Genomic DNA, 115,343 nt, shown 5'->3' on the forward strand with positions numbered 1-115,343 from the left:
AATGTTTTTTAATTAGCAACAAAATATAATTTATCATGTTATGTAGATTATGTCAACAACTTTTTTTGCGGTGTTGCAAAAGTTTTTATCAGAAGTTGACTGCAAGAATTATAATAGCACGTAATATAACATATTTCAACAAAAACTTTTAAAACTTATATAATTTCTTTTAGTTAATAGTAAATTAAGCTGCTTTTCGTATGAATTCCAATAAATTCATTCATTTAACAAAGACTCTGCCTGAAAAATAAACAGACAGAGTCTTTTATACAAATTAATAATTAATGCTCTTCTAAAACATTTTGTGCAATATTTACAGCATGATCACCAATTCTTTCTAAATTACTTAAAACATCTACAAAAACGATACCTGCTGTTCCATTACAAATCCCCTCATTCATTCGAATGATATGATTTTTACGGAATTTACGTTCCATTTTGTCAATTTGGTCTTCTTTTTGTATAACTTCTAAAGCAGCTTCCTTATCATTCGTTTCTAAGGATTCCACAGCCTGCTTAACTGTCATATAAGTTAAATCGAACATTTTGTTTAAGTCTTCAATAGCTTGCTCCGTCAGCGAAACTTTATTTGACATTTTATAGTCAACCAACTCAACAACATTTTCAAAATGGTCGCCGATCCGTTCAATATCACGGATAGTGCTCATTAATCCGGTATGCTCTACACTCTCAGGTTCTGTTAAGTTGGTAGAAGCAATATCCACTAAATACTCTGTAATCTTACGGTCGAGGTTATTTAGTGCTCCCTCAATTTGCAGAGCCATCTCTGAACTCTTTGGATTTTGTGTAGTGATATAATTATGCGTTTCTTCTAATCCCTGATACGCATATTTCCCCATACGGACCACTTCCAATTTAGCCTGGGCAAGCGCCAGTGAAGAAGACTGCTGAAGAAAAATGGAATCTAAATGCTTTGGCTTATACTCAATAACAACATCATCCCCAGGCACAAGTTTAGTAATCAACCATGCTAAGAAGCCAATGAATGGAAACTGAATAATGGTATTTGCTACATTATAACTGCCATGGGCAAAAGCAATCGTCATTTCCTTATTAAGATTTAATGCCGTCTCTAAATAACTCACAAAATTTGTAAATGGAAACAGAAGTATCATAAAGATAACTGCACCAATCAAGTTAAAAGTTACATGTGTATATGCAGCACGTTTGGCGGCAACAGAAGTTCCAATACTAGCTATAACCGCTGTAATCGTTGTACCGATATTATCACCAAACAATACTGGAATAGCTGCATCTAACTCGATAGCACCCTGTGCAAATAACCCCTGCAAAATACCGATGGTTGCTGTTGAGCTCTGTACGATTACAGTAAAGACTGTACCAATTACAACCCCCAGGATTGGCGTATCACTCATTGTAACCGTCAGTTCATGAAATGCATCTAAAGAACGGAGCGGTGTCATTCCACTACTCATTAATTCGAGTCCAAAGAATAAAGAACCAAATCCAAATAATGCCTGTCCTACAGCTATAATCCTTTGCTTTTTAAAGAAAAAGATTGTAAAGGCACCAAGTGCTAAAATAAGTAACGAATATTCTCCAATATCAATTCCGATAATAAATGCTGTAGCAGTAGTACCGATATTGGCACCCATAATAACACCAATAGCCTGTCTAAGTGTCATAAATCCTGCATTTACAAGTCCTACAGTCAAAACTGTAGTTCCTGAACTGCTTTGAATAAGTACCGTTACAAGAATACCGGCAAGTACACCCAAAAATGGGTTGCTAGTAAACCGGTCTAAAATATCCCGCAATCGGTCCCCTGCAGATTTTTGGAGGCCGTCTCCCATCATTTTAATCCCCATAAGGAATATACCAATTCCTCCAATAAATTCAATAATTAACTTCTGAACATCGATATCCACGTAAACTTCATCCCTTCTACCTCTTATGTAAACTTTTGTAGAAATTTGCGCCTCATTCATTATTGATGATTCTAAAGAGAATGTAAACATGTATTAAGAAAAATTTACATAGATTTAATATTTGTTTACATTCAAAGAGAAAGGGATGCTTAGTTTTTGTTTTTCTCATGAAAATATGTATAATATTAGAAATAAATGCATACAAATAAAGGATTCACCTCCATTTTTATGAAGTGAATCCTTCTTCAGGGATTTCTATATAAATCAATCTTCTTGCAGCTCTTCTACACGAACACTCGTGCCGTCTACTGCAACTACTTTAATTGGTGTACCCTTTTTAATCCAGCGTCCTCCGGATACGGCACTGTAGTGTTTTTTATTTACTTCAATTGTGCCGGATGGCCTAAAGTCTGTCAGTGCCATTCCTTCTTCTCCTAATAGAGCTTCATATTCTGCACTGAGCGAGCTGTAGCCCTCTTCTTTTGTAAGTCGATCGACTAAGGCAATTTTGGTCCACATCTCCCTCCGTTTAAATACCTTTAAGAATACTAAGGAGGAAAAAGCACCAACAATGATGCTGATTACTGCATAGAGACCATTTGCAAAAGTCGGCTGAGGCATTGCAACAGCAACTATCATTAAAACCAGTCCTATTGTCGCCAGCGTTCCATCATTAATTACTTTCCCATCAATAATAATCAGTAATATTCCTAAAAAGTATATAATAAACATCAGTAAGACCGAATTGGTTTCCGTATACACAGTAAAATAAACTGTAATAAATCCTAAGCCCAATACACCAAAAATACCACGCATATTTACGAATATTTCTCCTAATATAAATAAAGTTCCGAAAAATAAAGCCAGGAATCCAATCCATTGTAATTCAACTATGTCCATACGCTTCACACCCTCTCATTGTCCTATTACTATATGTACGTATGAATGAAATAATTAGTTTCATAAAAGGAGATTTTTTTATGGGTTTTTTACGTAGAATTTCCCTGATTACTCTTATTATATTAGTTGCTGTAAGTATTTTTCAAGACTTAGCTCATTCTGGCAGCGGAATCTCCCTTTCAAATAAAACTGATTCAGAATTGCCGCCGTTTGAGGCGGTTCCTGTCAAAGTAAAGCCGGGAGATACCGTATTGAGCATTACAGAAGAAATTCAAACTGCATCTGGGTATACCGTTGCAGTCGATATTATTTTGGAAGCTTTTGAATCATTAAATCCAAATACTTCACCAATTGAAATTCAAGTACATGAAATATATTACTTTCCACTGTTTCAAGAAAAATAAAAAAAGGCTGAAATTCAGCCTAAGAAAGAAATGGAATAAAGAAAAACGCAGAAATTAGTGAAAGAATTCCAGCTATAATACCTATGATACCAAGTGTATTTGTTCCTCTGCTTCTCGCTACAAAGCCAAATACAATACTGGCAGCTCCAAGAATAACCGGCCAGGTAAAGAAAGAAATAACAGCCAAAATAATACTCCCCCAACCATACAAGGTACCTGGGTTAAAGCCCTTTTCTTCTTCAAAATCCGGCAATTCAGAATCGGTAAGCTCCGCTGAAAACTCCTCCATTCTTTTACTGTCTAATTTATTATTTATATGCTCATGCTCTGGGCCTTGCCCATGATTTGGTGCATCTTGGACATTGTTGTCCTGATTTTTATCATTCATGAAATAAACTCCTTACTTTTAGAGGATGTTCAAAGAGTTCAACAAAAAATGAATTTCTTGAACATACGCTTTTAGATTTATATGGTTAGTTTACGGAATTTAAATCATTTCAAACAGGTATCATACGGCATTGCAAGAAAAGAATGGTATAATTATTTTGTTCTTTGCATATATTTACATGATGGATGAACATAAGGTGAATAATACATCTACAAAGGGAGCGGTATTATGTCTTTTTTTATAAAAGAAATGATAAAAAATAAACTTCGTAAATTAACCTCAGGTGAAATCTTACACTACAGCAGCCAATATGGCTTCTCCATAACACCTGCACAAGCTGATCAGATAGTGAACTACTTAAGAGTTTCTTCTCCAAATCCATTTGATCAGGCAGATCGTGACCGCTTTATGGCAGAACTCGCGAAAATTACGGATCAAAAAACAGCACTGGCGGCACAGCAGTTAATGGATGAGGTTATTAAATCATATGGTCTGGAGCATTTATTTTAAAAACACCAAAAAAGATGAGCAATTTTTAATTTGCTCATCTTTTTTGTATTTATAGAGACATTTATTTGCCTTCCATAATTATTTCTTTTAAATTCTCTTGGAAATTTCCTTCACGCAGCATAGCTATTTCATGTTTATATGGTGCTTTCTTATTTTTCTTATCTGTGCCTACATATGGTGTCTCAAGAATTTTAGGCAGGTTACTAAGCTGTGGATGATGAACAACTTTGTGAAGCGCATCAAATCCGATATAACCAAAACCGATGTTTTCGTGACGGTCTTTATGTGCCCCACGGTCATTTTTACTGTCATTTACATGCACAACTTTCAGCCGGTCTAAACCGACAATTTTATCAAAAGTGTTCAATACACCATCGAAATCATTTACAACATCATAGCCTGCATCGTGAATATGACAGGTATCCATACAAATAGAAAGGTGTTCATTATGCGTCACACCATTAATAATTTCAGCCAGCTCCTCAAATGTACGTCCCATTTCAGAGCCTTTTCCAGCCATTGTTTCTAGAGCAATTTGAACATCATTTTTTTGTTCAAGCACTTCATTTAATCCTTCAATAATTTTAGGGATGCCTTTGTCTGGGCCTTCACCGACATGAGCTCCCGGGTGAAGAACAATTTGTTTCGCCCCCAGAGCCTCTGTACGCTCGATTTCACTCCGCAGAAAATTAACACCCAATTCAAATGTCTCTGGCTTCACGGTGTTACCAATGTTAATAATGTATGGCGCATGAACAACGATATCAGATATTCCATTGGACTCCATATGCGCCAAGCCTGCTTCGATATTTAATTCTTCAATAGGCTTTCTTCTTGTGTTCTGCGGTGCACCTGTATAGATCATAAATGTATTTGCACCGTATGAAGCAGCCTCTTCACTGGAGCCTAATAACATTTTTTTACCATTCATAGAAACATGAGAACCTATTTTCACCATATTTATTCCTCCTAACGCTTTTTCCTTCTTTGTTCTTTTGTCAGTTGTCTTTTAATTTGCTGTTGCTGCTGCTTCTGCTTTTTCTTGTAACCCGGTTTTACTTTCTTAGCTTTTCTTACCTGCTTCCAGGCTTCCCGATCTGTACTTGTATCTTCGGTTTTACGGCGCTGTCTCGCATTCCAGGATTTATCCTCTATCCATTCTCCCTGCTTCACCTCTACATAAGAGAATTCCAAGCCTTTTTGTTCCAATTTTTCAATTAAAGGGGCATCATTTTCTGTATATATACTGATAGCTGTCCCCTCTAAGCCGGCACGGGCTGTTCTGCCGACACGATGAATATAGAAATGCTCTTCTTTTGGAAGCTGTGCATTAATGACATGACTTACTCCCTTGATATCGATTCCCCGTGAAGCCAGATCAGTTGCAACTACATATTGATAACGCAGCTGCTGTATCTCTTTCAGGACACGTTTTCTTTCTCTTGGAGTTAAACCGCCATGAATGACACCAGCAGATAACCCGTATCCCTCAAGCACCTCTGCTAATTCATTTGCTTGTTGCTTGCCATTGGTAAAAATCAGCGCTAAATAAGGATGAATCGTCTGAGAAATTTCCCAAATAACCTTTGCCTCATCGCGATGTTTCTTCCGAATCAAACGATGCTCCATTGTCTCTGGAGAAAAATGCTCTTCTATTTTAATATACTCTGGATTTCTCAAATATTTTTTGAAGAAATGCTGCAGTCTTTGAGGAATTGTTGCTGAGAAAACAAGCAGCTGTATTTCCTGTTTCGAGCGTACTAATAATTGATCAACTTCCTCAATAAAGCCTAGATCAAGCATTAAGTCTGCCTCATCAATAACAAAGGTTTCCGCGCTATATATAGACAATGCTCCATCCTTTACTAAATCTAATATTCTTCCAGGAGTACCTACCACAATCATTGGGGGCGTTTTTAATTTTTCAACCACTTTTTGTTTATCTGTGCCGCCAACAAGCAGCTTTGCTGTCCATTTTTCCGTCTTATCAGCAATAGTAATGATTTTTCTTACTTCGTTATACAGCTGTGTTGCCAGCTCTCTCGTTGGTGCAGTAATAACAAACTGGACTTTTTTTTGATTTTCATCCAGGTTTTGAAACAATGGTAATAAAAAAGCGTGGGATTTACCTGAACCTGTTCTGGATTGGCCAATAACACTTTTGCCATCCAGAATAGAAGGAATCACTCGTTCCTGAATCTCTGTCGGTTTTCTAAATTCCAGCTCTTGAATAATATTTTGCATCGTGCTATCCAGGGATAATTCTGCAAATGTTTTTTCCATTTGTTTCCCTCCTTGTAATCTATTTTTAGAACTTCCTCTTTTATACAAATACGAACGGATCTGTATTTACTTCAGATACATAAACCTTCGACTGGAATGCAGGAATTTCCTGTATCAGCTTATTCTGTGTTGCTGTTTTCATAATCTTCTCGATATAGTGCCCGGCATCGATAACTGTCAGCCCCATCTGCTCCGCATCTTGAGCAGCGTGAAATGTCATATCTCCTGTAATATAAACATCTGCTTTTTTCCTGAGTGCATGACTGACATATTTCTCTCCGCTGCCGCCTAAAACAGCAACTCTTTTTACATTCTTTTCTATATTACCAGAAACACGCACTTGAGGCATATCTAAATTCTTTTTGACGGTGTGAATAAATTCTTTCATCGATACAGATTCATCTAAACTACCAAAGCGTCCAATTCCTACTGATTGTCCTTTATTTTCCAATGGATAAATATCATAGGCAGGCTCTTCATAAGGATGAGCAGAAATAATTGCATCAATAACCTTTGAAAGATTTCTCTTAGGCACAACAGTTTCCAGCTTTTTCTCATCTACATAGGCTAACTCATTCTTCTCACCAATATACGGGGTTGACCCTTCTAATGGCTGAAATGTGCCCTGTCCGGGACTTTGGAAGGTACAATGGCTGTAATTACCTATTTGACCGGCTCCGCCTTCATTCAGGGCACTACGTAACTCCTGCACATGAGAATCCGGAACAAAAACAATTATTTTAAATAGTGCCTCTTGGTCCAGAATTTCCAAAGGCTCCCTATTTTTCAAACCAACTGCTTCACCTAATAAATCATTTACGCCGCCTTCTGCTACATCTAAATTGGTGTGCGCAGCAAAGACAGTAATATCATTCTTTAAAAGTTTTTGGACAACCCTCCCCTTAGGATGATCAACATTTATTTGCTTTAAAGGCTGAAACAATAAGGGGTGATGCGCAATAATCAGATTAGCCTGTTTCTCGATCGCCTCATCAACTACTTCCTCTGTAACATCCAGTGTAACCAGAATATGAGAGGTTGAATCGTGGAACCGCCCTACCTGTAAACCAATATTGTCCCAATGATAGGCAAGACTTCTTGGTGCCCAACCGTCCATTATTTGAAAAAAATCAGCATGTTTAAGTGTTTGTTTCTTCATGATGAAGCTCCTCCTTAATCCAGTGTAATTCTGTTTGGAATGCAGATATTTTCTCATGATTTAATTGCTTCGCCTGTTGCATTTGAGAAATAATTCTTTTCAGATTAGCTTCCTCCAGTGTCCATTTTTTTATAAAAGCATTATTCTTTTCATTTAATAAATATGGTCCTAATAAAAGCTGTTTATCCTTTATCTGCTGATTATCGTTATATGGTGATGAAACACCCGTATTACGGTCAGCAACAAGAATTTCATAAATATGCCCTTGCTCGTCCACTATTTCCTCTGCAATCAATATAAAATCATTTTGGTTCAACCATTGTCTGACCGCTCTCGCATCGACATTAGGCTGAGCAATAATCCTTCCAGCAGATTTAGCTATAACCGGATTCTTTTCCAAAATGGAAGTAATTAATGATCCGCCCATCCCTGCAATTACAATTTGTTGAGCTTCCCCTTCTTTTAAAACAGCTAGACCGTCTCCTAATCGGACATCAATCCGCTCTTTTAATTGATGCAATTGAATTGTTTTTTTTGCGCTTTCTAACGGCCCCTGGTTCACTTCTCCGGCAATAGCTCGTGCTGTCTTATCTCTCAGGCAGACATAGGCAGGCAGATACGCATGGTCAGATCCGATATCTGCAAAATTAGCACCTTGCGGCAGGTAATCAGCAATCAGCTTTAAACGGTTCGAAAGCGGAATATTTTGGTTCATTACGTTTTCTCCTTTATTTCTGCAATAAGAAAAGCTTTCTGTACGAATCAGAAAGCTTTCATTCATTTCTTCCATTATATATTATTGATGCTCACTTAACCACTCAGTAAGTGCGTCTAAATCATCGCCCTGAAGCTGAGGGAAGGCTGGCATACCTGCATCGGTTCCGTTCTCAACGATTTCAGCAATTTCTTCCTGTGAATACTTGCTGCCGATTTCTGTTAAATCAGGCGCAGGACCACTTGCTAAATCTTGACCGTGACAGCTGGAACAATTCGTTTGGAATACTTCTTCTCCAGCGTCAGCGCTGGTTGACTCTCCGCCCTCTTCCCCTTCTGTTTGTTCGGTTGCTTCCTCACCATTCTCTTCTGCATTTTGAATTGCTTGTCTCTGATCAATACCAATCACTGAAATAATAATGACTGCAATAAGCCCTAGCCCGGCAATAATAGCATATGGTATAACCGGATTCTTTTTCATTTCGCTTCCTCCTTATGTAACACAAATATTATAAAATTAATACTATCATTAGTTTACTCGATATCTAAAAAATTTTAAAGGTTTATCCAATATATTTAAAAAAAACGACATAAGTTATTACAGCAATAATCAGGATAGCTCCAACATACTTAAATACAGGCAGCTTTTTCAAATATCCAAAAATAATCCAGCCACATCCATTTAAGATAATAGCAAAATTAATATAATTTCCTAACCCGGCAGCGTCAGCTATAAAGACAGATAACTGCAGGATATATAAAAACTGAATAAATATAAATAAATAACGGTACCGTTTTGAAATATTCGCCCGGTTTTTTGAATAAAAGAAATAATTTATAATTAACGTAACACTCAAAATACCAGACGTAATATACCAAAATGAATGGAAATAATAATCCAAAGAGATAACGCTTACTAAAATGAATAAAATAAGAGCAAAATGGATTTTTTTCCATATGGATAAAGAAACATCCTGCTTTCTTAAATCACTTTGATTCGGGATTTTAATTTCCCCGCCTTTTGTATATAATGCGAGTAAAAAATCACATTGCTCTTCCGGCAATAAACGATTTTCTTTCCATTTTAATATCTCTTGGATAATCAATTGATTTTTTTCTTGATTATTCATATTTTCACCTGTATCTTTAGCTTAATTATTTACCAAAAGATAACTATCAATAATAAGGGGACTTTCCTTATCTAAAAATCACTACTCAATAAATAGCCGTTTTAGCTTTTTTACAACTTAATACACATAATAACTGGAATATGCAAGCAACTTACGTCTAACTTGCACATTCCAGTCTGCTGGCAGGTATAAAGCCTGTGATAGCCAGGTTCTATTTTAAGCTTAATCAAGAAAATCCTTCAATCGTTTGCTTCGGCTCGGGTGTCTTAATTTACGCAATGCTTTTGCTTCAATCTGTCTGATACGTTCTCTGGTTACACCAAATACTTTTCCTACTTCTTCAAGCGTTCTTGTTCTTCCATCATCTAATCCAAAGCGCAGACGAAGTACATTTTCTTCTCTGTCTGTCAAAGTATCCAATACGTCCTCCAGCTGTTCTTTTAATAACTCATAAGCAGCATGATCTGATGGAGAAACAGCTTCCTGGTCTTCGATAAAATCGCCTAAATGAGAATCATCTTCTTCCCCGATCGGCGTCTCTAAAGATACGGGTTCTTGAGCAATTTTTAGAATATCCCGGACTTTGTCTGGACTTAGCTCCATTTCCTCACCAATCTCTTCTGGAGTCGGTTCCCGTCCTAAATCCTGAAGTAAGGAACGCTGCACACGAATTAATTTATTAATGGTTTCCACCATATGAACTGGAATACGAATCGTACGCGCCTGGTCGGCGATGGCACGTGTAATTGCTTGTCTAATCCACCAGGTTGCATAGGTACTGAATTTAAAGCCTTTGCGATAATCAAACTTTTCAACTGCTTTAATCAGACCCATATTTCCTTCTTGAATTAAATCTAAGAAAAGCATTCCCCGTCCAACATAACGTTTTGCGATACTGACAACAAGACGGAGATTGGCTTCAGCTAATCTTCTTTTAGCCTCAATATCTCCTTCTTCAATTCGGGAAGCAAGTTCAATTTCTTCTGCTGCAGAAAGTAAATCTACTCTGCCAATTTCTTTCAAATACATACGAACTGGATCATTAATCTTAATCCCTAATGGTACACTAAGGTCATTAAGATTAATTTCTTCCTCTTTTGCGATTTTCTGCATTTCGGGGTCATCCTCAGACTCACCTAGCACATCGACACCCTGTTCTTCCAGGTACTCATAAAATTCATCCATTTGTTCGGGTTCCATGTCAAAATTAGATAAACCATCAGCCACTTCTTCATAAGCAAGCGTACCACGCTTCTTACCCATGTCTACTAATTTTTCTTTTGCTTGCTCTAATGTTAGTTCGGTTTCTTTCATGTGCGAAGGTTTTTGCTCGGCCATGAGTCCCCCTCCTTCCAAATTGTTGAATTAATTTTCATTTTTCTTGCTTCTGCAGCTGAATCAGCTCCATTGCCAAACGCGCAGCTTCTAAAGGATCATTTTCCCGCTCCGCTTTCTTTTGCTGCTCTTTTAAGGTCTTTTTTGTTTGACTTTGATTAGCCTCCCGATGAATCATTCGTAAATAATCATCAATTTCTTCTTCTGTGCTGTTTTGCACATCACTGGACAAAGCTAATTCAATAACTTGATTCTTCAAATGTTCATCAGACAGTCTCTCCATAAATAAACTGATATCTGGTGCATTACCTTCTTCATAAAATGCATATAAATGTGTTGCCACAATTTTATGGTCATTTACATTAAATCCTGCTCCAAGTTCATATTGTACTTTTTCAGCTATATACGCATCCTGAAGCATGTAGGATAAAATTCTTTTTTCAGCATTAACATAGGCCGGATACAATTTTTTTTTATTTACAGATACATATTGATTAGTATAACTCTTATTACTTTGATTATCCTTATTAGCAGCAGGAACTCTTTTGTCATACTGTGTCAGCTGACTCATCAAGGTTTCTACAGACAAGTCAAATTCCTTGTGCAGTTCATGAATATAATATTCCCGTTCCAATGCACTCTCAATCATGGAAAGTTCCTTTAAAATACGCTCGATATATTCAATACGCTCACTTTCAACCTGCAGGTTAAAGTGTCTGCGCTGATAGCGCATAAAGAAACTCATATAGCTGTCACTTGTCCGTATAACTCTTTCCCTGAAAGCTTCCCCGCCGTGTTGTTGGATGTAGCTGTCCGGATCCTCTTTTGCGTCCAAATTTGCAATTCGGACATCACAGCCTATCGACCGCAGTAAAAGCGATGCTTTATAACGGGCCTCTATTCCTGCACTATCACCGTCATAACAAATAATCACTGTATCAACATATCGGTTCAAAAGCTTTGCCTGTGTTTCTGTCAATGCAGTTCCCATTGTAGCTACAACATTCTTAACGCCGGCTTGATAAGCTGAAATAACATCCATATAACCTTCCATTAAAATAGCTTCATTTTCTTTTCTGATGTGGCGCTTTGCCAAATCAAAATTATATAAAAGTTTACTTTTTTGAAAAAGCTCACCTTCTGAACTATTTAAATATTTAGGACCGCCATCACCTGTCAATGACCTGCCGCCAAAACCGACAGTACGCCCAAGCGCATTCCGTATAGGGAAAATTACTCTGCCGCGAAAACGGTCAATTACTTCATTATTGTCATTCCCTGCCAAAATGCCGCTCTTTAAAAGCATCGGCTTGGTATACCCTTTCTGCGTAAGAAACTTCGCAGTGAAATCACGCTTATTAGGAGCGTAACCAATTTGGAATTCTTCCAATGTCTCCTTTGTAATCCCGCGGCTTTTTAGATACTCTAACCCATCCTTCCCATCTTTTTGGTACTTTATTAGGTGATGGTATAATTTTGTCAGCCATTCATACGCGGAGAGCATCTGCTCTGTTTCCTCAGACAAGGATGATTCCTTTTTAATTGATGTTGTCGGTAATTCTACCCCGCTGCGATCAGCCAAGTGTTTCAGTGCCTCATAAAATGTGAAATTTTCCATTTCCATCAAAAACGAAAATACATTTCCTCCTTTTCCGCAGCCAAAGCAGCGAAAAATCTGTTTCTCTTGTGTGACCGAAAAGGAAGGCGTATTTTCACCATGAAAAGGACACAGGCCAAAATAGTTTTTACCTTGTTTTTTTAATTGAATATACTCTCCAATGACATCGACAATATCATTGGATTTTTTCACTTCTTCAATAATTGGTTCGGGTATTTGATTAGCCATTGTTACCACCAACTATTCTAAATTTTTCTTAGAGAGATTGTTCAAAATCCTCCTTTTTTAACTAGTGCTGCTTTATTATTCATTATTCGACATATTTTTTTCTTATACTCAAAAAAAATAGCCTTAACATAGTTTCTACAAAGGATACACAGAATCCTTCTTTTTTAGAGCAAATTATGATTAAAATTGCATTTTATATAAATCTGCTCATACGATTTACCATTATAATATATTTTTTAATAGATTTCTATTAATTTGTTTATAAAACTATTGAAAGAAGAAAAACATTCCGTTAGAGCAGTGTACAGAATGCTTTTCACACAATTTGCGTCTGATATTATTTGCTGCAATGTACCATTTTACTTTCTGACAGACTTTGAAGATATTAATATATGAAGTAAAAAAATATCAGGAAGTTTAATGCATTATTTTTACTGTTCTTCTTGAATAACTTTATTAATTTCTGCCTTGCCACATACGAATAATCTGATTAGCTGTTTCCTCCACTGCTTTGTGAGAAACATCAATGACAGGACAGCCTATTTTTTCAACAACTTCATTAAAAAATTCTAATTCCTGCTCAATCCTGCTTACATTTGCATAAGTTGCCTGGTCACCGAGTCCAAGAGCTTTTAAGCGCTCTTTTCGAATTCCATTCAGTTTTTCTGAGGATATGCGCAAGCCAATACATTTTTTGGGGTCAACCATCATAAGCTCTTCCGGCGGATCCACTTCCGGAACAATTGGAACATTCGCCACTTTAAATCGTTTGTGCGCCAGGAATTGAGAGAGCGGAGTTTTAGATGTTCTGGAAACACCGATTAATACAATATCTGCACGGGTAATTCCTCTTGTATCTCTTCCATCATCATACTTTACAGCAAACTCTATGGCTTCAATCTTCTTAAAATAATCTTCGTCTAATTTATGGACAAGGCCGGCTTCCAATCGCGGTTCATCGCTGAAAACCCGCTCCATTGCTTCCATGATAGGACCCATTATATCAACTGCTTCAATATCTATTTCTTTAGCACGTTTGTTTAAATAAGCACGTAATTCTGGATTAACAAGTGTAAAACCGATAAGATTTGAATTTAATTTTGCCTGTTGCAAGAATTCATCAATGGTTTCCTTATCTTCCACATATGGGATACGCTGTATTTTATAATCCCCGTTTTTAAATTGGCTTAAGCCGGCTTTAATTACCAATTCAGCCGTTTCCCCAACAGAATCAGATAACACATAAATAATTTTCTGCGCAGTCATCACGACACCCTCTCCCAGTTTCTTAAAACTTAAATTTTATCTTCAATGGTTAACTCAACCAGCAGTTTTGTCATCGTTGTTTTTGTAATTCGGCCAATTATCTCAAGGCCATTTTTTGTATCCTTTACAACGGGGACGCCGTCAATTTGTCTCGATATCAGCTGATGAGCTACATCGATAAGCAGGTCATTTTTACGGCATACTGTAATATTCGGCATTCTTGTCATTATAATTGGTACCGGTATCGAGCTTAAATCCTGCCTTCCCATGCTTGCACGTAATAAGTCTTTCCTGGAAAGGACACCAACCAGACATGCATTTTCATCCACAACAAACAGGGTACCAACATCTTCTAAGAACATAGTCGATATAGCATCATATACAGACACCTTTTCATTTACGGCAACCGGGACCTGCTGAAATTCATGAACCTTGTACCGTTTTATTTTTTCTGTTAATAATTCTGATCCTGTTTTACCCGTATAAAAGTAGCCTACACGAGGACGTGCATCTAAAAAACCAGCCATTGTCAGAATAGCTAAATCCGGTCTCAATGTAGCCCGGGTTAGTGTAAGCCGCTCTGCTATGTGCTCTCCCGTGATAGGACCGTCTGCTTTTACTATTTCTATAATCTGCTGTTGCCTTTTCGATAAGTCCACTTTTTCACCACCTATACTGCTGCATTATTTGCAAATGAATATTATAAATAGTATTACTTAAGGGCATAAAAATTGGTATACATAAAGGATAACGTACCATGATTCCTTAATATTTTTAGAACATGGTACGTTATTATAATTCGACTTTATTCACTAAAATTCCTTTTTTAAGAGAGAAAACCTTTTTTATTATATTTTTCCTTGTTTATAAGACCGTTATAATCCATTTATGCGTGCTGTTTCCATGCTATTTTCCGTAAGTCTGCATATTGCAAGATTAGCACAGAAAGCTCATGGATGATAGAAAGACGGTTTTTTCTTACTTCTTCATTATCGTCCATAATCATATTATGATCAAAGAACGCATGGATATCACCTGCAAGGTCGGCAAGCAGCTGCAATGCTTCCTCACTTTTTTGGGCTTCTAAATATTCTGCGTAAGTTGATTTTACTGCTGCTACAGATTCATGTAATTCTTTTTCTGATTCTGTTTGGAAGAGGTTAGGATTTACCTTATAATCCGTATCCTCTACCTTGTTTTCCAAGTTCAACACACGAACAAGTGCCTCCTGAGAGGTCTTAAAATGATCATCTGCTTTTTTCTCAGCTAAAACATGTGCTTTTTCCACTGCAACATGAAATATACCTAATTGATTATCTACGACAGCATGGATTATATCTGTTTCAATATTTTCTTCACGCATTAAATACTCCGCACGGGAAGCGAAAAACGCCAGCAAGTCATCGTTAGAAGAAGCGTTTATTGTTAAACCGGCATTCTCTAATACAGATAAAGTATACTCAATTAGTGATTCTATGGTTAAATCCCAATTTTGATCCTTCAATATACGCAGGATGCCCATTGCCTGCCTTCTTAAGCCATATGGATCCTGGGAACCGCTCGGGATAAGACCAACACTGATACAGCCGGCAATTGTATCTATTTTATCCGCGATACTTAATACTGCACCGACTGTCGTGGCAGGAAGCTCACCATGGGACTGCTTCGGCAGATAATGCTCGCGGATAGCTTGAGAAACCTCTTTAGCTTCTCCAAAGTAAGTAGCATATTTCTCACCCATAACGCCCTGCAGCTCTGTAAATTCATTTACCATATTGGTCATCAGATCAAACTTACTGATTTCAGCTGCACGAACAACTTCTTTAAGCTCTTTTAAGGAAAGCTCCTCTGCTAAATGCTTAGCAATTGTTTTAACACGATTAACCTTCTCGGTATACGTACCAAGCTTCTCCTGGAATATAACCCTGGTGAGTTTTTCCTGGAAGAAATCAATCGAAAGCTTTTTATCTTCTTCGAAAAAGAATTCTGCATCCGCAAGACGGGCACGAAGAACCTTCTCATTTCCCCGGATTACTGTTTCCAGCTCATAATCATCACCGTTTCTCACGCCGACAAACTTAGGAAGCAGTTCACCACCCTGCTCTACAGGAAAATAACGTTGATGCTCGGCCATAGATGTAATCAGAACTTCATTTGGCAATGCTAAGAAAGAGGTAGAAAAGCTGCCCACAAAGGCTGTCGGATATTCCACAAGATTTCTTACTTCATTTAATAGATCTTTATCAACAGGAATTTGGAATTCATTTTTCTCTTGTAAAGCACCAAGCTGCTTCACAATTTTAGCCTCGCGTTTTTTAGCATCAGCAATTACATAATTATCGTTTAGCAATTGCTCATATTGTTTCGGTTCATCTATTGTAAGCTTACCACTGAGGAAACGATGTCCATATGTGAAATTGCTTGTTTTCACATGAGCTATTTCAAATGGGATCACTTCATTACCGTAAAGCGCAGCCAGCCAGCGGATTGGCCGTGCATAACGCAATGTTTCATTTGCCCAGCGCATATTTTTACCAAATGTAATCGACTCAATAATATCCTTAAATTCCGGAAGTAAGGATTGCACAGACTTTCCTTCAATATATTTTTTTACATAAATATAAGAAGTTCCCTTCACTTCTTTAATATAAATATCATCCGTTGTTTTTCCCTGTCCCCGGGTAAATCCTTCCGCTGCTTTTGTCCAATTATCCTGGCCATCCTTAGCAATCTTTAAGGCAGGTCCTTTTGCCTCTTCTTCGATAGATGCCTGACTCTCAGCTACTTCTTCTATAAGGACAGCTAATCTGCGCGGTGTTGAGAAAGAAATTGCAGACGCGTAGGAAATACGTTGTTCATCCAGCCATTTTATTGTTTTATCTAAAAATTGAGCTTCTGCATCGTCTATGAAGCGAGCCGGCAGCTCCTCTAATCCAATTTCAATTAATACATCCTGTGCCATTTTAGTTCCCCTCCTTTTTCAACATTGGAAAGCCTAATTTTTCACGCTCTTGTACATAAATCTTTGAAATGCTGCGGGCCAAATTACGAATCCGGCTAATGTAACCTGTTCTTTCTGTTACAGAAATAACACCTTTAGCATCCAGAAGATTGAATGTATGTGAGCATTTTAAAACGTAGTCGTATGCAGGGAAGACGAGCCCTTTTTCCATCGTTGTTTTTGCTTCCTGTTCATATTTTGTAAATAAATCAAATAACATATCTGTATTTGATGTTTCAAATGTATAGACAGAATGCTCATACTCCGGCTGATAGAAAATATCTCGAAGTGTCACGCCATTATTCCACTCTAAATCAAATACATTTTCTTTATCTTGAATATACGAAGCGAGCCGTTCTATCCCATATGTTAATTCAACAGTTACCGGGTTGGCTTCTAAACCGCCAATCTGTTGGAAATAAGTAAATTGTGTGATTTCCATACCATCTAACCATACTTCCCAGCCAAGACCGGCAGCTCCTAACGTCGGGTTCTCCCAATTATCCTCCACAAAACGGATATCATGCTTGAGTGGATCAATCCCCAGCTTTTTCAAAGACCCTAAATACAGTTCTTGAATATTTGACGGAGAAGGTTTCATAATAACCTGGAACTGATGATGCTGATACAGTCGATTCGGATTTTTTCCGTATCTGCCATCAGCCGGCCGTCTGGAAGGTTCTACATAGGCAACATTCCATGGTTCTGGCCCCAAGCTTCGCAGCAGCGTCATCGGAGACATCGTTCCAGCACCTTTTTCTGTATCATATGCCTGCATTAAGATACAATTTTGTTCTGACCAATGATTTTGTAAAGTTAAGATCATTTCTTGAATATTCATTTACTCCACCCCTTTAATGGATAAGAAATTTACATCGTATTTTTCGTTCAGCAGAAACAATAAGAAAAGCCGTCCCTATGTCTGCTTTAATGACAGACATAGGGACGGCTTAAAACCGCGGTTCCACCCTATTTGCTCTTGTTTTATAAGAGCCTCTTTTCATTGCTGTTACTCCGAAGCTCCTTCCTGAAGTCTCTATATACCTGGCTCACACCATTTCCAGGCTCGCTTTTTACAGACAATACTTCAGTACTTTTCTTCATCATCGTAACGACTATTTCATAACATTTATACTTAAGATATATGTACAAATCATACTCTATCCGTCCTTGACTTGTCAATTATTACTTAAATAAATCCAGCTGATCCAAAAACTTTCGCGACTTTATGAAATATCCTCCATAACGATCATAATAAGCTTTTAAAATGGCCTGGAACATTTTCACGTTTTCTGGTTTCATTTGGATGGATCCGATACGTTCTAATTCTACCTCGGAGAACAGATATAGAATCCTGGCCAATTTTGGAGAAAGTTCTATTGCTTCCGGATCCAAATGGCGGCATTTAGGACATAAAAAACCGCCCTCCACGACAGAAAACACAAAAGGCTGCTGCACCGACCCACAATTTATACATTGATTTAAGAGTGGGGCAAACCCAGCTTTTTTATAAAGTTTTAATTCATACATCATTATTGGAATTTCAGCCTGATCATTCTCTTCAATCCACTTTACTGTTTGTTGAAATTGTCCGAATATGTACGGATCTATATTTTGATTTTCCAAAAGCTTATCTGTAAGCTCTGCAACATAGGAACAATAAGCTGTTTTCACAAAATCTTCGCGTATTTTGCGATGTGAGTTTAATAATTCTCCTTGCTGTATTGTACTCAATCCACTTCCAAGATAAACAAAAAAACGGGCAAAAACGAATGGCTGAGTAACAGCAGCCATTCGACTTTTTGGTTTTTTTGCCCCTTTTGCCAAAGCTTGGAACTTCCCAAACTTTCCGCTGTAAATTGTCACTAATTTATGTGTTTCACCATAATCTTTTGTTTTTAATACGATACCATCTATCTGTTCCAGCACTCTAAATCACCCGGCCTCACTTTGTTTTGAACAGAAAAATCATCGTTATATCTCTGTGGTTAAACAGATGGTAAATCTAAACTCCCAGTCATAGAAGATCGGGTCTGTTCTTTTTGTTTCACTTCCGGGTTTAATTCTCCTTGCTGCTCTAATTCTTTTAATAATAAATAGGTTTCAATGTTTCCTGTTTGACAAAACAAATACCATGTTGCATCTAGCACAAGAAACCCCCGCCTTTCAAATTATTTTTTGCTAAGACTAAAGCAATTACTTAAAAAATACCCTGTTATTAACTTCCCGCTTCTTTTATAGGTTGGTTCGATTTGAACATTTCATGAGTATAAAAAATTACCATCTTTAAGAGGATGTTCATAAAAATCCAATGAAAATGTCACAAACTTTAATACTCATCAAGTCGGAATCCAAATTCATGCAATTGATTTTGTTTGTTTCTCCAATCTTTTTTTACTTTCACCCAAAGCTCTAAATACACCTTAGAGCCAAGTAAAGCTTCAATATCACGGCGTGATTGCTGGCCAATTTTTTTCAGCATGCTCCCTTGCTTTCCAATTAATATACCTTTTTGAGAGCTTCTTTCTGTAACAATCGTTGCTTGTACCAATAATTTTTCATTTTCATTCTTCTCTATATTTTCAATGACAACAGCAATCGAATGAGGAATTTCTTCCTTCGTATGATGCAATACCTTTTCTCGGATAAGCTCAGAAATGATGAATCTCTCGGGATGGTCTGTTACCTGATCGGCAGGATAATACTGTGGCCCATCTGGAAGTTTTCCAGCAACCACCTCTAACAGATGATTAACATTATTTCCATCTAATGCAGAAATTGGAATAATTTCATCAAACGAATAAAGGTCCTTATACTGATCAATCAGCTTCATGAGCTTTTCTGGATGAATTTTATCAATTTTATTAATTACCAGATAGACCGGCTGTTTCACTTTTTGCAGCAGGTCAATGATGTATTGGTCCCCGCGCCCATATCCTTCATCTGCATTAATCATGAACAAAATATTATCCACTTCATTTAAAGTATTCTCTGCCACCTGCACCATAAAATCGCCTAATCGATGTTTCGGCTTATGAATTCCAGGTGTATCAATAAAAATCATTTGATATTCCTTGGTTGTCAGGACACCTTGAATTTTATTTCTTGTTGTTTGTGCCTTATCACTCATTATTGCTATTTTTTGACCAATAACCCGGTTCATAAAAGTTGATTTTCCCACATTTGGTCTGCCAATAATTGCAATAAATCCTGATTTAAAATTATTTGTCATGCTACGTTCCTCCGAATTTCTATTGTTTGCTTGCTTCTTATCATACTACATTTTTATGTTCGTTTCACTATATCGACAAAACCTTTAACAAACATACAATTTCAATTGTTTTTTGAGTAATTTGGTTAAGATTAACCAAGAAATGTTTTAATTTTTTTAATAGGTCTGCTCTTTTAAAATTGCCGGGGCAACTCTTGTCAGCGTTTTTATATACCTTTTTATTCTAAAAAAGAGGCTCCTGATAGGATCCCCTTTTGTAAATAATTATCGGATTATAGAAGCTGCATTATTTTTGGTCCGAAAATAAGTACTCCGACTACAACAGATATAATAGCTGTAACAAGAACGACACCTGCAGCAATATCTTTTATTTCCTTTACTCTTTCATCATAGTCCGGCTGAATAAAATCCATAATCCGCTCAATGACACTGTTTATCATTTCTGTGATAAGCACGAGACCTATGGTTAATAAAATAACTGCCCATTCGATGAGAGAAAGTTTGAAAAAGAAACCTAATGTAACTACAATTGCTGTTGCTGTGAGATGCAGCTGAAAATTAGACTCCTTTTTCACAACCGTTTTTAGCCCTGCCCAAGCAAAACGGAATCCAACAATTCTTTTTTTATCTTTCAATGCCAAATTCACCTAGGATTTCGTCCTGTCTGCGGAACATTTTCTTCTCATCCTCCACATTCATATGATCATACCCAAGCAGGTGTAAGAATCCATGCAATGCTAAAAAGGCCAGCTCTCTCTCAAAGCTGTGATTATATTCTTCTGCCTGTTCTTTTGCTTTATCTATCGAAATAATGATATCTCCCAGCACAACAGGCAATCCCTCCCCGACAATTTCCAGCTCTTCGTCTTCCATTTCCTGCATTGCAAATGAAATTACATCTGTCGGTTTGTCTTTATCACGATAGTCTCTGTTGATTACTTGAATTTGTTCATTATTCACAAAGCTGATGGAAACTTCTGCGTCATGAGCCACCTTCTCAGCTTTTCCAGCAAAGGTGAGCAGCTTCTCTACAAGCTCTATATGCTCATCAGCTACAATACCTGTTTCATCTTGAAAATCAATCATCATTATTTATCACCTTCCTCTTTCGGATACTGAATTCTGGAATGGAAAATTCCTTTTAAAGAATCGCAAATTGAATGTTGAATGGTTTTTAACTCTCTTAATGTTAAAGGACTGTTATCTAATTGTCCATCTGAAATTTTACTGCTGATAATAGCCGAAACAATTGAATCAATCTGCTCAGGAGTCGGATCCTGTAATGAGCGGACAGCCGGCTCTACAGAATCACAAATGCAGATAATAGCTGTCTCTTTGGTTTCCGGCTTTGGTCCAGGATATCTGAAATCCGATTCCTCCGTTTCAGGATTCAGCTCCTTCGCTTTTACGTAAAAGAACTGAACTAAAGAATTCGAATGATGCTGCTTCGCAATATCAATGATTTCCTTAGGCATTTTATGCGCTTTTAACATATTTGCTCCATCGGTTGTATGACGGATAATAATATCTGCACTTTCTTTTGGCGGCAGCAGGTCATGCGGATTTTTATTTGGCATCTGATTTTCAATAAAAAATCCCGGCCGGACTGTTTTACCAATATCATGATAGTAAGACCCTACCCGCGCCAATAAGCCATTTGCTCCTACTGCTTCACATGCTGTTTCACTGATGTTGGCAACCATTACAGAATGGTGATATGTTCCAGGTGCCTCCACCAGAAGCTTCTTCAACAACGGCTGATTAGGATTGGATAATTGCAGTAGCTTCATATCTGTTAATGTTCCTAAAAAGCTCTCAAATAACGGCAATATCCCAATTGCCAGGATCGCAGAGAGACAGGCAGCTGCAATACCAAAGCCAACATATAAAAACACATCAAACCATGTATATTTTTCAAAGGACAGGAATAAAAATAAAATAATGACAGCAGAATGGATAAGGATTAATCCGATTGCAGTTTTTAAAATAACTAAACGTTCACTTATTTTTTTCATTAATACAATCGCTGCAAGCTGAGAGAAAAGAAAATAAATAGCAGCTTCGACGTGCAGCATCCCGGCAATATAATTATTAAACATAAATGCAGCTAATATAGCATATAAAATGCTCAGCCGTATGGCAGTACGATCGCTTATTAATATTTTTAATAAAATAGCAATAGCTGCAATTGGTGTAACTAAGTACAGTGCGTTAGACTGGTCAAAGAAAACACTTTGAATCTTCATAATAAAGATTGCCAATGCACTTATCAGCACTGTTGCTACAATTGGAAGAATACTCCAATCTCTGTTTTTAGCAATTTGAAAGCTTTCATAGCCGAAAAAGTAAGCAATCACAGCTGCCAAAAATCCCAGAGCAAGAATCGGATAGATATTACCTTCCTGTGATAACACTCCTACCAATTCCAGCTGTTCATAAATTTCATTTGTAATGGTCTGCCCTTCACGGACAATAGTTTCTCCAGCCCGGATAATAACAGGGTCTACAAGCGTTGCTGCATCCTTTTTTTCTTGAGCAGTTTCTTCATAATCAAAAAAGGAATTTTCCACAACAGCAAAGTCTGCTAATTCGATTAAAGCCCCCTGCAACTCTTCATTTAAATCCGAATAAGATATAGCGCGATCTACATTAGTTATGCCAGATTGTATATTCTCTACTCTTATCCCCTGATTTAACACTTCTTCTAACGCTTGTGAAAATATTGTTTCAGCCTCTATTAAAGCAGCGTCTGACTGCTGCAGCAGTAAAACGAAAACATCTTCAGAGATTTCCGAACTGATTTCTTCAGAAAGAAGGGCCTTTAATTCAACTGCCTCCTCCCGATAAATATCTTCTATCGCCTCTCCTGCATCTTCATCGTGCTCTTCCTTCACCTTAAATACTGCTTCAAAGATTTCATTAATATAGTTTAATCGTTCTTCCGTGACTTCTTCGGAAATACTATACCGATCGGGAACAGCATCTACAGCTTCCCGAATCCTCTGATCTGTCTCCTGCTTATTCTCTATAGTGATCGGTGATCGTATTGTCTCTTCAGAAACAGCAAAACGCTGTATATCATATGTATCCGTACGTACATTATCTAATAAAGTAAAAAAAACAGTTGCTCCTATAATAAGAGCTGGAATAACCGCAAATAGATATTTTCGTCTCTTTTTAAAAAAAGGGAGTATTTTCCTCCATCTATTTTTCAACACCTTCACCCCACTACACATTTTTACCGGCTGCATTAAAATGATTATGGTGTACCATCTGGCAAGTAAACTTCCAGCTTTAAAATCAGGATATAACAACTGGATAAAAGATGATATACACTATTCAATTTATTATGATGATTCATTTACGATCTCTCCCGATTAATTCAGAACATCATATCCATATATGTATGATTGAAATACAACGATCTTCTCATGAACAACAAGGATGAGACTTTTCCCTGTCTCATCCTTCATTTCCGTCTTCTGCTTCATAAGCATTTATAATTTTTTGAACAAGCGGATGCCGGACTACATCAGCAGCCTGCAGATGCACAAAGGCCAATCCGTCTATTACTGAAAGCATGCGTTCCGCAACTCTTAGTCCGGAAGTCATTCCTTTGGGAAGATCCACTTGTGTCATATCCCCTGTAATAATCATTTTTGATCCAAATCCTAGTCGTGTTAAAAACATTTTCATTTGTGCAGGTGTTGTATTTTGGGCTTCATCCAATATGACAAAAGCATCGTCCAATGTTCTCCCGCGCATATAGGCCAATGGAGCAATTTCAATTGTTTCCCGTTCGATTAAACGTGCTGTATGCTCCGTACCCAAGACATCATGTAATGCATCATAAAGGGGCCTTAAATATGGATCCACCTTCTCTTTTAAATCACCTGGTAAAAATCCTAAGCTTTCCCCGGCTTCTACCGCTGGTCTGGTTAAAATAATTTTTTTCACAAGCCCATTTTTCATAGCATGAACAGCCATAACAACAGCCAGATATGTTTTCCCCGTACCAGCTGGGCCAATCCCAAACACTAAATCTTTGGACTTGATAGCCTGAATATATTGCTTCTGTCCAAGCGTTTTTACCCGGATTGATTTCCCTTTATAATTTTTTGTAATTTCATCTTCAAATAGGGTTTCAAATTGTTTTATTTTACCTTTTTTCGCCAGTTCTACTGCATAAACAACATCCCGCTCTGAAATGGTTTGACCTTTTCGAATAACGCTCAAAATTGTCAGGAGAATCTCTTGTATCAATTGTACTGCCTGATCATCTCCAGAAACACGAATTAATTCGCCTCTGGATATAATATCTACTCCAAGTAAAGCTTCCAGCTGTTTTAGATGCTTATCATTAGCACCAAATAAAGCAAGCGCTTCATTGGCACCTTCTAATTGCAAATCAATATCCACTAAGTTTTCGGGCATAATCAGTCTCCTTGAGTTATAAGTTCTTCTTTTACAATATTTTCTTCTACAGAAAGATATAAGACTAATTCAACTTTACCATGCTCTGTATGTTCATGTAAAATCTTTTCTGATAATATCACGGCTTCCGGACCAAGTTCATTTTCCAATTGTGTTACAGCCTGCTGGATTCCGGCTTCAATCGCTTCTTCCTTCGACCTTTGTTCTTCTATTTTCTCCGTTTCACTTATTTCTTTAGAAACATACGATATGGGCAGCTCCCATTTCAAAAAATGAATAGGCTGTTCTCTCCGTTCCTCTTGGGAATATATAAAATCCGGATCCTTAAATCCCCAGAAAGGCAGCTGAACGTCTCCAAAACGTAAATAATGCTTCTTTTTCTGTTCACCAGTTATTTCTTCAGCCTGATAAAGAAGCGGAATACTGACATGAACTTCATACCACGTATTTGCTATCACTTCTGCTTCTGCAGCAATAGGCTGTCCTGGATTTTCTTCAGCATCTGTATTATTTTCCCCTTCTTCTGTATTTAAATTACCGGAAACTAAAACTTTTCCCGGAACAACATAATCATTCACACTTACCATAGCTCGTCCTTTAGAAACATACATGTTAGTAATAACACCCTTTTTCGTTGCCACTAAATTTCTCGGCTCCCCTGGAGGCAGCTCCTCTACAATTGTTTTTTCAACAGCTTCCAGGTGTAAGCTTGTTCCCTGAAGATTCACTCCTGTCCAGAGCAGCTCAGGCACTTCATTTAAAAGCTGGCGCTGTATATCTGTTGGTGTAGCAAGAGAAAACAGCCAGACACCTGGATGTATCCCAAAGGCTTCAAGCTCTGTTTCTATTTTTTCTTCAATTTCTTTTGGAACGCCAGTTATTTTAACTGACCATAACAAATTAGATAAAACGAAAAAAAAGAGAAAGCCAATGAGTATACCAATAACCAGAAATCTTTTTTTACAGAGTCTTGAAAGAAAAAAAGGAAAGCCTTTTCGATCAACAAAAGAAACTTTATATAAAGAATTCCTCCTTATTTTTCGTAAGGCTCCTAAATCCTTTAACATAATAGTAGCCTGACAGCAGTCATCTTCTATTTTTTTTACGTCCCAAATAGAAATACCCCCGCTGGCACATTTTTGTAAAAACAATTCCGGCCTGGCTCCTTTAATCCGAACAGTAATGTATGCACGTATAGTTGGCGAATTTTCTTTTTTCATTTCAACCTCCTATGGCTCGTCTCATATCCTTTTCATACAATAATGGTACTCCTATGCAAGTATTTATTTCTCATAAGGAAACACTTTATAGGCTTGTTAAGGATGGAGAAATCATTCTTTTTTTTCGCCTTCCTGATTTAAGAAGAGTACCTCTGAAATGGTTCCTTCCAGCATAATCTCCTTTGGCAGCATCATTTTAAGCACAAAGGAATGCCCTTTAATACATACAAAACCATTTGCCACCTTTAATCTTAGCTCTTCATTTGTGTATAGGGCTAAGCCTTGATGATTTTCAATATAGAAATGTAAATGTCCAATGATTGTTATACGCGGCATCTCCATAACAACATCGGATGGAAGAGAGAATTGCTCCATTAAAAGCGAACGGATTCTTTGTTGCCATTTTTTCAATGATGATCCCCCCTCATTGATACATATGTAAAGTCTTTCTTGAACAGAACCAGTTTTAGAAGGAAAGAAAACTTCCGAATAATATCCTCTTTAAACAAAGAAATATCCTAATTAGCATATCTATGCTAATTAGGATATAAATGTGATTCTTTATTTTCTTTTTTGTACGATACTTCTATACGGCTGCTTAGCACGGGGAGATCCAAGAACCTCCGACATAATAATTCCGTTTACTAAGCCTTTTCCGTCCAGATTACCGGAGACCCGTCTTTTCATTTCACGTTTCCCCGGGTTTTCTTCTTCAACGTTACGATCAACAATCAAATCTTTAAACTTTTGCTCTGCGTTCTCTATATCTTGCTGAGCAGAAGTCTGATATCGATTTGCCAAACGTTCCATTTGTTTTTTCTGCTGGTCTTCAATGCTTCCAGCAGAAATATCCGGACGCGCTCCTTCTCTATAGACTTGGCGTTCTGCGCGAGGCTGCTCTCTTTTTCTTTGAGTCTGCTGTCTCGTCCTCATCTCTTGTGGGGAACGCTGCTGCCTTTGTCTGGACTGCGTCTGATTTTTTGGAGGTGTAGACTGCTTTTTTTTCTGTTCTTCTTGTTTCCTTTTGGAATCACCCAGAAAAGTGATTAATCCAGAAATAATGATAATAACAAGAAATAAATTATCTAATATCCAGCCCATATGCCCCCTCCTTTTTTTGTCATTTTAATTACTTGTTTTGATCGTCATCTTTGTTGTCTTTGGAAAGCTTACCAATAGAATCACGCATATCTGTATCTGCATCAATATTTTGGTAGTTCATATAATCCATGACACCCATTTTACCGGAACGCAATGCTTCTGCTAACGCAAGTGGTACATCGGCTTCTGCTTCCACAACTTTCGCGCGCATTTCTTGTACGCGGGCAACCATTTCCTGCTCTTGTGCTACAGCCATTGCACGACGTTCTTCAGCTTTCGCCTGAGCAATATTCTTATCAGCTTCTGCCTGGTCTGTTTGAAGGATAGCACCGATGTTTTTACCGATGTCTACATCAGCAATATCAATCGATAGGATTTCAAAGGCAGTACCGGAATCAAGCCCTTTACTTAAAACTGTTTGAGAAATCATATCCGGATTTTCAAGTACCTGTGTATGTGCATCTGAGCTACCAATTGTACTTACCACACCTTCACCGACGCGGGCGATAATTGTTTCCTCACCAGCACCACCGACTAAGCGGTCAATGTTTGCACGTACTGTAATTCTTGCTAATGCTTTAACTTCAATACCATCCATTGCAATACCTGCGATAAATGGAGTTTCAATTACTTTCGGGTTTACACTCATTTGTACCGCTTCTAATACGTCACGGCCAGCTAAATCGATCGCTGCTGCACGTTCAAATAGTAAATCAATATTTGCACGCTGGGCAGCAATTAGAGCGTTAACCACTCTATCTACGTTACCACCGGCAAGATAGTGACTCTCAAGCTGATTAATTTTTACTTCCAACCCTGCTTTATGCGCTTTAATAAGCGGATTAATAACACGGTTTGGCACAACCCGGCGCAGACGCATACCAATTAGTGTAAAGATACTGATTTTTACCCCGGCAGCCAAGGCACTAATCCATAGTGCAACTGGAACAAAAGTAAATAAAATTGCTAAAGCAATAACGATGACCGCGATTATGATAAGCGGCATTAAGATTTCTCCATCCATTCTGATTCCTCCTGATTAAAAAGTTATTTTATTTCCCTAACTACGACACGAACACCTTCTACTCGAATTACTTTGACCTTTTTTCCTTTTTCAATATAAGATCCATCAGAAACAACATCAATTGTCTCATCATTTAATTCGACCAATCCGGAAGGGTGCAGTGGTGTTAATGAGTTTCCTTCAAGTCCGACAAGCTCTAAACGGTTCACTGAGGATACATAACCTTGTTCCGTTGCGGTACTGTCTCTTAAAATGATATGGCGGAAAATACCTTTGTCCATACCAATTCTTCTAAACAGAATGATAGCAAGAATCACAGCAATTAAAAAGGCAATACCTATACTCATTGACATGTGTACCATATCATATCCTGACATGAATAAAGACCCGACCACTGCAGCAATACCCAGGACACCCAATATACCTCCGGTGACAAAGAATTCTGCTACAATTAGGCCAATACCAATGATAAGGAGAAGAAGTGCCTCCATTCCAGCCAGGCCGGCAACAATATGACCATAAAAGAACAGGAGCAATGACAATAATCCCAAACTTCCCGGTACTCCAAAACCAGGAGAATACAGCTCAACAATCAGCCCGATACTGGCAACGGAAAGCAAGATAGGTATAACAACCGGATGCGTCAGAAATCTTGCCAGGTCTTCTGCAAAAGATGTTTCTGTTTCTACAATAGTTGCTTCAGAAAGATTAAGTTCTTCGAGAAGTTCGGCGCGATTTGAGACTATACCTTCTGCATAGCCTACTTCAACCGCCTGCCGGGGGCCTAATGTTAAAAATTCCCCTTCAGGAGCTCCATATTCCGGTAAATCAATACTGCTATCAGCCATCGCCGCTGCATAAATAGGATCTCTGCCGTTTGATTCCGCAGCGCTTCTCATCTGTGCAAGCCAGGCAGATTGTGCTTTTTTATCAGCCGCTGTTCCATCCTGATTGATGACGCCGCTTGCTCCCATAGTCGCATGCGGATTAAAGTAAATATTATCAGAGAATAAGGCAATATAAGAACCGGCGGATAACGCCTCGTTAACGATATACGCTGTTGTTGGAATAGTTAGACTTTGAATATGCGAGCCTATTTGACCAGCAGAATCTACACGTCCTCCAGGAGTATCAATTTCAAAAATGATGTGATCTGCACCACTTTCCATAGCTTCTTCGGTGGCTCGTTTAATAAAAGCTTCAAGTCCTCTTTCCACTTCATTTTCAATCGGAATAATATATACTGTTTTACCCTGGCCCTGCTCGGCTTCGGCCTGTTTCCCTGTGAAAATAGATACCAAGGTTAAAACTGATACAAAAAATATGTATACAGCCAACCGCCTGCGATGTCTTTTCAACTTGAATCACCCCCTCATCGTCCACCTTATCTATATTTACGAAAGTAATTCATAAAAGGTTTCATTTTTCGTGGATGGGCATACTCTGATAGTACCATACCTTTTGAAGGAATAGAAAGCTTCATCTAATATTCAAGTTAGAAAAGTCTTTTGTGTACATATTGATACTTGTCGTAAACTACATTTTAATTCAAATTAAAAAACCAACCCAAAAACGGGCTGGTTTTTTTTTATCGCAATTTCTGCTCTACTATTTGTTTAATTTTAGTACCGTCAGCCTGTCCTTTAACCTTTGGCATCACGGAACCCATTACTTTCCCCATATCTTTCATCGAGGTTGCATTCACTTCTTTTATTGTTTCCTGAATGATCGATGTTAATTCTTCATCTGAAAGCTGTTTTGGTAAATACTGTGCAAGTATATCCAATTCATTTTCGGTTTTTTCAACCAAATCTTCTCTTCCAGCATTTTTAAATTCTTGGAGGGAATCTTTTCTCTGCTTAACTTCTCTCGAAAGAATAGTTAAATCTTCGTCCTCAGATAGAGTATCTTTTCCAAGCTTAATCGATTCATTCTGAATAGAAGCCTTTACCATGCGAATAACGCTAAGGGTTTCTTTATCTTTGTTCTTCATCGCCTGCTTCATATCTTGATTCAATCGATCAAGTAGCGTCATACGTTACACCTTCTTTAGAATTTACGTTTTCTAGCAGCCTCAGATTTCTTCTTACGGCGTACACTAGGTTTTTCATAGTGTTCACGTTTACGATATTCCTGTAATGTACCACTTTTTGATACACTACGCTTAAAGCGACGAAGAGCATCCTCAAGAGACTCGTTTTTACGAACGCGAGTTGTATTTGACATGCTAATTTCCCTCCCTCCGAAGCACAAAACCATATTTAATGCTGACATGAACATACTCTCATGCCTTTTTAAAGTATAATATAAACCTTCCGTGCGGTCAATGGTTATTTATTAATAATCTGAAGTTCCTTCTTTACCTGAAACAATTTCCACTCCGGCGCTTGCACCAATACGTGTTGCTCCAGCTTCAATCATCGATTCCGTCGTTTCTAAGTCACGAATTCCTCCAGATGCTTTCACTCCCATGTCCGGTCCGACTGTTTCCCGCATCAATTTGATATCTTCAACAGTTGCACCACCTCCGGAAAAACCGGTTGATGTTTTCACAAAATCTGCTCTGGCTTCTTTTGCTAATTTACAGGCAAGCACTTTTTCTTCATCTGTTAACAAAGCTGTCTCAATAATTACTTTGGTTAAGGCTTTTCCCTTTGCAGCATCTGCAACAGCCTTAATATCTGCTTTAACTAATGCTTCATTTCCTGCTTTTAATTCTCCAATATTTATAACCATATCTACCTCTGTTGCACCATTTTCAATTGCTTCTTTGGTTTCATAAACCTTTGTCTGTGTTGTTGTTGCTCCCAGAGGAAAACCAATTACGGTACATACTTTTACTGGCGAATCCTTTAGTTCGCTTGCACAGTAAACAACCCAATGTGGATTTACACAAACGGATGCAAATTTATTTTCTTTTGCTTCTTCGACAATTTTTGCGATTTGCTGCTTCGTAGAATCTGGTTTTAGTAATGTATGGTCAATATAAGAAGCTAAATTCATGATTAATATCTCCTTTTTTATGCGTTTTTTTCTGCAATATGTGTGGCATGATCCATCACCCTTACAAAAACACCTTTATTAATAGGGTAGCCGGACTCTGTTATTTTCACTTTAACAATTTTACCAATTAAATCGGCTGAACCTTCGAATTGTACTTTCATATAATTATCCGTATAGCCTATAAGCTGATTGTTTTCCTGTTCACTGGCATGCTCTTCTGGAATTACTTCCAATACTTCATCTTCGTATTTAGAGGCGTATTCTTTTGCAAGCTGATCAGATAGTGAAATTAAGTCATGCACGCGTTTTTCTTTCACCTCATCTTCTACTTGATTATTCATTCTGGCTGCAGGCGTTCCAGTTCTTCTGGAGAAAGGGAATACGTGAAGCTCAGCATAGCCGATTTCTTTAATAAAATCATACGTTTCCTGGAATTCTTCCTCTGTTTCCCCAGGAAATCCGACAATGACATCCGAGGTAATCGCTAATCCCGGCAGTGCTTTTTGTATCTTTTTCACTTTTTGTCGGTAAAAATCTGTTGAGTACTTACGGCGCATTCTGGCTAATACCGTATCTGACCCGGACTGCAATGGAATGTGCAAGTGACGGACAATTTTTTTACTTCTGTCCAGCACACGGATAACCTCGTCCGTAATTTGACTAGCCTCAATAGAACTGATTCGGATGCGTTCTAACCCTTCCACCTGCTCCAGCTCTCCAAGAAGCATCGCGAAATTATAATCCTTTAAATCTTCTCCATATCCAGCCGTATGTATTCCTGTAAGTACAAGCTCTTTATACCCTGCTTCCACTAATTTATTTGCCTGTTCAATCACATTTTCAGGATCTCTGGAGCGAAGCAGTCCTCTTGACCAGGGAATAATACAGAATGTGCAGAAATTATTGCAGCCCTCCTGAATTTTCAGTGATGCCCGTGTGCGGTCTGTAAATACAGGTACATCCATTTCTTCAAATACACGATTTTTCATAATGTTTGACACACCATTAATAGGAGCTTTTGTTTTTTCATGCTCTTCAATATAAGTAAAGATATTTTTTCGCTCCTGCGTACCGACAACGACATCGACACCAGGAATCTCCATAATCTCGCCAGGAGAGGTTTGTGCGTAGCACCCAGTTACACAGACTACTGCATCAGGATTATTTCTAATTGCACGGCGGATTGTCTGTCTGCTTTTTTTATCACCTGTATTAGTAACTGTACATGTATTAATGACATAAACATCCGCATCATGATCAAAGTCTACACGTTCATAACCCTGTTCCTTAAACATTCTCCAAATACCCTCAGTTTCGTAGTGATTTACCTTACAGCCTAGCGTGTGGAAGCTGACGGTTTTCGGTAGCTTTTCAGCCATTTATTTATCATCCTTTCATTACAATCTTTATTATAACTTCATCGTATCTTATATTATCACAAAAGATTAGAAATAGAATACTAAAGAACCTTTCTATCTTAAATATGATGAATGATTTTTTATTTAAATAATTAATTCCACTTTATTCTGCAAGGAGGACTCTTCTATTAATTCCGCCATCTCATTTAAACACTCATTCAATTGTTCATTTAACTTGCCACTTTGAAAGTTCTGATATATTGTTCCTTAGAAAAGACACTTGGAAGAAAGACAAAAAGGAATGGGTTGTTAAAGAAAATAATCATGAAAGTATTATTTCCAAGGAACAGTTTATTCGTGTTGGAAAAATATTAGATGGTAATTACAGAGGAAATCTCCACATTCAACGGGAAAATAAACATGATCATATATTTAGTAAGAAATTGTATTGTGGCAAATGTGGTAAAATGCTGTTTGCTGCTTTAGATAGTCATATAATTGAAAAGCAAAAAAATAGAGGCAAACAAAGGTTATACTACAAAAATTTTGAGGATACAATTCTACAATATTTAAAAGAACATGGATCTGCAAAAAGGATAGACCTTCAAAACCTTACAAATCTAAATTGGGATGCAACTACTGAATTATTAAAGGAATTAATTTAAAAGGATTTAATTGAGAGACGAGGTATCTCAATGGCTATTCGGTATTATTTTTAAAAAAGTAAACAATAAAAAGGGGATTTGGGGGTAATCCCCCCTCCCCGCTCTTGTATCTCAAAGGCGTGGGCGATTGCCCATACGCCTCTGTTTCTATGAGAAGGCTCTGTTAATGAGGTAAGGCTAAACTTCTGATATTCATGTGTCGTCCTCGATGTGCAAACGACCGAGCGGGCGCGCCTTTAGCACGTTGATGTCAGCGACGTCGCTATTAATCAGGCCCCGTTGCACGAGGGTGTCGATAGCCCGGCCGCGTAGCATCAGCAGACGCTTCACAGTCTTCTCGTCAAGATCCTCAAGAGCAATCTCCTGCACCTTCATCTCCGGGAGAGGCGACATCTGCACGAGAATGAACAGCAAGATGGCAAGGCCCATCATCACGTAGGCCGGCAACATCATGAGGCCCATGTCCACACCCTCGCGAGCCGCCAGCATGTACGCCACGGGAATCCCGAGTGCGCCGAACACGAAGATAATCGTCATGGTCAGGCGTAGGCCAGGCGTCTGCTTGCGTCCTTCCCGCACCCAGTCCACAAGCAGCACCACCACGCCGAGCGCTGCAATTGCGTAGCAGACAGAAGCGAAAGGAATGTCTCCCGCGTCCCTAGGGGTCATACGCCCAAGACGGATTGCACGATCATCGCCCAACAGCGCCGCAAACCCGCCAATCGACGCCAGCCAAGGAACAAATCCGACGAGAAACGCCCAAATTTTCTGCAGAGCCGAACTCTTCGTCCACTCAGACGCATTCATTCGATGCGCGACCACGTGGGCTTCCAACACATCGAGGCCGTGTGGCTCATACCGAGACACACTCCGCGCCCACATGGAAGGAGGCAGTGGGTCCGGTCCGATATCAGGCAACTTCATCTGCATGCTCCCATGAAGCCTGTAAAGATTCATACGATTTTTCCCAGTGTCTTTTATCTTTCAGTGCTTTTTTTGATAATTCTTCATTATTTTGAATATCCTTCCCAATATCTATCGGGTATTGTTCTAACATTTTGACCGGATCTTCTGCCTTGTCAGTCATTGTATTCAATTCTGAACTGACAATGGTTTTCATTCTATTATATAATTGAAACATACAAATCCTCCTCTTAGAATAAGTAATGTACGATTTGTTCACAATATGAAATACGATTGATTTTGCAAATAGTTTCGTTTGAGGCGTTTCTCCAGATAATTTAGGAAACAGACATTTATTCTTAAATGCTTTAAGGTATGTTTCTAAAAAATAATGTGGCAGCTATTCGGTATTATTCAAAGAAAAAAATCAATAAAAAGGACTTTTGAGGTAATTCCCCCAACTCTTCTATGCCTTGCCATTACAAAATTCTGTAGCAATCCTAAGTGAGTTTAGTAGGGGGCAGCCGAGCGTATGAAATCTGATGGTTTTCGGTAGCTTTTCAGCCATTTATTTATCATTCTTTCATTAATTTCTTTATTATAACTTCATCGTATCTTATATTATCATAGAAGATTAGAAATAGAATACTAAAGAACCTTTCTATCTTAAATATGATGAATGATTCTTTTTTCTATAGTATACAAAGAATTCCTAACAATAAATTATTTCATGAGTTTAACCCGTTCTTCCAAGGTATGAAAAAACGCTATTCTTCTACAGCTTTCAGCATAAACATGTCAGAACATGCGGTTTCCCAGGAAATAATTGAAACCAATATTGGAGATTTTTCTGCCGCAAGCCATGCTCCCAGCCCAATCATTGTTAATCCTGACAATTGATCGATCCGTTTGTCCTCATTAGTTAATACGTATAATCTAACCAAGTTAAATGTTTATATTCTCTTTCTTTAATACATTCACTCAACTTTCGCTCCTGAGAATAAGCATCTATACTCTACTATTCCAGGATGAACATGTTTTTCATTATTCCTCTGAACTTTAATTATACTTATACCCTTAGAAATATAAATAAAAACAAAGCTTTATAAACTTTTCCATCATAAAAATCAGGAGACAAATTTAAAATACCCTAATCCAAACAAGCTTTAAACCGCTGTCACTAAAGCAATTCTTTATTACCCACTAAAAAGATGTGAATTATGAGTTTAATGTGCTAATATATAATGAAATAGGATAAAAGGAAGTGGGGAGAATGTCTTTATCAAATAGAATCTTTATGGCTTTGGGTGCAGGAGTTCTTTTCGGAGGTTTACTGAACTTGCTTGCTCCGGGCTGGGTGGAGCCGCTCGATCAGCATCTGTTACAGCCTGCTGGCGAAATATTTCTACGGGCAATTCAATTAATTGTTGTCCCGCTTGTATTTGCAGCCTTGATTATGGGTATCACTCAGTTAAGAGGGACTGGCTATATTGCCCGATATACAACAAAGCTGATGAGCCTTTATGTGGTAACTTCTGCTATTGCTATCGGCCTTGGGCTTGTAGTCGCGTTAATCGTTCGTCCTGGCAATAATGCAGAAGCCATTTCTACAGGCGAGGCATCGGCCAGCGATGAAGGATATTCCTTAATCGAATGGCTCGTAAGCATTGTTCCCTCTAATCCATTTGAAGCATTGGCAACAGGGAACCTTTTACAGGTTATTGTCATCTCTGCCCTTGTAGGTACAGCGATTAATCTGTTGAAAGAGGAACAAACTCGTCCCTTTTTAAATGTTGTGAAAAGCATGTACGAAATTGTGCAGAAAATCCTGCAGCTTGTATTAAAAATAGCTCCATATGGGGTTTTTGCCCTGATTACCTCTGTAATAGCAACGCAGGGATTTGGAATTATCGGCAACCTGGCTGTTTATATGCTTGGTTTGATTTTAGCAATTATTCTTATGATTGGTTTATATGTACTGATTTTATTTGCCTCCGGTGTAAAACCAAAATCTTTTTTCCGGGGATTTGGCTCCGCATTTACGTTAGCATTCGGTACAGCCAGTTCCAATGCAGCTTTACCTCTTGCCTTAAATGGAGCCGAGAAAGCTGGATTGCAAACTGATTTATCCGGTTTTGCCATTCCATTCGGAACAGCCTTAAAAAGAGATGGCGCTGGTATCTTACAGGGATTTAACGCCATTTTTGTTGCGCAGCTGTTTGGGGTAGATTTAACGATAGGACTTGTAATCGCAGTTTTCCTGAGTGCTTTGCTTGTCTCATTTAGTACAGCAGGGGTACCTGGCGCAGGGATTATTATGATGACCACAGTACTTTCCGCAGCAAACCTGCCTTTAGAAGGAATTGCGATCGTTGCCGGTATTGACCGGGTAACAGAAGGGTTCCGTACACTATTGAATGTTTTCGGAAATACAGCGAATGCAAGTCTTTTACAGCAATGGGAAAATCGGCCGGATAGTAAAAAACAGAAAGGGTGAGCAATAACCACCCTTCCTGTTTTTTATAAATTATTTTACAGATGGAGTTATTCGTCTGCTGCTTCATCCGTTTATATAAAAACAAATGATTGGCGCAGAGAATACGACTAATCTTACTCATTACTTCATTCTCATGTAGTCTCGTCTATAATAAATTTTTCATTTAAGCCTTTACTTCATCTTTTTTAACAGTTGTAAAGAAAGCAATAAAACCAATGAGCGTTGTTACAAATAAAATAGTCCCCATCGGCACCGCTGATGCCTCATTAATACCCGCCAATGGTGAAAAAATGGAACCAAGCAATAAAGGAAGCATACCTAAAACAGCACTCGCACTTCCTGCACGATGACCCTGTTTGGCCATCCCCAACGTAAAGGTACTCGTCAAAATCATACCCATTGTAATCATATAAATAAAAATCAATATAACGATCATCGCTAAAGGTCCTTCAATAATTGTCATGACAAGTAATAAGGATGTAGCCGTAAGTGCAGTTACAACAGCAGCTTGAAGCAGCTTTTTTTCTGAAATGATTCCGCTGAAGCGCCCGATAACAAAGCTGCCAGTAATAATTGCCAGCCCATTAATACCAAATAATACACTAAATACTTGAGGAGATACACCATAAATGTCTTGATATATAAATGGAGTTCCCGATACGTAAGCAAAGCTGCCGCCATGGATAAACCCGACGACCAAGGCATAGCCGATAAAGGAGCGATCTTTCAGTAAACTGCCCATTGTTTTTACCGAAGCTCCTGCTGAACTCGAGATTCGTTTATGCGGCGGTAAGGTCTCTTTAAGCTTCATAGCTACAATGACAACCATAAGCAACCCAACTATACTTAAAAAGAAAAAAATACTTTTCCAGCTGGTCGAATGAAACGCCAGAATAAACCCGCCAATCATCGGGGCAATCATTGGAGCGATCGCATTAATCACCATCAATAACGAAAAAAACTTTGTAAGTGCCTGTCCACTGAACACATCCCGTACAACTGCCCGCGAGAGAACAACTCCGGCTGAGGCAGTTAACCCTTGTAAAAAACGCATTGCAATCAATATCACAATATTAGGAGCTAATGCACATAGAACCGAAGCCAAAGCAAACAGGAGCGTAGCAATCAGTAACGGCTTTCTTCTCCCCTGGGAATCACTTATGGGGCCCGCAAACAATTGACCAATTGCAAGTCCCAGCAAACACGCTGTTAAACTCGCCTGAACAAGTGTTGCACTTGTATCTAAATCTTGAGCAATCTCAGGAAAACTGGGCAAATACATATCAATATTAAGCGGCCCTAAAAAAGCTAGTAACCCGAGAAGCAATGCTAATCCCAATCGAGTTGATCCCGTCGGGTTATGCTGTATCGTTACTTCTCTTTCAAATTTCAATCATTCTCACTCCTGACAGCTTTATTGCAGATAATATTAGACAGAGAAAATTTTAAAATTTATTCATCCAACTGTCAAATCTTTCAAATATTGATTGGCAATCGATATAACTATTAGGACAATTAAAAAGCCTGATTTCTTTATTCTATTAAAGAAATTAGGCTCTTCATATTCAGCTAACCTATTCCATTTTCAATCTCTTTCTCTAGCCTGCTCTGTATCTCTAATATTTTTCTGAACCGTTACTGCGGAAAATAAGCTAAGTACAAATGCCATACCGTAGAATCCTTTTTCACTTAAAACAATACTTCCGGCATTGTATAGACCGATACCAATTAATGAAATAGATATAATAAGTGCAACCCAGCTGATACCATAATAAATATTTGTCACTGGAATTCCTTCATCTTTATCTCTTACCGCTTTTTGTAACGATACCGCTGAGTATAATCCAAATATTAATACTGCAAAATAATAGCCTTTTTCATTCAGTTCCATTCCTGCGTTAAACAGGCCGATAAGATAAGCAGATACACCAATTAATAAAGCTGCCCAGGAAGCGCCTTTAAATGCTGCGGTAGGTTCGCCTTCTTTTCTCTCAATTTTTATCTTTGGTTCCACATCCTCTTCCCTGTCTGTTACAATCTTAGGTTCGCTTGCCATTCACATTGCCTCCTTCTTTATATCTATAAAATAAAGCATTGCAATAATTCTGCAATGCTTATACTTACATTTATTATACGTGATTTCCCTGTAAAGAGAAGATGATTTTAAAAAGATAGTTACTTAGACTTACAAAGGAAATTCGAGATGCACAGCATAAATAACAAAATGGCTTCAACGTAATTAATACTGCCTAAGCTTTAACGTTATAATCTTTTTTATATCCTGAGACTTATTTCTAGCTTTCAATATTCAGCTTTTTGATTAGTGCGGTTACTTCTTCGTCGTTACCTGTTTCAATATAAATCTTTTCAGTATTTTTAACGATATTCTCCGTATATTCCTCCATTGACGTGTCTATTTGCTCCTCGCTCGGCCAGTGTGAGGGTACATCATATAAATTAATTGTTCCGTCTCCATTACCGCTATAAGTCACGATACCATCTGCCATAATTCCTCCCCCTAAAGTGATAACATCTTCTGGATAATCAACACTTGTTTCTTCATAGGGATTTACTTGTTCTCCGGCTGAGGTATGGTAAACGTTTAATTCTTCGATATCCTGATTACCTATAATTTGCAGCCAAACACGGGCGAATTCAATTTCATCAGCTGAATATTCAGATAAGACATCGCTGTTCACCTTACTGTCATTCGATTGATTATTTGAACTCTCATCCTCCTCTTCTTTGGATGGTTTTTCTGTAGAATCATTCTTCTTTACTTCTTCTAAGTCATCATCTGTTTTATTTGCGGATTTGTTTTCTTCAGTCTTCTCCTTCTGCTCCCCAGCTCTGTCCTCGCTATTCCTGCTTTGTTTAGCATCATCATTACAAGCTGCAAAAAGGAATGCGATGGTAATTAAAATTATCATTGAAGCCAGTGTTCTTTTCATTTTACATCCCTCGCTTGATAGCTTCTAAAAAAGGCAAAACAGCCTTTATCCGACTATTTTACCCTCTAATCTTTGTATCTAAATTCTTCCATATGATAAGAAATACTTGCCAACGCATATAAAGCTGCTGTTTCCGTACGCAAAATACGCTTACCAAGTCTTATTGCCTGAAAACCAGACTCTTTAAGATAATCCACTTCTTCCGCAGAAATCCCGCCCTCTGGACCTATCACAAGCAGAACTCGATCATTCTCGGATACATTATCCAATGCAGATGCAAAAAGAGAAGATTTTTTATCTGCTCCTTTAGCCTCTTCTTCATATGCAAAAAGCTTTACTGTATAGGATTCGCTTTCTTCTAATAAAGCTTTAAATTGCATAACAGGGAGCAGTTCAGGAATCCGATTGCGATGACTCTGTTCACTAGCTTCTTTAATAATTTTCTCAAAGCGTTTTGCTTTTTTATGAAATTTCTGGTCATCCCATTTTGCAACAGATCTCTCTGCTGCAAACGGAATAAATTTTGCTGCCCCCAGCTCAGTTCCCTTTTGAAGAATCCATTCAAATTTATCACCTTTAGGAATTCCTTGTGCAATGGTGACCTCCACTGGTAATTCAACGGATTCATCCAGCCAAACTTCAATTATTGCTTGCACTTCTTTTTCATGCATTTCTTCAATTTTACAAAGAGCTGATTTCCCATCCTCTGTATTGCAAATAAATTTATCACCAGGCTTATTCCTCATAACCTTTGTCATATGATGGACATCGTCTCCAAGAATTCGGATCGATTGATCTTGTATTTGTTCTTTCGAGATAAAATAGCGCTGCATTCTAATTTCACCTGCTTTTATTCCGGTTTTTTAGCAACAATGGAAACCCAATCTTCCATTTCGCTGACTGAAATAATATCAAACCCGGCTTCTGTTAACTGATCCCGGACCAACTGTTTCTTCTTCTGGATAATACCTGAAGTAATGAAATAGCCGCCCGGACGAAGACTATTATAAGCATCCTCTACAAAACGGACAATAATCTCAGCGAGAATATTGGAAACAATCATATCTGCCTGGCTCTCTACCCCGTCCAGTAAATTATTCTGTTTCGTTGTTACTTTATCCTGAAGGCGGTTTAATTTCACATTTAATTTTGTACTCTGTACAGCTACATCGTCTAAATCAAAGGCCTGTACTGACTCCGCGCCTAATTTTACAGAAGCGATGCTTAAGACCCCTGAGCCGCAGCCAACATCAATAACTTTATCACCAGGCTCTATATAGGCTTCTAAACCTTGAATACTCAATACTGTGGTAGGATGTGTGCCAGTACCAAAAGCCATTCCCGGATCCAGCTCAATAATTAATTCATCTGTAGATACCGGTTTATAGTCCTCCCATGTCGGAGTGATTGTAATCCGGTTGGATATTTTGACCGGTTTATAGTACTTTTTCCAGGCGCTCGCCCATTCTTCTTCATGAACCTCGCTTATTGTTACTTGATTTTTCCCTAAATCAATATCATAAAGAAGTAATTGGTTAATTGCTTGTTTAATCTCCTCTACAGTTTCTCCTAAAAAGCTGTTCATTGGCAGATATGCCTTAATACGAACCCCTTCATCCGGATAGTTCTCAGGATCTAACTCCACAATTTCTCCAAATCCTTCTCCTTCAAAACGCTCCAGGTCCAATGGATCTTCGATAACTAATCCGCTCGCACCTGTTTCATGCAAAATATTTGAAATAGGCTCCACTGCTTCGTTTGTTGTAAGAATGGTAATCTCTGACCATTTCATATTGAACACCGCCGTCCTTTTAAAATATCTATGTAAACAGAGGCACCTCCAGCCTTTACCCTGAAAATATCATCAAATTCAAGCTGGAGGGTGCCCTGATCAGTCACCTTTGAACGCTTTACGAAAACGTTGGAAAATATTATCTTCTTGTTCATCTGTAGATTCATGTCCGCCTAGTTCATTAAATTGACGCAATAAATCTTTTTGTTTGTCTGTTAAGTTGGTTGGTGTCATAATCTTCACTTTAATATGCTGATCTCCATGACCTCTTCCATGAACATTTGGTGCTCCTTTTCCTTTTAAACGGAAAGTCTTGCCTGCCTGTGTACCTGCTGGAATTCTTAATTTGACTTTCCCATGTACAGTAGGAACTTCTATTTCATCACCTAAAGCAGCCTGTGCAAAGGTAAGCGGCAATTCACAGAAAATATGGTCGCCTTCGCGGACAAAGAAATCATGCTTGCGAACACGAATTACAACAAACAAATCGCCTGCAGGCCCGCCATTTTTTCCCGGCTCTCCTTTTCCGGCGACACGGATTTGCTGCCCTTCGTCAATACCTGCCGGAATATTAATATGAATTTTTTTCTTTTTATTAACTGTTCCGGAACCGCCGCAGGTTTCACATTTTTCAGGTATAATTTTACCTGTTCCGTTACAATAATGACATACACGGCGATTAACCACACGACCAAACGGCGTATTCTGCTCTTGGTTTAGTTGGCCTGAACCATGGCAGTGCGAACATGTTTCTGTCTTTGTACCCGGTTTCGCTCCTGAACCATGACAAGTATCGCATTCTTCTTCCTGAGAGACTTCAATATCCGTTTCTTTTCCGAAAATCGCTTCTTCAAAATCAAGAATCATCGTATATTGTAAATCGTCTCCCTGCTGCGGAGCGTTTGGATCACGCGTACGCCCTCCGCCACCAAAGAACATATCAAAAATGTCACTGAATCCGCCAAAGTCTTGAGCGCCGCCTCCGCCAAAACCGCCGAATCCCTGACCTTGAGCTCCTGCATGCCCAAATTGATCATATTGTGCTTTTTTTTGATCATCACTTAATACTTCATAAGCTTCTTTTACTTCTTTAAATTTTTCCGCTGCGCCTTCTTCTTTGTTTACATCTGGGTGATATTTACGGGCCAGCTTCCGGTAACTCTTTTTTATCTCATCCTTCGAGGCACTCTTATCCACGCCTAAAACATCATAATAATCACGTTTTGCCAAATTACTCACTCCCGAAACTCTGATTGCATAAGTTTAATCATATCATCATTCATTTGTCTGTGGCAACAATGAATATCTGCTTCGAATCAAACTGACTGCCATGCGTTCATTTTCTACATTAGTCTGTAAAAAAGTCAAAGCCAAGAGAATCCTGACTTTGACTTTTATTCAGTAACTATTTATTATTTATTTTCTTTATCGTCATCGTCGACTTCAGTATAATCAGCATCAACAACATCGTCATCCTGTTGTCCACCAGCATTTTCTGCTCCTTGTGCTGCTTGAGCCTCCTGCTGAACCTGCTCATAGAGCTTAGCTGAAAGCTGTTGAACTTTTTCTTCCAAAGCATCTTTCTTCGCTTTGATTTGTTCCTGATCATTAGACTCTAAAGCTTCTTTTAATTCATCTCTCGCAGCTTCTGCCTGCTGTTTATCTTCATCAGAAACTTTATCACCTAAATCTTTCAATGTTTTATCTGTTGTAAATACAAGCTGATCTGCCTGGTTACGAAGCTCGACTTCTTCACGGCGCGCTTTATCCGCATCTGCATTTTCTTCTGCTTCTTTTACCATGCGGTCTACTTCTTCATCAGATAAACCGGAGGAAGATTTGATTGTAATGGATTGTTCTTTATTTGTTCCTAAATCTTTCGCTCTAACATTTACAATACCATTGGCATCAATATCAAAGGATACTTCGATTTGAGGCATTCCACGTGGTGCCGGTGGAATATCAGTTAATTGGAAACGGCCGAGTGTTTTGTTATCTGCCGCCATTTCACGTTCCCCTTGAAGTACATGAATATCTACTGCAGTTTGATTATCTGCTGCTGTAGAGAATGTTTGTGATGCACTTGTCGGTATTGTCGTATTACGTTCAATCAGTTTAGTAAAGACTGCACCCATTGTTTCGATACCTAATGAAAGTGGTGTTACGTCAAGTAATAATACGTCTTTAACGTCTCCTTGTAATACGCCGCCTTGAATAGCTGCACCCAATGCTACAACTTCATCCGGGTTAACGCCTTTAGAAGGATCCTGACCTAATTCTTTTTTAATTGCTTCCTGTACGGCTGGAATCCGTGTAGAACCACCAACTAAGATAACTTTGTGGATATCATTTTTAGATAATCCGGCATCAGAAAGTGCACGGCGTGTCGGTTTCATTGTACGTTCTACTAAATCAGATGATAGCTCATCAAATTTCGCACGGGATAATGTCATTTCCAAGTGTAATGGACCTGCATCGCCGGCTGTGATAAATGGGAGAGAAATCTGTGTCTGTGCAACACCAGATAAATCCTTCTTTGCTTTCTCTGCAGCATCTTTCAAGCGCTGTACAGCCATTTTATCCTTAGAAAGGTCAATGCCGTTTTCTTTTCTGAACTCTTCTACCATATGCTTGATGATTACTTCGTCAAAATCATCTCCGCCAAGACGATTATCTCCGGCTGTTGCAACTACTTCAAATGTACCATCACCGATGTCTAAGATGGATACATCAAATGTACCGCCGCCAAGGTCATATACAAGAATTGTCTGATCCTGATCATCTTTATCAATACCGTATGCAAGTGCTGCTGCTGTTGGTTCGTTAATAATACGTTCAACCTCAAGACCTGCAATTTTACCAGCATCTTTTGTAGCTTGACGTTCAGCATCATTAAAGTAAGCAGGAACTGTAATAACAGCTTTCTCTACTTTTTCACCGATATAATCTTCTGCATAAGATTTGATATATTGCAAAATGATTGCTGAAATTTCTTGTGGTGTATATTCTTTATCCTCAATAGTCACTTTATAATCTGTACCAATATGACGTTTGATAGATTGAACTGTATTCGGGTTTGTAATTGCCTGACGTTTAGCAACCTCCCCAACCTGTCTTTCACCGTTTTTAAAAGATACAACAGAAGGAGTTGTACGATTTCCTTCCGGGTTAGGGATAACGACTGCTTCGCCACCCTCCATTACTGACACACATGAGTTTGTTGTTCCTAAGTCTATTCCAATAATTTTACTCATTTCTTCATTTCCTCCTTAAATCCTTCAATGACACATATTAGATTATTTATTGACTTTTACCATAGCCGGACGGATAACCCGGTCTTTTAAGAGATAGCCTTTTTGCAGCTCTTCAACCACTTTATTTGCTTCAATTGAATCATCTTCAATTTGCATTACTGCATGATGCAGATTCGGGTCAAAGTCAGCACCCTCTGTTTCAATAATGGAAACATCCTGGGAAGCAAATACATCTTGTAATTGACGGTATACCATATCAATTCCTTCAAGTATGCTTTTGTTTTCTTCCGATACCTCTACCTGCAGGGCACGTTCAAAATTATCCATAACCGGAAGCAGTTCCTGCACCATGTCCTGTGCTTTATATTTACGATCTGCTTCACGTTCTTTTAATGTGCGTCTTTTATAATTATCAAATTCAGCCTGCAAGCGGAGCATACGATTCGTAAGCTCTTCTTTTTCATTTTTCAATTCTTCAATTTGAACTTCTAATTCATTATTTTCATCGACAGATTCAGATTCAGCATTCACTTCTTCTGTTGTCTCATCAACAATTTCTTGTTCTTCTTGTTTTACTTCTTCTTTTTTTTCATTCTCTGACATCTACTCGGGCACCTCTTTTCTAAATTACAATTAAAAACTATACCATAGAAGATATAGACAGGAAACCAAAACCCTTGATTTCTTTATAAGGATGTTCACTTACATCATGATTTGTCACTATACCATTTTCCCATTGCACCAGTCATTTCCTTGGAGATGCTTTCCATTAAGGATAATACTTTTTTATACTCCATTCTCGTGGGTCCGATTAATGCAATTGTACCCATCTGGCCGCCGCCAATATGGTAAGAAGCAGTGATCAAACTCAAGTCTTTAATCTCTTCAACTTCATTTTCATGACCAATAGAAACTTTAATACCTTGATTAGAGTTCTTCAAGAGATTTACAATTTCATCCTCGCGTTCCATCAAGGAGTAAAATGAGCGAATTCGATCAACATCATTGAATTCCGGCTGCATCAAGATATTGGCTTTACCGCCAAAATAAAGCTTTACAGCCTGCTCTTGTGTGAAGAGTGTGCGAATCCAATTGAGTGAAGAATCTACGCCATTCATATATTTCATCATTAAGGAAGCTACTTCATTTTGAATCACCTCAGGAATCCTGTAAAGTGGAATCCCCTGAAGACGGTTATTTAAAATGTTTACCAGCTTTTCGAGATCAGATGATGAAACTCCTTTTGGCAAAGTAAAGGATCGATGCTCTACATGACCTGTGTTTGTTACTAAAATCGCTACTGCTGATTGATCGGACAGTGCTAGAACCTGAATCTGCTTTACTGTTGTTTCAAACATTTCCGGTCCAAGAATGATTGACGTATAATTTGTTAACTTAGAGAGAGCCTCTGCTGCCGTCTGCACAATCTGTTCAAATTCATATATTCCGTTATTTGTTAATCTTTCAATGATGCCCAGTCCATGCTGATATATTTCAGGACCAATTAAATGATCGACATAATAACGATATCCTTTTTCTGAAGGCACACGCCCAGAAGAGGTATGCGTCTTTTCTAAAAAGCCCAGCTCTTCTAAATCCGCCATTTCATTTCGAATCGTTGCGGCGCTGTACGGTAAAGTATCTTTTTTAGATAGCGCCCTGGATCCAACCGGTTTAGCAGATTCTATAAAATCATCAATAATCACCTGCAATATCATAAGTTGCCTATCTGTTAACATGATGATCACCTCTGTTAGCACTCTCATGTTTTGAGTGCTAAATCTATAATAAAATTATCAAATTCATTTTCTTTTGTCAAACAGTTTGACTTTCTGCGGCTATAATTTTTTGATCAAAGTCTTCCAGTAATAAAAACTGCCCGAAAACTCTGTCGCCAAGAAGCATTCCTCTGTTCGTCAATGCATAGTTTCCATCGTTATATGTTAATAATTTGTCATGAATTAATTGATTTAATTCATTCCCATATATTTTCTCCAAAGATACACCATATCTTTGCCGAAATACTTTCTTATCAATTCCTTCCGCTTTTCGCAGCTGTAAAAACAGCTCTTCTTCAATTCTGTCCTGCAGCGTTATTTCTTCCAGTTGTTCAACTGCTGAACCGAAACGGTGGATTTCTTTCATATAAGTTCCCAAAGGTTTGTAATTTGCTGTACGTTTTCCCGGTAAATATCCGTGAGCTCCGGCTCCAAACCCAAAATAATAGTCATTATTCCAGTACGTTAAATTATGTCTGCTCTCGTATCCCGGCTTGGCAAAATTACTTATTTCATACTGAAGCACACCCTGTTTTTTCATGTTTTCCTGAAGCAGCTGATACATCTCTACCTCGTCATCCTCTGGAGGCTGATGCAGGGCTCCCTTTCTCTTCTTGTGATAAAACACGGTTTTCGGCTCAATTTGCAGTGCATATGTTGAGTAATGAGGAAGTCCAAACTGCAAGGCTTCTTTTAATGTTTTTTCAAAGTGGGATACTGACTGATCAGGGAGAGCATAAATTAAATCCAGACTAATGTTTGTAAACTTTGCCTGTGTCAAAATATCAACTGTTGTATAAACATCCGCCACACGATGTATGCGGCCAATTTTTTCAAGCATATCATCATCCATTACTTGGACACCAAAAGAAATCCGGTTTACTCCATAATCATGAAGCAATGCTGCTTTTTCTGCATCAATATCACCCGGGTTAATTTCAATCGTAAATTCCTCACATGACGTGAGGTCAAACTTTTCATTTAAAAAGTGAAAAAGCTTCTGCAGCTGACTCATGGACAACGCTGTAGGAGTTCCGCCACCCATATAAATCGTCCGGAAGACATTTCTTTTTCCGGGAATAGCTGTATCAATTTCTTTTATTAATGCATCTATGAAGGCATCTGCCTTTGTCTCCATATAATAATATTTTACAAAATTACAGTAATGGCAAATTTGCTTACAAAAAGGAATATGAATATATACTGACTGAACTTGCATTGTTTGACTTCCTTTCTTACTAAAATAAATCGTCAATCAACAGGAGTTTCTTCATTTCATACGGAAATATACCTGTAATTATTCGTTCATTTTCAAATACCGAAGACAAAGCCTTTGATTGAATAAAAGACAATGTACTGTATTTTATCACATTTAAATATGTTTAACTATCATTCTTACGGGCTGAAATGTAAATCGAAAAAATGATGAAGGCCAGTGAAGGATGATAGCTGACATAAAGAGGTCTGTTGTCACAGATCAGTCTGTTTAAAACTCTTGCCGATTGTAGTTCCGTTTTGTGTAAAAACAAACTATAATTTTCTATATGGGCAGGTAGCTGAATGAAGAAATTATACGCAAGTCTTGCTTCATCTTTTATATTCATTTTTTTGGTTAACAAACTTAGTCCTGAAAAAACAAGGAGACAACTAAACAGAAGAGTAAATGGAAATTGAAAATAACAATAAGTTTTCAAAAGAAAAATAAGCATAGGAGAACCTATAAATAATTCAAAAACCCGTCAAAAGCATATATCTCTGCCATGACGGGTTTTACTTATAAAAATATTTGTAACAGTCTGCAATTTCTGCCAGCCTAAATAGAGAAAAAGCAGTCTGCTACACGAGTTAAATTAAATGTTTGTTTCGATATAAACCTTGCGTTAAATTAGTATTTAATCCTCATCCATCTTCAGAACAGCCATAAACGCTTCTTGTGGAACTTCTACAGAACCTACCATCTTCATACGCTTCTTACCTTCTTTTTGTTTTTCAAGAAGCTTTCTTTTCCGGGTAATATCTCCGCCATAAAGCTTCGCAGTTACATCTTTACGTACTGCCTTGATATTGGATCTGGCTACAATTTTATTACCGATTGCTGCCTGAACCGGTACTTCAAATTGCTGTCTTGGAATTAATTTCTTCAGCTTTTCAACAATCTGCTTACCGCGCTCATAAGCGAAATCACGGTGAACAACAAACGATAGCGCATCAATGGAATCACTGTTGAGCAGGATATCCATTTTCACAAGCCGGGAAGGCTGATAGCCGATTAATTCATAGTCAAACGATGCATACCCTTTTGTCTGTGATTTTAACTGGTCAAAGAAATCATAAACAATTTCCGAAAGCGGAATATGATAGACCACATTGACGCGAATGTCATCTAAATATTGCATATCTACAAAATTCCCGCGTTTCTTCTGAGCAATTTCCATCACAGCCCCAACATAATCATTCGGAACCATAATGGTAGCCTCTACATAAGGCTCACGTACTTCTTGAATGACTTGCGGATCTGGCATTTCTGATGGATTATCCACAGAAACCACGTCGCCATTTGTCAACTCCACTTCAAAAATAACACTTGGAGCTGTTGTAATTAAACTGATACCAAATTCTCTTTCAATACGCTCTTGAATAATTTCCATATGGAGCAATCCTAAGAAACCACAGCGGAAGCCGAAACCAAGTGCCTGAGAAGTTTCTGCTTCATATTGCAGAGAGGAATCGTTCAGCTCCAAACGTTCTAAAGCTTCTCTTAAATCATTATAGTCATTGGAATCTACCGGATAGAGTCCGCAAAATACCATTGGGTTCAGACGGCGGTAACCTGGAAGTGCTTCATCGGCTGGTCTGTTAGCTAACGTAATGGTATCCCCGACACGTGAATCACCAACATTTTTAATTGACGCGGTTAAATAACCTACATCCCCGACTGTTAATTCTTTTTGAGGAAGCTGTTTCGGCGTAAATACACCTACTTCATTTACCTCAAACTCTTTACCGGTAGCCATCATTCTGATTTTATCTCCGACTTTAACAGAGCCTTCCTTCACACAGACATAAGCAATAACACCACGGTAGGAATCATAAAGCGAGTCAAAGATTAAAGCTTTCAACGGATCATCCGCACTTCCTGGCGGCTCCGGCACAGCCTCAGCTACACGCTCAAGAATCTCTTCAATTCCTATATTTGCTTTTGCAGAAGCTAAGATTGCTTCATCACCATCAATTCCTAAAACATCTTCTAATTCCTTTTTAACTTTTTCCGTGTCTGCACTCGGCAAATCGATTTTATTAATTACTGGAATAATCTCTAGATCATTTTCCATTGCCAAATAAACGTTTGCGAGCGTCTGTGCTTCAATTCCCTGGGCAGCATCCACCACAAGAATAGCACCTTCACAAGCAGCTAAACTTCTGGATACCTCGTATGTAAAATCAACATGCCCCGGTGTATCAATCAGATGAAAAATAAATTCTTCTCCAGCTTTATTTGTATATTTTAATTGTACTGCATTTAATTTAATGGTTATGCCACGTTCACGCTCCAAATCCATTCCATCCAGCAGCTGTTCTTTCATTTCACGTTTCGTTACTGTTTCTGTATTTTCAAGAATCCGATCAGCTAATGTTGACTTTCCGTGGTCAATATGAGCAATGATCGAAAAATTTCTGACGTTTCTTTTTTTATTCGTCATTTCACGCACACTCCTAAGTTTTTCCTGTACAAACTATATTTCTTTCCACAATAAAAAGGCGTCAATTACTAGCATTGATTATAGCAATTGACGCCCCGAGATTCAATGATTAACTAATAAGTAACCATCTTATCGTTAAATTTTTTGTTCAAAATAATTTCCTGAATTAGTTCATTTCTAGAAAAACAGCTCTCCAATCCCATACATAATAGAGACAATTACTTCAAATAGCCCTTTAACAATTCCTTCCATGGTTGCTGCCGTGCGATTTGTTAGGGAATAGTTACCTTCTTCCAGCACATCCGTTTCGGTGATAATTATTTGCTCTTGTTCATTTATCTCTTCTGCTACCTCAACGGCAGACTCGTCTGGAATAGCAGTTTGTTCAGCTGTTTCATTCTTTTGCATGCCGAATACGAGTCCGCTCAGAAAAAAGATGACAAGCAATAACAATATAATAATATTTCGCATCAAATCTCTCCTTATTGATCAGACTGTACTGCTTCAGCGTCCCAATAATACTCGCTGAACACTTCCGCTAATGCATCAGCAGAACGGTATAGCTCCTCCATCGTGTTATCTACTCCGCCAAATTCAATGAGTAATGCATTGTCAGCCATATCCTGATTATAAATTCCGTTGCCGCCCGACCCATCCTTTTGGTAAACTCCTCGGCTCATTCCGGGATAAGCTTCTTCTATTAATGCATGTAATTCAGTTGCTACCTTCAAATTATTTTCATAATCTGGATGCCCGGTGCCGATCACAAATAGAATTTTCGCATAATCTTCTCCTTCAATGGTTTGTGTGGTCTTATCTCTCCGAAGTGCGTCTCTATGCAAGTCAAACATATATTGAATCTCTTGATTACCTGCCATAGCCTCCGCGACCACATCACGGGAAACTTCATAAGATTGATGATATCCCATCCCCAGTTCGTTGAGCAGCTCACCGAAATCCGTCTTATCCACCTGTGTTCCAATTCCCTTTTGCTCAAGCCCCTCTGCTAAACGGTCACTGACTTTTGTAATATTAATTTCTCCATGCATTGCAGCATTAGGATTCGTTTCATTAGGCAGATGCGGCAAAAAAGACTCTCTATTGTGTGTATTATAAATAAAAACAACATCCCGGTCCCCAGTAGTCTGTTCATTTTCTATTTCTTCTTTCGTTTCTTCTTCCCCTTCCGCTTCTTCCTCTTCTGTCAATACTGCTTCTCTTTCCCGTAACACTTCTTCTAAAGGCGGATTAGATTCGATTGGAAAGTGTGTAAAATCATTATCACTTGCCATTAATAATTTATTATCAAATATTGCGAACCCCGGAATTTCATTTCCGAAAAGACTTCTAGGATCTGTCGGCTTTACATTAGATGTCAATTCAAAAAATAAACCGGACAGTTTCGGTATTTCAGCTTCTCCTTCTGGAAAGCTCTGCTTATAGGCCCTGTTTTCCATCGTAATTAAATGATAAAAAATTGTACTATCCATTTCTTTTGTCCAATTCGAAAGCATATCTGATGAAAACCGATATGCAGGTTGAACAGCGGTCAAAACACTGATTAGTAAAAAGATACTGACAAAAAATATAATGTAAATACCACTTCGTCGAGAAAAGGTTTGTACAATTTTACTCCAATTATTTTTTTTCATAAAAATACACGATGCCACCTTTCTCTAACAACTCTATAGTTTAATCTATGAGTAAAATAGAGAAAGTAGAACCGTGTAAAAAGAAAAAATAGACTTAATAGTATGTGTCCCAAAAAGAAAAAATAGAGCTTATCTGGAATAGCTTGAAAAATTATCTATTGTTACAGTCTCATGCAAAGCCGCGTTCAATCCATTTGCTATTACCTCGGCCATATCAATCATGAATCCATCCACTTCTTTGGGAGTAACCATTAAATTATGACCGATTGGTGTTAAAACTTCCATAATCAGCTGCCTTTTCTCTTCATCTGAAAGCCCTCCAATTATACCGAACAGCTTTTCACGCTGTTCTTTATCAGGCATATCCGCATCTGTTAACTGCTTCTGTCCGAAACTCATACCAGCGGGGGTTAAGGATTTAGACGGATCATCCTTTTCCTTCCATTCTCTCCCGAAGTGTTTTAATAAGTAATCTATTGTATCACTTGTTATTGTTACTGCATCTACCACTGTCGGCACTCCGATAGCGATAACAGGCATTCCAAGTGTCTGTTTACTTATTTCTTTTCGTTTGTTGCCCACACCTGAACCCGGGTGTATACCTGTATCAGATAACTGGATCGTTTCGTTCACTCTGCTGATAGATCTGGCTGCAAGAGCATCAATAGCGATAACAAGGTCAGGCTGATATTTTTCCACGATTCCAAAAATAATATCACTGGTTTCTATTCCTGTTACTCCCATTACTCCCGGTGTAATAGCGGCCACTTCACTATAGCCTTCTGCCACTGATTCTGGCTGCAGACGAAATAAATGACTGGTAACCAAAACCTTTTCCACTGCCATTGGCCCCAAAGCATCAGGAGTTACATTCCAGTTTCCTAAACCAACAACTAAACAAGAAGCTTTATCTGGCAGATCCTGCTTTTTTATTAAATGTTCCAGCTCTTTCGCTAATATCTTCGCTGCCTGATGCTGTTTCTCAGTATCCTGTTTTTTTACACCGTCAGCATGAATGGTGACATAATTTCCCGGCTTCTTTCCAATTTGCTCGGCACCAGTTTCATCAATAGTGACATAAGAAATTTTTACATCCTTTATCGTGGTTTCTTTAAAGGTAACACCTGCAATTTCTTTGTCTTCTTTACTTTCTTTCTTTTCTGTATACATGTCCCTTGCTTCAACTGCTAAATCAGTTCTCACCTGAAAGTTTTCCTCAATATTTTTCATAACCTCATCCACCTTTTTCAATGCGTACTATTGGCATAAATGAAACATTATAGAACGGAGACGGCAATTACTCGTCCCATCAATAGATTTGCACCGTGATAAATCCAGATACCCTCTTATCAGCCGGAGAAAATCATAAACATTTACACCGTGATAAACTCCTGTATTTTTACATTCTTAGCATGTACGCCTTTAATTATTTCATACCAATTTGTTGATTAAGTAACAATTCTATTGAAAAGATGGGGTAGCTTTGGTAAAATACATCTTGTCGTACGGATAAAATTGATAACTGATTAAAGCATACTTAAACATGTTTTTTTTAAATCGTACACTTTTTAGGAGGTGAATAAACATGGCAAATATTAAATCTGCAATTAAACGCGTAGAAGTTAACCAAAAGAAACGTGCTAATAACGGCTCACAGCTTTCTGCTATGCGTACAGAGATTAAACGTGTAGAACAACTTGTTGAAGCAAACGATACTGATAATGCAAAAGCAGCATACCAATCTGCTAGCAAGCATATCGATAAAGCAGCTCAAAAAGGTATTATCCACAAAAATGCTGCTAATCGTCAAAAAGCTCGTTTAGCTAAAAAAGTTAACGCATAATTATAAATAAAAGGTGAAGTAATCCCGGTTATAACCGCAGATACTTCACCTTTTATTTTTTTACTGTTTTATAGAACATTTATACAATAATTATTTAATGCATTTAGCTCTGCCTACACCAAATCCATTAACAGAAGCTCAAACGCCAGTCCTTTTTCCATAAGCCCTTGTTTCATTTTTGCATCAGCATCTGCCAGCTGACAAATAATATAAGACAGACGTTCTTCTGATAACTTCGCCTCTCTTGCCATCGCTACCTTAATAACATACGGATGTGCACCAATATTTTTTTGAATTTGAAACTGGGAATACCCTTTCTTTTTTAATTGCTTTACTCTTAAAATCATCCGAAATTGATAGGCAAGTAAACCAATCATAGCAATGGGGTCTTCATTCATTTTCTCTAAATCCTGGTAGATTTGAATTGCTTCCTGAATGCTTCCTTTCATTACAGCATCCACAAGTGCAATTGATGTAGTGGTTGGTGTATGGGATACTAACTGCTGTGCAATTTCTTTGGTAACAGTCCCGCTCTCCCCCACAAAAAGAGCAAGCTTCTCAATTTCACTTTGCAATAGCTGAATATTATTAGAGACCTCCGCCTCTAATATTTCCATTGCCTCCTGATCAATGTGGATTCCATATGATTTCACCAGGCTCTGAATCCATGTTCTCGCATCTTTTTCCTTCACAGATTGACAATCGACGGAATAAGCCAGTTTTTTTAATTGTTTTGTTACTTTTTTGCGCTCATCTAATTTTTCATATGGTGCTGTAATAAGCAAAATAGAGTACTCAGGCGGGTTTTCTAAATATTCCTGTAAATACGTTAAATTATGCTCAAAAGGGGCTTTATCTGGCTTTGTTTTAACAAAAGAAGCATTACTGGCAAATATTAATTTGCGCTCACCGAAAAACGGGAAAGTTTCTGCATCTGCTAAAACCTCTTGTATAGACGTCTCCTCTAAATCATACAGGGATAAATTGGTTTTATCTCCATCTAATACTGTTTTTATCAGTCGATTTTTTAATTGTTCCTGAAAGAACGATTCCGTTCCAAAAGCAAAGTAAACCGGCTGAATCTGGTTACTTTTTATTTTCGTAATTTGATCCATCATGATGTTACGCTTCCCATCTAAAAAAATTTCATATCATGCGATATTTCTATAATCGATAAGTTCATCTCTTTTTATCGTATAAGGAAGCAGACATAAACGCAACAAAAAAATAAAGGAAGAAACGCAAGTATTTTGCATTCTCCCTTATGAAGCATCTATATTAAACGTCTTAAAATAAGCTCTAGAAACAAATTTTAAGAACGATATTTGCTTATAATGCGTCTTCAAAAAGCTGGAAAATAAAAAGCGAGAAGATCAAGGTACTGTCATTTGGCTGCTTTATGAACCTCCCTTTATATAATTTGTGCTTACGTGCAAAAAGTATAGATGACAACTGTTGCTAAAAATGGCTGATACCATATCAGTCTGGAATCCTTTAATTAATGTGGATTTTTTTATGTGTATGATTTATACTATAGTTGTGAGTATAGGAGGGGTATGTCTTGAACGAATTCGAAAAAGATCCGCAGTATAAAGGAAGCGATGTAGTAGACTCCATTAAAGGATTTACCTTTTCATTTCTCTTTTTCTTTATCATTTTTGCGGTAGGTGTAACCATCAGCGTAATTGGTCAATAATGAAAGAGATAAAAGGTCAAAAAGGAAGGGATTACATCTCTTCTTTTTTTGTTGCATGGGAATTTATAGAATTATTATCTTGTGGATAACTAATTATAGAAAAGCAGCCGGGCCCAGCTCCGAGCGTCGAAAAATGGGAGTCGACACGTGAATGCTCTGCGCTTTTGTTCTTTTGCAAATATTCATTTTTCCAGCCCTAAGTTATACTATCTCTATTTTCTCACTTTATATTATGGGAAGAAGGTGGAAAAGGTTCCTCCTTCATCTGTGTAAAAAAATTGAATCGCACCATGTTCATCTGTACGGTAAACATGTACTTGATTATCTTCTAAAACCTCCAGCACCTCTGCATTCGGATGATTAAATCGATTATTCCTCCCTGCTGAAATAAGAGCTGTATTCGGCTGAACAGCTTCTATAAATGCTGGTCCAGTGGAGGTTTTACTGCCATGATGGGCGACCTTTAAAATGTCAATGTTCATCCCCGGATAATTACGTATTATTTTTTCTTCTATTTCCTTACTGATATCACCTGTAAATAACCATTTCAAGCCAAGATTTGCATATAATACAATTGAATTATCATTTGAATTTCCAGAATCTATATCAGGTGCTAAAACCTGAAAGGACATAGAATCATTAAAGTTCAGAATATCCCCTGCTTTTACCTGCGTTATATTTAAAACAGGCTGTATCTCCTGAAATTCTTTTAATAGCTCCACATCAAAATAGGGACTTACTATTAATTCATTGACTTTAACCTCTTCTAAAATAAAACGGACACTCCCAAAGTGATCTACATCATCATGTGTAACGATAATTGCATCCAGCTCTTTAATCCCGCGTTGATGGAAATAGGCCCGGATAATATTTTTGTACACTCCTCTCGTCGGTTCCATATCCTCAAAATGAAAAGCAGCTCCGGCATCAATCATAATAACAGCTTCTCTCTTTGCCGCCTCCACCAGCATGGCATCTCCCTGCCCCATATCAAACATCGTTACGATACCCTCCTCCTGAAAATAAGGCTTACCCGCAGTCATTAAAATAGGCAATATAAAAAGAATTCCGGCTATCCATGCCCGTTTCTGCTGTTTGTGTTCTAAGTATTTCATAAACAGCAAAAAACAAGTGAAATAAAAAACAACACTCCATATAGATAATTGATTTAGATAAATAGGGGGAAATAATGTAGTATCTAATGCTTCAATAAAAATCAGAACTTTCTCATGAATGAATGCAAAGCTCCGATCTACAATAGCCAAAAGATTACCAGGAAAAAAATGAATGAGTACAAACGTGTACATAAGTGGAATAACGAAGAAAGTAAAGTATGGAATGACTACTAAATTCATTAAAATTGACAGCGGATGGAAGATATTAAAATAATATATCTGCAGTGGAAGAATTGCCATCTGCGCAACAAAACTTACTTGGAAAATATTCCATACTGGAGATTTTGTTTTGCGGACCCATGCCTGAGACAGGAGAATTGCGAAGGTTACTGAAAACGAAAACTGAAAGCCCACATTATAAATAATATAAGGATCCCAAAGCATAAAAATCATAAAAATGATAGAAAATAAATCCGAATACGGAAGCTTCCACCGATATTTCTGAAGTATGAGCACCACAACCATCATAGAAGCCGCACGAAGCACAGGCGGATTAGCTCCAGCCAATATAGAGTAAACAGGAAGGAAAATTAGTAAGAATAGATGTGTTTTCTCTTTTGTAATTATATTTCCTTTTACAAGAATCAAATATACAAAAGTAATTACTAACGTCACATGTGTCCCAGAGATAGCGATAATGTGCGATAACCCAAACCGTTGAAACAGCTCCGTTACTGATTCCTCTATTCCAGAAGCATCTCCAAAAACAATTGCATTAATCCAGGGAGCACTATAATCACTCCATCTATATTCCATTTTATTCAGCAAATCTGTTCTCAGTTTATATAGTAAAGGGAGTAAGCCGCTTTCAGGAGTACAAACAATATGATTAAAATCCTTTAAAACTGCCTGGTGGGTAATTTGTTTTTGCAGGAGGAATTGACGAAAATCAAATTGTGCAGGGTTAGTGCTTGAAGGGGGAATTTCAATACTTTGACGAATTGTACATTGAGATCCGTGAAATAGTGAATGTTTCAGAGGAATATCTCGAAAATCTTCATTTTTATCAGGAAAATAAGTAACCAAAAGATTAGTGGAACTATACGGTGGATTAAGAGTGAATTGTATTTGTTTGGAACTGAGCTTTACCTCACCTTCAATTTTCCCGATAATCTCTGCCTCGACAGAGCTTTCTTCAAAAGCTGCTTGTGGGAGTACAGGAATAATATAACTAAAGATGATAAAGCTGAATAAGGTAATTATCCATACATTGATATTAAGTTTTTTCAGAAGCTTCAGCCATAAAAGCCATGCTGCGAAAAGAAGGAGAAGCCATTTTATATCCAGCAATTGATATAAAATGGCGATTACCCCTGCTATAGCAGGGAAATGCCAATAACCTCTCAATGCTTTTTGCCTTCATTAAAAAAAAGTCTGTCTGCATCGGCTTGGATTTCCGCTCTTTCCGATGAGCTCAAGCTTGATGAATCCAACTTTTCCATAAGTTTGTAAACAAAAGCATTCTTTTCCACAAAATTTGTGTCAACCATGGCATCAACTAATGGTACCTTTTGTGTTTTCACACCAGCTTCTTCAAATAACTGGATTGCATATGGATGATTCTTGTAATCTTCTGCATAAAATAAGTTTTTAATTCCACTTTGAATAAGCTGTTTTGTACATTGCAGACATGGAAAATGTGTTACATAGACATCTGCACCGTCCGTAGGTACACCGAATTTCGCACATTGAAGAAGCGCATTAGCTTCTGCATGTACAGTACGTACACAATGGCCGTCAATGACATAGCATCCCTCATCAATACAATGAACATCACCGGAAACACTCCCGTTGTAACCGCCGGCAATAATGCGTTTATCGCGGACAATTGTAGCTCCGACCATTAAGCGGGTACATGTGCTTCTTAGAGCTAACAGTTGACTTTGAGCCATAAAATACTGATCCCAAGCAATTCTCTCCATGATTATTACCTCTTTCTCTCTGTTTTGTATTACAAAAGCTATATGATTCATTTTTTCGCATTCCATACTTGATACTCTTTATGGTACCTGGATATGCTCTATAAGTGTCTCCAGGGTTTTTTCCCCAATACCTGAGATATCTAATAAATCCTCTGCTTTTTGAAACTGTCCATGGTTATCCCGATGAGCAATAATTGCTTCTGCTTTAGCAGGTCCGATTCCTGGCAACTGAGTCAATTCTTCCCTTGTCGCAGAATTTATTTTTACTTTATTATTATTTGTCTGTTCCCCGGCAAGACTATTAGCAGGATCCCCTTCTTGACCTACGGCAGGAATCAGGACAACCATTTCATCCTGCACAATTTGGGCTAAATTCACTTGAAAAATATCTGCATCTTCCGTAAAGCCCTCAGCACGTTCAATAATATCCTGGACACGATCGCCCTCATCAATCTCATATACTCCCGGCCGTACCACTTCTCCTTTTATATCAACCACTGCAACTCGTTCCTTCTCTTCTATGGTTTCTACTGCAAGAGGGGATTCAGCGGAGTCGGCAGGTTCAGAAGAAATTAATGAGGCGGATAGCGGACTGGAGGCTTCTTTCTTATTCATAAACACAAAAAGTACCAAAATAACAACAATAACGATAAAAAGTGGAATATTTTTCTTTAACCAATTCAAGGTATTACCTCCTTCTTTGTCAAAATACTGCTAAATGAATACTTCGACAAAGAAAGTTAATCTCCTTTTCCATGGCAATTACGTTAAAATTCGCTTTTATCGTTTATTTTTCAGCTAAAAAGAAAATTCTCTCTGATCGTTCATTCCAACTATTTGGTTCCAATGAAAAATCAGCATAAATTTTAATTTTTTCAAAGCCGATTTTTTTTAAAATATTTTTATATACTTCTAATGGAAATGTCCGCTGATGATGTTTTTCTTGAAATCGGATAAAGCGGTCTCCTTCCTCCTGATGGAAAAAGGTTAGCTGATGATACATTTCTCCAACTTCGTCGCCCGGGACACATTCCCAGATATAAGCTGCTTCATCAGCTACATCTGAAAATGTTTGGCCAATATAGACATCCTCCACCGTATAAAGAGAATGAACATCAAAGAAAAACAGTCCATCTGCCTCTAATAACTGATATATATTTTTGAATGCTGTCTCTACATTTTGAAGATCTGTCACATAATTTATTACATCACAACAGCTGATTGCCATATCATATTGCTGTTTGCATCCATCTAATTCTGTAATATCTGCTTCTAACCAGTTGATGCTGCTGACAGATTCTAAATCCTTCTGTGCTTTCTGCAGCATTTCCGAAGACTGATCTACTCCGGTCATCGTATATCCTTCTGCAGCAAGCTTCCTTGTAATAACACCAGTTCCACATCCCAAATCGATAATTGATTGAATCGGCCTGCCTGCCTGAGCTATCATTTGCTGAATTAAGACCACCCAATCATCATATGGGACATTATCCATCAGTTGATCATAAACCTCAGCCATCTTGTGATATACCATTCTCATTAACCTTCTTGGGTAATATTCAGCGCAACACGATCAGCATCGCCCCATAATTTTTCCAAATTATAATAGTGTCTTTCATCCTTATGGAAGACATGACAGACAATATCGCCAATGTCCACTAAAATCCAGCGGGCTTCTTCAAAGCCTTCCATCCTTTTAATATTTTTTCCATTTTCTTCAGCAGTTTCTTTTATTGCACGTGCAATTGCTTGTACTTGCCTTTCGTTGCTCCCATGGCAAATTACAAAATAGTCAGCAACTAAGGATACTTCATGCATATCTAAGGCAACAATATTTTCTGCTCTTTTATCGTCACAGGCCTCTGCAACTACTTGAATTAATTCTTTGCTATTCATTTATTATTCCTCCAAAAACTTGTTGATTTAAATCATTATAAGCATGAAAGCTATCAGGATATACAGTACGATTCTTTTCCATTAAAAAGTGAACAGTATTCCTGGCAGCCTGATAGCATGCTTTTGTTAAATCTGTTTTAGCTGCAGCTCTCACTTCATCTAATCCGGGAAAGCTTCTTCCCGGCTCTATATAATCAGCAAGAAAGATTATTTTATCCAGCATTGTCATATTTGCTCTTCCTGTGGTATGAAAGAAAATCGCATCTTTTATTTCTTGATCCGTAACAGTATATCTTTCTTCTATCTGAACGGATGCAACTGGTCCGTGCCATAACTCATGATGAAAAGAAAGCAGCAAATTTGGCAGCTTGCTATTTGTTTCAATAATTTTTTTCATTTCTTCTAAAGAATCATACTTACAATAATCGTGAAACAAGGCAGCAATTTTTGCTTTTTCTACTGGCCCGTGAAAGGTCTCTGCCAGATTGATTGCTGTATCTGTTACTCTTAATGTATGTTCATATCTTGCTTCAGTCAGCCTTTCTTTCAGATCTGTTTTAAGGTTCTCTATATCCATAAATCTGATTCTCCTTAATATAATTCATTACATCATCAGGAAGCAAATAACGGATAAGCTCGCCGTCTCCCAGCCGATTTCTTATGAAAGTAGAGGAGATGTCTAAAGGATGTATCTCCAGACAATCCACCGGATAAGGTGTTTCCAATGTATAACCGGGTCTGGATACCCCTACAAAGCGAATCATCTTCACTAATTCATCTACCCGGTGCCATTTAGGCAAATATTCTACCATATCTCCACCAATAATAAAGTAAAGGTCATCGTCAGGATAACTTGCAGTTAATTCCTTTACTGTATCAAATGTATACGATTTCCCTTCTCTTTCAAGCTCTAAAGCATTCACATGAAAATGGGGGTTATCTCGTACTGCCAATCGGAGCATTCCTAAACGGTGGGCTGCATCAAGTATCGAGGTGTCTTTATGAGGCGGCGTCCGTGTAGGAATGAACCAAATTTCATCTAATTGATTTCTTATCCTTACTTCTTCGGCAATCCATAAATGCCCTATATGCGGCGGGTTAAATGTTCCGCCTAAAATTCCAATCTTCTTCAAAGACTCACCTTCTGCAATTATTGATTCGTGTTCAAAAAAAGTGCCAATGAAAATCCTTGTGATGATTCTTACCTCGGAACCGCTGGCCTTTTTTGAACATCCTCTTTATGGAAGTTTAATTTCTTTGTGATCTGTTGATTCCTTATATAAAATAATCGTGCTGCCGATAACTTGTACCACTTCTGATTCAGTCCCGTTAGAGATTTGCTCAGCAACCACATTTTTATCCTCTGAACAATTCTGAAGGATACTGACCTTTATCAATTCTCTTTTTTCTAAAGCTTCACCAATTTGAGTTATCATATTTTCATTTACACCATCCTTACCAACCTGAAAAATTGGCTTAATATGGTGTGATTCACTGCGCAAAAATTGCTTTTGCTTATTTGTTAGCATCTTATTTCTCTCCTTTTATTTTTGCTATCATTTCTTCGTCCATCCCGTGTACATCTACCTTTTTATTTGTCCAAATTTCAAAGGCCTTCTGTGCTTGATAAAGCAGCATCGTATGACCATAATGAATGCGCCCGCCTTTTTCTCCTGCCTGTTTTAAAAACTGTGTGACAAGCGGCTGGTAAACAATATCGCTGACAATGGTTCCTTCTTGTATATTGGACAGATCTATGATTTGTTTTGCCTCATTCATCCCTACAGAGCTGGTTTGAATAATAACATTATAAGCTGCAATATTTTTTTCAGCTTCTTCCAATGTAATCACAGATGCACTGGTTCCATTTGTAATATCTTCACATTTTGATCTGGTCCGGTTTGCAAGCGTCAGATTTTTATACCCTGCCTGTACCAATCCATGGAATATACCTCGTGCAGCACCGCCTGCACCGAGTATTATAATAGGGACATCAATATCTTTATCCATATCAGGAAACTTATCGCGCAATGCCTGTACATAGCCGATGCCGTCTGTATTATATCCAACCCATTTATTTCCCTCTAACGATACTGTATTTACTGCTCCCACGCGTTCCGCAGTAATATCAATTTTATCGAGATAAGGAATAATTGTTTCCTTGTAAGGAACCGTAATATTAAATCCATTAATTTCTGCTTCTCTCAGCTTCTTCATTTCCTCACCAAAGATTTCTTTACTTGGTATTTCATGCAATGTATAAGAACCTTCTATACCGCTTCGTTCTAAAAAAGTACTCTGGATCCAGGGTGATAAAGAATGCTTGATAGGATAACCAATTAATTTTAATTTCAAACTCAACGAAGCGCCTCCTCTCTCTATTGCAGTACTTCTTTTTCATCTAAGCATCTTGCCTGCTTATTGACCTGATAAAAAGGATTTTCTCGTTGTTACGGAGACTCCTTTAGGGCTATGTGCTACAACAGTAGCCCCCTCGCCTTGAATGCTGATCCAGCCAAGCCCGGGGAAGACAATATCTGTTTTTCCTTTTCCCACTTTAAAGCTGTGTGCTGTCAGTGGAGGAAATTTATCCAGCTGCTCACTGTACGGAGGAGATAACAGTTCCCCAACATGCTTTTCATATAATTCATCCGCATTCTCCAACTTTGTCCGGTGAATTGTTAAATCATTAGAGAAATAACAAATAAATGATTGCTTTCCTCCTTTGATAAAGTCCAATCTGACCAAGCCGCCAACATATAACGTCTGCTGCTCATTTAGTTGATAAACTCTTGCTTTAATTTCTTTTTTCGGAGTAATCATTTTTAATTCCTTTTCAGAAACATAATGAGCCATCTGCTGTTTGTTAACAATTCCTGGTGTATCTACTAAAAATGTCTCTGCATCCAGCGGTATTTCAATAAAGCCAAGTGTTGTTCCAGGGAAATAAGAAGTTGTTATTGCGTTCTCTTCTCCTGTTGATTCTTTAATTAAACGATTGATAAAAGTTGATTTACCAACATTCGTGACACCAACAATGAATACATCTTTGCCTGCCCTGTATCTTTCTATTTTCTGCTTAAGCTCATCCATTCCATTCCCTTTTACAGAAGAAATTAAAACTACATCCTGAATTTTAATTCCAAGCTGACTTGCTTCATGACGCAGCCATTGCTTTAATTTATTTTCATTTGTCGATTTCGGCAATAAATCAAGTTTATTTCCAGCTAAAATGATTGGATTATCACCCGTAATTCTTGGTAAATTACTTAATAGTGTACCGTTCACATCAAAAATATCAATAATATGAACAACTAATCCATCCCGGTCCCGAATTGAACTGACCATTTTCAAAAAGTCTGCATCTGTAATTGACACATCCTGGATCTCATTATAATGCTTCAATCGAAAACATCTTTTACATAAAATAACATCTTTCTCTAACGCGCTGACAGGCGCATAGCCCGGCTCATCCGGATACTCTGTCTGAATAACGCTTCCGCATCCTTGACAAATATGTTGCTCCAAACTTATTCCTCCTTATTACTATTACTCTTGGTCTGCATTCTTTTTAAAATTTTCCTTTCAATCATACGGTTAATCTTCGTTATTCTACCATCCGTGTGTACCACAGGAACAACTAATACCGTATAAAATCCGGCTATATTGCCTCCAAGGACATCTGTCAACAATTGGTCCCCGACAACTAAAATTTCTTCTTTTTTCAGACCCATCTGCCTGGCAACTGTTTTAAAAGCCCTGCTCAAAGGCTTTCTGGCACTAAACACAAACGGCGTCCCAAGCGGTTCTGAAAAAACTGTTACACGTTCCTGATTATTATTCGATATAATTGTTACTTTTATATCATTTTCTTCCATTGTTTTAAACCATGAAATGACATCAGGGGTTGCATCCTTTACATCCCACGCAACGAGGGTATTATCCAAATCCGTTATAATACCTTTAATCCCTTTCTTTTTTAACGTTTCTGGTTGCAGGTCAAAAATTTGATCAATTTGTTCATCCGGTAAAAATTTTGAAAACATATACACACCTCAAGATTTCCGATTAGTTAACATTATACTTCTTGCATACTATACTTTTTATGTAAAGAAACTTCACTAAAAAAAATACTGTTTTTGCTTATCTCAAGAAAATTCAAGATAAAGCAATTTTATGCTACATCACATTATACCTAATCCTGCAACAACTGACTAGCGTTTCAAATAATTAATCTTTCTAGAGTGACGTTCACTCAATCGACATCGATATCCAAATTTTTCTTCTATTTCTATGGGGAACTATGCAGACTCCTTATGAAAAATGCTTCTATTCTTTAAAAATCGTTCGACAAATTCCGATTCCTTTCGATTTTGTGGATAACTTTATCAACATAAGAATGTACGAATAACAATCTTGAAAGAGGTTACCCACTTCCTTATACACAACTTATCTACAACTATATGTAGATAAGTTAGAGCTTGTTAACACAAGATATACATGTTAAATTATTAATATCTTAAATATTTGCTTACAAATCGAGGAGGTTGTATTGTGGAAACATTATCGGACGAACTATTACTAGAATCTTATTATACAGCAGTTGCACTAAACCTAAGTCCTGATTTTCTTTCTTTATTTGAAGAAGAAATCCATAAAAGATCTCTAACTCATAAAATCAAAGAATCTGTATAATTTTGTCTTGTTTACAAATCTTCAATTTTAAAATTGAAGTTTTTTTTTTGCCTTTTTCCCCTTGTTCCTTCCTATTTAAAATAAAGATTTCAACCTTTAGCAACCGCATTCTTTTTGTATGCATCCTTCTTCTTAATAAGTTATAATCAAATATAGTACTCTATTTTTGTGTGTGCAAAATATCGTAAAGAGATGGAGAATGCTAAAAAAGCATAGTATTCCTTTGAATTATCATACCGATTACTTTTAAGTAAGAGGCTATACAAAAGCCCGATAAAATGACATGACAGGAAAAGAAGTTTCTACTTAAAACCGTCTACATCGCGCGGGTAACACAGAAGCCATTACATATGTTTTCGATAAAGTGAATAATCGTAACGCCACGATGCAGCTGCATCAGCTGACATTGTCCTCTTTACTGGTTTTTGAACATGCACTACAGTGTAATTCATCCTTATTCTTATATTAAAAGATAAAATGAAACTTCATTCGTTAGGGGTTTTCTTTTCATCTCCCATGGTTTCCAAGGACCAAAGGCTAATTCTACAGCTACAGCATGGTGAGACTACTGGGACTGGAGCTAAGATTACTTGCACCATCAAAAAGCGTTGTCTCAGGCGCCTTTGTGACCTATATCTTGAAGGCCTGATTCAACCGGACCGTTACTGGCTGCCTGATTCCTACATGGAATTTTTGATTCTCTATCTGTTGTTGAAGTGGGAGTCGTACAGCCAGTTACACTGTGATAAATTTTATTTTTTGCACAAGAAATGAAAAAAGTACTTTTAACTGAAGGAATATTGAAAGTATTCTTTCAGTTAAAAAGGAATTTTTCGGCATTATTGTAAAAGGAGGAATTATTGTTGACTTTATTACACTGGGCTGTTTTATCACCTTTTATTGCAGCCATACTTATTCCATTTTTATATAAGTATTTAAAAAGAATACATACTGGCTGGTTTGTTTTAATTCTGCCTCTGGCACTATTTATTTATTTCCTATCATTTATACCTGAAACATCCTCTGGAAACGTGGTCTTAAATAATCTGGATTGGGTACCTTCGCTAGGTATAAATTTCAATGTGTACATTGATGGTTTAAGCTTACTTTTTGCATTATTGATTACTGGTATTGGGACATTGGTAGTCCTTTATTCTATCTACTATCTGTCCAAGCAAAAAGAAAAGCTGAACAATTTCTATGTTTATCTATTAATGTTTATGGGTGCTATGCTGGGTGTTGTTCTTTCCGATAATTTAATTGTTATTTATGTTTTCTGGGAAGTAACAAGTATCGCTTCTTCTTTATTAATCAGCTACTGGTATACAAGAGAAAAATCTATTTATGGTGCTCAAAAGTCGATGTATATTACCGTTTTCGGCGGATTATCCATGCTTGCCGGTTTTTCTCTGCTTTACGTTATTGCAGGCACATTCAGCATTAGAGAGCTAATTGCAAATGCTGACCTTATCATGGCAAGCAGTTTATTTATTCCGGCAATGATTCTTGTCTTATTAGGAGCGTTCACCAAGTCTGCTCAATTTCCGTTCCATATCTGGCTCCCAGATGCAATGGAAGCACCGACACCCGTCAGTGCCTATCTTCACTCTGCAACCATGGTTAAAGCAGGAATTTACCTTGTCGCCAGATTAACGGGGGTTTTTGGCGGCGCACCAGAGTGGTTTTGGATTATTACCATTGCTGGATTAATCACATTGATTTGGGGCTCTATTTCAGCAGTACGCCAGAAAGATTTAAAAGGAATACTGGCCTATTCAACTGTAAGCCAGCTTGGTTTAATCATGAGTCTGCTCGGGGCTGGTTCTGCTGCGTTCTATTTTCAAGATGGAGACAGTCCTTTATATATGACGGCCATCTTAGCAGCAGTATTTCATTTAATTAACCATGCAACCTTTAAAGGAAGCTTGTTTATGGCGGCAGGAATTATCGATCATGAGACAGGAACGAGAGATATCCGCAAACTGGGCGGATTAATGACTATTATGCCTGTAACAGCAACTATTTCTCTGATTGGTTTGGCTTCTATGGCAGGTCTTCCTCCATTTAATGGATTCTTAAGTAAAGAACTATTTTTAACAGGTATGTTGAGCGTTACGGAATATGGTATTTTCAACTTAGAAGCAATCGGATTTATCATTCCTATCATTGCTTTCATTGCCAGTGTATTTACTTTCTTATATTGCATTCTCATGTTTTATAAGACGTTTATGGGTAAATTCGACATAAGTAAATTGAAAGTAAAGCATGTTCATGAAGCACCAATTGGTATGCTGATTAGTCCTATTATATTAGCTGTTCTTGTTGTTTTATTCGGGCTCTTCCCTAACCTGTTAGCATACTCTATTATTGAGCCAGCTATGGCAGCTATCGCTCCCGGGATACTTTCTCCCGGAGAATTTTTTGATGTACACATTACGCACTGGCACGGCTTTTCAGCAGAACTCTTTATGACACTTGGCATTATTGTTTTAGGTGTTCTCTTATTTATAACATTTAGAAAATGGGAAAACACTGCATTTTACCGCGGGGAACAGGATCTATTCAACTATGCCTATGATTATGGATATGATGGTTTAATTAAGGGCTCACAGTGGCTTACCCGGATTCAGATGACCGGCAGATTAAGAGATTACTTCATCTATATGTGCACGTTTATTATGTTAATAATGGGTTATACGATGTACCGATATAATCTGCCGTTAATTCAAAATCTTGATTTATCACCAATACCTGTTTACACATGGTTTGTTATTTTAGTATTTCTTGGCTCTATTTTAACAATTCCATTTCTAAATAATCGGATAGCGATTATTATAACAACTGGCGTCAGCGGTTTTCTTGTAGCTCTTCTATTTGTATTATTCAGAGCTCCTGATTTAGCATTGACGCAACTGCTTATCGAAACAGTATCGGTCGTATTATTTATGCTTGTCTTTTATCATTTGCCAAAGCTGAAAAAGGTGAAGACACCACCAAAAATGAAAACGATCAAGTTAATTATTTCTATCGGTTTTGGACTAATGATTACACTAGGATCCTTATCAGCGTTTTCAATGGGACAAGAGGCAAATTATGAATCTATTTCTGAGTATTATACAGAGAATTCAAAGGAAAAAGCTGGCGGATATAATATCGTAAACGTTATTTTAGTCGATTTTCGTGGTCTGGATACTATGCTTGAGGTACTGGTTGTATCTTTAGCTGTATTGACTGTTGTCAGCTTGATTCGATTACGTTTTAAAGGCGGTGAGGATGTATGATGAAAAAGCCTAATAATATGATGCTGCAGACATTAGCAAGGTTGATTATACTCGTCGTCCTCTCCTTCTCTATTTATTTAATGCTGGCAGGGCATAACAGCCCTGGAGGAGGGTTTATCGGAGGGTTGATGACTGCGAGTGCGATTCTTATTTTATACCTTTCATTTGGCTTAAATCCGATTAAAAAGGTAATCCGTTTTGATTACATCAAAATCATAGGAATTGGATTGCTTTTACCCGGCATAACTGGTTTGGTTTCTATTTTCTTCGGATTTTCTTATCTGAAACAATTTTTTGGATATTTTCACATACCATTAATTGGTGAAGTAGAATTGACCACAGCACTGCCTTTTGACTTGGGAGTATACTTTGTCGTGCTTGCCAGTGCATTAACAATTATTTTAACAATCGCGGAGGATGATAAATAATGGAACTATTAATGTCAATTGTAATAGGGATTATTTTCAGTGTGAGTATTTACCTGTTCATGTCCAAAAATCTGCTCCGCGTTGCAGTAGCCACTTTATTGCTCTCTCATGGAGTGCATCTTTTATTAGTAACGATGTCTGGCTTACAACGTGGTGCATCACCAATCTTAAGCTTTGATGCAGAAGCTTATACAGACCCGCTGCCACACGCACTTGTATTGACAGCAATTGTTATCAGCTTTGCTGTAACTGCATTATTGTTAGTAATGTCTTACCGCACCTATAAAGTGCATAAAACAGATGATTTAGAAGATTTGAGAGGTTCTGCCGATGAATAATATCATAATTTTACCGGTTATTATTCCCTTTATAATCGGTGCTATACTTATACTATTATATAAAAGGCACTCCATGCAGCGTGTCATAAGCGGAATAACTATGTTTGTATTATTGGCACTTTCCGTATTTTTAGCAATCTATGTCTACCAGCATGGAACAATCGTTTTGGAGGTCGGTGACTGGAAAGCTCCATTTGGGATTGTTATTGTAGCAGATCTCTTTTCAACACTGATGCTGCTTTTATCTACCCTGGTGGGAACAGTTTGTTTGTTCTTTGCTTTTCAGACTGTATCTCAGGACAGAGAGAAGCAATTTTTCTACCCGCTTTACCTTTTCTTAATGATCGGAGTAAACGGATCTTTTTTAACAGGCGATTTATTTAACCTGTTTGTATTCTTCGAAGTTATGCTGATATCGTCTTATGGGTTAATTGTCCATGGTGGGACGGGCTATCAATTAAGAGAATCATTTAAATATGTTATTATTAACATTTTTGCATCTGCTCTTTTTATTGTGGGGATAGCCTGGGTATACTCCATTACCGGAACAATGAATATGGCACATATGGCACAGCGTGTTTCAGAGCTTGATCAAACAGGAGCACTTAACATTGTAGCGATTATATTCTTTATCGTTTTTGCTTGTAAAGGAGCTTTATTCCCATTATATTTCTGGTTACCGAGGTCTTATTATGGCCCTCCTGCAGCAATAGCCGCTCTATTTGGTGGCCTTTTGACAAAAGTTGGTATTTATGCGATTATCCGCACATTTACTCTTATTTTTAACCATGATGTTTCCTTTACACATAAGGGGCTTATTGTTACCATTGCTGGTTTTACGATGCTGTTAGGAGTTCTTGGAGCTGTATCGCAATTTGATTTCAAACGGATTCTCTCCTACCATATCATCAGTCAGGTCGGCTATATGGTGATGGGGCTTGGTATTTTCACACCATTAGCTGTTGCCGGCGCCATTTATTATATTGCGCATCACATGATTGTAAAAACAGCACTTTTCTTATTTGCCGGCGCCACACAGAAAATTACAGGAACAACTGACTTAAAGAAAATGGGAGGCTTACTTGGAACACATCCCTGGCTGGCATGGCTATTCTTTATTACTGCCATTTCCTTAGCAGGTATTCCGCCACTAAGCGGATTCTTTAGTAAATTTCCAATTATATTAGCCGGTTTTGAGGAACAGCAATATGTTATTTCTGCTGTTGCTCTCCTGGTCGGACTGCTTACATTATTTTCTATGATGAAAATATTCAGTTATGCCTTTTGGGGCAAACAGAAACATACAGAGGAACAAGCAAAGATTCCAGTAGGAAAATTGTTACTGCCTATCTTACCGCTTGTTGCACTGACAATTATTCTAGGTTTTGCAGCGGAACCGATTTTCACGTATTCGATGGAAGTTGCAGAAGAGATTATGAATCCTACAAATTATATTGAATCTGTGCTTAAGGAGTAGTTGCTATGCCTTTTCAAATATTAATAAACGTATTGCTCGCGATACTCTGGATGTTTTTACAAAATGAGTATACATTCGTAAGTTTTCTTTTCGGCTATTTAATCGGAATTCTAATTTTATTCGTCATACGCCGTTTCCTTAAGTTTGATTTTTATTTAAAAAGAGTCTGGGCTATTATTAAATTAATTTATCTCTTTATGATTGAATTAATTAAAGCTAATATTGATGTTGTGAAGGTAGTACTTAAACCGAAGCAGGATCATCAGCCTGGTATCGTTGCTGTCAGAACAAGCCTCGAATCAGATTTTGAAATTTCTATGCTGGCAGCATTAATCACTTTAACACCTGGAACGATTTCCATGGACTTCTCAGATGACAGTAAAACCATTTATGTGCATTCTATTGATGTTCCGGATAAAGAAGCAATGATTAAAGATATTCAAGATTCTTTTGAAAAAGCGATTATGGAGGTGACGAAATAATGTTTGATATAGTTATGATTATTGCATTAAGTGCACTCTCCATCGCACTTGTTTTATTGTTTATCCGTATTATTATCGGTCCTTCTACACAGGATAGAATTCTGGCATTGGATGCCATTGGTGTTCTGCTTGTCGGTTTTATCGGGATTCTGATGATTTTACAAGATACTTCCGTGTTCTCTGACATTGTTCTCGTACTGACTATTTTAGGATTTGTCGGGACCTTGACCCTGTCAAAATTCCTAGAAAGAGGTGTTGTCATTGACCGGGATGATTGAAGTAATTGTAGCTGTCTTTGTTATCATTGGTGTATTCTTCGCAGTAGTGAGTGCCATTGGTATTGTCAGATTAAAAGATGTATACAGCCGCGCACATGCCTCTGGTAAAAGCGCGACATTGGGTGTTATTTTTATTATGCTTGCTGTATTTATTCACTTTTTATCACAGGGCGAGATGAATGCAAAAATATTATTAGCTATTCTTTTCTTATTCTTAACAGCTCCGGTAGCCAGTTTAATGATAACAAGATCAGCCTACCGCAACGGTGTGAAACTCGATAAGAATACCGTAATCGACGATTTAAAAGAGATGTACGAAACCGATGACAGTAAACAAAATAAATGATTAAATAATTTAAAAGCTCAGATTCTCCTGAAATTTTGGGAGTCTGAGCTTTTTATATGGCTTCTTGGTTTATTGAAATTCTCAAGTGACGAAAGAAATATAATAATTTTTTATTTCAGCTCCCGTATTGTGCATGGACAGACACGTTTTTTACCTTCCGCACATAAGATTAGGCTATAGGCAATTACCTAGAAGATTTAAAGGTGCTGACTCTCGGAGGTGATGGGACTTGTCCATTGTATTATCTGCACTTGGATTATTTATTAAAGAAGCTTTATTTTTCGTCTCTTATGTAAAGAATCAATCTTTCCCCCAGCCACTATCCCCAAAAGAAGAAGCAAAATACATCCAATTAATGCAGGAAGGAGATGAAGAAGCCAGAAACAAACTGATTGAGCATAATCTCCGTCTCGTAGCTCATCTGGTGAAAAAATTTGAAAATACCGGGGAAGATATGGAAGACTTGATCTCTATCGGCACGATCGGTTTGATTAAAGGGGTTGAAAGCTTTTCTACCGGAAAAGGAACAAAGCTTGCTACTTATGCTGCGCGCTGTGTAGAGAATGAAATCCTCATGCACTTAAGAGCTTTAAAAAAGGTTAAAAAGGATGTATCCCTGCATGATCCAATTGGGCAGGATAAGGAAGGTAATGAAATCAGCTTAATTGATATTTTAGAAGCTGAAAATGAAAATGTCATTGAGTATATCCAATTAAATATGGAGATTTCTAAAATTGAACAATACTTCTCCATTCTGGACAGCCGGGAGCGCGAAGTGATTGTATACCGCTATGGTTTAAACGACCAGGATGAAATGACACAGAGGGAAATTGCGAAAAAGCTGAATATCTCCAGAAGCTATGTATCCCGTATTGAAAAGCGCGCGTTGATGAAGATTTTTCATGAGTATTATCGGAATGAGCATCCATCATTTTAAATATTGAAGTTGATTATTAAAATAAGAGTGCATATTAAAATGCTTCAAGTGAAAATTTATCACTTGAAGCATTTTTTGTATTACATCATATCATTTTTTCAGATACACCGATTCTTTTTATATGAATAAAATGACTACATAATTTAGTAAGGAGTGACGAAATTATGGTGTCATATATGGACTATACTTCCTCATCAGCCCAATTCTTTTTTGATGTAAATAAAAGTCCCCTGTTCAAAAAGGACAACAGAAACTTAATTAATGTTTTAGGAGTTCAACAGTTAAATACATTAGAAAATGTATCTCTGCTTGACATTTTTCTAAGTGAGGATAATGTTGTAGAACCGCACTATCATCAAAATGCAGCTGAGCTCGTTTACTGTATTTCCGGTGCTGCCACAGTTTCAATGCTTAACCCATTTACAAAAGAAATAATTAACATCCCTATTACACCTGGTCAAGTCGCGAACGTTCCACAGGGTTGGTGGCATTACGAGGTCGCTACTGCAGATAACACGCATATATTAGCAATCTTTGATGCTCCAACGCCTGAGGTGGTTTTAGGTTCTGATATCTTAAAATTTACTCCCTCAAATATTATGGCCCATACTTATTGTCTGGATGAAAACCAGTGGAAAAAAGCGATAGAACCTGTAAAACCGTCAACGTATATCGGTCCTTATAAGGATTGTGAAAGAGAAAATAATAGGATGGATAAACGACAATATAGAAACAGGTCGTATCAACAGCAGGAATATATTCAGCAGTATCAGCAAGATCCCTATGCTCCAGGATATCCATATTATTGAAATAGGTTAAGGAGTATAACGGAAATATGGTTTAAGCCATGTTTCTGTTTCATTTCATATTGATTCAAGGACTTATAAACAATATTTTTCTAAAAAAACAAAAAAATCAATCTAATTTGCTCATTGGTATTTATTAATTAGATAAATAGTGTAAAATAAATGTAAATAGAAAAAGTTTACTAATAGTAAATTTTTGAAGGGGGATTACACATAGATGTCTGAATTAAAAGATAAATTAAAAGGACTTGCTAAAAGAGTAGAAGCATTAGAAGGAAAAATTACTACTGAAGAAGCGACTAAAACAAGTATTATTATGCCTTTCTTTCAAATTCTGGGTTATGATGTATTTAATCCAAGTGAATTTACTCCAGAATATACAGCTGATGTCGGGATAAAAAAAGGAGAGAAAGTGGATTATGCTATCATGGACAACGATCTTCCTGTGATTTTGATTGAAGCCAAGTCAATTGCAGAACAATTACACAAGCATGATTCACAATTATTCCGCTATTTTGGAACTACGACAGCTAAGTTTGCTATACTTACAAATGGAATCGAGTACAAATTTTTTACTGACCTGGATGAACAGAATAAAATGGATTCCTCTCCTTTTTTCGAATTTGATTTGCTTGATTTAAAGGATAGTGAAATTATAGAATTAGAAAAATTTAAAAAAGATAAATTTGACTTAGAAAATATATTCAGCACTGCTTCAGAATTAAAGTATACAAGTAAAATCAAATCTTTGCTAACAGAGATATGGGAGGAACCAAATGAAGAATTTGTTTCATTCGTTTTAGCCCATGTATATGAAGGACGTAAAACAAAAAATATTCTCAACCAATTTTCTCCAATCGTTAAACAATCATTAAAACAGTTTATTAATGAGTTAGTGAACAAAAAATTAAGTGCGGCATTAAACTCTACCAGTGATGAGAATAAAGTTAAAGATGAAAGTAAACAGCCTGAAAATGCGTCTGATGATGAAATTGATATTGATGCTGGAATCATCACCACAGAAGAAGAAATTCAAGGTTTTGCTATTGCTAAAATTATTTTGTCTGAAATAATAGAAGAGGACAGAATTTACTATCGTGATACTAAAAGTTATTTTAATATTCTATTAGATGATAACATTAGAAAATGGGTCTGTCGTTTAGGCCTGGATTACAATAAAAAATATATTCGATTCAACGACAGTGATAAAACTACCGTATATATAGAGAAAGTATCTGACTTAATGAATCATAAAGAAAAACTAAAAACTGTTACCGCTTCTTTAATCAATTAAATTATGGATAAATTAAAAAGAGAGAAGCCTAATCTAAAGCTTCTCTCTCCCATACTCTCTATTCTTTTTCAATCTCCACATTCTTCGATGGAGAGAATGTGGAAATAGCGTGTTTAAAAATAAGCTGCTGCTTGCCATCTGTTTCTAACAGTACCGTAAAATTATCAAATGCTTTTACCGTTCCTCTTAATTGAAAACCGTTTGTTAAAAAAACTGTTACAAAGATATGATTTTTTCGCAGCTGATTCAAATATTGATCTTGAATGTTCACGGATTGAGCCATAAATGAGTTCCTCCTCTTTTCTATCTATACATCTTTATTCGATTTATTATTCTAAAAATCCTGCTAAATCACTTAAAATTAATTTCATTTGTTGCGATGCTTCTTTTTCAGTCAGCTGATACCAGTTCACATCCAGCTTATTCCGAAACCAAGTAAGCTGTCTTTTCGCATATTTTCGTGAGTTTTGTTTTACCGCAGCAATCGCATCTGTTTGTGATAATCGATTTTCCAAATAGGCAACAATCTCCTTATATCCAATCGCATGCATTGATTGACAGTCCTTATAACCTTTTTCAATAAGCGCCTGGACTTCATCGATTAAGCCTGCCTCTATCATTTGGTCCACCCGCCGGTTAATCCGATCATATAATATTGCCCGTTCCATATCTAATCCGATAATAAATGGATCATACGGAGACTCTGCCTGCTGCTCTTTTTGGTAGTCCGACATTGTCAGTCCGGTCAGTTCATAGACCTCTAATGCGCGCACAAGACGCCTATGATTATTTGGATGAACTTTTCCCGCTTGTTCCGGGTCGACCTGCTTCAAGCGCTCATAAAGCTTTTCTGTACCTTCTGCTTCAATCTGCTGAAACAGCTGATTTGTTAACTCCTCATCACGACGCTGATCAGAAAAATGATAATCAAACAGTACAGATTGAATATACAATCCGCTTCCCCCAACAATAATAGGAAGGTTACCTCGCTCATGAACAGCTTCAATATGATATTTCACATGCTCTTGGAAATCCGCCACAGAAAACGGCTGATCAGGACGGATAATATCAATCATATGATGAGGGATGCCTTCTGTTTCTTCTTGTGTTACCTTTGCCGTTCCAATATCCATTCCAATATATATTTGTGTCGAATCACCGCTGATAATTTCTCCCTGGAACTTTTTTGCAGCGGCAATTCCTAATGCTGTCTTTCCGACTGCAGTTGGTCCTACGATAGAAACTACTTTTTTCTTCATTTACCTATTCCTCAACTTCAATATTTTTGTTCCCATTCTACATAATACGCTTAAACATCTTTTCTAATTCATAGGTAGAGAAATGAACAATAATCGGTCTGCCATGCGGGCATGTAAAAGGATCTGTTGTACTGCGTAAATCCTCAAGCAATTGGAACATTTCTTCATTTGTTAAATAATGATTTGCCTTTATCGAACGTTTACAGGACATTAATATCGCCGCTTCCTCACGTATCTTTTCTACATTAACTGTTGATTCCTGAATAAACTGATCTACCATTTCACGTATAATTTCTTCTTCAAAACCTGTTGGAAACCATGTTGGATGAGAACGTATGACATAAGTTTGGCTGCCAAAAGGTTCAAAAAATAATCCGGCTTGTTCCAACGTATCCTTTGCTTCTTCGATAAAAATAGCTTCTTTTCTAGAAAAGTCAAAGGTCATCGGTATTAAAAGCTCCTGTGATTCATTAATTGGCTTGCCCAGCTTGTTTTTAAAAAATTCATATTTAACCCGCTCTTGCGCTGCATGCTGATCTACCATATATAAGCCATTTTCGTTTTGTGCCATAATATAGGTTCCTTGCAGCTGGCCAATTGGATACATCATTGGTACCCGTGTGTGCTGTTCTATTCTCTCTTCTGTTTCAAGAGGGGCTAAGATGTCTTTTAAAGGCTCCTCAGAGGCTCCGGCTTCTTGGCTGATAGTTGATTCGTATCCTTCCCCATTCATCTCTATGTCCTTATTCTCGTCACGAAGATAGGCGGGTTCATCCTTGTGAAATGGATTCTCTTCCTTGATAACCGGCTCTGATTTTTCAAATTCAATATTTTTCCCGGTTTCCTGAAATGGATTGACAGGCTCCGTCTCGAATTGAAAAGTATGCTGTTCTGATTTTTCTCTTGGTTCCGGCTTTTTCGTTACTTCTGGAATAAGCGTCATTTTCCGAAAATGAGACTGTATCATATCTCTGACAGCTGCATAAAGCTCTTTTTCTTTACTGAAACGAACCTCGAGCTTAGCAGGGTGGACATTCACATCAACCAATATAGAATCCATTTCAATGGAAAGGACAACAATTGGTGATCGGCCAATTGGAAGCAATGTATGATACCCTTCGATCACCGCTTTATTTATAGCAACGTTTCGGACAAATCTGCCATTAATAATGGTGGACATATAATTTCTGGACGCTCTCGTTACTTCCGGTTTCGCTATATATCCAGTAATCGTAAAATCTAATGTCCGGTATTCAACTGGTGACATTTGCTTGGCAACACTCATCCCATATACTTGTGAAATCACCTGAAGCATATCATTATTTCCTGATGTTTTTAAAAGCCCCTTGCCATTATGAGTTGCTTCAATCCGAATTTCCGGATGAGCCAGTCCCATCCGGTTCAAAACATCTGAGATATGCCCAAGCTCTGTATGCAGGCTCTTCATATATTTCAAACGCGCCGGTGTATTATAGAATAAATCTCTGACAACAATTTCTGTTCCTTGACGGGCATCGCTTTTACCTCTTTTGACCACTTCTCCGCCTTCTAATTCTAATGACACTCCTGCTGCGTTTCCTTCAGAAGTTTGAATAGAGAGTCTGCTTACAGAAGCAATACTCGCCAGTGCCTCTCCGCGGAATCCCAGTGTTTTCACATGGAATAAGTCAGTTTCTGTACTTATTTTACTTGTAGCATGTGGTAAAAAAGCTTTCTCCACATCTTCAGCAGCAATTCCAGAACCATTATCAACAATTCGTATTTCCGATAATCCTGCTTCATGTACATCGATTCGTATCCAGGTCGCTCCCGCATCAATGCTGTTTTCCATGATTTCTTTTACGACCGACGCGGGGCGTTCTACCACTTCCCCTGCCGCAATTTTATTTGCTAAGCTATCCGGCATTTGCATAATTGGCATGCTATCACCTTCCTATAAATGCGTGTTCAAAAAGTTGCCAAATTAGAAGCAAATCGGCAAAACCACTTCAACGATGAGATTCGCCGCTTATCATTTGGTGATTTTTTGAACTTCCTATTACTTTATCTTTTTCTGCAGGCGATACAGCTCATTCATAGCCTCTAATGGATTCATTTCCAATATATTTAAGCTTTTAAGCTCTTCCAAAGCTGTATTTTCTTTATTACTTAACTTTGCTCTCTTATTTTCTTTTCTGTTCTCCTCCACAAAGAAGGATAATTGATCTGATTGAGCTTCTTCCGGTTCAAGCGATGCTGCTGACTCGTTCAGATCTTCTTTTGTACCGCTGCTTTCAAAGCCTTTCAGAATAACAGAAGCACGGTTGATTAATTCGTCAGGCAAATCAGCTAATTTAGCTACATGAATCCCGTAGCTTTGATCCGCTGCTCCTTCTTTAATTTGATGAAGAAAAACAACATTTCCTTCATGCTCTTCCGCACGGACATGGATGTTTTTTAAGTGCTCTAACGAAGCTTCTAAAGCGGTCAGTTCATGATAATGGGTTGAAAACAGTGTTTTAGCATGAATATGGTTATGAATATACTCCACAATTGCCTGAGCCAAGGCCATCCCATCATACGTGCTTGTCCCCCGTCCAATTTCGTCTAATAGAATCAGACTGTTGGAGGTAGCATTTTGAATAGCATGCCTCGCTTCAAGCATCTCTACCATAAAGGTACTCTGCCCGGAAACAAGGTCATCTGCAGCACCTATCCTTGTAAAAATTTGATCAAAGACAGGTAATATCCCTGATTCAGCCGGGATAAAGCAGCCAGTCTGCCCCATAATCGCAATCAGAGCTACCTGTCGCATATAGGTACTCTTACCGGACATATTTGGACCAGTAATCAGCAGCATCTGATTATTGTCATCTAACTGCACATCATTGGGCACATAAGTTCCGCTCTTCATCACTTGCTCGACAACTGGATGGCGGCCGCCTTCTACAGAGAACACACCTTTTTGAAAGGCAGGACGCTTATAATTATTTTCTTCACTAATCGTTGCAAATCCTTGTAACACATCTATTTCACTAATTATTTGTGCAAGCTGCTGAATTAATGGAATATCCTGCTTGATCCGTTCTCTGAGTTTAATAAATAAATCATACTCCAGTTCAACACTTTTCTCATCTGCCTCTAAAATAAGTGTTTCTTTTTCCTTTAACTCTGGTGTGATAAACCGCTCCGCATTTGTAAGTGTTTGTTTACGGTCATAGCGGTCATCCTTTAGTAAAGGCAGATTTGGTCTCGTCACTTCAATGTAATAGCCAAATACACGGTTATATCCTATTTTAAGCGATTTAATACCGGTTAGTTCCCGTTCTTTTTTCTCTAAAGCTGCAATCCATTGTTTTCCATTCCTGGAAGCATCGCGATATTTATCTAATTCTTCATGGTAGCCTTCCTTAATCAGAGCTCCTTCTTTGATAGAGATTGGCGGCTCTTCTACTAAACTTTTTTCCAAAAGGTCCACAATATAATCTGGGTAGATTAAAGAATCTGCCAGGTCTGTTACTTCAGAAACCTTAAGCTGCCCAAGTATCTCTTTAATCGCAGGAATTTTCTGCAGCGATTGTTTTAACTGAATTAAATCTCTTGCATTAACATTCCCGAAAGCAATTCTTCCAGATAAACGTTCTAAGTCATATACTGATTTTAAGCTCTCTCTTAAGCTCTCCCGTTCCATAAAAGCATCCAGGAAAGTCCCGACAATCTCAAGACGGCGGTTTATTTTAACTTGATTTAACAACGGACGCTCCAGCCATTTTTTCAGCATTCTGGCTCCCATTGCTGTTACTGTCTTATCGAGCACCCATAATAAACTGCCATGCTTCGATTTTTTCATAATGGACTCTGTCAGCTCTAAATTACGTTTTGAATACATATCCAGGCTCATATATTGTTTTAATTCAATTACTTCTGCCGGCTGCAGATGATCTAAGGAGCGTTTTTGGGTATTCTGGATATAATTCAATAATCTGCTGAAAGCCTTCATCAGACGCTCATCATTTAAGTTCTCACTTAAATCGCGAAATTCTGCATTAAAATTCACTTCATCCTGATAGGACAGAGTAATCTGCAATCGTTCCCGGAGCTGTGCTTGCATTTCTTCAGGCAGGTTTGAGGAAACTACAATTTCCTTTACCGGCTGATGGTAAAATTCGTGAATCACACTATCCCAGCCGTCTTCCATTAAAGCAAGGCGATTCTCGCCGGTTGACAAATCGTTATAAGCAATCACAAAGGAGCCATCTTCAAAATGAGACAGGCTGCCGATATAATTGTTCTCTCCCTCCACAAGCATGTTGCTCTCCATAACCGTTCCCGGTGTAATCATTTGGACAACTTCCCGTTTAACAACACCTTTAGCTGTCTTTGGGTCTTCAACCTGCTCGCAGATAGCTACCTTGTACCCTTTTTCAATCAGTACCTTAATATAATTTTCTGCAGAATGATAAGGCACTCCGCACATTGGAATCGGGTCATTACCTCCCGCCCGTTTAGTTAAAGTAATTTCCAGCTCCTGTGCAGCCTTTGTTGCATCATCATAGAACAACTCATAGAAATCCCCGAGCCGATAAAATAAAAAGGCATCCTTATATTGTGATTTTATTTCTATGTATTGCTGCATCATTGGTGTTAATTTAGCCATAAAAAAGTTCCTCCAGCTTGCTATAATTATCTATTTTACTTCTATTTATATTGTAAACAGGTTCTTATATTGTTTGGTCTCATGCATCTTTTAAATGAAAATTTTAAGATGGATGGAATTTCATTATAGCATATTCCAAAGCATCCTTGTCCTATCTTGTTTGAAAAGAAAACGAGAGTATAGCTACCCTCGCTTCATTTTAATCTTTGTGTTTATGATGAATAAAATCTGGACGAATATCTTCTGCTTCATCATCGGTCATTTCATAATCCCACATAACATCATCTTCATCGTCATCGCTTTTCCAGTTTGGCTTTACTTTTACACAGATTTTTGTTTCACCAATAATCTGAACAACAAATTCACGTTCAATATCGATAGACACACTTCCACCTTTATCTGAAATCATGCACTCTAAGCAGTTGGGCTGCTGAAGCACTTTTGCAATAATATCGTATTCATCATTAATACAATTATCATCCTTCACAGATAAAGGAACTAAATCTGTATACTCCACCCTTTCTGTAACAACCTCTGTTTTCGTGTTGTCGTTGTAAGAATACCATACATTAATATCATAACTGCCACTGATAATGACAGTATCCTCAGACTTCTTCTTTGCGTGGTACAAATGGTTAATTACCCAGCATCCAAGAATACTTGTCGGACGATGGCTTGGAGTTATGGTATGGGTATCTTTGGTGAATTTTCTGCCTTTACCACATACTGCTTTCGTAATGATTTCTCTATATTCTTTATCAAGAAAAGTCATGATACATTTTACCTCCTCTTTTTTCATAGTCATTTTATGCACGGCAAATACCTAAAGTGCATAACTATTGCCAAGAAAAAAGAAAAGGAGCCGCCTCATAATAGCTTGAAAGGTTTTTATTTTTAAAAATGGGCTAAAAGTGGGCGCCTTTAACTGCTATAATGATGAATTTCTCTTTTTATATTCAGCGATAAAGAAAAGCCGGACAAATAACTGTCCGACTTTATCTGCTTATTCATTTTATTAAATTGATACAAAATTAGTGCGCACAGCTGGAACTATTTTGTGTTTGCGAACCTGTCTCACCTTTTAGCACATCGCCGCCTGTAGATTCAATAATATCATTTGTAACTGTACGGGATATTGTTTTGGAAACCAGCTGTAAGACATCATTTACAACAATTTGTGTTTCTTTAAACTCCTGAACAACAGGAATTTCATCAATTTCATTTTGTAATCGGTCAATTTCCTGCTCGATCCGCTGTAAGGCTTCCTTCTTATCATAGGCTTGGAAGTTTACCGCCTGTTTTTGTAAGGTTTTAATTTTCTTAATCAAGCTTTGGACTTTTTTATTCTGGTTTAATTTAGCCTCCACTTGTTTGAAACGTTCAATTTCTTCTGTATTTGCAAGCATTGCAGCTAATTTTCTTGCTTCATCAAGTACTTCTTTTCGCTCATACATTGCCATCTTATTCCACCTCAACTCTATTCTCGGCCATTACACCGTTTAGTGACCATGTTTTCGTGTCTGTAATTTCTACCTCAACAATCTGCCCAATTACGGATTTAGGTCCTTTAAAGTTTACTAATTTATTCCGTTCTGTATAGCCGGCAAGAACATCTGGATCCTTCTTACTCTCTCCTTCAACAAGCACCTTAACAACTTCACCCTGATAAGTCTTCATTGATTCTGCTGATTGCTTATTAACCAGCTCATTTAAACGATATAAGCGCTGTTTTTTTACTTCTTCGGGTACATCATCTTTCTTTCTGGCAGCAGGTGTGCCTTCCCGTGGTGAATAGATGTAAGTATAAGCTGCTTCGAATCCTACTTCTTCCATTAATGTCATCGTTTCTTCAAACTGCTCTTCCGTTTCGTTCGGGAAGCCGACAATAATGTCTGTCGTAAGTGTCGCGTTAGGCATTGCTTCACGAATTTTTCGAACCAATTCTAAATATTCTTCCCTGGTATACTTACGATTCATTTTCTTTAATATTTCGCTGCTTCCAGATTGAACTGGCAAATGAATATGATCCAAAAGATTTCCGCCCTGTGCCAGAACTTCAATTAAACGATCATCAAAGTCGCGGGGATGCGAGGTTGTAAACCGGACACGCGGGATGTCAATTTTATGAATATCATCCATTAAATCGCCTAAGCCATATTCAATATCTTCAAAGTCTTTTCCATACGCGTTCACATTTTGACCGAGAAGCGTAACCTCTTTATAGCCCTGTGCGACAAGGTGACGTACTTCCTGAATAATATCCTGAGGACGGCGGCTGCGTTCTTTCCCTCGTGTCATTGGTACAATACAGTATGTACAGAACTTATCACAACCGTACATAATATTAACCCATGCTTTGATTTTACCTTTACGTACTTTCGGCAGATTCTCAATAATGTCGCCTTCTTTAGACCACACTTCAACAATCATTTCTTTACCGAACAATGCTTCTTTGACAAGATGCGGCAGACGGTGAATATTATGTGTTCCAAAAATCAAATCAATATGCTGATGTTTTTTCAAAATCCGGTCTACCACGGATTCTTCCTGTGACATACAGCCGCATACGCCAATAATAAGATCCGGTTTTTCCAATTTCAACGGTTTTAAATGCCCAATTTCACCGAATACTTTATTTTCAGCATTTTCACGGATAGCACAAGTATTAAGCAGGATAATATCCGCTTCTTCCGTTACATTTGTGGACTCATAGCCCATCTCAGATAAAATACCAGCCATTACTTCTGTATCATGCTCGTTCATTTGACAGCCATAGGTTCGTATTAGAAACTTTTTGCCTTCCCCAATTCGTTGCATATCCTCCGGGATAGAGAAATCATAATGAAACTGAATATCTTCCTTGCGACGTTTTCTCGCTTTCTTTATATCTGGAGCTTGCGGCTCATATTCCGCATGAAAATATTTAGCGATTAATTCTTCACTGGATGTATTCTTAATTCGTTCAATATTTGCTTCTTCGCTACGAATCTGGGCCTGCTGTTTACGTTGTTCTTCGTTCATCAGGTTGATCCCCCTTCTTTCATCGATTCATATGTATTGATGCACTAACTTACAGTATAAAGCCTACAGAAAAATTGTACAATACTCAAGGCTGTAAACATTAAAAAAATCTCTTTTTTCAAATTTGAAAAAAGAGATTTTTTCTGATTCATAAAGAAATAATTGCTAAATTACCAATTAATTTGAGAACGGGTATGCTTCTGTCCAATTGGGCAGTATATATGCCTCTTCTTATTGAACAGATGCGCGAAACACCCCTTATCTTGGCTCAATAATTAACTTAATAGCTGTACGTTCCTCATTATCAATTAAAATATCTGTAAATGCTGGTATACAGATTAAATCGACCCCACTTGGTGCTACAAAACCGCGAGCTATAGCAACTGCTTTGACGGATTGATTCAATGCTCCCGCACCGATTGCCTGGATTTCAGCCGTACCCCGTTCCCTAAGTACATTTGCCAAAGCTCCTGCCACTGAGTTTGGATTTGATTTTGCTGAAACTTTTAAAACTTCCATCACTAGTACCTCCTCATGTGCTATTTATACATTTATTGCTACTATTTCTCCTGGAGATGTATACCTTGTTCGACTGGACAATAAGCAGATATTATGCAAAGAAGGGGTGATCGTCATTAATGATAATCCTTGCAATGCTTAATGCTTTACCAGTCGAATCGTCCGTACTAATAAATACTCCATTTAGTTGTGTTCTTCCCTTTTTTTCGATTTCGAAACGTACTGGAAGGGAAGTTTGAAATCTTTTAATAACGGATTCCTTCTCCACGCCTAATATCGCATCATACGGTCCTGTCATCCCCACATCTGATATATATGCAGTACCACCGGGCAATATTCTTTCATCAGCAGTTTGTGTATGGGTATGTGTGCCGACAACAGCTGTTACTCTTCCGTCTAAATACCAGCCAATTGCTTGTTTCTCACTTGTTGCTTCCCCATGAAAGTCTACAAAAACCGTTTTGGTTCTTTTTTTAGCCTCCTCAACTAACTGATCCGCTTTTTCAAATGGATCATCAATTGGCGGAAGGAATGTTCTTCCTTGCAGATTAATCACGGCAGCTTCTTTCCCATTAATATTCGTATAAGTAATGCCTTTTCCAGGATTATTTTCTGGAAAATTTGCCGGGCGGATCATAGCCGGTGCCTGATCAATAAACTCAAAAATTTCTTTTTTATCCCAAGTGTGGTTTCCCATTGTAATGACATGAGCACCTGCTTGCAGAAATTGCTTATAAATTTTTTCTGTGATTCCTTTTCCTGCAGCGGCATTCTCTCCATTTATAATGGTTAAATTCGGCTTATATTTTTCTTTTAATTTCGGCAAGTACTCCGTAATCATATCTCTTCCCGGAGAACCTACAACATCACCAATAAATAATATTTTCATTATTATCCAACCTTCCTTTGCTCCTGCTACATACACCCATATTATAATTCTCAAAAAAGGAGTCAATACCAAAATCTATGGGGACAAACAGCATTGAATTTGTTACTAGCAGCCGTTACGAAATACACTACGCTAGTTAAGTATCATTATCATAAGTATTCATATATTCCACCCATAGATTTTTGCTGAAAAACTCGAAAAAGAATCAGAACTTTTTTATTTTCTTTAAAATACAGGATAGCTTATTTTACCTGAAAAAGTAAATGTATGCTCATCCTCAAATTTATATTTTTTATAGAACAAAAAAACAAAGGCGACATATGCCGCCCTTGCTTTTATTTTGCGTATTCAACTGCTCTTGTTTCCCGAATAACCGTAATCTTAATATGTCCAGGGTAGTCGAGCTCCCCTTCAATACGTTTTCTGATATCACGTGCAATTCTCGCTGATTCCATGTCATCAATATCATCAGGACGAACCATGATACGAATTTCACGACCGGCTTGGATAGCAAATGACTTCTCTACGCCTTCAAATGACTCAGATATCTCTTCCAGTTTTTCTAGACGCTTGATATAATTTTCAAGTGTTTCACTTCGAGCTCCTGGTCTGGCAGCAGAAAGTGCATCTGCAGCTGCAACTAATACAGCGATAACGGAGGTTGCCTCTTCATCTCCGTGGTGGGAAGCAATTGAATTTATAACAACTTCAGGTTCTTTGTATTTCATTGCCAATTCTTTACCAATTTCAACGTGACTGCCTTCCACTTCATGATCTATCGCTTTTCCGATATCATGCAGCAGGCCGGCTCTTTTAGCAAGATTTATATCTTCACCTAATTCAGCCGCCAGCAGTCCTGACAAGTAAGCAACTTCCATTGAGTGCTTCAAGACATTTTGACCGTAGCTTGTACGATATTTCAAACGACCCAGAATCTTTACAAGATCCGGATGTAATCCATGGACTCCAACTTCAAATGTTGTTTCTTCACCCACTTCACGTATATATTCATCAACATCACGTCTTGATTTTTCAACCATCTCTTCAATACGTGCCGGATGAATTCTACCATCTTGTACAAGTCTTTCTAATGCCATTCGTGCGATTTCACGCCGTATCGGATCAAAACCGGAAAGAATAACTGCTTCAGGGGTATCATCAATAATTAAATCAATTCCTGTTAATGTTTCTAATGTACGGATATTCCGTCCTTCTCTACCGATAATGCGGCCTTTCATCTCATCGTTTGGCAAGTTCACAACAGAGACCGTTGTTTCAGCAACGTGATCAGCTGCGCATCTTTGAAGTGCAAGTGATAAGATATTTTTCGCTTTCTTATCTGCTTCTTCATTCGCACGATTTTCAGCTTCTTTAATCATTACCGCTGATTCGTGCTGTACTTCTTTTTCGATACGCTCTAAAATAAGTTGTCTCGCTTGTTCGGTTGTATATCCTGAAATGCGCTCAAGCTCAGCTTGCTGCTCGTCTTTCATAGCTTCCACTTTGCTTTTCATTTCTTCAATTTGTTGTTGTTGTTCCACTAAAGTTTGTTCTTTCTGTTCAAGCAGAACTTCACGTTTGTCTAATGTTTCACTTTTTCTGTCCAGATTTTCTTCTTTTTGCATCAGACGATTTTCTTGCTTCTGAGCTTCCATACGACGCTCACGAATCTCATCTTCGGCTTGCTGACGAAGCTTGTGATTCTCATCCTTTGCTTCCAGAAGCGCCTCTTTCTTAGCAGCATCTGCATTTCTACGTGCTTCGTCCATAATTTGTTTAGCTAATGTTTCCGCACTAGAAATCTTAGCTTCTGCAATAGATTTACGTACCAGATAACCAACAACAATACCGACGACTAGAGCAAGCAAAATGGAGATGATAATAATAGCTGTGTTCATAACTTCACCTCCTATTGCCTATAAAATTGTAAATTGCGTATTTGTCGGCATATCACATTTTCAAATGCATTAAAATAAAGGTAATTTCATAATACAAATTATAAAATTATACACTATTAATATTAATTCTCACCAGCCTGAATGTCAAGGAGCACCCGATATATAAATTAAAATATATTCGAAATTTTGTTATATAGTTTGTTTATAAGAACAAACCCCTGCAAAACATCCTATAGTTTAAGAGTGTGCTACTCTTGACGAAACGCCGATGATATCAGGTTTCCGGTATACATTTAGCTGTTCCGAAATGTGTTATTTCCTCCCGTTTTTGACATTCAGAGCTGGGTATAGTATTCCTGAACTTCAGAACAAAAGCGCAGAACGCCTGCTTAAAAACGTAGAGATTGCGCCCCCGGTCTTTGGGGGTGGTTCGACCTTGGTCGAACTTCCTTTACTTTAAACCGATGTTGACTTTCACCCACAGGGCATAAGTGCGACTTTACCTCTGTCTACGCCTGACGGCTTGACAATCGCTAAGTCTTCTTTATCGCAGGGCGTGACGTGAAATCTCTAAAGTTTGGCGCTCGGAGCTGGACGCGGCTGTTTTTCTATAAATAGTTATCCACAAGGCAATAATTCTATAATTTCCTGGCAACAAAAAAACCATAGCACAGGTGTACTATGGTTTTTGAGTGAGGTACAAAGCAGGTTATATTAAAGATCCAGGCTTTCCTGCTCTTCTTTTGATTTTTCTTCAGGCTGTTCCAAGTCTTTGTCGAGCTCATAATGATCACGAATTGCTGCGCTGATTTCTTCAAATAATGCTTCATTTTCCTTCAGGAATATTTTAGCATTCTCTCTGCCTTGACCTAAACGGTCTCCATTATAAGAATACCAGGCACCGCTTTTTTGTACGATATCAAGATCCGAGCCAATATCAAGGACCTCTCCTTCTTTGGAAACACCTTTACCATACATAATATCTACTTCAGCCTGTTTGAACGGAGGTGCTACTTTGTTTTTCACAACCTTAATACGGGCTTTATTCCCTACCACGTCATTGCCAACCTTAAGTGTTTCGGCACGGCGCACTTCCAGTCTTACAGAAGAATAGAATTTTAATGCACGGCCGCCAGGAGTAGTTTCTGGATTTCCAAACATAACGCCTACTTTTTCACGGATCTGGTTAATAAAAATAGCTGTCGTTTTTGATTTATTAATTGCCCCTGAAAGCTTACGAAGTGCCTGCGACATTAATCTTGCCTGCAAGCCGACATGAGAGTCTCCCATTTCCCCTTCAATCTCTGCTTTTGGTACAAGTGCTGCTACAGAGTCTACAACAACAATATCTACTGCACCGCTTCGAACAAGCGCTTCAGCAATTTCCAAAGCTTGTTCTCCTGTATCCGGCTGCGATAGCAGAAGTTCATCAATATTAACGCCTAAAGCTCTTGCATAGATGGGATCTAATGCATGCTCTGCGTCAATAAAAGCTGCCTGACCACCTTTTTTTTGAGCTTCTGCAATAGCATGAAGCGCAACGGTAGTTTTACCGGAAGATTCCGGACCATATATCTCTACTACTCTTCCTTTCGGATACCCGCCAATTCCAAGAGCTACATCTAAAGCCAATGAACCACTTGGAATAGTTGCCATCTTAGGTATTTCATGTTCCCCCATTTTCATAATAGAACCTTTACCAAATTGTTTCTCTATTTGTCTTAAAGCCATATCTAAAGCTTGTTGTTTATCACTCACCGAAACTACCTCCTTTATCTATCTTTATCCATCATACAACGTTTTTACATATTTAACAAGCAAAAAGACGAATAAATGTTCTGCTATTTTTATATCAGATTTTACTTCAAAAATTAAAATCTATACATTCTTTTGTTCAAAAATGCCTAATTCTCTCTCTTATATAAACTGAATTATTAAATCTGCCTCTTTTGTAATAAAAATAAAACTTTCATTCACCTTAAAAAATTATTTTAAGTATTGATATAATAATTCAAAGCCTTTTAATGCAGCTCTTTCACGGATATTATTACGGTTTCCTGATAAAAGGATAGAGCTTGACTCTACAATTTTCTCTTCATCAAAAATAGCAATATAGACTTGTCCGACCGGTTTTTCTTCCTGCGTATCAGGACCGGCAACCCCTGTAAAAGAAATAGCCATTGGTGTATTTAATTTAAAAGCTGCCTGTTCAGCCATCTTTTCAGCACATTCCTTACTCACCACACCGTATTCAGCAATCCATTCCGGAGATAAATCTAATAAAGATTTCTTTGCAGATGTTTGATAAGTAATTAAACTGCCTGCAAAAACATTGGAGGCTCCAGCGGCTGACACAAGATTACTAGAGAATAATCCTCCTGTTAAACTTTCTGCTGCACCAATTGTTTTTTCTTTTTCAGCTAATAACTCAATAACTTTATTCTCAATCGTCTGATCGTCCTCACCGAAGCAGTATTCACCGATACGGGCTAAAATTTCCTGCTTTTTATCTGCGACCAGCTTTTGGGCACCTTCTTTCGATGAAGCACTTGCTGTAACCCGGATGACCACACCCTGATCCTGAGCAAGGGGAGCTATTGTCGGATTTGTCTGTCCATGAATCATATCTGTCAGTTCATGCTCCAGATTAGATTCGCCGATACCAATAAATTTTAAGACCGTGGATTGGATTACCTGCTGTTTGCCTGTTAAGTTTTCTAAAAATGGAAATAATTCTTCTGATGAAATTTGCTTCATTTCCCGTGGAACTCCCGGCAAAAAGAACCAATGTGTATCCTGATAATCTACATACATTCCCGGAGCCATACCAGCATTATTTTTTAAAACACTGGCGCCTTTAAATACTCGGGCCTGCTTGCGATTATTCGGCGTCATCGTACGGTTGCGTTCTTTAAAATAACTTTCTATCTTCTCCATCGTAGTCTTATCTTCTAGAATTTCAAGGCCGGTCATTTGTTCAAAACCTTCACGGGTTAAATCATCCTCTGTAGGCCCTAAACCGCCTGTGACAATGACAATATCCGAACGTGACTGTGCCAGCCGAAATGTCTGCTCGACACGATCTAAATTATCTCCCACTACGGTATGGTTATAAACATTAATTCCATAAGTAGCTAATTGTTCAGACAGCCACTGGGCATTTGTATTTGCTATTTGGCCTAATAATAATTCTGTACCTACTGCAACAATTTCTGCTTGATAATTTTTTGTCATTTAGAATCCCTCATCACATGCCAGTTTTTAACAAAATAGTCCACCCCTGAAATAATAGTGAACACTAAAGAAATATATAACATAATCGTACCAAATGGGAAGCTCATATAAGAAAATGGAAAATTATGCAGCAATAAAGAAGCTATGGCAATCATTTGTGTAGCTGTTTTTAATTTCCCCATACTCCCTGCAGCCAAAACAATTCCTTCACCTGCTGCAACCAGCCTTAATCCAGTAACTGCAAACTCTCTGCTGATAATAATAATAACAACCCATGCTGGAGCAAGCTCTATCTCTACTAATAAAATAAGGGCTGCAGAAACAAGCAGCTTGTCTGCTAAAGGATCCATAAATTTCCCTAAATTGGTAACCAGATTATGTTTTCTTGCATAATAGCCATCTACCCAGTCTGTGCCTGCTGCAATAATAAATATCAGAGCTGCAGCAAAATGAGCAACGGGTAATTCTGCATTTCCAATATTCCAGCTTCCCCATGGAAAGGGTACTGCCAGTAATATCATAAAAAGCGGTATCATTAAAATACGAGAAAAAGTTAGTTTATTTGGTAAATTCATTTTATATCCTCCATTTTTTCTTATAGTACGTGTTCAAAAAGTCGGATAAATAGGACCAAGAAGTTTAATACGACTAGTTTTTTCTGAGCGGAACGTATGCTTTATAATACGTGAGTAACGCTCTTGGTGGGGCAAGTAATCGCAAATGTTTCGATGGGACGAGTAATCTCAGTCCCATCGGAAAAAGCTAGTCAACGCACTTCTCACGTGTTGCGGCGCCTTCTACGTTGTTGCCCACACGACGTACCCGTTCTTAGTAGAAGATCCTCTTATCGCCGCGTCATCTTTATTGGACTTTTTGAACATCCTCTTATAGTGCATCATGTGCATGAAGTAAACCCTCCCTTTCAGGGAGGGTTTACAGGTTACTTAATATAGTTAATTACCAATTTGTAACTCTAAACGCTGATGGATTGCAGATGTTGGGTACTCAATATCTGTTCCATCAACAGAAATTGTTACAGCTGATGAATTACCTATATTTAGTAATACGGAATCTTCATCAGAAATATCAATTTCTAATGGGGATGCTTCTGCATCAAAATTGCCGCTGAATAAGGACTCGTCATCTCCGCCGGTTACATCTAACCAGCTGTTCAAGTCTGCATCAGCTGATTCCAGCGTTAATACAGCTTCATCACTAACATTTGATATCTCAAGTACAGATGTTGGAGAAGACCCTGTTCCTTCTTCTACTACCTCAACAGAAACTTCTTCATTTTCTTCTGTTTCCTGTTCCTCATCTTCATTTCCTTCGTCATCGTTATTCTCTTCAGAATCATCTGCTGCAGCGTCATTACCATTGCCACTATCATCTGAATCGGTAATAATCGTACTGCTATCCGTATTATTATCCTCAACTGGCTCTCCTTCATTCGAGGAGGAGCTCTGACGCAGGAAAAATATTGCTACCGCGATAATAGCGATAATTAATAAAATAACTGTAACCGTTGGAATGATGGATGATGAACGAGATTCTTTATCTGATTTACTCTCTTTTCTTGTCCGTTGTATCCGGCTGTATTGTACATTTTCTTCTTCTTCTGTGGGAGGAAGCTCCTCTTTATGATCTGTCATAAGCTCGTCCGGATTTATCCCTACCGCAGACGCATATTCTTTTATAAAAGCACGTGTGTAGAATTTCCCTGGGAGAATATTGAAATTCCCTTCTTCAATTGCAACTAAATACCTTTTTTGTATTTTTGTTTTTTCCTGCAGGCTGTCCAGAGAAATATCTTTGGCCAGCCGTGCTTCTTTTAGTTTTTCACCAACATCCATTTAAAACACCTTCCACCTTTGTAAATTAAAACATCGAGAATCCGTCCTGCCGTAAATCTTCATTTTCCACTGTTTCATAAGTGATTTCCTGATCTTCGTGGGTTCTGAGCTCAATAATATAATCAAAATCCTCCATGCTGTATTCCGTAGATTGAACGAATATATCCGGATGTTCAATCACCTTGACAGTCGGCAGCTGCATAATTTCTCTAATCAGCTGCCAGTGCTCTTCTTCATTCATTTTTCTTTTTGACACAATACCATCGATAATGTAAATATTGTCTGAATCATATTCCCCTTCAATTAAACTTTTACGCACAGTTTGTTTAATCATAGTGCTGGATACAAACAGCCATCTCTTATTTGCGCTGACACTCGCTGCAACAACAGATTCTGTTTTTCCTACTCTGGGCATTCCTCTTATCCCAATAAGTTTATGCCCTTCCACCTTAAATAATTCAGCCATAAAATCGACTAAAAGTCCAAGTTCATTTCGTACAAAACGAATAGTTTTACGGTCCTCATTATCGTGATGGATGAACTTTCCATGCCGGACTGTAATTTTATCACGTAATTTAGGCTTACGAAGTTTGTGTACTTTAATCGCATCCATTGTTTCTAAAATATATTTAAGTCTAACTATATTTTCATCATACTTAGACAGGATGAGCATGGCTCTGCGAGAATTTTCCACACCATTAATCATAATGATATTAATGGAGAGCATTCCAAGTAAAGAGGAAATTTCGCCTAATAATCCCGGGCGGTTTTTTAAATTTTCATACTCTAGGTACCACTGTGTTCTGTCCATGATAAGCTCCTTTTAGAGTCTGCTCAAAAAGCCTGAATTAAAAATAACACGTCAGGAAAGAGACATCCCAATCCTTTTTATCGTCTTTTTGAACATACACTTTTTAAAGTAATCTTTTCAAACAGATAACTTATTATGTCGTACTATGTATCATCATATCGAAAAAAGGATAATGTTTCTATTATAATATACCATCTTTTTAGTTTTTCCTAAACAGCTAACACCTTTTTCATCATTCATTTTTCTGAAACACTTCCATACAAAAAATGAATAACGTTTATCCATACATAAAAAGAAGCTATATAGATAATCCTATACAGCTTCTCTTCTGAAATATTCATTAGTTAATCATGCTTTTGGACAAGCTTAATCATCGCGCTGGCAAGAGCTTGCTGCTCTTCTTCAGAAGCTGTACTCCACAACTCTTTCAGCACCTTTTCTTCCGGCGTTTTAGCATCAACACTTTCAGCTAAATAATCACCGACTTCAGCTGCCAAATTAGTTAAAGTATCATGGTTAATACCACTTTCTTCAGCTTGCTGCAAACGTCCCTTTAAAAAGCCTTTCCATGAATCGAAGTTATCTAATACTGACATTTGGACACGCCTCCTCAAAAGTATTCTTTTGCAAATTAAGAAGTCTCACGATTTGCCAACCATTATCCCTGTTACCAGGGACATACAGCTTTTTCAGAACACCATTTTATATCTCTTTATTCGCAAAAATAAAGGCTGACTACATAAGCGGGCTGTTCTGAAACTCTCCTTAAGCACCTATAGTATTTGAGGAATTTTAAAATTTATACATGCCCAATTATCTTTTACCATAGAGAAACGCTTGTAATTATGCTGTTGAATGAAGATATCCTTCTACAAACCGCCATTAATATGAATGACTTCACCCTGAATATAACTGGATTCTTCACTAAGTAAATAGCTGATTACATTGGCAACCTCTTCAGGACGCCCCGCCCGATTCTCCGGAATTTCATTAATAAAGGCATCTGCTTCTTCAAGAGATAAATTGTGATTCATTTTCGTATCAATAAAACCGGGGCTTACTGCATTTACCCGGATATTGGATAATGCTACTTCTTTTGCCAAAGCCTTTACAAATATATTTTGGGCTCCCTTTACACTGGAGTAGACAACTTCATTACTTGCCCCATAATCGCCCCAAATGCTTGTAACAAATAAAATATTTCCTTTTCTTTGGCGGATCATAGCTGGAAGAAAATGATGGGTAATCAACCATGGCGACTTGACATGAACCTGCAGTAAGTCATCCATCTCTTCAGCTCTCATATCCTGAAACAAACCATAATGTGCATGACCGCCAGCAAAAATAATTCCATCTACAGAGATAGATACAGCCTCAATAAAATCAGCTACCTCTGCTTCATCTGCTAAATCCGCCTGATAAGCAGCTAAGATAGCGTTTCGCTCATCAGCCTGCATTAATTCTTTAATAGGTGCCTGATTGGAATGATAATGAAGGATAAGCTGATACCCGGTGTCCAGCAATTTTTTTGCAATAGCTGAACCGATATCACCACTCGCACCAATTAAAAGGATATTCCCTTTCATTTATCCACCGTTTGATTTTGAATCGTGCATGTTGCCAGACGTTCTTCTTCTATCCATGAATTTAAAAACACATTTACATCCTGAACAGTCAGTTTTTGAATAAATGGTACGATATCAAATAAATTTACCTTTTTAAAGGATAAAGTGGCAAATTGATTCGCAATAAATTCCAAAGAATTCATCGCACGGAGCAATTGCCCCATCTTTTTCTTTTTCATCCGTTCAAAATCTGCTTCACTAATTTCGTGGTCTTTGGTTGATAAAAGCAATTCCTGCACCCGTGAGGAAAAAGCTTCAGGATTATTGGTATTGGAACCAATGGAAACATAACCAAAAGAAGTTTGCAGATTACTTTCAAAAAAGAAGCTGTTATCAATTAAATCTTCATCATATAGTTTTTGGTAAAACTCTCCGCCAGTTGAAAAGAAATGATCAAGCACCATATCAACGAATAAATCACGTTTCAGGTATTCTTCGCCTTCGAGCTGCTTATTCGGCTCTTTAATACCTACTGCACATTTAGGAATAGATACCGGCATATTTATCATTAAGTTCTTTTCTTTTACAGTATCAGGCTCTTCCGGAAACTGCCGCTTTATATCGTCCAGCTTATCAAATGATTTTTTCTGCTGGTTTTCTTTAATTAAATTCATCATTTCCTGAGCATCAAAGTTTCCAGTTACAAATAAGATCATATTTTCCGGATGATAGAAAGTATGGTAACAGGTATATAAATCATCCTTTGTTATGGTGTAAATGGAATCTACTGTGCCTGCAATATCAATATTCACAGGATGGTTATGGAACAACGCTTTATTCGTTCCCATAAACAGACGCCAATCCGGCTGATCATCATACATATTAATTTCCTGCGCGATGATTCCTTTTTCCTTCTCTACGGATTGCTCAGAGAAATAGGGATCCTGCACAAAATCAACCAATGTTAATACGTTCTTCTCAATATTACTTGTCGCCGAAAATAAATAAGCTGTTTCTGTAAAGGAAGTAAAGGCGTTTGGAGAAGCTGCCTGCTTGGTAAAATCCGTAAATACATCACGATCTTCTTTCTCAAAGAGCTTATGCTCCAAGAAATGAGCAATTCCATCCGGCACAGTGATCGCCTCTGTTTGACCAATAGGTACAAAGCTCTGATCAATCGATCCGTAATTTGTCATGAAAACACCATATGTTTTCGCCAATTCCGGTTTTGGTAGTAGACAAACCTGCAGTCCGTTATCCAGTTTTTCTTCATATAAAGTTTCATCAATTGTATCAAAATACTGCTTATTCATCGGCCTCTCCTCCTTCACTTGTTAATAAGTACACCATGTTTTCCTTCACTTGATTCGCTACTTCGATAACCTGCTCTCTAGTTACCTGCTGAATACCATGAAACAGCTCATCAACTGTAATCTCTTTGTGTCCAACTACTTGCTGATACATAAATTCAATCATACCCTGCGTATGATCTAAGGTCTCTTTTAATTGATTGATAATAAGAAGCTTTGTTTCTTCCAGTTCTTCTTCCGTAAATTCGCCATTTTTCATAGCTTCCAACTGCTCACGGATAATTGTCAATGCCTTATTATAATCCTCTGGAGCAATTCCGCTCATCACAAATAATAAACCTTTATGACTCTCCATCCGGGAGACAGCATAATAAGCCAGGCTATTCTTTTCTCTTACATTTATAAATAATTTTGAACTTGGGAAACCGCCGAACATCCCATTAAAAACCTGCAATGCCGGATACTTTTCATCTCGGAAAAGAATATTGGTCCGATAGCCGATATTCAGCTTCGCCTGCTGCATCTGATCTTCTTCGATCAGTTCTTTGGATGTAACTGATTGCGCTGGCACATCATCATTAACAGGAGCTTCTTTTTTCTTTGATGACCGTTTAAATCGGCTAGTTAATAAATTCAGCATCTGTTCCGCATCAAAATCTCCGCTTACATAAATATCTATCTCATCTTCCTGGTGCATATTTTGATAATACGTAAACAGCTCCTGATTTGAAAACGCTGATAAATCCTTCTCATAGCCTTGTGCATGAATACTATAGCGTTCACCTGAACACATTTCGTCCATTAGCCGGATATTAGCATAGCTGGCCTTATCATCCTTAATAGAAAGTATATTTTGACGAAGAATTTCTTTTTCTCGGTCGAATACCCGCTTAGGAAATCCGTTCTCTTCCTGATTTGGTTTATAAACAATTTCATACAGCAGTTCTATCGCCCGTTCCAATAATGAATTGGTTCCAGGCAGGAATTTTTCATTTGGTACTTCCAAATAAAATGTCAAAATATGACTTTCTCCTTTTTTTGATCCTCCGATAGAAAGCACTGCCCCATACAATTCTGCCAATTCCTCCTGCAGTTCTTTGCGCGTAGGAAAGGAAGCTGTTCCCTGTTTTAACACATAAGGAAGCAGAGCCCGTTTTGTAATGGTTCCTCTCTCCAGCGGTGCACGAAATTTTACTGCAAAGGTTAATGTTTTATGTTTTTTATTCGGAAGCATGTGAAATTGTATATTATTTTCATTCTGTTTAATTTCCTTAACACTCATATTTATCCTCCATTCTAAACTAGCCAGTATTTATTTTACTCGTTTCTCTCCTTTATCATCCATCATATTCAAAGAAACAGGTATTACATGAGGAAATTTTTTAAAAGTATATAACTCAACTTTCGCACCTGAGAATAAGTATCTATACCTTACTGTTCCAGGTTGAACATGTTCTTTCTTATCCTGTTTGCATTTTGTTAAATCCCCTACTATATGAAATGGAAATTGTGTATAGCTCCTGCAACCAATCACTACGCTTTCCAAGGGGACGGCTTCAGCTAACTTGAAAAGAAAACCGCTTTTCAAGTGGATCTTCAGCTCACCCGGTTCCCATAGGAGTCTTCGTGGTTGGTCTGCGCTTAGTTAGGCTTCTACAGCGAATGCGGGAAATCATATCCTAATAGGGTTGGATGAAATAATCTATTCTTGCTTGATGAAAAGATCATTTTAGTGTTTCAAATGGTTGATTTGGCAATTTAAATGATGCACAACTTGGTATAGTAAAATAGCTTTCATGAACAGAAAGTAATCGTGACGGGACATTTTTATATGCACCAACGAAAAATATGTTCTTTGCTGGTCGAATTTCTATTTGCTCCGTTGTATTAAACAGTATAAAATCTCCTGCTAGCTGCGGCGGACCGTTTTGACTCCTGAGGGAATAGCATCATCTGAAGGTCCACTTTTGCCAAGTGCTCTTCTTAGCAAAAGTTAGCTGAAGAGCATGCCCCTACCCTAGGCAGGCTAAGGTCGCAACGTCCTGGGGTTGCGATTACTCACCCCATCGAAAAGAGTTGTTGCAACGCCTGCATTAGTACGTCCTGTACGTCGAAAGCAAAACGGTCCGCCGCAGCGGTAGCCTTACACGTTATCTTCTTTCTAAATAGCGTTTATGCCTTGTCAAGAGATAGATGGAAAGAACAGTCAACACCTGTCTCTAGGATAAGCAAGTTATTTTTTTAGGTGTGAAAGTTGAGTATATAGAATTGATCTGTCTTCTAATATAGTTTAAACAACAGCTTTCCTTTTGATTATAAAATGTTTACAGCTCGCAAAGAAATTCCCCGGCAACATTAAAGACGCCTGCGCACAACTTGAAAGCTGAACATATCTGCCCGGAAATAATTCATAGAATACAAAACACCCTCATCATTGCTTGTATAGTGCATCTGTTTTAATAAAAGCAGCGGCTGGTCGGGCGTACACTGCAAAATACTATAAATGCGTTCATGATATGTAATTGGTTCAATATTTGCAACAGCGTAAGTAATTTGCTTTTCTGAGGCCGCTTCAATCGTACTGAAAATGGAAGCCATCTCCCGTAATTTTTCTAAAGACAGGTAAGACGCTGGAGCTTTATCAACACAAAATACAACTGGCACATCATCAGCAGTACGTATTCTTTCAATAGCTGTTACATATTCTAAATCCGGGTTGCTGAAATCACGCTTTTCCTGCTCGGTAGCATCTAAAATATCTGTACTGATATATTGTGTCCCAGGCTTCTTTCCTGACTGCTTAATCATTTGTGTTACACTGCTGAGTTCTTCAATACCTGCCTGGAACAATGGCTTTGTATTTACAAATGTTCCAACTCCATGCCTGCGGGTTACGATATTATCTTCTTCCAGCATTCTTAATGCCTCTCGTAAAGTTGCCCGTGAAACCCCTAATTGCTTCGAAAGTTCGTATTCAGATGGCAGTTTTTCTTCCTCTTTATATAATCCATCTTCAATGCCTGCTTTTATTTTGTCCATAACCTGCAAATATAAATGTCTGGCATCTTCACGCAAATTCATTTCTTCACCTCTTTTCTTATCAAATACTTCATCTATAGCCTTTTTGCATCTGTTATTAATCGTACCACTTCTTCTGCTAATTTTGAACTTTAAAAAATTATTATCTGAACAAAAGCTCAGAGCCCCTGTACAGCAACGTACAAACCGGACTGCACACTTTGAATCGACGGCGACTTATTATCTGGTTACTCAGGGAGATTGCCGGCTATTAAGCCTGTGAATCTGGACAGTTATATCTATGAACCAGAAATAAATTCACATCAAAAGTACTTTCTTACAGAATGAGAAAAAACCGGTTTATCTACAACAGATAAACCGGTTTTTTTAAGAAGTAGTGGAATGCTCTTCTGTCTGGTTAGGCACCAGTACAGAACGAGGTTTACTTCCTTCATATGGCCCGACAATACCACGCGCCTCCATAGCGTCTATTAATCGGGCTGCCCTCGTATAACCGATGCGGAAACGGCGCTGGAGCATAGAAACACTCGCACTTTGCATTTCAGTAATCATCTGTACTGCATCGTCATAAAGCTCATCATCCACTTCCTCCATCACTTCATTCGTTTCTTCTGGAATCATTTCTTCCTGATAGCTTGCCTGCTGCTGTTCGATACAGTGATCTACAATACGTTCTACCTCTTCATCAGATAAAAATGCCCCCTGGACACGTGTCGGCTTAGAGCTGCCGGATGGGAGATATAACATATCGCCCCGCCCAAGTAATTTCTCTGCCCCCCCGGAATCCAGGATTGTACGTGAATCTGTTGTAGATGATACACTGAAGGCAATTCTTGATGGTATATTTGCTTTAATAACCCCGGTGATAACATCTACAGATGGACGCTGCGTTGCTATGATTATATGGATACCTGCCGCACGCGCCATTTGCGCAAGCCGGGTGATTGCATCTTCTACATCATTCGAAGCAACCATCATTAAATCTGCCAGCTCATCCACAAGAACAACAATATATGGCAAATAAGGCTGCTGCTCCTCCGCATCTGCGTCTGCATTTTGTTTCCGGACATAGGCATTGTAGCCTTCCATATTTCTTGTGCCGCTATCAGAAAACAGATCATATCTCCGTTCCATCTCTGCAACAATTTTTTTCAATGCTCTGGAAGCTTTTTTAGGATCTGTTACAACAGGTGTTAATAAATGCGGAATCCCATTATATACATTCAGCTCTACTTTTTTAGGGTCAATCATCATCATCTTGACTTCATGCGGTTTGGCACGCATTAGAATACTTGTAATAATGCCGTTCACACAGACACTTTTCCCACTTCCTGTCGCGCCGGCAATCAGTAAGTGGGGCATTTTATTTAACTCCCCGGCAATTGCTTCTCCAGAAATATCTCTTCCTAAAGCAAACGTCAGTTTATTTGTCTTAGAAGATTGTTTGTCTAAAACCTCCCGGAGTGAAACCATGGATACTTCCTTGTTAGGGACTTCAATACCCACTGCTGATTTGCCGGGTATCGGTGCTTCAATACGTATATCCTTTGCAGCAAGTGCTAAAGCAATATCATCATGAAGACCGACAATTTTACTTACCTTCACACCAGACTCTGGATACACTTCATATTTCGTTACTGCTGGACCGACATGTACTTTTGCTATTTTAGCTTTTACGCCGAAGCTCTGAAAAGTACGGTCCAGCTTACGCACAGTTGCCTGAATATGTGATTTCTCCTGCTGTTGTGAATTATGGGCTGGACTTGCTAATAAATCCATCGACGGCAGCTTATAATCATGATTTTCTGTTGCTGTCATAGGCAATGTTTCCTGAAGCTCTTCCTCACCGCCCGCATTTTCCTGCTGTTTGGAACTCTCTGTTTTTGCAGTTTCAGCTTCTGCTTGCGGCTGTTCCTGATACGCAATATCTGTAAAATCATTAATAAGAAGCTCTTCTGTATTGTCTTCATGCTCTTCCGTTACCTGTTTATTTTTCTCTTTTCGTTTCTTAGAAACAGAATCTTTAATTTCTTTTTGCTCTTCTTTCCGTTCAGCTCTTTTCTCTCTTGATCGCTCCAGACGTTCGGCCAGATAAGCAAAAGTGGATTTAAAACCAGCGCCTAACTTTTTAACAAACTCGCCGATAGACAAATTCGTCAAAAAAATAATTCCGATTAGTAAGCAGAAAAATACAACTATCCGCGAACCTGCAATAGAAAATAAAAAGTAAGAGACAGTGAATAATAGTGCACCGACCATACCTCCGCCTGTCTGTACCAATGTACCGGTGCCTTCTAAGTATTGGAAGTAAAGCTGCCAGGTCAGACCAAGTATAGATACATCATTCGTATTAGCCAGCAAGCTTTCCATCACTTGTACATGTGTCAGCAATAAGATACCGGTCAGAAAAATATAAAATCCTATTAATCTTCTGGATAAAAAATCAGGTACCTGGCGTTTGATAATAAGATAAAAACCAATAATAAATAATGCAACAGGAAGGATAAAATGCCAAATTCCCAAGAAAAACTGAAATATATTTCCCAGCCAATCAGGTATAGCACCGCCGCTTAACATAGCTGCCCCGCTTCCAAATATTGCAATAAATATTAATAATAATCCAATGAGCTCTTTTTGTAATCCTTTAAGCTGTTTGGTTGTCGTTTTTTTTCTTCTTTTTCTCTTTTTGGCAGCCATTTTCTCACCCCTGTATGTAGAACAAATTAAGATTTCTATATAAATTGAATGAAAGCATTATACTCCTTTCATATACTTTATTTCTATTTTAAAAAGAGATAGATGCAATTATTCAATTTATATATTGATAGATTTAAACAAGGAAACTGGAATCAGTTCTCTTTATACTGTCAGAGAGACTTTATTGGGAAAATAAGTGCTTATTGCACTAATTCCCTGTCTTCTCCTTAAAGAGGCTGCTGTTCCAGTTATCATGTCATCCAATATTGTTTCATAATCTTATCTTTTATCGTTTCTTTATTATAGCATAGATTACCATCAGCTGATAATTCTTCCTGGTAAAAATTCCGGATTCAGATAATCATTCGGATTACTTGAAATAAGCTGATTAATTTGGTAATTCCCATCATTATTTTTAGATACAAAAACCGTTCTTCCCTGCCATTCAATTGCTTGTATTCCGTTACCTGCTCCTTGTTCTTCCGGAAAAATTTCCTGATAGGATAATGGTGTATAGAGTATCATCAGGCAGTCCCTTCCTCTTCTTGTTTTGGTTTTGAACTTTGAATCATGTAATTTAATTTCTTTATTGCCTCTTTTACTCCGCCGACTTCATCAATGATGCCATACTCCACAGCTTCCCTGCCAACAACATTTGTACCAATATCGCGAGTAAGATTCCCTTTTGCAAACATCAATTCCTTTAATTGTTCAGAATCAATATTGGAATGATCAACAATAAACTGAATCACACGATCCTGCATTTTATCAAGATATTCAAACGTTTGTGGAACGCCGATTACCAGTCCTGTTAATCTGACAGGGTGTATCGTCATTGTTGCTGTAGGCACAATAAAGGAATAATCCGTGGCGACTGCAATCGGTGCACCAATGGAATGTCCTCCTCCAAGTACGATAGAGGTAGTCGGCTTGGACATCGATGCAATCATTTCCGCAAGCGCCAGCCCTGCTTCAACATCCCCGCCAACTGTATTTAACAAAATAATTAACCCTTCAATTTTAGGGTTTTGTTCTACAGCAATCAGCTGTGGCAGCAAATGCTCATATTTTGTTGTTTTATTTTGCGGCGGCAGCTGAAGATGCCCTTCCACCTGTCCAATGATTGATAAAACATGGATATTTGAATCAGGAGCCTGCGGAACATTTGCCTGCCCGAGCTGCTGAATTTTTTCTACAAGAGAGGATGCATTGTTCGATCCGTTCTCCTCTTCTTCTTGATTTTCATTATCATCCGTATCCATACGCATATTAAAACCCCTTCCAGCTATTTTTATGATTAGTATAAACAATCGGTAAAAAATAATACGAAAGAAGAGATATGGTATCTTTTTTAATATTTTGGATAGTAAAAAGACATGAGGCAGATAATAGCTGCTTCATGTCTTTTTTGATTTTTATAACGGTACTTCTTCTGCACTTAATCCAAATACTTCATGCAATGCATTAACTGCTGTAACTAATTCATGGTCATGTACCAAAACCCAAATCGTGGTATGGCTGTCTGCTGATTGTAATATCTGCACACCAGAATCTGTTAATGCCTGCACGATTTTAGAGGCAACGCCAGGCACTCCAGTCATTCCGGCTCCAACTGCTGAAACCTTTGCACAGTTTTCCGTAATTTCCGGTTGAAAGCCCAGCATCTCTAAAATTTCTATTGCTTTTGTAGTAAGCTCTGCCGGCACAGTATAAGCCACACCTGTGGGCGAGATATTAATAAAATCAACAGAAATACCAGATTCTGCCATTGCTTTAAATACTTCTGATTGTACACGGTAAGCTGATTCCTTCGTCTGCACCTTAATTTGAGTAACATTCGCAATATGTGCAATACCGGTGATCATCCGTTCTGAAATGTCTGCACCTGCTTCTTCAATCCTGGAAGATGTAACAAGCGTCCCAAGCCGTTCCGAATAGGTGGAACGGATACGCATCGGTATTTTCCCTTGCATAGCTATTTCTACAGCGCGCGGGTGAATGACTTTTGCGCCTTGATAAGCAAGATTACAGATTTCAGTATATGTCACCACATCAAGCGGACGTGCATTCTTTACGACACGCGGATCTGCTGTCATAATACCTTCTACATCTGTAAAAATCTCGATACGCTCCGCTTCTAAAGCAACCCCTAGGGCAGCTGCTGAAGTATCACTGCCGCCACGGCCGATGGTTGTTATTTCTCCAGACTCACTTTGACCCTGGAACCCTGCCACAACAACGACGTCATGCGTTTCTAATTCATGTAATATACGTACAGGATTTACCTTTTTTATTTTTGCCCGGTTAAAATCTTCACTCGTTACAAAACCAGCCTGTGCACCAGTCAAAGCTGTTGCAGAAACATGATTTTTTTGCAGCTCATTAGATAGGACAACGGATGAAATAATTTCACCGCATGACATAAGTAAATCGAGCTCACGGTTAGAATTTTTATTTGCCGGAAAGTCTATTAAGCTTAGCAAACTGTCCGTTGCATAAGGATCTGGTTTTCTTCCTAGAGCAGAAACAACAACAACTAATTTATATTCTTGAACAAGTGCATCCTTAATATGACGGATAACATGCTCCCGATTTGTTTCTGATTGTACAGAAGTTCCTCCGAATTTTTGTACTAATACTTGCAATATTAACACCTCAACACTATCCAAGCTGTTAAACTCTGGATGTCTAATAGATTAATTACGTCATCATTTTAAAATCGTCTTCATCAATCACTGGGAATAATTATTTTTTTAACCAGCCGCGTTCTGTTAATACTTGCGCGATTTGTACTGTATTCCAAGCCGCGCCTTTTAATAAGTTATCAGATACAACCCATAGATGGAAGCCTTTTGGATTATCTAAATCTTTGCGTACGCGTCCGACAAAAACTTCTTCTTTATCTTGTGCAGATTGTGGAGTTGGGTACTCCTGAGCCTGAGGGTTATCCTGCAGAATAACTCCGTCTGCCGCTTCCAGCGTCTTCCAGATATCTTTAACAGCCAGCCCTTCCCGATCTAATTCAATATAGACACTTTCTGCATGGGAAGTAGCAAATGGAAGGCGTACACAGGTTGCTGCTACATTTAAGGCTTCATCATGCATAATTTTTTTCGTTTCATTAATCATTTTCATCTCTTCAAAAGTGAAGCCATTGTCTTCAAACACATCGATTTGCGGCAATGCGTTGAAAGCAATTGGAAAATGCTTTTTATCTCCTTTAACAGGTAAAATCTCTGCGTTTATTTCTTTACCTTCTAAATAATCCCTTGACTGTTCATACAATTCCTCTACCGCAGCATTTCCAGCACCTGATACTGCCTGGTAAGTAGATACAATAATTTTATTAATTCCATATGCATCTTTAATCGGTTTTAAAGCCGCGACCATTTGAATGGTGGAACAGTTCGGATTTGCGATAATCCCCTGATGCTCTGCAATATCCTCTGGATTAACTTCTGGAACAACAAGCGGTACATCCTTATCCATACGAAAAGCACTTGTATTATCGACAACAACTGCTCCCCTTTTAACCGCCTCTGGAGCCAGCTTTTTAGAAATAGACCCGCCTGCAGAGAATAGCGCAATATCTACGCCTTCAAAGGATTCGGCTGCAGCCTCTTCAACAATGATTGTTTCCCCGCGAAAAGTTTCTTCTTTTCCAGCTGAACGCGCAGATGATAATAATTTTAATTCATTTATCGGAAACTCTTTATCTTCTAATATTTTTTTGATTTTCTGACCTACTGCCCCTGTAGCACCTACTATAGCTACATTGTATGTTTGCTGCTCTGGCATTCTAATAACTCCCTCCACTTAATTAAATGTCAACTAAACTTCATTTTAACATATTTTTTGTGGAATAAGGTACAATAATCGGCTGAATTTGTTTTCCTTTTAACGCCGTCTCTACAGCTGGAATTAATTGACTTAAATCTGCTGAGAGAGAGGAGGGTTTTTGATAAGGATTATCCTGCCCGAACGGAACAAAAAACATATGCTTTGCATTAAGCAATATGGCTAAATTCTTTGCATTTAATCCGAGTGCATCATTGGTCGTTAAAGCCAATACCACTGGACTTTCATTGCGGAGAGTAGACTTGGCGGCCATCAGGACTGGATTATCTGTATGAGCATTAGCCAGCTTACTCATTGAATTTCCTGTCAAGGGGGCAATGACCATTACATCAAGCGGTTTATCCGGACCATAAGGCTCTGCCCCAGGGATAGTAGTAATAGCTGTTTGACCGGTTATTTTCTCAAGATTTTCTACATTATCTTTTGCCTTACCGTGCTTGGTATCTGTATATTGAACCGTTTCTGTTATAAACGGAATGATTTCTGCACCCTGATTAATTAATTCCTCCATAATTGGAAAAATATGCTCAATCGTATGATGGGAGCCAGTTAGACCAAATCCAATCCGTTTACCGGTGAATGTCATTCTAATTCACGCTCCTCCTCGAGAATTTGTTCCATCACATTAGCAAGTATTTTTCCGGCAGTTCTAGGGGCGACAATACCAGGAAGACTGCGTGCAAGTATGGCATTAATACCGCGTTTTTTCGCAAATTCAAAATCTGTTCCTCCCGGTTTGGAGGCAAGATCAATAATTACTGCATTATTCGGCAGATTCCTGATAGCCTCTTTGGTAACAACAAGACTCGGAATCGTATTGATTAAAATATCGCAATTCTCTGTCTGATTACTTAAATCATGTAATGGCACTGCATTTAAACCCATTTCTGTAATACGCGCCAAATCCCGTATGCTTCTGGCACACACTGAAACCTTCGCACCAAGTGCAGAAAACTTATTTGCTACCGTATTACCTACTCTGCCAAATCCTACAACCATCACACGCGAAGAGTGAACTGTCTGATCTGTATGCTCAAAAGCCATCATAATGGCCCCTTCAGCAGTCGGAATGGAATTATAAATGGCAACATCATCACGATCAAGCAATGGTATCAGCTTAATACCTGCTTCTTCCGTCAAATTGGTTAAGTAATCATTCGTAATTCCAGTAAAAACTACACATTCGGGATTTAATTTTTGAAACCATGCTCCATCCAAATTTATTTTTTTATCTGTAAAAACTGTTTCGACATTTCCGCTTGAATCCGTCCCTGTAATTGGTAAAACAACTACATCCAGGCTGCTCTGATCCAATTCATCTAATGCTAATTCATTTAAGCCTGTAAACCCCTGCTCCAATTTATCAAAACCGCAAAGTATCACTTCATTATCATGATTACTTTTTAAGATTTTTATTAACTCTAAATATCTTGCATCTCCACCTATCACTGCAATCCGTCGACTCATTTTACGTATTACCTCCAGACAACTTTTAACGTATTCATGATTCGATATAGCTTATGTTTTTTTAAGTGAGGGGTGAACAAATAAGCCTTAAAATTACCGTCTAACTTTTAGAAAATGCTTTCTTCATTAAGGAAGCTCCGAAAAGTTTATTTTTCTTACTTAAAACTCTTTATATGCTGATGCATAGGTCTTTGGATGAGTTTAATCATCTGTTCTTTATGTAAATGCTCGCTCCCGGCAATTAAAAGCCTAATATTAAGATATTAAAAAAGCTTGTTTATTCAGAAAGAAAAGGATGTGTTCAGTCTCCTTTTCCAACAAAATAAACAAGCTTTAAGCAAATAATTTCTATTTTATCGTTCTTCATCAGGAAGTTTGGTGTCAATCATTATCATATCCTCACCAATTTTCCGGATAGACTGCCAATGAATTTTAGTCTCTTCTCCCTCTTTGACAAGGCCAAACCATTTATAACTCGGGATAATAAACGCTTCGATCTGACCCGTTTTAGGATTAATTTCTAAATCGGTTTGACCAAGCATGCCAAGCCTTTTTCCTTCATTCACATTAATGATTTCCTTATCTCCCATATCTCGAAAGCGCACCATAAAAAAACTCCTTTTTTTGTTTTTCTTAGGGCAAGTATTTACAATCACAAGATAATGAAGTCTCGTTTATACACTATATGTCCCAAAATAAGAAAACATGCTTCTATTTACGGTAGTCTTCTGGTGCAACTAGTGCACGGGATGGGTTTTGCAGCAGGACATTTTGAATGACACTTGTCACCTGCTGATCGGTAATGCCATCAATTTCTGTAATTAAATCGTCTAAAGAACGGTGTTTTTGCAATAACAGCTCATTACGGCCATTTCGTGACATCCGACTATTGGTACTCTCTAATCCTAACATCAAATTTCCCTTAATTTGTTCTTTGCTGTTCCGTAATTCTCTCTCTGTTAATCCTTGTTTCACAAAATGATGAAGGGTAGAATAAATAACCTCTTCCAGCTGTTCTAGCTGCTCTTTGCCTGTACCCGCATAGATTGTGAGTAGACCATCATCTATAAATGCAGCATGATAAGAAAAGACAGAATAGGCAAGTCCTTTTTTCTCACGCACCTCTTGGAATAATCGTGAGCTCATACTTCCTCCCAGCACATTATTCATAATAGATAGCGGATATAAATGCTTATCTCCTACCTCATACCCATTATAGCCGAGGCATAAATGTGCCTGTTCTGTATCCTTGCTTCGATAAATTGCTTCCTGTAAGAATACTGGCTTCGTTAATTCTTTCTCTTTTGCTTTTCTTGTAAGTGATCCAAAGTAGGAATCAATCTCCTTAATAAATGAGCTGTTCACATTACCAGCTACAGAAACAACAATACGATCAGGGGTATAATTATCTTCTATATACTGCTGTAATTGCTTTTGATTAAAAGACCCCAACTGCTTTTCTGTACCAAGAATAGGGAACCCCAGCGGGTGCTTACCGTATGCAGCTTCTGCCAGCAGGTCATGCACAATATCATCAGGCGTATCCTCGCACATTTTAATTTCTTCATAAACTACTTTCTTTTCTCTTTCCATTTCTTCCTCGTCAAATGTTGATTCAAAGAACATATCCGCTAATACTTCTAAGGCAAATTCTTTATGTGTATCTAACACTTTTGCATAAAAACATGTATATTCTTTAGAGGTAAAAGCATTAATTTGTCCGCCGATAGAATCAAATGCTTCTGCAATATCCTGAGCGTTTCTTGTTTTAGTCCCTTTAAAAAACATATGCTCTAAAAAGTGTGAAATGCCGTTATTATCGATTGTTTCATTTCTGGATCCAGTTTTAACCCATATACCTATTGTGACTGAGCGTACAGCCGGCATGGATTCTAGTACAATACGTACACCATTGCTGCTTGTATATTTTTCTATCAAATGTATATCCTCCTAAATTTCCTAGCTTAACGCGATTCACTTAATAGTGATTCTACTGTTCCTATTTTATAACCTTTTTCTTTGATACCGCTAATCATTTGCTCCAGACCACCTGTACTTGCTTGGGTCGGATGCATTAAAATCATCGCTCCAGGGTGGACATTGTTTTGTATGCGATTCACCACTACGGAAACAGACGGATTCTTCCAATCAATCGTATCGACAGTCCATAGGATAGTTTCCATCTCCAGTTCAGCTGCTGTTTCCACCGTTTCGTCTTTGTAGCTTCCGCTTGGCGGCGCAAACCATACAGGCTGCTTTCCTGTTATTGTTTTTAAAATTTGATTTGTCTCTTCTATTTGTGTATAGGCATCATTTTTTTCCAGCATTGCCATATCTGGATGATTATAGGCATGGTTACCGATTAAATGCCCTTCCTCTTCAATCATTTTAACCAGACTCGCATTATTTTGTGCCCATTTACCTTCAATAAAAAAAGTTGCCTTTACTTGATTATCTTTGAGAATTTGAAGCATTTCGGGAATATATTCCTCTCCCCAGGAAACATTAATTAAAAATGAAACCATTTTTTTATCTGGATGTCCGCGATAAATTGGAGATGGCGGCAAATCTGTTAACAAGATATCAGGAGAGGTTTCATTAAAAACAAGTAAATCTTCGTCCCATTCATTTGCTTCTTTCATTTTTTTATAGGATTCTTTGACATTTACTTCCAGACCGTTTCTTCCAGGTGTTTTCTTCCAAACCTTATCAATGTAAGCATCCTGCGGCTTTTGTTCGTATGTCTCTTTTTTTTGTTCAATCTCCTTATACAGATCATCTTTTGTTGAGCTCATCTCTATTCCAGCTGGTTCAACCACTACAGAATCTGTTTGAAAAGGATTATATCGTATATCGAATACCGTAAAAATTAAAATTAGAAAAACTACTACATGTACATACTTAAAATATCGCTTCATATTTAATCCCTCCCCTTATCATTTCTATGCTTGAGAGGGACAAGTATGCCTTTTTTTACAGTAATCTTTTGTATTGGATCATGATTGGATTTTAGCGGGGGAATAATCCAGGCCCCGGAAAAATGCTGCGCTGATTACACTATACCTTCGCTTACTCAACTTTCGCACCCTAAAAAATAAATTTCTTATCATAGTGATAGGTGTTGATCGTTCCTTCTATCTATCTCTTGACAAAGCATAAACCCTATCTAGAAAGAAGGTAATGTGTGAGGCCACCGCTGCGGCGGACCGTTTTGCTTTCCTAGGGGCATGCTCTTCAGCTAACTTTTGCCAAGAAGAGCACTTGGCAAAAGTGGATCTTCAGATGATGCTATTCCCTCAGGAGTCAAAACGGTCCCCCTCCGCTAGAAGGATGTTCTACACTGTTTAATACAACTGACTAAATAGAAGTTAAATCAGATAAAACATTTTTCCTGATTCACGATAAAATATTCTGTTATGATTACTTTCTGTTCATGAAAGCTATTCCCGATATTTACTATCCATGCTGTATGGTGTGCCATAGTTTCAATTGCCAAATCAACCATTTGAAATGCTAAAATGATCTTTTCATCAAGCAAAAAAGCAAACGGGATAATGAATAACCATCATTTCTTTAATAATTCACTTTTTTTACCATAAACCTATTCATAAAAAAAGAAACTGAACTAAAAAAATCAGCTTCTTTTTTGTGCAAAATATATAACCTAAAGTAAATTACTCTCTTATTATGATTTAGCATTCTCTTTCTTTTCGTCTTGCAGAACTGCTTTTCTGGAAAGATTGATTCTTCCCTGACGATCAATTTCTTTTACTTTCACCATAATTTGATCCCCAATAGATACAGCATCTTCGACTTTATTCGTACGCTCTTCTGCAAGCTCAGAAATATGAACCAGTCCATCTTTCCCTTTGAACAGTTCCACAAATGCACCAAATTTTTCAATACGTTTTACCGTACCAAGATATAATTGTCCAACTTCCACTTCCCGTACCAGATCTTCAATAATTTTCTTAGCTTTCTGGTTCATCTCATTATCAGTAGATGAAATAAAGACGTTGCCATCTTGTTCAATATCAATCTTCACACCAGTTTCATCAATGATTTGATTGATTTGTTTTCCGCTTGGCCCAATGACATCACGAATTTTATCCGGATTAATTGTCATTGTTAAGATTTTTGGAGCGTATTCAGACAGCTCATCTTTTGGTTGCTGAATGGTTTGCAGCATGGAGTCAAGGATATGCATACGGCCTTTTTTCGCTTGCGTAAGTGCTTCTTCTAAGATTGCTCTTGATAAACCGTCAATTTTAATATCCATTTGCAGGGCTGTTACACCTTTTTCTGTTCCTGCTACTTTAAAGTCCATATCACCAAGTGCATCCTCCATGCCTTGAATATCAGACAAAATCGTATAATCATCTCCAGATTTAACAAGTCCCATTGCAATACCTGCTACTGGTGCTTTAATTGGAACACCTGCGTCCATCATTGCTAATGTACTTGCACAGATACTCGCTTGAGAAGTAGAACCGTTGGATTCAAGAACTTCTGAAACAAGACGAATTGTATAAGGGAAATCTTTTTCATTCGGCACTACTTTTTCAAGAGCACGCTCTCCCAGCGCGCCATGCCCAATCTCACGACGGCCAGGTCCGCGAATCGGCCCGGTTTCTCCTACACTATATTGCGGGAAGTTATAATGATGCATAAATCGTTTTGTTTCTTCTAAATCGAGTCCATCCAAAATCTGTACATCTCCAAGTGCTCCCAATGTACAAATACTTAAAGCTTGAGTTTGTCCGCGCGTAAACAAGCCTGATCCATGTGTACGGGGAAGAACATGAATACGTGATGATAACGGACGGATTTCGTCCACTTTCCGGCCATCAGGACGTACTTTTTCTTTTGTAATCAAGCGGCGAACTTCTTCTTTCACAAGCTTATCTAATACAGATTTAACTTGTTTAATGGTTTCTTCTTCAGCCTCTTCCGCTTCATATTTTTCTACAATCTCTTGCTTAACAGCTTTTATTGCCTCATCACGGGCATGTTTTTCGACAACTTGAATCGCAGTCTTTAATTCATCTTTCGCTTCTGCTTCAACCTTTGCTACAAGCTCTTCACTCGTCTCTGAAATAACAACTTCAAATTTTTCTTTGCCGCATGCCTGTATAATCTCTTCCTGGAAAGCAACAAGACGTTTGATTTCTTCATGACCAAACATAATTGCCTCAAGCATAACATCTTCCGGTACTTCATCTGCACCAGCTTCAACCATGTTGATTGCATCTTTTGTTCCAGCAACCGTTAAATCAATATCACTTTTTGCTTCTTGTTCAATGGTAGGATTAATGATTAGCTCGCCATTCACACGCCCGACATGAACACCAGCAATCGGCTGTTCAAAAGGAATATCTGAAATACCTAAAGCAATCGATGAACCAATCATTGCTGCAATTTCTGAAGAACAATCCTGGTCCACACTCATTACTGTACTTATTACTTGTACCTCATTACGAAAGCCGTCGGGGAATAATGGACGGATTGGACGGTCAATTAGTCTGGAAGACAAGATCGCTTTCTCACTGGGACGTCCTTCACGTTTAATAAATCCTCCCGGTATCTTCCCTACCGCATACAATCTTTCTTCATAGTTCACTGTCAACGGAAAGAATGGTAAATCTTTTGGTTCTTTGGAGGCTGTTGCAACGGACAATACAGAGGTGTCTCCGTAATGTATCATACAGGCTCCATTTGCTTGTTTTGCCAGCTCTCCTACTTCAACTGTAAATTTCTTTCCTGAAATCTCCGTAGAGAATAGCTTTTTTTCATCTGCCATTAGTTTTGTTACTCCTTTCAAGGCTACAGCATTTAAAATATATATGTAGCACCTCATATAGTACAATTTTTCTTCTATATCTTATTTTTACAAAAGAATGTCTTTTTATAGCATAAACGATAGCCTGTCAGGAATCAATCGCTACCTTATAGAGGATGTTCACGCATTGACATATTTATACCTGTTTCAGACCCTTATCAACCGTAAAAAACATCTAAGCCACGGATTTACAGCTTCAAATGCTTCTTATTTGTTTAAAAAACATAAAAGAAAAAGCAGGATTGCTCCTGCTTTTAACGTTATTAACGACGTAAACCAAGTTTTTTGATTAATTCACGATAACGAGTAACGTCTTTATTACGTAGGTAAGTTAATAAGTTACGGCGTTTACCTACCATTTTCAAAAGACCGCGACGTGAATGATGGTCTTTTTTATGTGTACGTAAATGTTCGTTTAATGCAGTGATTTCTGCAGTTAAGACAGCGATCTGAACCTCTGGAGATCCAGTATCTGTGTCATGAACCTTGTACTCATTAATAATTTCGTTTTTACGTTCTTGTGTAATTGCCATAATGGCACCTCCAAAATAATATTTGTTATCCCCAGTCCCCTAGCATACGTCGGAGTTACGTGATGCCAAGCGATGGTTGTACAACTATAAGAATAGCGTTTTTGAAGAAAAAAATCAAGTGTAAGTTTACCTATTTGCTAAATAAGCTCTAATTTCTTTCTCATCCTGCTGCATTTTTTCAATCAGAGCATCCTTCGAATCAAATTTTATTTCTTCTCTTGTGTAAGACAGCCATTCTATCGTTAATTCTTCCCCATATAAATCACCATCAAAATCAAATAAGTACACCTCGACAGACATATCTTCCAGCTCTTCTGTAAATGTCGGATTCGTACCGATATTCGCCATTCCGCCATATATTTTATCCTTATGACGAACACGGGTCGCATATACCCCCTGTTTAGGCAGCAGGGCATCTTTGGATATAGACAGATTAGCAGTTGGATAACCCAGTTCACGCCCACGACGTGCTCCTTTTACTACCAATCCAGTAGTAGCAAAGGGCCTTCCCAGCAGTTGCTCTGCCTGCTCCATATTTCCCGACGCTAATTCTGCTCTTATTCTGGTCGAGCTGACCTTTTCTTCATCCAAAGTAATTTTACCTATCGTTTCCCAGGTAAATAAATCCCTTGCATATTCCTGCATATCTGCCATTTTCCCTTGCCCTTTATGACCGAATGAGTAATCAAAGCCTGCCACAAGATGTTTAATATTTAATCCAATAATAAAGTGATCAATAAAGGCTTGGGGACTGAGCTTTGATAGTTCTTGGTTAAACCGGATAACATATAAACGGTCTACTTGAAGATCCTCTAATATCGCTTGCTTTTCAGAAGATATTGTTATGTATTTAACATGCTGTACGTCTTTTCTTAAAACAACTGAAGGATGCGGAAAAAAGGTAATGACAGCACTCTCCATGTTATTTTCCTGTGCTTTATTTACAGCCTGCCGAATAACCTCCTGATGTCCTTTGTGAATCCCGTCAAAGAAGCCGATTGCACTGACGGTTTCCGGTAAGTTCTCCTTATGTAACGTATGCGGATAGGATAATTCCATTGTTTTCATCCTGCTACACCTGCACTTTCTCTCGTTAGAATACTCTTATTGGTTTAATTTGATCAGGTTTATCTGGGTGCTGCCCATAAATCGCCAGTACTTCTTCATTATTTGTAAATACAAACGGATTATTTGTCTCGGGGGCTTCCGAAATAGATAGTTTTTGGCCATTCTTAATACGGGCCCTCAGCGCATCATCAACCTCTTGATGAACTAAATGACTTAATCCTTCTAAAAGAGGGCTTAACAGCTTCTCTTGCTCATTATTATCTGCCGCCTCTTCTATCATAGCAAAAGTAACCGTATTTTTCTTGGAAAAACTACCGGTTTTTGTCCGTTCCAGTTTAAACATATGTGCCGGATACCCTAATTCCTTTCCAATGTCCACACATAATGTTCGGATATAGGTTCCCTTTGAACATTCTACGAATAGGTCAAAGGAGTTTTTGTCCTCATCTATCGCTAAGAGATGTATATCATGAATAAAAACTTCTCTTACCGGTCTTTCTACCTCTTCATTTGCTCTTGCGTATTCATAAAGCTTTTTTCCGTTTACTTTTACAGCGGAATACATTGGAGGGATTTGTGTGATAACCCCTTGAAATTTTTCTAAAACAGTCTCTATTTCAGCTTCTCCAGGCATATGTACAACTTCTTTTTGTGCAATAACATTCCCTGTCGCATCTTCTGTTTCCGTAGCTGATCCTAACGCAACCGTCCCGATGTAGATTTTTTTCGTATCAGTAAGAAAAGGAACAATTTTCGTAGCACTGCCAATACAAATAGGTAGAACACCTTCAACTTCCGGATCCAACGTCCCGGTATGCCCTACTTTTTTTGTATTAAAGTAGCGGCGGCATTTAGCTACACAATCAAAAGAAGTCATTCCTTTAGGCTTCCATAACGGCAGGATACCATTCATTATTAATCCCCATCCTTTCTTAATGGAATACATTTTCTATATATGTGTTCGGGTTCTTTTCTTTATCCTAAAAAAACTGATCCTTGCCAGCAAGCAGAGGGATCAGTTTTTTCAAAGTCATTTATTCAGATCTCTTAAGATGGAGTCTATCCGGTTACCTTGTTCTATTGCTTCATCAAACTCAAAGGTAAGTTCAGGTGTTTTGCGCAAACGAATTCGCTTGCCAATTTCTGAACGGATAAATCCTTTTGCTTTTGCAAGTCCCAATAATGTTTCCTGCTTCTTCTTTTCATCACCTAATACAGAAATAAAAATTTTCGCCTGTTGCAGGTCACCAGTTACTTCCACATCGGTAACTGTTACAAAACCAACACGGGGATCTTTAATTTTTCTGGATAAAATATCACCCAGCTCTTTTTTCATTTGCTCTGCAACTCGATGAGCTCTCAATTCTGACATTAATCTCACCTCACATAGCTCTATGCATTTTCGTTATAATCGTTCTATATTTGTTATTGTTCTCTCTAGTTCAGAAAAAGAATCTATTGTTTTTAAAGCCTGTTGTATTACTTTTTCAGCATGCACATAATCGGTGGAAATGATAACAATCCCTAATTTGGTTCGTTGCC

The 115,343-nt window shown here is 38.0% G+C and carries 113 protein-coding genes and 1 other annotated feature (1 of these 114 running past the window's edge); of the genes, 17 read left to right on the forward strand and 96 right to left on the reverse strand.

The window, feature by feature from the left end; translation table 11 throughout:
* Window positions 1-281: 281 nt before the first annotated feature.
* Both OSO01_RS05335 and OSO01_RS05340 read right to left on the reverse strand, forming a co-directional pair.
* Window positions 282-1,910, reverse strand: coding sequence for a Na/Pi cotransporter family protein (locus OSO01_RS05335; protein WP_147209418.1), 1,629 nt, complete (start codon window positions 1,908-1,910; stop codon window positions 282-284).
* A gap of 264 nt (window positions 1,911-2,174) precedes the next feature.
* On the reverse strand, window positions 2,175-2,810 hold the full coding sequence (locus OSO01_RS05340; RefSeq protein ID WP_147209419.1) for an NfeD family protein: 636 nt from the start codon (window positions 2,808-2,810) through the stop codon (window positions 2,175-2,177).
* A gap of 80 nt (window positions 2,811-2,890) precedes the next feature.
* Here OSO01_RS05340 and yqfZ point away from each other — a divergent pair, with 80 nt between their 5' ends.
* Window positions 2,891-3,214, forward strand: a complete 324-nt coding sequence (gene yqfZ, locus OSO01_RS05345) for a protein YqfZ (protein WP_147209420.1) — start codon at window positions 2,891-2,893, stop codon at window positions 3,212-3,214.
* A 19-nt stretch (window positions 3,215-3,233) separates the two neighbouring features.
* Here yqfZ and OSO01_RS05350 read toward each other — a convergent pair whose 3' ends face one another.
* The gene (locus OSO01_RS05350; protein ID WP_147209421.1) at window positions 3,234-3,602 is read right to left on the reverse strand and encodes a hypothetical protein; all 369 of its coding nucleotides are present in this window, start codon (window positions 3,600-3,602) and stop codon (window positions 3,234-3,236) included.
* A 228-nt stretch (window positions 3,603-3,830) separates the two neighbouring features.
* Between OSO01_RS05350 and OSO01_RS05355 the strand changes: the two genes are divergently transcribed.
* Window positions 3,831-4,112, forward strand: a complete 282-nt coding sequence (locus OSO01_RS05355; RefSeq protein WP_147209422.1) for a DUF2624 domain-containing protein — start codon at window positions 3,831-3,833, stop codon at window positions 4,110-4,112.
* Window positions 4,113-4,173: 61 nt separating this feature from the next.
* Here OSO01_RS05355 and OSO01_RS05360 read toward each other — a convergent pair whose 3' ends face one another.
* From OSO01_RS05360 to mtaB, 28 genes are all read right to left on the reverse strand, one after another.
* Window positions 4,174-5,070 (reverse strand): deoxyribonuclease IV, encoded by an 897-nt coding sequence (locus OSO01_RS05360; protein WP_147209423.1) that lies wholly within the window; start codon window positions 5,068-5,070, stop codon window positions 4,174-4,176.
* Window positions 5,071-5,081: 11 nt separating this feature from the next.
* On the reverse strand, window positions 5,082-6,395 hold the full coding sequence (locus OSO01_RS05365; protein WP_147209424.1) for a DEAD/DEAH box helicase: 1,314 nt from the start codon (window positions 6,393-6,395) through the stop codon (window positions 5,082-5,084).
* 40 nt (window positions 6,396-6,435) lie between these two features.
* On the reverse strand, window positions 6,436-7,554 hold the full coding sequence (locus tag OSO01_RS05370; RefSeq protein ID WP_147209425.1) for a Nif3-like dinuclear metal center hexameric protein: 1,119 nt from the start codon (window positions 7,552-7,554) through the stop codon (window positions 6,436-6,438).
* Window positions 7,535-8,269, reverse strand: coding sequence for a tRNA (adenine(22)-N(1))-methyltransferase (locus OSO01_RS05375; protein ID WP_147209426.1), 735 nt, complete (start codon window positions 8,267-8,269; stop codon window positions 7,535-7,537). The genes OSO01_RS05370 and OSO01_RS05375 overlap by 20 nt, the downstream gene beginning before the upstream one ends.
* A gap of 81 nt (window positions 8,270-8,350) precedes the next feature.
* Entirely contained in the window at window positions 8,351-8,749 is a 399-nt protein-coding gene (locus OSO01_RS05380) for a c-type cytochrome (protein WP_147209427.1), read from the reverse strand.
* 82 nt (window positions 8,750-8,831) lie between these two features.
* Window positions 8,832-9,398, reverse strand: a complete 567-nt coding sequence (locus OSO01_RS05385; protein WP_147209428.1) for a hypothetical protein — start codon at window positions 9,396-9,398, stop codon at window positions 8,832-8,834.
* A gap of 222 nt (window positions 9,399-9,620) precedes the next feature.
* On the reverse strand, window positions 9,621-10,736 hold the full coding sequence (rpoD, locus tag OSO01_RS05390; RefSeq protein WP_147209429.1) for an RNA polymerase sigma factor RpoD: 1,116 nt from the start codon (window positions 10,734-10,736) through the stop codon (window positions 9,621-9,623).
* A 34-nt stretch (window positions 10,737-10,770) separates the two neighbouring features.
* On the reverse strand, window positions 10,771-12,579 hold the full coding sequence (gene dnaG, locus OSO01_RS05395) for a DNA primase (protein WP_147209430.1): 1,809 nt from the start codon (window positions 12,577-12,579) through the stop codon (window positions 10,771-10,773).
* A 456-nt stretch (window positions 12,580-13,035) separates the two neighbouring features.
* Window positions 13,036-13,845: a pyruvate, water dikinase regulatory protein gene (locus OSO01_RS05400; RefSeq protein ID WP_147209431.1), complete on the reverse strand. Its 810-nt coding sequence runs from the start codon at window positions 13,843-13,845 to the stop codon at window positions 13,036-13,038.
* A 29-nt stretch (window positions 13,846-13,874) separates the two neighbouring features.
* On the reverse strand, window positions 13,875-14,504 hold the full coding sequence (gene ccpN, locus OSO01_RS05405) for a transcriptional regulator CcpN (protein ID WP_147209432.1): 630 nt from the start codon (window positions 14,502-14,504) through the stop codon (window positions 13,875-13,877).
* A 227-nt stretch (window positions 14,505-14,731) separates the two neighbouring features.
* A complete protein-coding gene (glyS, locus tag OSO01_RS05410; protein ID WP_147209433.1) occupies window positions 14,732-16,807 on the reverse strand; it encodes a glycine--tRNA ligase subunit beta in 2,076 nt (691 codons plus the stop codon).
* Window position 16,808: 1 nt separating this feature from the next.
* Complete coding sequence (glyQ, locus tag OSO01_RS05415; RefSeq protein WP_147209434.1) at window positions 16,809-17,687, reverse strand: glycine--tRNA ligase subunit alpha; 879 nt, start codon at window positions 17,685-17,687, stop codon at window positions 16,809-16,811.
* A 97-nt stretch (window positions 17,688-17,784) separates the two neighbouring features.
* Window positions 17,785-17,962: a binding site (T-box leader), on the reverse strand.
* Between the two features lie 69 nt (window positions 17,963-18,031).
* Window positions 18,032-18,775, reverse strand: coding sequence for a DNA repair protein RecO (recO, locus tag OSO01_RS05420; protein ID WP_147209435.1), 744 nt, complete (start codon window positions 18,773-18,775; stop codon window positions 18,032-18,034).
* 59 nt (window positions 18,776-18,834) lie between these two features.
* Window positions 18,835-18,996, reverse strand: a complete 162-nt coding sequence (locus OSO01_RS05425; RefSeq protein ID WP_147209436.1) for a YqzL family protein — start codon at window positions 18,994-18,996, stop codon at window positions 18,835-18,837.
* A 179-nt stretch (window positions 18,997-19,175) separates the two neighbouring features.
* Window positions 19,176-20,078, reverse strand: a complete 903-nt coding sequence (gene era, locus OSO01_RS05430) for a GTPase Era (protein ID WP_147209437.1) — start codon at window positions 20,076-20,078, stop codon at window positions 19,176-19,178.
* Between the two features lie 272 nt (window positions 20,079-20,350).
* A complete protein-coding gene (locus OSO01_RS05435) occupies window positions 20,351-20,713 on the reverse strand; it encodes a diacylglycerol kinase family protein (RefSeq protein ID WP_147209438.1) in 363 nt (120 codons plus the stop codon).
* Window positions 20,703-21,167 carry an rRNA maturation RNase YbeY gene (gene ybeY, locus OSO01_RS05440; protein ID WP_147209439.1) on the reverse strand — a complete coding sequence of 155 codons (465 nt, stop codon included), beginning with the start codon at window positions 21,165-21,167 and terminating at the stop codon, window positions 20,703-20,705. Before ybeY ends, OSO01_RS05435 begins: the two co-directional genes overlap by 11 nt.
* A complete protein-coding gene (locus OSO01_RS05445; RefSeq protein WP_246145063.1) occupies window positions 21,167-23,293 on the reverse strand; it encodes an HD family phosphohydrolase in 2,127 nt (708 codons plus the stop codon). The genes ybeY and OSO01_RS05445 overlap by 1 nt, the downstream gene beginning before the upstream one ends.
* Before the next feature lie 247 nt (window positions 23,294-23,540).
* On the reverse strand, window positions 23,541-24,512 hold the full coding sequence (locus OSO01_RS05450) for a PhoH family protein (protein WP_147209440.1): 972 nt from the start codon (window positions 24,510-24,512) through the stop codon (window positions 23,541-23,543).
* Between the two features lie 2 nt (window positions 24,513-24,514).
* Window positions 24,515-25,732 (reverse strand): sporulation protein YqfD, encoded by a 1,218-nt coding sequence (yqfD, locus tag OSO01_RS05455; RefSeq protein ID WP_147209441.1) that lies wholly within the window; start codon window positions 25,730-25,732, stop codon window positions 24,515-24,517.
* A 111-nt stretch (window positions 25,733-25,843) separates the two neighbouring features.
* A complete protein-coding gene (gene yqfC / locus OSO01_RS05460; RefSeq protein WP_147209442.1) occupies window positions 25,844-26,143 on the reverse strand; it encodes a sporulation protein YqfC in 300 nt (99 codons plus the stop codon).
* A gap of 150 nt (window positions 26,144-26,293) precedes the next feature.
* Window positions 26,294-26,833: a YqfB family membrane protein gene (locus OSO01_RS05465; RefSeq protein WP_147209443.1), complete on the reverse strand. Its 540-nt coding sequence runs from the start codon at window positions 26,831-26,833 to the stop codon at window positions 26,294-26,296.
* 28 nt (window positions 26,834-26,861) lie between these two features.
* On the reverse strand, window positions 26,862-27,857 hold the full coding sequence (floA, locus tag OSO01_RS05470) for a flotillin-like protein FloA (protein WP_147209444.1): 996 nt from the start codon (window positions 27,855-27,857) through the stop codon (window positions 26,862-26,864).
* A 23-nt stretch (window positions 27,858-27,880) separates the two neighbouring features.
* Complete coding sequence (locus OSO01_RS05475) at window positions 27,881-29,215, reverse strand: NfeD family protein (RefSeq protein ID WP_147209445.1); 1,335 nt, start codon at window positions 29,213-29,215, stop codon at window positions 27,881-27,883.
* 230 nt (window positions 29,216-29,445) lie between these two features.
* Window positions 29,446-29,892, reverse strand: a complete 447-nt coding sequence (locus OSO01_RS05480; RefSeq protein WP_147209446.1) for a GatB/YqeY domain-containing protein — start codon at window positions 29,890-29,892, stop codon at window positions 29,446-29,448.
* A gap of 14 nt (window positions 29,893-29,906) precedes the next feature.
* Window positions 29,907-30,083 (reverse strand): 30S ribosomal protein S21, encoded by a 177-nt coding sequence (rpsU, locus tag OSO01_RS05485; protein WP_019377991.1) that lies wholly within the window; start codon window positions 30,081-30,083, stop codon window positions 29,907-29,909.
* Between the two features lie 111 nt (window positions 30,084-30,194).
* A complete protein-coding gene (gene deoC / locus OSO01_RS05490; protein ID WP_147209447.1) occupies window positions 30,195-30,860 on the reverse strand; it encodes a deoxyribose-phosphate aldolase in 666 nt (221 codons plus the stop codon).
* A 17-nt stretch (window positions 30,861-30,877) separates the two neighbouring features.
* Window positions 30,878-32,239 carry a tRNA (N(6)-L-threonylcarbamoyladenosine(37)-C(2))-methylthiotransferase MtaB gene (mtaB, locus tag OSO01_RS05495; protein WP_147209448.1) on the reverse strand — a complete coding sequence of 454 codons (1,362 nt, stop codon included), beginning with the start codon at window positions 32,237-32,239 and terminating at the stop codon, window positions 30,878-30,880.
* Window positions 32,240-32,478: 239 nt separating this feature from the next.
* Here mtaB and OSO01_RS05500 point away from each other — a divergent pair, with 239 nt between their 5' ends.
* Window positions 32,479-32,883: a recombinase family protein gene (locus OSO01_RS05500; RefSeq protein ID WP_246145064.1), complete on the forward strand. Its 405-nt coding sequence runs from the start codon at window positions 32,479-32,481 to the stop codon at window positions 32,881-32,883.
* Between the two features lie 192 nt (window positions 32,884-33,075).
* Here the strand turns inward: OSO01_RS05500 and OSO01_RS05505 are convergent, their stop codons facing one another.
* The 3 genes from OSO01_RS05505 to OSO01_RS23260 form a co-directional block, all read right to left on the reverse strand.
* A complete protein-coding gene (locus OSO01_RS05505; RefSeq protein ID WP_156986112.1) occupies window positions 33,076-33,807 on the reverse strand; it encodes a hypothetical protein in 732 nt (243 codons plus the stop codon).
* Entirely contained in the window at window positions 33,794-34,024 is a 231-nt protein-coding gene (locus OSO01_RS05510; protein ID WP_147209451.1) for a PspA/IM30 family protein, read from the reverse strand. Before OSO01_RS05510 ends, OSO01_RS05505 begins: the two co-directional genes overlap by 14 nt.
* A 529-nt stretch (window positions 34,025-34,553) precedes the next feature.
* The gene (locus OSO01_RS23260; RefSeq protein WP_156986110.1) at window positions 34,554-34,730 is read right to left on the reverse strand and encodes a hypothetical protein; all 177 of its coding nucleotides are present in this window, start codon (window positions 34,728-34,730) and stop codon (window positions 34,554-34,556) included.
* A 329-nt stretch (window positions 34,731-35,059) separates the two neighbouring features.
* Between OSO01_RS23260 and OSO01_RS05515 the strand changes: the two genes are divergently transcribed.
* Window positions 35,060-36,283, forward strand: coding sequence for a dicarboxylate/amino acid:cation symporter (locus OSO01_RS05515; RefSeq protein WP_147209452.1), 1,224 nt, complete (start codon window positions 35,060-35,062; stop codon window positions 36,281-36,283).
* A 163-nt stretch (window positions 36,284-36,446) separates the two neighbouring features.
* Here OSO01_RS05515 and OSO01_RS05520 read toward each other — a convergent pair whose 3' ends face one another.
* From OSO01_RS05520 to gpr, 14 genes are all read right to left on the reverse strand, one after another.
* Window positions 36,447-37,652 carry a Bcr/CflA family efflux MFS transporter gene (locus tag OSO01_RS05520; RefSeq protein WP_147209672.1) on the reverse strand — a complete coding sequence of 402 codons (1,206 nt, stop codon included), beginning with the start codon at window positions 37,650-37,652 and terminating at the stop codon, window positions 36,447-36,449.
* 216 nt (window positions 37,653-37,868) lie between these two features.
* Window positions 37,869-38,339, reverse strand: coding sequence for an inner membrane protein YiaA (yiaA, locus tag OSO01_RS05525; RefSeq protein ID WP_147209453.1), 471 nt, complete (start codon window positions 38,337-38,339; stop codon window positions 37,869-37,871).
* Window positions 38,340-38,577: 238 nt separating this feature from the next.
* Window positions 38,578-39,234: a YdeJ family lipoprotein gene (locus tag OSO01_RS05530; RefSeq protein WP_147209454.1), complete on the reverse strand. Its 657-nt coding sequence runs from the start codon at window positions 39,232-39,234 to the stop codon at window positions 38,578-38,580.
* Window positions 39,235-39,299: 65 nt separating this feature from the next.
* Window positions 39,300-40,067 carry a 16S rRNA (uracil(1498)-N(3))-methyltransferase gene (locus tag OSO01_RS05535; RefSeq protein ID WP_147209455.1) on the reverse strand — a complete coding sequence of 256 codons (768 nt, stop codon included), beginning with the start codon at window positions 40,065-40,067 and terminating at the stop codon, window positions 39,300-39,302.
* 17 nt (window positions 40,068-40,084) lie between these two features.
* Window positions 40,085-41,026 (reverse strand): 50S ribosomal protein L11 methyltransferase, encoded by a 942-nt coding sequence (gene prmA, locus OSO01_RS05540; RefSeq protein WP_147209456.1) that lies wholly within the window; start codon window positions 41,024-41,026, stop codon window positions 40,085-40,087.
* A 99-nt stretch (window positions 41,027-41,125) separates the two neighbouring features.
* Window positions 41,126-42,256, reverse strand: a complete 1,131-nt coding sequence (dnaJ, locus tag OSO01_RS05545; protein ID WP_147209457.1) for a molecular chaperone DnaJ — start codon at window positions 42,254-42,256, stop codon at window positions 41,126-41,128.
* 182 nt (window positions 42,257-42,438) lie between these two features.
* On the reverse strand, window positions 42,439-44,280 hold the full coding sequence (gene dnaK / locus OSO01_RS05550; RefSeq protein ID WP_147209458.1) for a molecular chaperone DnaK: 1,842 nt from the start codon (window positions 44,278-44,280) through the stop codon (window positions 42,439-42,441).
* Between the two features lie 42 nt (window positions 44,281-44,322).
* The gene (gene grpE, locus OSO01_RS05555; RefSeq protein WP_147209459.1) at window positions 44,323-44,883 is read right to left on the reverse strand and encodes a nucleotide exchange factor GrpE; all 561 of its coding nucleotides are present in this window, start codon (window positions 44,881-44,883) and stop codon (window positions 44,323-44,325) included.
* Between the two features lie 104 nt (window positions 44,884-44,987).
* Window positions 44,988-46,019 (reverse strand): heat-inducible transcriptional repressor HrcA, encoded by a 1,032-nt coding sequence (gene hrcA / locus OSO01_RS05560; protein WP_147209460.1) that lies wholly within the window; start codon window positions 46,017-46,019, stop codon window positions 44,988-44,990.
* A gap of 76 nt (window positions 46,020-46,095) precedes the next feature.
* Window positions 46,096-47,277, reverse strand: coding sequence for a radical SAM family heme chaperone HemW (hemW, locus tag OSO01_RS05565; RefSeq protein WP_147209461.1), 1,182 nt, complete (start codon window positions 47,275-47,277; stop codon window positions 46,096-46,098).
* A 673-nt stretch (window positions 47,278-47,950) separates the two neighbouring features.
* Complete coding sequence (lepA, locus tag OSO01_RS05570; RefSeq protein ID WP_147209462.1) at window positions 47,951-49,759, reverse strand: translation elongation factor 4; 1,809 nt, start codon at window positions 49,757-49,759, stop codon at window positions 47,951-47,953.
* A gap of 177 nt (window positions 49,760-49,936) precedes the next feature.
* On the reverse strand, window positions 49,937-50,230 hold the full coding sequence (locus OSO01_RS05575) for a hypothetical protein (protein ID WP_147209463.1): 294 nt from the start codon (window positions 50,228-50,230) through the stop codon (window positions 49,937-49,939).
* A gap of 11 nt (window positions 50,231-50,241) precedes the next feature.
* A complete protein-coding gene (spoIIP, locus tag OSO01_RS05580) occupies window positions 50,242-51,411 on the reverse strand; it encodes a stage II sporulation protein P (RefSeq protein WP_147209464.1) in 1,170 nt (389 codons plus the stop codon).
* Between the two features lie 129 nt (window positions 51,412-51,540).
* Entirely contained in the window at window positions 51,541-52,641 is a 1,101-nt protein-coding gene (gene gpr, locus OSO01_RS05585) for a GPR endopeptidase (protein ID WP_147209465.1), read from the reverse strand.
* A 355-nt stretch (window positions 52,642-52,996) separates the two neighbouring features.
* Here gpr and rpsT point away from each other — a divergent pair, with 355 nt between their 5' ends.
* Entirely contained in the window at window positions 52,997-53,254 is a 258-nt protein-coding gene (gene rpsT, locus OSO01_RS05590) for a 30S ribosomal protein S20 (protein ID WP_147209466.1), read from the forward strand.
* A 113-nt stretch (window positions 53,255-53,367) separates the two neighbouring features.
* On the opposite strand, the gene holA is transcribed toward rpsT, so the two are convergent.
* Window positions 53,368-54,372 carry a DNA polymerase III subunit delta gene (gene holA, locus OSO01_RS05595; RefSeq protein WP_147209467.1) on the reverse strand — a complete coding sequence of 335 codons (1,005 nt, stop codon included), beginning with the start codon at window positions 54,370-54,372 and terminating at the stop codon, window positions 53,368-53,370.
* 443 nt (window positions 54,373-54,815) lie between these two features.
* Here holA and OSO01_RS05600 point away from each other — a divergent pair, with 443 nt between their 5' ends.
* Complete coding sequence (locus OSO01_RS05600) at window positions 54,816-54,950, forward strand: YqzM family protein (protein WP_040980284.1); 135 nt, start codon at window positions 54,816-54,818, stop codon at window positions 54,948-54,950.
* 230 nt (window positions 54,951-55,180) lie between these two features.
* On the opposite strand, the gene OSO01_RS05605 is transcribed toward OSO01_RS05600, so the two are convergent.
* The 11 genes from OSO01_RS05605 to OSO01_RS05655 all read right to left on the reverse strand — a co-directional run bounded on the left by OSO01_RS05605 (window position 55,181) and on the right by OSO01_RS05655 (window position 63,989).
* Window positions 55,181-57,472, reverse strand: a complete 2,292-nt coding sequence (locus tag OSO01_RS05605) for a DNA internalization-related competence protein ComEC/Rec2 (protein WP_147209468.1) — start codon at window positions 57,470-57,472, stop codon at window positions 55,181-55,183.
* Window positions 57,469-58,047 (reverse strand): ComE operon protein 2, encoded by a 579-nt coding sequence (locus OSO01_RS05610; protein WP_147209469.1) that lies wholly within the window; start codon window positions 58,045-58,047, stop codon window positions 57,469-57,471. The genes OSO01_RS05605 and OSO01_RS05610 overlap by 4 nt, the downstream gene beginning before the upstream one ends.
* A 78-nt stretch (window positions 58,048-58,125) precedes the next feature.
* A complete protein-coding gene (locus tag OSO01_RS05615; protein ID WP_246145065.1) occupies window positions 58,126-58,731 on the reverse strand; it encodes a helix-hairpin-helix domain-containing protein in 606 nt (201 codons plus the stop codon).
* Window positions 58,732-58,834: 103 nt separating this feature from the next.
* A complete protein-coding gene (locus OSO01_RS05620; protein WP_147209470.1) occupies window positions 58,835-59,581 on the reverse strand; it encodes a class I SAM-dependent DNA methyltransferase in 747 nt (248 codons plus the stop codon).
* 5 nt (window positions 59,582-59,586) lie between these two features.
* Window positions 59,587-59,943 carry a ribosome silencing factor gene (rsfS, locus tag OSO01_RS05625; protein ID WP_147209471.1) on the reverse strand — a complete coding sequence of 119 codons (357 nt, stop codon included), beginning with the start codon at window positions 59,941-59,943 and terminating at the stop codon, window positions 59,587-59,589.
* Window positions 59,936-60,520, reverse strand: a complete 585-nt coding sequence (yqeK, locus tag OSO01_RS05630; protein WP_147209472.1) for a bis(5'-nucleosyl)-tetraphosphatase (symmetrical) YqeK — start codon at window positions 60,518-60,520, stop codon at window positions 59,936-59,938. The genes rsfS and yqeK overlap by 8 nt, the downstream gene beginning before the upstream one ends.
* On the reverse strand, window positions 60,501-61,076 hold the full coding sequence (locus tag OSO01_RS05635) for a nicotinate-nucleotide adenylyltransferase (RefSeq protein ID WP_147209473.1): 576 nt from the start codon (window positions 61,074-61,076) through the stop codon (window positions 60,501-60,503). Before OSO01_RS05635 ends, yqeK begins: the two co-directional genes overlap by 20 nt.
* Window positions 61,077-61,181: 105 nt before the next feature.
* Window positions 61,182-61,472, reverse strand: a complete 291-nt coding sequence (gene yhbY / locus OSO01_RS05640; protein ID WP_147209474.1) for a ribosome assembly RNA-binding protein YhbY — start codon at window positions 61,470-61,472, stop codon at window positions 61,182-61,184.
* 1 nt (window position 61,473) lies between these two features.
* The gene (gene aroE / locus OSO01_RS05645; protein WP_147209475.1) at window positions 61,474-62,304 is read right to left on the reverse strand and encodes a shikimate dehydrogenase; all 831 of its coding nucleotides are present in this window, start codon (window positions 62,302-62,304) and stop codon (window positions 61,474-61,476) included.
* Window positions 62,305-62,361: 57 nt separating this feature from the next.
* Complete coding sequence (gene yqeH / locus OSO01_RS05650) at window positions 62,362-63,471, reverse strand: ribosome biogenesis GTPase YqeH (RefSeq protein WP_147209476.1); 1,110 nt, start codon at window positions 63,469-63,471, stop codon at window positions 62,362-62,364.
* A gap of 2 nt (window positions 63,472-63,473) precedes the next feature.
* Window positions 63,474-63,989: a YqeG family HAD IIIA-type phosphatase gene (locus tag OSO01_RS05655; RefSeq protein WP_147209477.1), complete on the reverse strand. Its 516-nt coding sequence runs from the start codon at window positions 63,987-63,989 to the stop codon at window positions 63,474-63,476.
* A 508-nt stretch (window positions 63,990-64,497) separates the two neighbouring features.
* Between OSO01_RS05655 and OSO01_RS05660 the strand changes: the two genes are divergently transcribed.
* From OSO01_RS05660 to OSO01_RS05710, 11 genes are all read left to right on the forward strand, one after another.
* Window positions 64,498-64,638, forward strand: coding sequence for a sporulation histidine kinase inhibitor Sda (locus tag OSO01_RS05660; RefSeq protein ID WP_077601248.1), 141 nt, complete (start codon window positions 64,498-64,500; stop codon window positions 64,636-64,638).
* Window positions 64,639-65,501: 863 nt separating this feature from the next.
* Window positions 65,502-67,919 (forward strand): Na+/H+ antiporter subunit A, encoded by a 2,418-nt coding sequence (locus tag OSO01_RS05665; RefSeq protein WP_147209478.1) that lies wholly within the window; start codon window positions 65,502-65,504, stop codon window positions 67,917-67,919.
* Window positions 67,919-68,347 (forward strand): Na(+)/H(+) antiporter subunit B, encoded by a 429-nt coding sequence (locus OSO01_RS05670; RefSeq protein ID WP_147209674.1) that lies wholly within the window; start codon window positions 67,919-67,921, stop codon window positions 68,345-68,347. Before OSO01_RS05665 ends, OSO01_RS05670 begins: the two co-directional genes overlap by 1 nt.
* Window positions 68,347-68,685: a Na(+)/H(+) antiporter subunit C gene (locus OSO01_RS05675; RefSeq protein ID WP_147209479.1), complete on the forward strand. Its 339-nt coding sequence runs from the start codon at window positions 68,347-68,349 to the stop codon at window positions 68,683-68,685. The genes OSO01_RS05670 and OSO01_RS05675 overlap by 1 nt, the downstream gene beginning before the upstream one ends.
* Window positions 68,678-70,162, forward strand: coding sequence for a Na+/H+ antiporter subunit D (locus OSO01_RS05680; RefSeq protein WP_147209480.1), 1,485 nt, complete (start codon window positions 68,678-68,680; stop codon window positions 70,160-70,162). Before OSO01_RS05675 ends, OSO01_RS05680 begins: the two co-directional genes overlap by 8 nt.
* Window positions 70,163-70,167: 5 nt before the next feature.
* Window positions 70,168-70,644: a Na+/H+ antiporter subunit E gene (locus tag OSO01_RS05685; protein ID WP_147209481.1), complete on the forward strand. Its 477-nt coding sequence runs from the start codon at window positions 70,168-70,170 to the stop codon at window positions 70,642-70,644.
* The gene (locus OSO01_RS05690) at window positions 70,644-70,922 is read left to right on the forward strand and encodes a Na(+)/H(+) antiporter subunit F1 (protein ID WP_147209482.1); all 279 of its coding nucleotides are present in this window, start codon (window positions 70,644-70,646) and stop codon (window positions 70,920-70,922) included. Before OSO01_RS05685 ends, OSO01_RS05690 begins: the two co-directional genes overlap by 1 nt.
* The gene (gene mnhG, locus OSO01_RS05695) at window positions 70,915-71,268 is read left to right on the forward strand and encodes a monovalent cation/H(+) antiporter subunit G (RefSeq protein ID WP_147209675.1); all 354 of its coding nucleotides are present in this window, start codon (window positions 70,915-70,917) and stop codon (window positions 71,266-71,268) included. Before OSO01_RS05690 ends, mnhG begins: the two co-directional genes overlap by 8 nt.
* A gap of 229 nt (window positions 71,269-71,497) precedes the next feature.
* Window positions 71,498-72,205: an RNA polymerase sporulation sigma factor SigK gene (sigK, locus tag OSO01_RS05700; RefSeq protein ID WP_147209483.1), complete on the forward strand. Its 708-nt coding sequence runs from the start codon at window positions 71,498-71,500 to the stop codon at window positions 72,203-72,205.
* Between the two features lie 164 nt (window positions 72,206-72,369).
* Window positions 72,370-73,014 carry a cupin domain-containing protein gene (locus OSO01_RS05705; protein WP_147209484.1) on the forward strand — a complete coding sequence of 215 codons (645 nt, stop codon included), beginning with the start codon at window positions 72,370-72,372 and terminating at the stop codon, window positions 73,012-73,014.
* Between the two features lie 214 nt (window positions 73,015-73,228).
* Window positions 73,229-74,305 (forward strand): type I restriction endonuclease, encoded by a 1,077-nt coding sequence (locus OSO01_RS05710; RefSeq protein ID WP_147209485.1) that lies wholly within the window; start codon window positions 73,229-73,231, stop codon window positions 74,303-74,305.
* A 58-nt stretch (window positions 74,306-74,363) separates the two neighbouring features.
* On the opposite strand, the gene hfq is transcribed toward OSO01_RS05710, so the two are convergent.
* From hfq to OSO01_RS05890, 36 genes are all read right to left on the reverse strand, one after another.
* Window positions 74,364-74,588 (reverse strand): RNA chaperone Hfq, encoded by a 225-nt coding sequence (gene hfq, locus OSO01_RS05715; protein ID WP_077601236.1) that lies wholly within the window; start codon window positions 74,586-74,588, stop codon window positions 74,364-74,366.
* 46 nt (window positions 74,589-74,634) lie between these two features.
* The gene (miaA, locus tag OSO01_RS05720) at window positions 74,635-75,564 is read right to left on the reverse strand and encodes a tRNA (adenosine(37)-N6)-dimethylallyltransferase MiaA (RefSeq protein ID WP_147209486.1); all 930 of its coding nucleotides are present in this window, start codon (window positions 75,562-75,564) and stop codon (window positions 74,635-74,637) included.
* A gap of 37 nt (window positions 75,565-75,601) precedes the next feature.
* Window positions 75,602-77,485: a DNA mismatch repair endonuclease MutL gene (gene mutL / locus OSO01_RS05725; RefSeq protein WP_147209487.1), complete on the reverse strand. Its 1,884-nt coding sequence runs from the start codon at window positions 77,483-77,485 to the stop codon at window positions 75,602-75,604.
* Window positions 77,486-77,602: 117 nt separating this feature from the next.
* Window positions 77,603-80,200 carry a DNA mismatch repair protein MutS gene (gene mutS, locus OSO01_RS05730; RefSeq protein WP_147209488.1) on the reverse strand — a complete coding sequence of 866 codons (2,598 nt, stop codon included), beginning with the start codon at window positions 80,198-80,200 and terminating at the stop codon, window positions 77,603-77,605.
* 199 nt (window positions 80,201-80,399) lie between these two features.
* Window positions 80,400-80,972, reverse strand: a complete 573-nt coding sequence (locus tag OSO01_RS05735; protein ID WP_147209489.1) for an outer spore coat protein CotE — start codon at window positions 80,970-80,972, stop codon at window positions 80,400-80,402.
* Between the two features lie 259 nt (window positions 80,973-81,231).
* Complete coding sequence (locus tag OSO01_RS05740; RefSeq protein WP_147209490.1) at window positions 81,232-81,660, reverse strand: YlbF/YmcA family competence regulator; 429 nt, start codon at window positions 81,658-81,660, stop codon at window positions 81,232-81,234.
* A 1-nt stretch (window position 81,661) separates the two neighbouring features.
* On the reverse strand, window positions 81,662-83,221 hold the full coding sequence (miaB, locus tag OSO01_RS05745) for a tRNA (N6-isopentenyl adenosine(37)-C2)-methylthiotransferase MiaB (RefSeq protein WP_147209491.1): 1,560 nt from the start codon (window positions 83,219-83,221) through the stop codon (window positions 81,662-81,664).
* Window positions 83,222-83,479: 258 nt separating this feature from the next.
* Window positions 83,480-83,740, reverse strand: a complete 261-nt coding sequence (locus tag OSO01_RS05750) for a stage V sporulation protein S (protein ID WP_042534912.1) — start codon at window positions 83,738-83,740, stop codon at window positions 83,480-83,482.
* Window positions 83,741-83,831: 91 nt separating this feature from the next.
* Entirely contained in the window at window positions 83,832-84,629 is a 798-nt protein-coding gene (gene ymdB, locus OSO01_RS05755; protein ID WP_147209492.1) for a 2',3'-cyclic-nucleotide 2'-phosphodiesterase, read from the reverse strand.
* Window positions 84,630-84,964: 335 nt separating this feature from the next.
* Entirely contained in the window at window positions 84,965-86,527 is a 1,563-nt protein-coding gene (rny, locus tag OSO01_RS05760; protein WP_147209493.1) for a ribonuclease Y, read from the reverse strand.
* A 714-nt stretch (window positions 86,528-87,241) separates the two neighbouring features.
* Window positions 87,242-88,285, reverse strand: a complete 1,044-nt coding sequence (recA, locus tag OSO01_RS05765) for a recombinase RecA (RefSeq protein ID WP_147209494.1) — start codon at window positions 88,283-88,285, stop codon at window positions 87,242-87,244.
* Window positions 88,286-88,513: 228 nt separating this feature from the next.
* Window positions 88,514-89,761 carry a competence/damage-inducible protein A gene (locus OSO01_RS05770; protein ID WP_147209495.1) on the reverse strand — a complete coding sequence of 416 codons (1,248 nt, stop codon included), beginning with the start codon at window positions 89,759-89,761 and terminating at the stop codon, window positions 88,514-88,516.
* A complete protein-coding gene (gene pgsA / locus OSO01_RS05775; RefSeq protein ID WP_147209496.1) occupies window positions 89,758-90,336 on the reverse strand; it encodes a CDP-diacylglycerol--glycerol-3-phosphate 3-phosphatidyltransferase in 579 nt (192 codons plus the stop codon). The genes OSO01_RS05770 and pgsA overlap by 4 nt, the downstream gene beginning before the upstream one ends.
* Before the next feature lie 378 nt (window positions 90,337-90,714).
* Window positions 90,715-91,614, reverse strand: coding sequence for a helix-turn-helix domain-containing protein (locus OSO01_RS05780; protein WP_147209497.1), 900 nt, complete (start codon window positions 91,612-91,614; stop codon window positions 90,715-90,717).
* A gap of 25 nt (window positions 91,615-91,639) precedes the next feature.
* Window positions 91,640-92,425 carry a DUF3388 domain-containing protein gene (locus OSO01_RS05785; RefSeq protein WP_147209498.1) on the reverse strand — a complete coding sequence of 262 codons (786 nt, stop codon included), beginning with the start codon at window positions 92,423-92,425 and terminating at the stop codon, window positions 91,640-91,642.
* Between the two features lie 344 nt (window positions 92,426-92,769).
* On the reverse strand, window positions 92,770-93,021 hold the full coding sequence (locus OSO01_RS05790) for a DUF3243 domain-containing protein (RefSeq protein WP_147209499.1): 252 nt from the start codon (window positions 93,019-93,021) through the stop codon (window positions 92,770-92,772).
* A 273-nt stretch (window positions 93,022-93,294) separates the two neighbouring features.
* Entirely contained in the window at window positions 93,295-94,011 is a 717-nt protein-coding gene (gene ymfI, locus OSO01_RS05795; protein WP_147209500.1) for an elongation factor P 5-aminopentanone reductase, read from the reverse strand.
* Complete coding sequence (gene yfmH, locus OSO01_RS05800; protein WP_147209501.1) at window positions 94,008-95,303, reverse strand: EF-P 5-aminopentanol modification-associated protein YfmH; 1,296 nt, start codon at window positions 95,301-95,303, stop codon at window positions 94,008-94,010. Before yfmH ends, ymfI begins: the two co-directional genes overlap by 4 nt.
* Entirely contained in the window at window positions 95,296-96,582 is a 1,287-nt protein-coding gene (gene yfmF, locus OSO01_RS05805; RefSeq protein ID WP_147209502.1) for an EF-P 5-aminopentanol modification-associated protein YfmF, read from the reverse strand. Before yfmF ends, yfmH begins: the two co-directional genes overlap by 8 nt.
* Before the next feature lie 1,073 nt (window positions 96,583-97,655).
* Complete coding sequence (locus OSO01_RS05810) at window positions 97,656-98,381, reverse strand: GntR family transcriptional regulator (protein WP_147209503.1); 726 nt, start codon at window positions 98,379-98,381, stop codon at window positions 97,656-97,658.
* Window positions 98,382-98,705: 324 nt separating this feature from the next.
* Window positions 98,706-101,036: a DNA translocase FtsK gene (locus OSO01_RS05815; RefSeq protein WP_147209504.1), complete on the reverse strand. Its 2,331-nt coding sequence runs from the start codon at window positions 101,034-101,036 to the stop codon at window positions 98,706-98,708.
* A 318-nt stretch (window positions 101,037-101,354) separates the two neighbouring features.
* Window positions 101,355-101,561: a YlzJ-like family protein gene (locus tag OSO01_RS05820; RefSeq protein WP_147209505.1), complete on the reverse strand. Its 207-nt coding sequence runs from the start codon at window positions 101,559-101,561 to the stop codon at window positions 101,355-101,357.
* A complete protein-coding gene (locus tag OSO01_RS05825; protein WP_371863283.1) occupies window positions 101,561-102,304 on the reverse strand; it encodes a ClpP family protease in 744 nt (247 codons plus the stop codon). The genes OSO01_RS05820 and OSO01_RS05825 overlap by 1 nt, the downstream gene beginning before the upstream one ends.
* Before the next feature lie 147 nt (window positions 102,305-102,451).
* Window positions 102,452-103,681 carry an aspartate kinase gene (gene dapG / locus OSO01_RS05830; protein WP_147209506.1) on the reverse strand — a complete coding sequence of 410 codons (1,230 nt, stop codon included), beginning with the start codon at window positions 103,679-103,681 and terminating at the stop codon, window positions 102,452-102,454.
* A gap of 100 nt (window positions 103,682-103,781) precedes the next feature.
* Window positions 103,782-104,834 carry an aspartate-semialdehyde dehydrogenase gene (asd, locus tag OSO01_RS05835; protein ID WP_147209507.1) on the reverse strand — a complete coding sequence of 351 codons (1,053 nt, stop codon included), beginning with the start codon at window positions 104,832-104,834 and terminating at the stop codon, window positions 103,782-103,784.
* A 40-nt stretch (window positions 104,835-104,874) separates the two neighbouring features.
* On the reverse strand, window positions 104,875-105,480 hold the full coding sequence (dpaB, locus tag OSO01_RS05840; RefSeq protein ID WP_147209508.1) for a dipicolinate synthase subunit B: 606 nt from the start codon (window positions 105,478-105,480) through the stop codon (window positions 104,875-104,877).
* The gene (dpaA, locus tag OSO01_RS05845) at window positions 105,477-106,361 is read right to left on the reverse strand and encodes a dipicolinic acid synthetase subunit A (protein ID WP_147209509.1); all 885 of its coding nucleotides are present in this window, start codon (window positions 106,359-106,361) and stop codon (window positions 105,477-105,479) included. Before dpaA ends, dpaB begins: the two co-directional genes overlap by 4 nt.
* 353 nt (window positions 106,362-106,714) lie before the next feature.
* On the reverse strand, window positions 106,715-106,969 hold the full coding sequence (locus OSO01_RS05850) for a YlmC/YmxH family sporulation protein (RefSeq protein ID WP_147209510.1): 255 nt from the start codon (window positions 106,967-106,969) through the stop codon (window positions 106,715-106,717).
* Between the two features lie 103 nt (window positions 106,970-107,072).
* Window positions 107,073-108,299, reverse strand: a complete 1,227-nt coding sequence (locus tag OSO01_RS05855) for a M16 family metallopeptidase (protein WP_147209511.1) — start codon at window positions 108,297-108,299, stop codon at window positions 107,073-107,075.
* Between the two features lie 26 nt (window positions 108,300-108,325).
* A complete protein-coding gene (locus OSO01_RS05860) occupies window positions 108,326-109,279 on the reverse strand; it encodes a polysaccharide deacetylase family protein (protein WP_147209512.1) in 954 nt (317 codons plus the stop codon).
* A 767-nt stretch (window positions 109,280-110,046) separates the two neighbouring features.
* The gene (gene pnp / locus OSO01_RS05865; RefSeq protein ID WP_147209513.1) at window positions 110,047-112,161 is read right to left on the reverse strand and encodes a polyribonucleotide nucleotidyltransferase; all 2,115 of its coding nucleotides are present in this window, start codon (window positions 112,159-112,161) and stop codon (window positions 110,047-110,049) included.
* Window positions 112,162-112,463: 302 nt separating this feature from the next.
* Entirely contained in the window at window positions 112,464-112,733 is a 270-nt protein-coding gene (gene rpsO / locus OSO01_RS05870; protein WP_040980194.1) for a 30S ribosomal protein S15, read from the reverse strand.
* Window positions 112,734-112,859: 126 nt separating this feature from the next.
* Entirely contained in the window at window positions 112,860-113,792 is a 933-nt protein-coding gene (locus OSO01_RS05875; RefSeq protein WP_307725833.1) for a bifunctional riboflavin kinase/FAD synthetase, read from the reverse strand.
* 34 nt (window positions 113,793-113,826) lie between these two features.
* Entirely contained in the window at window positions 113,827-114,714 is an 888-nt protein-coding gene (truB, locus tag OSO01_RS05880; protein WP_147209515.1) for a tRNA pseudouridine(55) synthase TruB, read from the reverse strand.
* Between the two features lie 117 nt (window positions 114,715-114,831).
* A complete protein-coding gene (gene rbfA, locus OSO01_RS05885; RefSeq protein ID WP_077601204.1) occupies window positions 114,832-115,173 on the reverse strand; it encodes a 30S ribosome-binding factor RbfA in 342 nt (113 codons plus the stop codon).
* Window positions 115,174-115,206: 33 nt separating this feature from the next.
* Window positions 115,207-115,343 carry the end of a DUF503 domain-containing protein gene (locus OSO01_RS05890; RefSeq protein ID WP_147209516.1) on the reverse strand. The gene runs 142 nt beyond the window's last position, so the window shows 137 of its 279 coding nt (coding positions 143-279); its start codon lies beyond the right edge, outside the window; it ends in the stop codon at window positions 115,207-115,209.

It is taken from the genome of Oceanobacillus sojae (genome assembly GCF_007991515.1).
In the GTDB taxonomy this organism is placed as follows: Bacteria; Bacillota; Bacilli; order Bacillales; family Amphibacillaceae; genus Oceanobacillus; species Oceanobacillus sojae.

Bases quoted from the DNA above. Each gene is read 5' to 3' on its own strand.
- pnp (WP_147209513.1), bottom strand. From the start codon at position 112,161: ATGGCAGATGAAAAAAAGCTATTCTCTACGGAGATTTCAGGAAAGAAA.
- OSO01_RS05750 (WP_042534912.1), bottom strand. From the start codon at position 83,740: ATGGAAGTTTTAAAAGTTTCAGCAAAATCAAATCCAAACTCAGTGGCA.
- OSO01_RS05350 (WP_147209421.1), bottom strand. From the start codon at position 3,602: ATGAATGATAAAAATCAGGACAACAATGTCCAAGATGCACCAAATCAT.
- ybeY (WP_147209439.1), bottom strand. From the start codon at position 21,167: ATGATGATTGATTTTCAAGATGAAACAGGTATTGTAGCTGATGAGCAT.
- OSO01_RS05375 (WP_147209426.1), bottom strand. From the start codon at position 8,269: ATGAACCAAAATATTCCGCTTTCGAACCGTTTAAAGCTGATTGCTGAT.
- rpoD (WP_147209429.1), bottom strand. From the start codon at position 10,736: ATGGCCGAGCAAAAACCTTCGCACATGAAAGAAACCGAACTAACATTA.
- OSO01_RS05400 (WP_147209431.1), bottom strand. From the start codon at position 13,845: ATGACTGCGCAGAAAATTATTTATGTGTTATCTGATTCTGTTGGGGAA.
- pgsA (WP_147209496.1), bottom strand. From the start codon at position 90,336: ATGAATTTACCAAATAAACTAACTTTTTCTCGTATTTTAATGATACCG.
- truB (WP_147209515.1), bottom strand. From the start codon at position 114,714: ATGAATGGTATCCTGCCGTTATGGAAGCCTAAAGGAATGACTTCTTTT.
- OSO01_RS05480 (WP_147209446.1), bottom strand. From the start codon at position 29,892: ATGACGCTACTTGATCGATTGAATCAAGATATGAAGCAGGCGATGAAG.
- hrcA (WP_147209460.1), bottom strand. From the start codon at position 46,019: ATGTTAACAGATAGGCAACTTATGATATTGCAGGTGATTATTGATGAT.
- dnaK (WP_147209458.1), bottom strand. From the start codon at position 44,280: ATGAGTAAAATTATTGGAATAGACTTAGGAACAACAAACTCATGTGTG.
- OSO01_RS05575 (WP_147209463.1), bottom strand. From the start codon at position 50,230: ATGCGAAATATTATTATATTGTTATTGCTTGTCATCTTTTTTCTGAGC.
- yqeK (WP_147209472.1), bottom strand. From the start codon at position 60,520: ATGGATATAGAGAACCTTAAAACAGATCTGAAAGAAAGGCTGACTGAA.
- yqfZ (WP_147209420.1), top strand. From the start codon at position 2,891: ATGGGTTTTTTACGTAGAATTTCCCTGATTACTCTTATTATATTAGTT.
- OSO01_RS05340 (WP_147209419.1), bottom strand. From the start codon at position 2,810: ATGGACATAGTTGAATTACAATGGATTGGATTCCTGGCTTTATTTTTC.
- OSO01_RS05815 (WP_147209504.1), bottom strand. From the start codon at position 101,036: ATGGCTGCCAAAAAGAGAAAAAGAAGAAAAAAAACGACAACCAAACAG.
- floA (WP_147209444.1), bottom strand. From the start codon at position 27,857: ATGGATGGAGAAATCTTAATGCCGCTTATCATAATCGCGGTCATCGTT.
- glyS (WP_147209433.1), bottom strand. From the start codon at position 16,807: ATGGCACAGGATGTATTAATTGAAATTGGATTAGAGGAGCTGCCGGCT.
- OSO01_RS05690 (WP_147209482.1), top strand. From the start codon at position 70,644: ATGTTTGATATAGTTATGATTATTGCATTAAGTGCACTCTCCATCGCA.
- OSO01_RS05535 (WP_147209455.1), bottom strand. From the start codon at position 40,067: ATGCAGCGCTATTTTATCTCGAAAGAACAAATACAAGATCAATCGATC.
- rsfS (WP_147209471.1), bottom strand. From the start codon at position 59,943: ATGAATAGCAAAGAATTAATTCAAGTAGTTGCAGAGGCCTGTGACGAT.
- OSO01_RS05655 (WP_147209477.1), bottom strand. From the start codon at position 63,989: ATGTTTTCAAAATTTTTACCGGATGAACAAATTGATCAAATTTTTGAC.
- OSO01_RS05505 (WP_156986112.1), bottom strand. From the start codon at position 33,807: ATGAAGTTGCCTGATATCGGACCGGACCCACTGCCTCCTTCCATGTGG.
- dpaB (WP_147209508.1), bottom strand. From the start codon at position 105,480: ATGACATTCACCGGTAAACGGATTGGATTTGGTCTAACTGGCTCCCAT.
- glyQ (WP_147209434.1), bottom strand. From the start codon at position 17,687: ATGAATATTCAAGAAATGATCTTAACTTTACAAAATCATTGGTCAGAA.
- holA (WP_147209467.1), bottom strand. From the start codon at position 54,372: ATGATGGATCAAATTACGAAAATAAAAAGTAACCAGATTCAGCCGGTT.
- dnaG (WP_147209430.1), bottom strand. From the start codon at position 12,579: ATGGCTAATCAAATACCCGAACCAATTATTGAAGAAGTGAAAAAATCC.
- prmA (WP_147209456.1), bottom strand. From the start codon at position 41,026: ATGAAATGGTCAGAGATTACCATTCTTACAACAAACGAAGCAGTGGAG.
- hfq (WP_077601236.1), bottom strand. From the start codon at position 74,588: ATGGCTCAATCCGTGAACATTCAAGATCAATATTTGAATCAGCTGCGA.
- OSO01_RS05710 (WP_147209485.1), top strand. From the start codon at position 73,229: ATGTCTGAATTAAAAGATAAATTAAAAGGACTTGCTAAAAGAGTAGAA.
- OSO01_RS05380 (WP_147209427.1), bottom strand. From the start codon at position 8,749: ATGAAAAAGAATCCGGTTATACCATATGCTATTATTGCCGGGCTAGGG.
- OSO01_RS05735 (WP_147209489.1), bottom strand. From the start codon at position 80,972: ATGACTTTTCTTGATAAAGAATATAGAGAAATCATTACGAAAGCAGTA.
- OSO01_RS05740 (WP_147209490.1), bottom strand. From the start codon at position 81,660: ATGGCAATGTATGAGCGAAAAGAAGTACTTGATGAAGCAAGAAAATTA.
- mutL (WP_147209487.1), bottom strand. From the start codon at position 77,485: ATGCCAATTATGCAAATGCCGGATAGCTTAGCAAATAAAATTGCGGCA.
- OSO01_RS05465 (WP_147209443.1), bottom strand. From the start codon at position 26,833: ATGGGCTGGATATTAGATAATTTATTTCTTGTTATTATCATTATTTCT.
- ymdB (WP_147209492.1), bottom strand. From the start codon at position 84,629: ATGAAAATATTATTTATTGGTGATGTTGTAGGTTCTCCGGGAAGAGAT.
- OSO01_RS05610 (WP_147209469.1), bottom strand. From the start codon at position 58,047: ATGGAGAGAATTGCTTGGGATCAGTATTTTATGGCTCAAAGTCAACTG.
- OSO01_RS05825 (WP_371863283.1), bottom strand. From the start codon at position 102,304: ATGCGTATGGATACGGATGATAATGAAAATCAAGAAGAAGAGGAGAAC.
- hemW (WP_147209461.1), bottom strand. From the start codon at position 47,277: ATGCAAGTTCAGTCAGTATATATTCATATTCCTTTTTGTAAGCAAATT.
- OSO01_RS05355 (WP_147209422.1), top strand. From the start codon at position 3,831: ATGTCTTTTTTTATAAAAGAAATGATAAAAAATAAACTTCGTAAATTA.
- OSO01_RS05810 (WP_147209503.1), bottom strand. From the start codon at position 98,381: ATGAATTTGCGTGAAGATGCCAGACATTTATATTTGCAGGTTATGGAC.
- yiaA (WP_147209453.1), bottom strand. From the start codon at position 38,339: ATGGCAAGCGAACCTAAGATTGTAACAGACAGGGAAGAGGATGTGGAA.
- OSO01_RS05705 (WP_147209484.1), top strand. From the start codon at position 72,370: ATGGTGTCATATATGGACTATACTTCCTCATCAGCCCAATTCTTTTTT.
- OSO01_RS05860 (WP_147209512.1), bottom strand. From the start codon at position 109,279: ATGAAGCGATATTTTAAGTATGTACATGTAGTAGTTTTTCTAATTTTA.
- rny (WP_147209493.1), bottom strand. From the start codon at position 86,527: ATGAACACAGCTATTATTATCATCTCCATTTTGCTTGCTCTAGTCGTC.
- miaA (WP_147209486.1), bottom strand. From the start codon at position 75,564: ATGAAGAAAAAAGTAGTTTCTATCGTAGGACCAACTGCAGTCGGAAAG.
- rpsU (WP_019377991.1), bottom strand. From the start codon at position 30,083: ATGTCAAATACAACTCGCGTTCGTAAAAACGAGTCTCTTGAGGATGCT.
- OSO01_RS05360 (WP_147209423.1), bottom strand. From the start codon at position 5,070: ATGGTGAAAATAGGTTCTCATGTTTCTATGAATGGTAAAAAAATGTTA.
- era (WP_147209437.1), bottom strand. From the start codon at position 20,078: ATGACAAATAATTTTAAATCAGGATTTATTGCAATTATTGGCAGACCA.
- mnhG (WP_147209675.1), top strand. From the start codon at position 70,915: ATGATTGAAGTAATTGTAGCTGTCTTTGTTATCATTGGTGTATTCTTC.
- OSO01_RS05785 (WP_147209498.1), bottom strand. From the start codon at position 92,425: ATGGACAGAACACAGTGGTACCTAGAGTATGAAAATTTAAAAAACCGC.
- OSO01_RS05680 (WP_147209480.1), top strand. From the start codon at position 68,678: ATGAATAATATCATAATTTTACCGGTTATTATTCCCTTTATAATCGGT.
- OSO01_RS05450 (WP_147209440.1), bottom strand. From the start codon at position 24,512: ATGCCCGAAAACTTAGTGGATATTGATTTGCAATTAGAAGGTGCCAAT.
- OSO01_RS05875 (WP_307725833.1), bottom strand. From the start codon at position 113,792: ATGGAATTATCCTATCCGCATACGTTACATAAGGAGAACTTACCGGAA.
- yqfD (WP_147209441.1), bottom strand. From the start codon at position 25,732: ATGAAAAAAGAAAATTCGCCAACTATACGTGCATACATTACTGTTCGG.
- OSO01_RS05510 (WP_147209451.1), bottom strand. From the start codon at position 34,024: ATGTTTCAATTATATAATAGAATGAAAACCATTGTCAGTTCAGAATTG.
- mtaB (WP_147209448.1), bottom strand. From the start codon at position 32,239: ATGGCTGAAAAGCTACCGAAAACCGTCAGCTTCCACACGCTAGGCTGT.
- rbfA (WP_077601204.1), bottom strand. From the start codon at position 115,173: ATGTCAGAATTGAGAGCTCATCGAGTTGCAGAGCAAATGAAAAAAGAG.
- OSO01_RS05770 (WP_147209495.1), bottom strand. From the start codon at position 89,761: ATGACAAAAAATTATCAAGCAGAAATTGTTGCAGTAGGTACAGAATTA.
- OSO01_RS05780 (WP_147209497.1), bottom strand. From the start codon at position 91,614: ATGGATGTTGGTGAAAAACTAAAAGAAGCACGGCTGGCCAAAGATATT.
- ymfI (WP_147209500.1), bottom strand. From the start codon at position 94,011: ATGAAAGGGAATATCCTTTTAATTGGTGCGAGTGGTGATATCGGTTCA.
- dpaA (WP_147209509.1), bottom strand. From the start codon at position 106,361: ATGAGTCGACGGATTGCAGTGATAGGTGGAGATGCAAGATATTTAGAG.
- yhbY (WP_147209474.1), bottom strand. From the start codon at position 61,472: ATGCTAACAAATAAGCAAAAGCAATTTTTGCGCAGTGAATCACACCAT.
- mutS (WP_147209488.1), bottom strand. From the start codon at position 80,200: ATGGCTAAATTAACACCAATGATGCAGCAATACATAGAAATAAAATCA.
- lepA (WP_147209462.1), bottom strand. From the start codon at position 49,759: ATGACGAATAAAAAAAGAAACGTCAGAAATTTTTCGATCATTGCTCAT.
- OSO01_RS05790 (WP_147209499.1), bottom strand. From the start codon at position 93,021: ATGTCAGTATTAGATAACTTCGATTCATGGAAAGGCTTTTTAAAGGGA.
- OSO01_RS05620 (WP_147209470.1), bottom strand. From the start codon at position 59,581: ATGGTATATCACAAGATGGCTGAGGTTTATGATCAACTGATGGATAAT.
- deoC (WP_147209447.1), bottom strand. From the start codon at position 30,860: ATGAATTTAGCTTCTTATATTGACCATACATTACTAAAACCAGATTCT.
- OSO01_RS05670 (WP_147209674.1), top strand. From the start codon at position 67,919: ATGAAAAAGCCTAATAATATGATGCTGCAGACATTAGCAAGGTTGATT.
- spoIIP (WP_147209464.1), bottom strand. From the start codon at position 51,411: ATGAAAAAAAATAATTGGAGTAAAATTGTACAAACCTTTTCTCGACGA.
- OSO01_RS05385 (WP_147209428.1), bottom strand. From the start codon at position 9,398: ATGAATAATCAAGAAAAAAATCAATTGATTATCCAAGAGATATTAAAA.
- OSO01_RS05675 (WP_147209479.1), top strand. From the start codon at position 68,347: ATGGAACTATTAATGTCAATTGTAATAGGGATTATTTTCAGTGTGAGT.
- OSO01_RS05685 (WP_147209481.1), top strand. From the start codon at position 70,168: ATGCCTTTTCAAATATTAATAAACGTATTGCTCGCGATACTCTGGATG.
- OSO01_RS05850 (WP_147209510.1), bottom strand. From the start codon at position 106,969: ATGGTGCGCTTTCGAGATATGGGAGATAAGGAAATCATTAATGTGAAT.
- OSO01_RS05515 (WP_147209452.1), top strand. From the start codon at position 35,060: ATGTCTTTATCAAATAGAATCTTTATGGCTTTGGGTGCAGGAGTTCTT.
- OSO01_RS05365 (WP_147209424.1), bottom strand. From the start codon at position 6,395: ATGGAAAAAACATTTGCAGAATTATCCCTGGATAGCACGATGCAAAAT.
- asd (WP_147209507.1), bottom strand. From the start codon at position 104,834: ATGCCAGAGCAGCAAACATACAATGTAGCTATAGTAGGTGCTACAGGG.
- OSO01_RS05820 (WP_147209505.1), bottom strand. From the start codon at position 101,561: ATGATACTCTATACACCATTATCCTATCAGGAAATTTTTCCGGAAGAA.
- rpsO (WP_040980194.1), bottom strand. From the start codon at position 112,733: ATGGCAATTACACAAGAACGTAAAAACGAAATTATTAATGAGTACAAG.
- rpsT (WP_147209466.1), top strand. From the start codon at position 52,997: ATGGCAAATATTAAATCTGCAATTAAACGCGTAGAAGTTAACCAAAAG.
- grpE (WP_147209459.1), bottom strand. From the start codon at position 44,883: ATGTCAGAGAATGAAAAAAAAGAAGAAGTAAAACAAGAAGAACAAGAA.
- miaB (WP_147209491.1), bottom strand. From the start codon at position 83,221: ATGAACGAAGAACAACGTAAACAGCAGGCCCAGATTCGTAGCGAAGAA.
- OSO01_RS05370 (WP_147209425.1), bottom strand. From the start codon at position 7,554: ATGAAGAAACAAACACTTAAACATGCTGATTTTTTTCAAATAATGGAC.
- gpr (WP_147209465.1), bottom strand. From the start codon at position 52,641: ATGAAAAATATTGAGGAAAACTTTCAGGTGAGAACTGATTTAGCAGTT.
- yfmH (WP_147209501.1), bottom strand. From the start codon at position 95,303: ATGAATAAGCAGTATTTTGATACAATTGATGAAACTTTATATGAAGAA.
- OSO01_RS05530 (WP_147209454.1), bottom strand. From the start codon at position 39,234: ATGAAAAGAACACTGGCTTCAATGATAATTTTAATTACCATCGCATTC.
- yfmF (WP_147209502.1), bottom strand. From the start codon at position 96,582: ATGAGTGTTAAGGAAATTAAACAGAATGAAAATAATATACAATTTCAC.